We start from the raw sequence: 103,803 nt of genomic DNA on the forward strand, positions 1-103,803 counted from the left end.
CCCCCCCCCCCCCCCACCCCCGCCGCCGGCACCCGCGTGGATGCCCACCAAACAGGCAAACCCCGCCCCGGACCTGATCCGGGGCCTCTTCGCCAGCAGCGCCCGTTCAGAAATCCAGCCCGAGGTCCAGTGTCCGCGCCGAATGGGTCAGCGCGCCGGATGAGATGTAATCCACCCCGGTCGCCGCCACCTCGGCGATCCGCTCCAGCTTCATGTTGCCGGAGGCCTCGGTCACCAGCCGCCCCGCCACCAGCGCCACCGCCGCGCGCAGGGTCGTGCTGTCCATATTGTCGAGCAGCACCACGTCGGCGCCGCCGACCGAGAGCACCTCTTCGAGCTGCGCCAGCGTATCGACCTCGATCTCGACCCGCATCATGTGGCTGGCCTGCGCCTTGCAGGCCTCGAGCACCGGGCGCACGCCGCCGGCGGCGGCAATGTGGTTGTCCTTGATCAGGATCGCGTCCGACAGCGAGAACCGGTGGTTGAACCCGCCGCCGTGCAGCACCGCCAGCTTCTCGACGATGCGCAGCCCCGGCGTGGTCTTGCGGGTGCAGGTGACGCGGGTCGCGGTGCCGCGGGTCTCGGCCACGAAGGCCGCGGTCAGGCTGGCGATGCCCGAGAGCCGACCGGCGAAGTTCAGCGCCACCCGCTCGGCCGTGAGGATCGAGGCCGCATCGCCCTCGATCTCCATCAGCACGTCACCCGGCGCGCAGCGGCTGCCGTCGGCCACCCGCGTCACCGGCGCCAGCGTCGGATCGACGAGGCGAAAGGCCAGCGCCGCCACCTGCAGACCCGAGACCACGCCTGCCTCGCGCGCGGTCAGCCGCGCGGTATAGCGGGTGCCGGCGGGGATCACCGTGCGGGTGGTGATATCGCCAAAACTGCCAAGGTCCTCGGCCAGCGCCATGCGCAAGATCGGCTCGAGCACAAGATCAGGCACGGAGGTCTGGGTTGGGGTCTGAAACGGGGTCTGGATCTGGGTCTGGGCGGTCATGCGGGTTCCTCTTCTGCCACCTTGGCCCTGAGGGCCAGCGCCTCGGCGAGGGTGATCCGGCTGCGCCGCGCCTCGGGCGCGGGCTGCGGGAAATCCTCGCGGAAATGCGCGCCCCGGCTTTCCTCGCGCAAGAGCGCGGCGGCGGCGATCAGCGTCGCGGTGGCGGTCATGTTGCAAAATGTCGGGCTGGCGGCGCAGGACGCCTCCAGCCGGGCGATCTCTGTCAGGGCGCGGCGCAGCCCGCTGGCGGTGCGGATCACGCCGACATCGGCGGTCATCACCGCGCGCAGCCGTGCCACGGCGCGCTCATCGGGCGCCTGCCCGCCCTCTGCGAAGTCCAGCGTAACCTCGGGGGCAGGCTCTGGCGTGGCAGTGCCGGCCATGCTCAATGCGCACGCGCGGGCATAGACCAGTGCCTCGAGCAGCCCGTTCGAGGCCAGCCGGTTGGCGCCATGCAGCCCGGTCGAGGCCGCCTCGCCGCAGACCCAGAGGTTGCCGAGGCTGGCGCGGCCCTCGGCATCGGTGGCGATACCGCCCATGTGATAATGCGCCGCCGCCGCCACCGGGATCGGCTGGCGCGCCGGATCGATGCCGGCGCGCAGGCAGGCCTCGGCCACGCCGGGAAACAGCGAAAGGATGCGATCGCCCAGCGCCGCGCGGGTATCGAGCGCCGGAGTACGTCCCGCCTGGGTTTCGGCAAAGACCGCCCGGGCGACGATATCGCGCGGCGCCAGCTCGGCGTCGGCATGCGCCGCGGCCATGAAGCGCGCGCCGTCGCGGTTGACCAGCACCGCGCCCTCGCCGCGCAGCGCCTCGGTGGCCAGCGGCGCCGGGTCCTCGCCAGAGGCAATGGCGGTGGGGTGGAACTGGACGAACTCCGGATCGGCGATCACCGCCCCGGCGCGCGCCGCCATGCCGATCACCTGGCCGCGGATGCGGCGTGGATTGGTGGTCAGCGCATAGAGCCCGCCGGAGCCGCCCCCCGCGAGCAGCACCGCCGCCCCGCGCAGCAGCAGCGGCGCCGAACCTGCGGGCGTGGCGCGTCCCAGCGTGACGCCGGTCACCCGGCCGTCGGCGACCTCGAGCCCGCTGGCCATCACGCCTTCGATCACCTGAACCGAGGGCGTGGCGCGGACCTGCGCCACCAGCGCCTTCATGATCTCGGCCCCGGCCTGGTCGCCCTTGACCCTGACGACGCGGGCAAAGGAATGCGCCGCCTCGCGCGACAGCACATAGCCGCCCTCAGCGGTGCGATCGAAGGGCGCGCCAAGCTCGGTCAGATCGAGGATATGCGCCCGCGCCGCGCGCGCCACCTGATCTGCCACCGCTGCGTCGACGATGCCGGCGCCAGCGGTCATCGTGTCGCCCGCATGGGCCTCGGCGCTGTCGGCGGGGTCCATCGCCGCCGCCACGCCGCCCTGCGCCCAGGCCGAGCTCGCGCCTTGGCCCAGAGGCTCGGGCGAGATCATCACCACCGGCTGCGGCGCCAGCTTCAGCGCCGCGTAGAGCGCCCCCAGCCCGGCGCCGATGATGACGATGCGGCCGGTCTCGACCTCTTGCACCCGGATCAGAGCCCCAGCTTGCGCGACAGGTCGATCATCCGCTCGACCGCGATGCGGGCGTTTTCCGCCACCGCCGGGTCGACCTCGACCGGGGTCTGCATCGCGTGCAGCGACCAGAGCACCTTTTCCAGGGTGATCTTCTTCATGTAGGGGCAGGCGTTGCAGGGTTTGGTCAGCTCGACCTCGGGCAGCTCTTCGGCCACATTGGCGGCCATCGAGCATTCGGTGACCAGCATCACCTTTTCCGGCCGGTTCTGCCGGACCCAGTCGATCATCCCTGTGGTCGAGCCGGTGAAATCGGCGGCCTGCACCACGTCGGGCTTGCATTCGGGGTGGGCGACGATGCGGGTGCCGGGGTTGGCATCGCGATAGGCGTTCAACTCGTCGGCGGTATAGAGCTCGTGCACGATGCAGGAGCCGGGCCAATAGACCACCTTCTTCGAGCTCTGCGCCGCCACGTTCTGCGCCAGGTACTGGTCGGGGGTCATGATGACCGTGTCGCTCTCCATCGCCTCGACGATCTGCAGCGCGTTGGCCGAGGTACAGCAGATGTCGGAGGCCGCCTTCACCTCGGCGGTGGTGTTGACATAGCTGACCACCGGCGCGCCGGGGTATTTCGCGCGCATCTCGGCGATGCCCTCGGCGGTGATCGATTCGGCCAGCGAGCAGCCGGCCTCCATGTCGGGCATCAGCACCGTCTTGGCGGGGTTCAGGATTTTCGAGGTCTCGGCCATGAAGTGCACGCCGCATTGCACGATGACATCGGCCTCGACCTCCTTGGCCTTGATCGCCAGCGCCAGGCTGTCGCCGACCACGTCGGCGATGCCGTGAAAGATCTCTGGCGTCATGTAGTTATGCGCCAGGATCACCGCATTGCGCTCTTTCTTCAGCCGGTTGATCGCCGCCACATAGGGCGCGAAGATCGCCCAGTCCGGCAGCGTCATCGAGGGTTTCATCGGCGCGAAGAGATCGGCCATGTCCTCGGCCAGATCGAGCGAGGGCGCGAGATCATAATGTTCGGCAAGCGTGCTGCGCATGTCGAGGTGATCGAGCATCGGAGAGGTCCTTTGCCAAGGGGCAGGGCCGGGCGGCCCGGGTACAGGGAGCGGCTTACATATGTCGGATGTGACCCAAGGTCAAAAGCCTGTTATCGGTAACCGCCGGAATATCGCCGCCGCGACGCGGTGTCACGGGTGACGCCGGGTGCTTCTGGGGGGCGCTGGCGTCGAAACGCGGCTTGCATGGGGCGGGGCGCGGTGCTAATTGCCTGACCGGCGCCGGTGTAGCTCAGCTGGTAGAGCACGTCATTCGTAATGATGGGGTCGTAGGTTCGAGTCCTATCACCGGCACCATGAATTCTAGTTTTGTCTAGCGATTACATGACCTTAGTCGGCTGACTGTGGTGCCAATCCACCCTAAAATCCACCTTTCGCAACGCGGTATCAGTCGGCCTCGGCAAGCATCTCCGCCAATTGCGCGACGGTCGCATCATCGCCAAACCGAAGCAGCATGTAGGTAGATGCCGCGCGGTTCTCGGTCCTAATTTCCGACAAAAGGCGCTCGTATGTCGTCCGGTGCATCCCTTTCGGCCTCATGCCCCAACCATCGAATGCACCGCCATCCCAATCCAGCCGCGCTTGCAGCTTCTCTACCCGTCGCATTGAGCGGTTGAGCGGGTCTTCCCGTTGGCTTGGATAGGCAAGGTCATGGCACTGACGACACGCGAAGACGCTCCCTCCGTAGAGGATGGCTACGCGTCGTCCGCATCCGCGCCCAGGGCAATGGAACCAAACGCGCTCACCGCCGAAGTTGCAGGGCGTTCGGCTAAGGCGCACGGGGTAGTCCATGTCTTGCCAGTCTTCGCTGTGGCTCCGCGTCCTGTAGATCAGGCGCAAGCTGGCATTCTCGATGGCCACTCGGATCGAACCGACCTTCTCGCCGTCTGCAGTCCATTGCCAGCCGAACCGGTTGCCGGGCTGCAAGAAGCCTTCACGGGCCCAGCGCCTCACATCTACGGACCGAAACCCCGCGGTCGTGTCTTTTGCTGAGAAATGCCAGCGTCTGCCGCTGCCGATACCGCCCATATGTCACCCACGATTCTGTCGAAATCATTAGGCAAATCCTATGAAATTCGAGTATTAGTTATCAAGCAGTTCAGCGGCCCATGCATAAAGGGCAACACAGGCAAGAGCGAACGCAAAAGCCAAGTGCAGGTCCAAGATCCAGTTAACCACCGCATTTGCCCCAACCCAATCGGTGACGAAAACACTATCTGGCCTGCAATAGTCTCTCGCGACCATCCAAGTGTCACTGGAATGCTGGGCCAAACAAACCCTGTCAGACGCAAGCCACAGAAAATCCATCTCTTGCCAATACCCCTCTTTTAGCCACAGCTTAACTTGCCGAAGCAAAATAATGACGCCGGAAAGAAACGACGCAACATTCGCGACGCCAAGGGAGAATATAAAGAGGGTTAGTGCAACCTCGAACGCCTTTCGGAGTGCGTTAGTAGGTCCGCGCAAGTGAGTCCGGATCCGATGCTCCCTATCCTCACCCCACACGCCTAAATAGGCAGAAGCGATCAGACAGCCCGCGAAAATAACTGCTCCAAAGATGTACGCGCTGAATATATGAGGCCCCATCGAAAATGGAACCACAGACAAGATACAGGCAATCAAAATCACCGCAAAGCGTTCAACTTTCTCACGCATGGCTGTTCCATAACCCTTCTTTGTTCGACGGCTGAACTGAGAAACGTCGAGCCCCTTTCGAGCCGAAGTTGCATGGCTACATCTACATATGTCCTGATTTTCGTGCATCGGCGCAAAAGGATTTTTCGCCTATCGCGTCACAATTTTCAGGACGGGGTCCGGCGTCGCAGTGTCCTTTAACGGTGAAGTGTCACAACCATTGTGACAGGCTTGCCGGGTTTCTGTGACAGGCTTTTGCGCTTTCCGCCACGTCCGAAACGCCATCGTTGCAGGCTTGCCGTCACAGGTCGCAAGTTCACTCAGGGCCCAGTGCGGCGACTGCCCGATGCCGTCCGGCCCGAGATATGCCCCTTGGGTCATGCAGATCAGCCCGCGTTCCTCCAAGGCGCTGAAATAGCCCGTGATGGTGTTGCGATGCACGTTCAGCAACTTGGCGGCGTCGCGATAGCTGAGAATCAGCCGCCCGTTGTTGCGTCCGTTGTACCGGCGCTTGAGAGCCACGTAGAGCGCCATCGGACCGGGCTTGAGCGTCGCCCAAGCTTCGGTCTGCATAAGGCTTTCGGAAAGCTGGACGAAACGCCCAGCCCCCTTTTTCTTGCTTTTGTAACTCTTGGCCATCAGTCGGGTTTCCCGTTGCGCAGTTCGGCGTAGACGCGGGCCAGGAACGGCGGAAAGCCGTGTTTCTGGATCAGGCGGCGTTCCCAACAATCGCGCCGCTCTGAGGCGTCCTGCGCGGCGCTCATGCCACGTTCCCTTTGCTGACACGGGTGACAGTGCTGCGCAGCACATAGCGCGCGTGCGTGCCGGAGAACGGGCCGTCGTGGCTTTCGGTGACGGTCTCAATCTCGATACCCAGCTTGCGCAGGTTGAAGACATATCCGGACCAACGCGGGCCGGGAGTGTCTATCGGGGTGCAGCCGTCAGGTCCTGCCGCCATCAGGCATTCGAGCGCCCAACGGTCGCGCCCGCCAACAATGATGGCCTCGACCAAGCCGCAGGTCTTTGTGATGTGGAAGGGGGCGTCGCCCCATGATTTGAGTTTGGCCATGTCCTGGCTCCTTGCTTGAGCAAGGCGCGGGGCGTATATGAAGGGGGTATCCAGCAAGATATATTCCCGTCCATAGCCCAGCGCTCATGCGCGGGTGGGACGGGTCTTAGCCCGCATTGGCCGCAATTGCGGCGTCGACATCGGCTTCAACCCAATAGAGCCTCGCACCGAATTTGATAGGTTTGGGCAGCCGCCCGGCGTCGATATCACGATAGACGGAGGAGCGGCTGCGGTTGCCGAGTTTGGATTGAAGGTCTTGAAAGTTGAGATAGCGCATTCGGGGTGCTCCTTGTTACACCCCGAATCACTAAGCTACTTTCGATTTGTTCTCATGTGGCCTATTGCCGGGAATGGTCCGAACGGAGAGTTTGGCTGCTTCAGTGCGCCTACTCTCACAAGTTCCAGGTCGTGAGCATATCCCATTATTGCGTCGGCACGTTCTCGAAAACCAAGGAATTTTTTCGCAAGACACCAGTCTGCAAGGTTCTTGTATTCGATGTGGATTTCTTGGGACTTCGCCGCTTCGACCACTGCATCACACGCGCTCAATCTCAGGCCGTCACTGCGCTCTTCATTGCGTGTTAAGGTCAACTGAAAAGCGTCACGGCAATATTTCGCGCCGTTGTATGCAAGCATCCGCATCACGAAATTGCCACCTATAGGCGGGCCTGTGCGCTTGGCATTGGGAAAACTGCCTCGAATAATCTGGCTGGCCGCCATCCTGCAATGTGCCGGTAAAACAGCGCCGTGAAAGACGTTTGTCGTGCAAACCTCGCGGAGTACATCATACGCCTCAGGAAGCCGTTGAGCGGCTCCGCACAAATTCGCTGCTGCTAGGTCATCTATTTCGTAGACGAACTGGCCACCCTCTTTGGCAATCCGCCTTATACCAGGAGTGGTTAAGGTTAGAAAGTGTGTGAAGCTAGAGTTGCTCAATATCTCTGATGTGACGCCGATGCTTTGGAGTTCGTCCAGCCATTCCCGCGCTGCCAAAACTGCCCGTTGATAATCTGATTCGTTTTTCTCGGATGAGTGGTCAGTCTTAGGCACTGTGAAGCCCAAATTTCAAAATACTATCGTTCACGGGCCTGATAATGATGCAGGCCCATCGCTCCGTCAAAGCCCGCCGTTGCTCCAATAAATCCGTCCGCCGATACGCCCGCTCCACCGCGCCGCCGGACACGTGTCCCAAGCACGTCTCAGCCACGTCATGCGGCGCGTTTGTCGCCTCTGCCAACCAGTCGCGAAAGCTCGACCGGAAGCCGTGCGGGCGCTCTGCCATGCCGCGCCGATTCATGAAGCTGCTCATGGTCATGTCGGAAATCACGCCTTTGCGCACACCCGGAAACAGCAGGCCGTCGCGGGCGAAGGGCTTGGCCTGTTCAATCACGCCCAGCGCCTCGGCCGACAGGGGCACGCGGAAATCCGTGGTCTTGTCCTTCCGGCCTTTCATGTGGTCCGCCGGGACGGTCCAGACGTCTCCGTCGATCTGGTTTAGGTGCAAGTAGCGCAACGGATAGGACCGAACCGCCGTGAGGATGAGAAGGCGCAGCGCCAGTTCGGTGACGGTCCCGCCGTTGAGGCTCTGGTAGAAGGCCGGAACCTCCTGCCACGGCAGGGCGGCGATGTGCTCGGCCTTGTGACGTTGTTGGCCCAAGAGCGCCTTGGCCTTGTCCGTCGCCTGCAAATCGACGTCCAGCCCCAGCGCCGCCGCGTGACGCATCACGATACCGAGCCGGTTCATGGCCTTGCGCGCGGTGTCGGCCTTGTCGTGCCAGATCGGCTTGAGCGTGTCGCGGATATCGATCTGGTCAATCTCGGCCACCGGCACCTTGCCCAGCTTTGGCAGGACGTGAAGTTCGAGCGGAGAGAACCAGCGCCCGGCCTTGCCGTCGCCTTTCAGATCGGCCTTGCGGCTCTCGAACGCGTCATACGCAACATCCCTGAGCAAGTTCAGTTGCCGGGCCGCGTCGCGCCGGTGCTTCTGGCGTTCCTTAATCGGATCGATGCCGCCTTGCGCCATCGCGCGCCAGCCCTCTGCCGCCCGTCTGGCGTCTTTGAGGGACATGTCGGGATAGCGCCCCAGACCCATCTCCCGCCGCCTGCCGTGAACCGTGACCCGGAGGAACCATTGCGCGCCACCGTCGTCTCGCTTGAAGAACCAGAGCCCTCCGCCGTCGGAGTGCTTGCCGGGGGCAATAGTCTTGAGCTTCGCTGCGCTGAGCTTGTTGAGGGGGCGGGACATTTTGGATCCACCTTTCTAGCCACCCTCTATATATGGTATGGCGTGGTGTCCCGTGAAGTACCGTTTTGAACCAAACCCCATATAATTAGGGCGATATTAGGGTTCGGCTTGTCCCGTGGTGCCCCAAGATGTAGCACGTGGATGCCTATCACCGGCACCAGCCAGTTTCCCGAACACCCTGACCAAGGCCGTTTGACCGTCGCGGCCCGCCTTGGCGCGCCCTGCAATGGCTGGGCTGGCACAGGCGGTCTCCCGCCCGTGCCCGTCTTTTCCGTGCCGGTCTCTCAATCGCCCTCGGCGACGCCGGCCTGGCGGGCGCGGGCGCGGCGGGCGCGGTAGCTGGGCACCACAACCAGCAGCAGCGCGATCACCAGCAGCGCCAGCGTCATCGGCCGGTCGAGGATGAAGCCCATGCCGTCGTAGAGCTGCATCGAACGGGCGAAGTTGTTCTCCATCATGCCGCCAAGGATGAAGCCGATCAGCAGCGGCGCCAGCGGGTAGTCGGCGAACTTCAGCGCCGTGGCGCAGACCCCGAAGCCCACCAGGATCAACAGCTCGGTGGCGTTGTTCTGGCCGATGTAGGCCCCCATCAGGGTGAAGAACAGGATGAAGGGGATCAGGTAGTTGCGCGGGATCGACAGCACCTTGGCGATATAGGGGATCAGCGGCAGGTTGAGGATCAGCAGCACCAGATTGCCGATGAACATCGACATGATCACCGCCCAGAACACCTGCGGCTCGTCGATCATCAGCCGCGGCCCGGGTGTGACGTTGAGCGCGATCAGCGCGCCGAGCAGGATCGCCGTGGTGCCCGAGCCGGGGATGCCCAGCGTCAGCAGCGGCACGAAGGAACCGGTGCAGGCGGCGTTGTTGGCGGTTTCCGGCGCCGCCAGCCCCTTGATCGAGCCCTTGCCGAACTCTTCCTGCTCTTCCTTGGTGGCGATGTTGCGTTCCACCGCGTAGCCGAGGAAGCTGGCGATGGTGGCGCCGGCGCCGGGCAGGACGCCGATGAAGAAGCCCTGCAGGGACTGCCGGCCGATCACCGGCGCGATCTGGCGCGCTTCGGCGCCGCTGATCCGCAGATTGTCGATCTTGCCGCTGTCGCCCGACATCTCGCGCTTCTTGAGCACCAGGAACAGCGCCTCGGGCAGGGCGAACATCGCCATGGCGAGGGTAATGAAGCCGAAGCCCGACTGCAGGTCCATGATCCCCATGGTAAAGCGCGGCATGTTGAACAGCGCGCCTTCGCCCACCGTGGCCATGATCAGGCCGAGGATGGTCATCAGGAGCGCCTTGGCCACCTGTCCGGTGCCGGCAAAGGCGGCGATCGCCGAGAGGCCCACCACCATCAGCGCGAAATACTCGGCCGAGTGGAACAGCAGCGCCACCGACGACAGCGCCGGGGCAAAGACCATCAGCAGGATGGCGCCAATGGTGCCGCCGGCAAAGCTCGAGATCGCGGCGATGGTCAGCGCCTTGCCGGCCTTGCCCTGGCGCGCCATGGGGTAGCCGTCAAAGCTCGAGGCGACGGTGCCCGCCACCCCCGGCGCGTTGAGCAGGATCGACGAGGTCGAGCCGCCGAAGATGGCGCCGTAGTAGACCCCGGCCAGCAGGATCAGCGCCGCCGAGGGATCGCCCATCGAGATCGCGATCGGGATCATGATGGCGATGATCGACATCGGCCCGAGACCGGGAAGCATGCCGATAAAGGTGCCGATCAGGCAGCCGGCGATGACCATCAGCAGGTTTTGCAGCGAAAGGGCCGTTTGCAGGCCGATCAGGAGTCCTTCAAGCATGTCTCAGCCCCTTTCAGAGGAAAATCGGCAGCGGCCGCAGGAAGATGCCCAGCACCTGTTCGACCAGATACCAGACGATGCCGGTGGCGGTCAGCGCGACGGGCAGCAGGATATAGAGCTTGCGTTCGCCCAGGATCACCGCGCCCAGGGTCAGGAACCCGACCGTCGACAGCAAAAAGCCCGCCGGCCGCAGCAGCAGCGCATAGGCCACCATCAGCGCCAGCAGCGCCAGCGCCGGGATCAGGTGATATTCGGTCAGGCGGCGGTAATCGATGTCCGGTTCGGCGGTCTCGCCGGCGGGTTTCTCGAGCCCCAGCAGGATCACCAGAGAGGCCAGGATGGCCAGCACCGACAACACCTTGGGAAAGGTCGAGGGCCAGATCGGGTTGCGCTGCATGAACGGCGGCAACAGCTGGTCCATGGTAAAGAAGGCGGCATAGGCATAGGCCAGCGCCACGCACAGGATGATGAAGGCGATCCAGCGATCCAGAGCCATTTGGGGTCCCTCCCTTTGAAAGTGGAAACGGCGGCTGCCTTGCCTGGTCAGCCGCCGTTCCGGTTGGTCACGTCAGGTCAGAGAAATCCGAGCTTTTTCATCAGGTCGCCGATGACCTGTTCCTGTTTTTCCAGGAAGCTGCGGAAATCCTCGCCCGAGTTGTGGATGTTGACCCAGCCGTTGCGGGCCCGGACCTCTTCCCACTCGGGGGTGTCGTACATCTTGGCGATGGCCTCCTGATAGGCCGTGACCTGCTCTTCCGGCAGGCCCGGCGCGCCGAAGAAGCCGCGCCAGTTGACGAAGCTGGTGTCGATGCCCTGCTCCTTCAGGGTGGGCGCGTCCTCATAGGCCGGCACCCGCTCGTCGGAGGTGACGCCGATAATCTTGACCTCGCCGGCCTCGGCCAGCGCCACCGCTTCGGAGAAGCCGGTGGAAAGTGCCGCGATCTCGCCCGAGAGCAGCGCCGCCATCGCCTTGCCGCCGGCGTCATAGGGGATGTACTTGACCTGCAGCGGGTCCTTGCCGGCCGCTTCCATCACCATCGCCGCCACCAGGTGGTCAAGACCGCCGGGCACCGAGCCGCCGCCGATGGCGGTGGCGTTGGGGTCGGCGTCATAGGCGGCCAGCAGGTCTTCCATGTTGTCGATGTCGCTGTCGGCGTTGACCACCAGCGCGGCGTAATCGCCGATCGTGCCGGCGACCAGCGTCAGGTCGCGGAAGTTCTGCGGAAACACGCCGGTGAGCGAACGGATGATGATCGGGGTCGAGTTGACCATCAGGGTGCCGTAATTGCTCTCGGCGTTCTCGATCAGGTAGCCGATCGCCTTGCCGCCGCCGCCGCCCGACATGTTCTCGTAGGAGGCATTGCCGACGAGGCCGGATTTGGTCAGGGCCTCACCGGTGCCGCGGGCGGTACCGTCCCAGCCGCCGCCGGCGCCGCCGGGGATCAGGAAATGGATGCTGTCGAGCATCTGGTGGCCGCCGGCAACGGCCGGTCCGGTCAAACTGAGGGCCGCGGCTGCGGCCAGAAGGGCGCGGCGGCCCAGTGCGAATGTCATATGGTAGTCCTCCCGTTTGACGACGCGGCGCAACCGCGTCATGTGAGAAGAGGGTTTGGTGGGGAAACCTGACACCAAGCTGACACGGAGGGCAAGGGAGGGCTCGCACCGGTGCGATTTCTTTTGATCGAGGACAATGTCCCGTTGGCCGGCGCGGTGGTCGACCGGCTCAGTCTCGACGGCCATGTGGTCGATCACGCCGGCGATCTGGAGACGGCGCGGGATTACGTGGCGACCACCTCTTACGATATGATATTGCTGGATATTATGCTTCCGGATGGCGACGGAAGCAGCTTTCTCACCCACCTGAGGCTGACCGAGAACCGCACCCCCACCATCGTGCTGACGGCGCGCTCTGAGGTGTCGGACCGGATCAGCCTGCTCGATCTCGGAGCCGACGATTACATGGTCAAGCCGATCGATTTCGCCGAGCTTGAGGCGCGCTGCCGGGCGGTGCTGCGGCGCCGCGGCAGCAGTGCCAGCAGCGTGCTGAGCCTCGGGGCGATTCGATTCGACGCGGCCTCGGGCGTGCTGCACGCGGGGTCCGAGGACATCCAGCTGCGCACTCGCGAGCTGCGGCTGTTCGAGGTGCTGATCAACGCGCCGGGGATGATCTTTTCCAAGCCGGCGCTGGTCGACCGGCTGTTTTCCTACGACGAGGACGTCTCGGAGAACGCCATCGAGGTCTATGTGGCGCGGCTGCGCAAGCACCTGGCCGGCTCTGACGTGACCATCACCACCGTGCGCGGGCTGGGCTACAAGCTGGAACAGACATGACCGCGCCGGTGGTTCAGGGCTCGATCCGCCGCCGGCTGCTGCTGCTGCAGCTCTGCGCCTCGGTGCTGCTGGCGGTGCTGGTCTATTTCCTGGTGCAATCGGTGGCCCGTCAGGTGGCACAGCAGAGCCAGGACAACATCCTCACCGCCTCGGCCCTGTCGGTGATCGACAGCGCCCGCATCGTCGACGGCTCGGTGATGGTCGACCTGCCCTACGCGGCGCTGTCGATGCTCGACAGCATCACCGACGAACGGGTGTTCTATGCCGTCCGGCTGGGCGACGAGCTGGTGACAGGCTATGCCGATCTGCCGCGCCCGCCGCGCGGCGCGGCGCGGGGATCGGCGCAGCTCTCGGCCGAGTTTCTGGGCGAGGCAGTGCGGATCGCTGCCGTCACCCGGCCGTTTGCCACCGATCTGGGCCGCAACGTGCTCGAGGTCAGCGTGGCGCAGACGCTTTCGGGCCAGCGCCAGACCCTGGCCTGGACCTCTCGGCTGTCGCTGGCCGTGGGCGCCGGCTTTTTCGCGCTGACCGTGGTGCTGGCGCTGCTGATCGCCCGCGCCACGATCCAGCCGCTCGACCGGCTGACCGCCTCGGTCTCGCGCCGCGGGCCGACCGACCTGCGGCCGGTCAACGCCCCGGTCCCGCAGGAGATGGCGCGGCTGGTGACCTCACTCAACGGCTTCATGGCGCGGCTCGAGGCCTCGCTCAACAGGTCAGAGGATTTCATCGCCGAGGCCGCCCACCGGGTGCGCACGCCGCTGGCGGTGGTGCGCACCAAGGCCGAGATCATCCAGCGCCACATCCACAAGCCCGAGAACCGCAAGGCGATGACCGAGATGATCGAGGCAATCGACGAGAGCTCGCGCACCGCCGGGCAGCTGCTCGATCACGCCATGGTCTCGTTCCGGCTCGACAGCCTGCCGCGCGACCGGGTGGATCTGCAGGCGCTGATGATCGACGCGGTCGAACGCATTCGTCCGGTGGCCGAGATCGCCGGTATGCGGCTCGCGGTCGGACGCTCGGAACCGGCGACGATCCTCGGCGATGCCATCCTGCTGCAGAGCGCGGTGCGCAACCTGCTCGACAATGCCATCAAGTACAGCCCGGCCGAGACCCGGATCGAGATCTCTCTGCGCCAGGCCTCGGACGGCATTCGCCTGACGGTGGCAGACGGCGGCCCCGGCTTTCCACCCCGCGGCGATACCGCCCAGTCCAGCGCCAGCAACGTCCAGTCCGGAGACAACCACGCCCCGCCGGGCGCCAGCGACGTCCTGACCGAGCGGTTCACCCGCGGCAGCAATGCCGCCGGGGTGGTCGGCTCCGGGCTGGGGCTGACCATCGTTCAGGACGTGGTGACGGCCCATGGCGGCCGGCTGATCCTCGACAACACCCCGGGAGGTGGCGCATGCGCCTGCTTGTTCTTTCCCTCGTCCTGAGCCTCGCGGCCCAGGCCCTCGCGGCGCTCGAGATCGAGGACCGCCGGCTGTTCGGCCCGCCGGAGGCCGCGCGGCAGCTGCGCATCCTCTCGACCACCGACATCGCGATCTTTGCGCCGCGGATCGAAAGCTACCTGTCGCTCACCCCCGATCTGGCGATCGACTACGTGGTCGCCAGTTCAACCGAGGTGATGAAGGTGGCCTCGGCGGCGCGCGCGCCCTTCGACCTGGTGATCTCGAGCGCCATGGACCTGCAGACCAAGCTGGCCAATGACGGTTTCGTCAGGCGCCACAGCTCGGAAGTGACCCGCGACCTGCCGGCCTGGGCCAGCTGGAACGACATGGTCTTTGCCTTCAGCCAGGAGCCGGCGGCGATCGTGGTCTCCGACGCGGCCTTTGCCGACACCGGCATCCCGCGCAGCCGCCAGGATCTGATCGACGTGCTGCGGCGCAATCCCGAGCGGTTTCGCGGCAAGGTCGGCACCTACGACGTGCGCGCCTCGGGGCTGGGCTATCTCTTTGCCACCCAGGAAAGCCGGGTGTCAGAGACCTACTGGCGGCTGACCGAGGTGATGGGCGGGCTCGGCGCGCGGCTCTACTGCTGTTCGTCCGAGATGATCGATGCGGTGGCCGAGGGCGAGTTGCTGGTGGCCTACAACGTGCTCGGCAGCTATGCGCTGCAGCGTCAGGACGCCGGCATCAGCATCATCCTGCCGTCGGATTTCACCACCATCATGCTGCGCACCGCGGTCATCCCCGAGACCGCGACCGAACCGGCGCTGGCCGGCGATTTCCTCGATCACATCCTCGCCCAGGCCTTCGGCGACGACCCGTCGCTCTCGGTCGACCGCTGGCTGAGCAACAGCGAGATGGCACTCAGCCGGATCAACCTCGGGCCGGGGCTGCTGGTCTATCTCGACCAGCTCAAGCGCGCGGCTTTCGACACCGAATGGACCAACGCCATCCTGCAGGATTGACGCGATCCGCGCTCCGGCCCCCGCGCCGGGACCCCGTGGCCGGCGGAGAGGCCCCGGATCAGGTCCGGGGCGCGGGGGGCCTGCTGTCGCGCCTTCGCGGATCTGGGGCACCGGCGGGCCGGGGTTGCGCGTCGGTCTCGATCAGCTCAAGCGCGCGGCCTTTGACAGCGAAAGACCCACGCGACCGTGCAGGACCAGCGCAACCGCGTCCCGGCCCCCGCGCCGGGACCTCGTGGCCGGCGGAGAGGCCCCGGATCAGGTCCGGGGCACGGGGGGCCTGCTGGCGCGCCTTCGCGGATCGCGCGACAGCGCCCTGCGCATCTCCTCGACCAGCGTCTCGGCGCCGAGCTTCGCGGTGAAGTCGCGTTCGATCCGCGCCCGGCCGGCGCCGCTCAGATGGCGCGCCAGGTCGGGGTCCTCGGCGATCCGCAGAATGGTGGCGGCCAGCACCTCCGGTTCCTTCGGTGGCACGAGGAGCCCCTCGACCCCGTCGTCGATCAGCTCGGCCACGCCGCCGGTGGCGGTGCCGATGGTAGGCACGCCGCAGGCGATTGCCTCCATGTAGGCCACCCCCAGCCCCTCGTACCAGCTGGCCAGCGCGAACACATGCGCCTGCAGCAGCCTGTCCCTGACCGTCGCCGCATCCACTGCGCCGAGCAGCCGGACATGCGCCTGCAGCCCGTACTGGCGGATCAGCTGCTCCAGCACCAGCCGAAAGCCGCTGCCGCCGTCATCGTCCTGGCCGGCGATTTCGAGCGTCACATCATGGCCGGCCGCACGCAGCTGCCGCACCGCCTCGATCAGGTCCTGATGCCCCTTGGCGACATTGAGCCGTCCGCAGGAGAACAGCCGCAGCGGTTCGCCGGGCTGCACCGGCACGTAAGGCGCGTCGCGGCGCAGGAACCCGGTGTCGACCCCCATCGGCCGCAGCACCAGAGGCGGCAGGTCGTCTGGCTGTTCGGCGCGCATCTCGGCGATCAGCTGCCGGGTGATGACGGTGGCAAAGCGGGCGTGGCGCCACTTGTAGCGCTGGCCCGGACCATAGACCTCGAGCGCGCCGTGCAGGGTGAGCGAATAGCCCGGCCCGCCGAGGTGCTGCGCGAAGGCCGCGATCAGCGCGGCGCGGCCGCAGGAATGCACGTGGACATGGGCGATCCCCTCGCGGGCACAGTGTTCGCGCAGCGCCTCGCCGGCGGCGGCACAGACCAGCACGTCCTTGAGCACCCCGGCCCCGTCGCGCCGCGCCTCGCGCAGCAGCTCGCCCCAGGGCAGGCGCGGCAACGCCCGGGCGGCGCGCGCCAGCGAGACCGCCCCGAGGTAGGTGGTGCGCGCCATCGCCGCCTGCGACCAGTCGTGCACGATCAGCCCGTCGGGCGGCGGCCGGGTGGACAACAGCACCGGGGTCACGCCCAGCGCCTCGATTTCGGCGATCTCGCGCCAGAAGAAGATATGGGTCTGCCCCGGGAACTGGGGCACGAGGTAGCCGAGTTTTTCCCGCTGGGGCATGTGGGGATTCCGCAGTTTCTTCCGCGCTGCATCATGGTTTGGCCACAGTTGCATGTATAGTCCCGCAGGCTGCTATTAACCAATATGAGGCCCCGACGTGCTGCAAAGGCCGCCTTTTGCACTGGCCGTGGTGATCCCCGCCCATGACGAGGCGCCCTGGATCCGGTCCTGTCTTGCTGCCGTGCTGGCCTCGGCCGGGCCGGCCTGCGCGCAGGTCATCGTGGTGGCCAACGGTTGCCGCGACGCCACCGCGGCGCTGGCGCGGGGCTGTGCCGGGGATTTCGCGGCGCGCGGTTGGCGGCTCGACGTGATCGAGCTCACCGAAGGCAGCAAGATCAAGGCGCTCAATGCCGGTGACGCGATTGCTCAAGCGCCGGTGCGTGCCTATCTCGATGCTGACGTCGAGGTCGATACGGAGGTCCTGGGTCAATTGGCAGAGCATCTGAGCGCCCCGGCCCCCGCCTATGCCAGCGGCCGGCTCGAGATCACCCGGCCGCGCACCGCCGTCTCCCGCGCCTATGCCAGGATCTACCGCCAGGTGCCCTTCGTGGCCCAGGGCGTGCCTGGCTGCGGGCTGTTCGCGGTCAATGCCGCCGGACGCGCACGCTGGGGCGACTGGCCCGACATCATCTCTGACGACACCTTTGCCAGGCTGCAGTTCACCGCAGCCGAGCGACATGCCGTGCCCGGGCGCTATCGCTGGCCGCTGGTCGAGGGCTGGCGGGCGCTGGTGCGGGTGCGGCGGCGGCAAAACATCGGCGTGACGGAAATCCACCACGCCTTTCCGGCGCTGGTGGCCAATGACGAGAAGCCCCGTGTCAGCAGTGCGCGCAAGCTGCGGATGGCGCTGGCCGATCCGGCGGGGTTTGCGGTCTATGCCGGGGTGGCGCTGGCCACCCGGCTGGGCGGCGACAGCGGCTGGAGCCGCGGCCGATGATCGCGGTGGTCCGCAAGTTCCGCGGCGGCTCGCTGACCGCGCGTGCCCTGCGCTCGGCGCTGTTCACCCTCGGCGGCTTCGGGTCGGCCCAGCTGATCCGGCTGGCCTCGAACCTGATCCTGACCCGGGTGCTCTTTCCCGAGGCCTTCGGGATGATGGCCCTGACCATGGTGTTCCTGCAGGGGCTGCAGATGTTTTCCGACGTCGGCGTCGCCCCGGCGATCCAGCAGAGCAAGCGCGGCGATGATGCCGATTTCCTTGATACCGCCTGGACCATTCAGGTGGTGCGCGGTTTCTGCCTTTGGCTGGCCGCCTGCGCGCTGGCCTGGCCGGCGTCGCAGATCTACGGCGAGCCGATGCTGTTGCTGCTCTTGCCGGGGATGGGGCTGACGCTGATCGTGCAGGGCTTCAACCCGACCAAGATGGAGACCGCCAACCGCCACCTGATGCTCGGCCGGGTGACCCTGCTCGAGGTGGCGACCCAGGTGATCGGCACGCTGGTGGCGGTGGGGCTGGCCTTCTGGCTGCGCTCGGTCTGGGCGCTGGTGATCTCGGGCATCTTCTCGATGTCGGTGCAGCTCTGGCTCAACAGCGTCTTTCTGCCCGGCCGGCGCAACCATTTCCGTTGGGAACGGCCGGCGGCGCGCGAGCTGATCAGCTTTGGCAAATGGATCTTCCTGTCGACGCTGGTGGGTTTCCTGTTCCACCAAGGCGACAAGATCATCCTCGGCCGCTACCTGCCGATTGCCGAGTTCGGGGTCTACAACATCGGCTATTTCCTTGCCTCCTTTCCGATGATGCTGGGGCTGATGATCACCCGCAAGGTGCTGATCCCGATCTACCGCGAGACCCCGCCCGGCGCGGACCCCGCGAATTTTGCCAAGCTGCGCAAGATGCGGGTGCTGGTCTCGACCGCGCTGATGGCGTTGCAGGCGGTGTTCGCCGCCTCGGGCGTCTGGCTGGTCGAGCTGCTCTATGACGAACGCTACGTGCTGGCCGGGCCGGTGGCGGTGGTGATCGCGATTGCGCAGATCCCGCTGGTGGTGGTGCTGACCTATGACCAGACGGCGGTGGCCGCCGGCGACAGCCGCCGCTTCTTCCTGCTGCAGGCCACCCGGGCCTGCCTGATGGTGACCGGGCTGATCGTCGGGCTGCAGGTCGGCGGCTTGCTCGGGGCCTTGGCGGGGCAGGGGCTGGCGATGATCGCGGTCTATCCAGTGGTGGTGCGTCTGGCGCGCAAGATGCAGGCCTGGGATCCGCTGCACGACCTGGTCTTTGCCGCCGTCGGCCTGGCGATCGGGCTGGGCGCCTGGGCGCTCAACGCCGAGGCGATCATGCAGCTCATGCCGGGGGCGCAGCCATGAGCAGACCCGTGCGCCGCCTGACCTGCGCCCAAATTTCACCAAGTTCTTCCGGTATCCATTTACCCGGGGTCACTGCGGGAATGCCGGATGTCTGCTGAGAATCACACCGCCACGGTCAGCGAGACCGATATCGCCATCGTCGGCATGGCCGCGCGCCTGCCGGGGGCTGCCTCTGTCGCGGCGTTCTGGGAGAACCTGCGCGCGGGCCGCTCGTCGATCGTCCGGCTGGACGAAGAGGCGCTGCGCGAGGCCGGCGAAAGCCCCGGGCTGATGCGCCATCGCAACTACGTGCCCTATGCCGCGCCGCTCGACGGATTCGCCGATTTCGATGCCGAGTTCTTTGGCCTCTCGCCCAAGGACGCCGCGATCATGGATCCGCAGCACCGGCAGTTCCTCGAATGCGCCTGGGAGGCGATGGAAAGCGCCGGCCGCCCGCCGGAGGCCGCCCAAGGCCCGGTCGGGGTCTTTGCCGGGTCTGGCATGGGCAGCTATTTCTATTTCAACGTCTGTTCCAACCCCGATCTGGTGGACCAGACCGGGATGTTCCTGCTGCGCCATACCGGCAATGACAAGGATTTCATGGCCACAAGGCTGAGCCATGTGCTCGACCTCAAGGGCCCCTCGCTGAACCTGCAGACCGCCTGTTCCACCTCGCTGGTCGCCACCCATTACGCCGCGCAGTCGCTGATCAACGGCGAATGCGACATGGCGCTGGCCGGCGGCGCCACCATCGAGCTGCCGCAGGGCCGGGGCTATCTCTACAAGGAAAACGAGATCCTCTCGCCGGACGGGCAATGCCATGCCTTCGATCACCGGGCGCAGGGCACGGTCTTCGGCTCTGGTGTGGGCGTGGTGGTGCTGCGCCGGCTGGCGGATGCGTTGCGCGATGGCGATCCCGTCTGGGCGGTCATCAAGGGTTCGGCAGTCAACAACGACGGCGCCGCCAAGGCCGGCTACCTCGCGCCCTCGGTCGAGGGGCAGGCAGCGGCAATTGCCGAGGCGCAGGCGATGGCGGGCGTGAGTGCCGAGACCATCGACTACGTCGAATGCCACGGCACCGGCACCTATCTTGGCGATCCCATCGAAGTCGCGGCGCTGACCCAGGCTTTCGAGGAAACCACCGATGCGAAAGGCTTCTGCCGCATCGGCTCGGTCAAGACCAACATCGGGCACCTGGACACGGCCGCCGGCGTCGCCAGCCTGATCAAGACCTCGCTGGCGCTGAGCCACCGCGAGATGCCGCCCAGCCTCGGCTATGAGAAACCCAACCCGGCGATCGATTTCGAGGGCTCGCCGTTCCGCGTCAATGACCGGCTGACCCCCTGGGCCGCGGGCACCGGCCCTCGCCGCGCCGGGGTCAATTCGCTGGGGGTCGGCGGCACCAATGCGCATGTGGTGCTCGAGGAAGCGCCGGAGCGCCCGGCCTCTGAGGCCAGCGACTGGCCGTTCCACATCCTCACCGTCACCGGCCGCAGCAAGGCGGCGGTCGAGGCCAACGCCCGCAAGCTCGCCGCCCACCTGCGCGCCCATCCCGAGCAGAGCCTTGCCGATGTCGCCTATACGCTGGAAACCGGCCGGCGGAAATTCGAGCACCGCCGGGTGCTGGTGGCCGAAAGCCACGATCAGGCCGCCGACCTGCTGGAAACGCTCGATCCGCGTCGGGTCTTTGCCCATAGCGCGCTGGAGGCCAGCCCCGAGGTGGTCTTCATGTTTCCCGGCGGCGGGGCGCAATATGCCGGGATGGCGCGCGATCTCTACGAGACCGAGCCGGTCTTTGCCGACTGGATCGACCGCGGTCTCGAGATCCTGCAACCGAAGCTCGATTACGACATCCGCGCCCTGTGGCTCCCGCGCGAGGAGGACCGGCACCGGGCCGATGCGCGGCTCAAGCAGCCCTCGGTGCAGCTGCCGCTGATCCTGATCGTCGAATACGCTCTCGCAAGGCTCTGGCAGAGCTGGGGCGTCGAACCCGCGGCGCTGGTCGGCCATTCCATGGGCGAGAATGCCGCCGCCTGTCTTGCCGGGGTGATGTCCTTCGAGGATTGCATCGGCCTCGTCCACCTGCGCGGCCAGCTCTTCGATACGGTGCCGGCCGGCGGCATGCTCTCGGTGTCGCTCTCGGCCGAGGCGCTGACGCCCTACCTCGGCGAGGGGCTCGACCTCGCTTCGGTCAATGCGCCGGAGCTCTCGGTCGCCTCCGGTCCGCAGGCAGCGCTGGATGCGCTGGAGGTGCGGCTGACAGCCGACGGCATCGACTGTCAGCGCGTCGCCATCGACATCGCCGCCCATTCCGCCATGCTGGAGCCGATCCTCGGCAGGTTCCGTGCCTACCTGAAGGGCATCACGCTGCATCCGCCACGCATCCCGGTGATCTCGAACCGCAGCGGCCAGCCGCTGACCGCCGACGAGGCCACCGATCCCGACTACTGGGTCGGCCACCTGCGCAACACCGTGCAGTTCGCGCGCTGCATCGGCACGCTGGCGCAGACCCCGAACCGCGTCTTCCTCGAGGTTGGCCCCGGCAAGGCGCTGGCCTCGCTGGCCCGCCTGCATCCCGATCTGCCCGCCAATCAGGTGCTGGGCAGCCTGCGTCACCCCGAGGACGCCGTCGCCGATGATGCCCATTTCCTCGCCGCCCTCGGCCGGCTCTCGGCGCTGGGCGTGGCGATCGACTGGGACCAGATCTGGGGCGAGGCGCGGCGCAACCGCGTGGTGCTGCCAAGCTATGCCTTCCAGCACCAGACCTATTACATCGAGCCGGGCGAGGCGCGCGACAGCCAGCCCGAGAGCTTCCTGACCCGCTCCGACGAGATCGAGACCTGGGCCAGCCGCATCGCCTGGGTGCCGGGGCTGGCCGCCTGCGAGGTGGATGTCGAGACCGAGCTGCACCTGACCACGCCCGAGACCTGGCTGATGTTCATGGATGACGCCGGTCTGGCCCGCCGGGTGGCCGAAAAGCTGCGCGCCGCCAACCACACGGTGATCGAGGTCTGGCCCGGCGATGCCTTTGCCCGCGCGGGCGAGGGGTCCTACGTGCTGGCGCCCGAGCGCGGCCGCGAGGGCTATGACCTGCTGATCCGCGACCTGATGGCGCATGGGGTGGTGCCGAGCCGGGTGGCGCATTTCTGGCTGGTCACCCGCGACGAGGGCCACCGCCCGGGCTCGTCCTATTTCCACCGGGTGCAGGAGCAGGGCTTCTACTCGCTGCTGTTCCTCGCTCAGGCGATGGAAGAGGAGAGCCTGCCCAAGCCGCTGCACATCACCGCGCTGACCAATGGGGCCGCCCGCGTCCGGCAGGACGCGCTGCGCTGGCCCGAGAAATCGACCCTCGCCGGCCCGCTGCGGGTGATCCCGCATGAGCTGCCGGGCGTCACCACCGCGCTGCTCGATCTGGAACTGCCGGAAGGCCGGACCCGCAAGGACCGGCTCGAACCGCTGGCGCTGCAGGTGCTCGAAGACCTGCTCGCCCCGCCGCTGAATTCCGAGGCCGCCCTGCGCGGCGCGAAACGCTTTGTCCGGGCGCCGCGCGCCTTGCCGCTGCCCGCCAGTGCGGATCCTTCGGTGCGCGAAGGCGGCACCTATCTGATCACCGGCGGTTTCGGGGGCATCGGTCTCAGCATCTCCCGCCGGCTGGTGGCCGAGGGCGCGCGCCACATCGTGCTGGTCTCGCGCAGCGCCCTGCCGCCGCGGTCCGACTGGGACCGCCATTGCAGGGCCCACGGCCCGCAGGATGCCACCACCCGCCGGATCGAGGCGGTCGCGGCGCTCGAGGCTGACGGGGCCGAGGTTCTGATCGCCGAGGCCGACGTCAGCAACCTGCAACAGATGCAGGCCGTGGCCGAGCAGGCAACCGAGCGCTTCGGCGCGATCCACGGCGTGATCCATGCTGCCGGTGTGGTCGATGATGCGCCGCTGCTGGCCAAGACCCAGATCGGCATCGAGAACGTGCTGACGCCCAAGATCCACGGCGCCAAGGTGCTGGCGCAGCTCTTCCCCGACGGCGCGCTCGACTGGCTGGTGCTGTTCTCCTCCAGCTCGACCGTCACCGCCCCCGCCGGCCAGGTCGATTACGTCGCCGCCAACGAATACCTCAATGCCGTGGCGCAGTCCTGCCACGGCGGCAAGACGCGGGTGCTGGCACTGAACTGGGGTATCTGGGCCGAGGTCGGCATGGCCGCCCGGGCAGTGGCCGAGCGCACCGGCGATCTGCCGGCGCCGCCGCGCACGCCCGCCGGCCAGCCGCTGCTCGACACCGCCACTTTCGATGACACGGGCGCGCGGATGTTCGAGGCCAGCTGGCGGCCCTCGGAGCGCTGGGCTCTGGATGAGCACCGCACCCGCGACGGCCGGGCGCTGCTGCCCGGCACCGGCTATCTCGAACTGGCCGCGGAGGCGCTCGCAACCCAGGGCGAGACCGGCCCCTATGCGATCCGCGATCTGACCTTCCTGCGGCCGCTGCACACCCCCGACGACAGCGACACCGAGATCCGCCTGCACCTGCGCCGTTCGGACGCCGGTTATGCGATGCAGGTGCGCAGTGCCGTGACCCACCAGGGCCGCACCGGCTGGCAGCTGCATGCCGAGGCCGAGCTGGCGCTGAAATCGCAGCCGATGCCGCCGCCGCTCGACCTGGCGGCGATCCGCGGCCGCTGCGAGGGCGGTCAGTTCAGCGAGATCCCGTTGCGGTCGGCGCAGGAGATGCACCTCGATTTCGGCCCGCGCTGGCGGGTGCTGCGCGCCACGGCGCTGGGCCGGGGCGAGGGCATCGCCGACCTGGTTTTGCCACCCGAGGCCGGTGATGACCGGACACCGCTGCATCCGGCGCTGATGGATATCGCCACCGGCTGGGCGATGGAGCTGATCGCGGGGTATGATCCGGCGGCGCTCTGGGTGCCGATGTCCTACGGGCAGGTGCAGGTTTTCGGCCCGCTGCCAGACCATATGGTAAGCTGGGTGCGCATCGCCGACAGGGCCGCCGCGAGCGACCCGGTGGCCCGGTTTGACATCACCCTGACCGACACCGAGGGCCGGGTCTGCGTCGCCATCGAAGGCTTCTCGATCAAGCGGCTCGATTCCGGCAGTTTCGCCGCCGCGCCGCGACCCACTGCCGCCGAATTGCGGTTTGACGCCGCCGATGAGGTCCAGCCCCTCTCGCCGGCCGAAGAGCGCCTGCAGCACAACCTGGGCCAGGGCATCCGCCCCAACGAGGGCGCCGAGGCCTTCCTGCGCGCGCTCGCCACCGACCTGCCGCAGCTGGTGGTCTCCTCGCTCGACCTGCCGGCGCTGATCGCCCAGTCGGGCCAGAGTGCCGCCACACCCACTGGCGGCCAGCAGTTCGAGCGTCCCGATCTCGACACCGATTTCGTCGCGCCGGAGACCGATATCGAACGCACCCTTGCCGGCTTCTGGCAGGAGCTGCTCGGGGTCGGCCAGATCGGCGCCGAGGACAATTTCTTCGATCTCGGCGGTCACAGCCTGATCGCGGTGCGGCTGTTTGCGATGATCAAGAAGACCTATCGTGCCGAGTTCCCGATCTCTGTGCTGTTCGAGGCGCCCACCATCCGGGCCTGCGCCGCGCTGATCGCGGCGCGCGTCGGTCCGCAAGCCGCCGAAGAGGGCCCGCAAGGGACCGAGGAGGACCAGCGCCGCTTTACCCATGTGGTGCCGATGCACGAGGGCGAGGGCAGTGACCGCACGCCCTTCTTCCTGGTCGCCGGCATGTTCGGCAATGTGCTCAACCTGCGCCATCTGGCCAACCTGATCGGTTCGGACCGGCCGTTCTATGGCCTGCAGGCGCGTGGTCTTTATGGTGACGACCAGCCGCACCGCGACATCCGCGAGGCCGCCCGCGACTATATCGCCGAACTGCGGCAGGTGCAGCCGCAGGGCCCCTACCTGCTGGGCGGCTTTTCGGGCGGCGGCATCACCGCCTACGAGATGGCCCACCAGCTCGAGGCGGTGGGCGAGGAGGTGGCGCTGGTGGTCATGCTCGACACGCCGCTGCCGGTGCGCCGCAGCCTGACGCTGAAGGACCGCGCGCTGATCCAGTGGCAGGAGCTGCGCCGCGGCGGGCTGGCTTATCCGCTGCGTTGGGCCGCCCGCCGCATCCGCTGGGAGCTCGACAAGCGGCGCGCTGTCGAGATCGAGGAAACCCCCGAGCACCAGTTCCACAACGCCGCCATCGAGGCCGCCTTCTACGATGCCGTGGCCGCCTATCCGATGCGCGGCTGGTGCGGCAACCTGCATCTCTTCCGCCCGCCGATGCGCGGCAAATGGCAGGTTTCCGGTGGCCGGCTGGTGGACGGCGACCGCGCCTATGTGCTGCCCGACAACGACTGGACCGGCTGGGTGCCCGGGCTTAACGTCGAAGAGGTGCCGGGCACCCATGATTCCATGGTGCTGGAGCCCAATGTCCGTGTCCTTGCCGCCCGCATCCGCGCCGCGATCGAGGCCGCCGAAGTGCCTAACCCTGTGTATGTCCCGAGTGATAAAGCGGCGGAGTGACCATGAGCCAATCGCGCCTATTGTGCATCCTGTTGAACTACCGCACCGCCGAGATGTGCGCCCGGGCCGCCCGCGCGGCAGTGACCGCGATGGAGGGGCTCGACGCCGAGTTGGTGATCGTCGACAACGCCAGCGGCGACGGCTCGTTCGCGGCGCTGCGCGACATGGTGGCCGAGGCGGGCTGGCCGCATGTGCGGGTGGTCGACGCCGGCCGTAACGGCGGCTTTGGCGCCGGCAACAACCACGGCATCCGCGCCGGGCGCAGTGACGGGCTGGCCCCGGAATATGTCTATATCCTCAACCCCGACGCTTTTCCCGAGCCGGATGCGATCCACGTCCTCACGAATTGGCTCGACGCCCACCCCAAGACCGGCATCGCCGGCAGCCTGATCCGCAACGAGGCCGGCGCGCAGGAATACACCGCCTTCCGCTTTCCCACCGCCGCCGGCGAGTTCGAAGGCGCCAGCCGCTTCGGCCCGATCTCTCGCCTGCTGCGCAGGTCCCGGGTGCCGCTCGATCTGCCGCAGCAGGCGCAACCCGTCGACTGGCTGGCCGGCGCCTCGATGATGCTACGCCGCGAGATGCTCGATCAGATCGGCCTCTTCGACGAGACCTTCTTTCTCTATTTCGAGGAAACCGACCTCTGCCGGCGCGCCGCCCGCGCCGGCTGGCAGACCGACTACCTGCCGCAAAGCCAGGTGATGCACATCGGATCGGTCTCGACCGGGATGAAGCGCTGGGACCGGGTTCCGCAATACTGGCTCGACAGCCGGCTGCACTACTTCACCAAGAACCACGGCGCGGGCTATGCCCTGCTGGCCACGCTCAGCCATGCCGGCGGCGCGCTGATCTGGCGGCTGCGCAAGGCGGTGCACCGCAGGCCCGACCTCGATCCGCCGCACTTCCTGCGCGATCTGCTGGCGCATCACGTCCGCGCGTTGCTGTCGCGCCCGGCGCGGCGCGCCGCTCACCCTTCCGCAAAGAGGCTGCCATGACCGCATTCACCGCCCTTCTCGTCGGAAACGACAGCCTGACCCGCGCCTGCGCCGAGCAGTTGCTCGAACGCGGCCACGGCATCGCGGCGCTGGTCACCCGGCTGCCGGATTTGCGCGACTGGGCCGAGGCGCAGGGCCTGCAGGTGGTGGCTCCGGGCGGTGATCTGGCGGCACGTCTTGCCGGTACGGCCTGCGACTGGCTGCTTTCGGTCGCCAATCTCGATTTGCTGCCGGCTGACGTGCTGGCGCTGCCCCGCTGCGGCGCGGTGAATTTTCACGACGGCCCGCTGCCGCGCCATGCCGGCCTGAACGCCCCGGTCTGGGCGCTGCTGGCCGGCGAGCGCCGCCATGGCATCGCCTGGCACATGATCGAGGGCGGCGTGGACGAGGGCGATCTGCTGGTCACCCGCGACCTCGACCTTGCCGACGACGAGACTGCCCTGAGCCTCAACCTGAAATGCTATGCCGCCGGGGTCGAGAGCTTTGCCGAGCTTTTGGACCAGCTTGCCGGCACCCCGGAACGCAAGCCGCAGGACCTGGGCCAGCGCAGGTATCACGGGCGGCATGCCCGCCCCGAGGCGATGGGCCTCTTGCGCTTCGACCGCCCGGCGGAAGACGTGGCCCGCGTGGTCCGGGCGCTCGACCATGGCGACTATCTCAACCCGCTGACCACCGCCAAGCTGATGATCGGCGGCACGCCCTACGCTGTCGGAACCTGCGAACTTGTCTCGGTCGAAGGTGCCCCCGGTGAGGTCCTTGCGGTGGAGGAGAGCCTGACCGTCGCCTGTGCCGAGGGCGCGGTCCGCCTTGGCGGGCTGCGGCGGATGGACGGCTCTGCGCCCGAGATCGCCACGCTTGCCGCCCCCGGCGACCGATTGGCGCTGGTCACCGACGAAGAGGCCCGCGCGCTCACCGATCTGGCTGAGGCGCTGGCGCCGGGCGATGCCGCCTGGCGCAAGGCCTTCGCCGGCTTACTCCCCGCGGCGATTGCCGGCGGCGGGCAGGGCGAGACCGGACGGGCCGAGCTCTCCTTTGACTGGCCCGAGGGGCTGAGCCTGCAGCAGAAGGCCGACCTGGTGCGGCGCTGGGCGGCCACGGCCAGCGGCGAGGACGGCGCCGGGATCGCTCTGGTGCATGACGGTCTGGCGCCCGACAGCGCCAATGCGCTTGGCTGGGTGCCGTTTCGCGACGGCGACGTGATCGAGCCGGTGCAGGCGCGTCCCGCCGTTGCCGCCGATCTCGCCCTGCGCACACCGGGGATCGAGGCGCTGACCCTGCCTGACGTGGCCTTTGCCACCGGCGGCCAGTCGCCCGCGCCGCTCACCGTCACCGCCGAGGGCCGGGTGCTTTACGATCGCGCCCGGATCAGCCCGGCGATGGCGCAGATCCTCGTCGACCGGCTGTCTGCCATGGCCGAGGCCTGCTCTGCCGGGGAAGCCCTGCCGCTGATGCCCGAGGCCGAGCGCGACCTTGTGCTGCACGGCTGGAACCGGACCGAGACCGCGCTTGACCGCGACCTGACCATGCAGACCGCTTTCGAGGCACAGGTCGCCCGGACGCCCCAAGCGCTGGCGCTGGTCGCGGCTGGCGAAGAGCTGAGCTATGCCGCGCTCAACGCCCGCGCCAACCGCGCCGCGCATCTGTTGCGCGAGAGCGGTGTCGGCCCCGGCACGCTGGTCGGGCTCTGCACCGCGCGCAATGCGCATCTGGTGGTGGGCGCTCTGGCGATCCTCAAGGCCGGCGGCGCCTATGTGCCGATGGACCCGGCCTATCCCGCCGACCGGCTGGCGCTCTACCTGCAGGACAGCGGCGCGCCGGTGGTGCTGACCGAAACCGCCCTGACAGACAGCCTGCCCAAGAGCGCGGCCCGGGTGATCTGCCTCGACGACCCGGCGCTCGGCGCTGCGCCGTCAGACAACCCCGCGCCGCTGGCCGGGCCAAAGGACCTCGCTTACCTGATCTATACCTCCGGCTCCACCGGACGCCCCAAGGGAGTGATGGTCGAGCACCGCAACGTAGTGAATTTTTACGCCGGCATGGACGCGCGCATCGGCCGCGACACGCCCGGAGCCTGGTTGGCGCTGACCTCGCTCAGCTTCGACATCTCGGTGCTCGAACTGTTCTACTCGCTGGCGCGCGGCTATCGGCTGGTGCTGGTCAGCGAGGAACAGAAGCTCGAGACCACCGCGCCGGGCGAGGGCATGGAGTTCAGCCTGTATTACTGGGGCAACGACGATGGCGTCGGCCGCGACAAGTACCGCTCGCTGCTCGAAGGCGCGAAATTCGCTGACGAGAACGGCTTTTGCGCGGTCTGGACGCCGGAGCGGCACTTCCATGCCTTCGGCGGCCCCTATCCCAACCCCTCGGTCACCGGGGCCGCGGTTGCCGGTGTCACGAAGAACATCGCCGTGCGCGCCGGCAGCTGCGTCGCGCCGCTGCACCATACCGCGCGGATTGCCGAGGAATGGGCGGTGATCGACAACCTCACCAATGGCCGCGCCGGGATGGCCATCGCCTCTGGCTGGCAGCCCGATGACTTCGTGCTCCGCCCGGAAAACACCCCGCCCGAGAACAAACCCGCGATGCTGCGCCAGATCGAGGAACTGCGCCGGCTCTGGGCCGGCGAGGCGGTGGAGTATCCTAAGGCCGACGGAACGATGCATGCGGTGGTGACCCAGCCGCGGCCGGTGTCGAAAACGCTGCCGGTCTGGGTGACCACGGCGGGCAATCCGGCCACATGGCAGGAGGCCGGCAAGATCGGCGCCAACGTGCTGACCCATCTGCTGGGCCAATCGGTCGCCGAGGTGCAGGCCAAGATCGCGCTCTATCACGACGCGCTGCGCGAGGCCGGCCATGACCCCGCCGATTTCACCGTCACGCTGATGTTGCACAGCTATCTGGCCGAAACCCGCGAGGCGGCGCGCGAGGTCGCCCGCGAACCGATGAAGGAGTACCTGCGTTCGGCCGCCGGGCTGATCAAGCAGTATGCCTGGGCCTTTCCCGCCTTCAAGCGGCCCGAGGGGGCGAAACACGCGTTTGACCTGTCGCTTGACGGGCTGAGCGAAGACGAGATGGACGCGATCCTCGAGTTTGCCTTCCAGCGCTATTTCGACGAGTCCGGCCTGTTTGGCACCGTCGAGGACGCGGTGGCGCGGGTCGAGAGCCTGAAGGAGATCGGCGTCACGGAAGTGGCCTGCCTGATCGACTACGGCATCGCGGTCGACACCGTGCTGGCCGGGCTGCGCCCGCTGGCCGAGGTGCTGCGGCGCTGCAATGCCGGTGTGGGGCGCGACCAGTCGATCGCGGCGCAGATCGCCCGCCACGGGGTGACGCATCTGCAATGCACCCCCTCGACCATGCGGTTGCTGCTGCTTTCGCCAGAGACCCGCAAGGCGCTGGCCTCGGTGGAGCAGATCATGCTCGGCGGCGAGCCTCTGGCGGGGGCCCTGGTGGATGAGCTGCGCGGGCTGACTGGCGCGAAGATCGAAAACATGTACGGCCCGACCGAGACCACGATCTGGTCGTCGACCGGGCCGGCCGCCGGCGGCGAGGCGATCTGCGGCATCGGCCGGCCGATTGCCAATACCCAGATCTATGTGCTTGATTCAGAAGGCAACCCCGCGCCGGTGGGCGTCACCGGCGGGCTGCATATCGGCGGCCAGGGCGTGACCCGCGGCTATTGGGGGCGCGATGACCTGACGGCCGGGCGCTTCCGTCCCAACCCCTTTGGCGCGGGGCGGATCTATGACACCGGCGACCTGGCGCGCTGGCGGGCCGATGGCACGCTGGATTTCCTCGGCCGGGCCGACACACAGGTCAAGCTGCGCGGCTATCGCATCGAACTGGGCGAAATCGAAGCCCGCCTCGAAACCCTGCCGGACGTGCAGCAGGCCGTGGTGGTGGTGCAGGAGGAACACTCGTTGACCGCCTTCTATCAGGGCTCGGCGAGCTGGCGCAGCCTGCGGCTGGCGCTGGCCGAGGCCTTGCCGAACTACATGGTGCCGTCGCGTATCGTGCAGGTGACCGAGTTCCCGCTGACCCCCAACCGCAAGGTCGACCGCCAAGCGCTGGCGGCACGGAGGCCGGTAACCGTCGCAGCCCCGGTGACGACACTGAAACCCGCGCCGCAACAGGCCGCGCCTGCAAAGCCCGGCGATGTCGAAGCGGTGCAGCGCCGGGTCGCGGCGGTCTGGCAGGAGGTGCTGGGGCTGGGCGAGATCCCGGCGCAGGGCAATTTCTTCGACCTCGGCGGGCATTCGCTGCTTGCGGTGCAGGCGCATCGGGCCTTGAAAAAGGCACTGGGCGCGACACGGCTGAGCATCGCCGATGTCTTCGGTTACCCGACACTGGCCGGCCTCTCGGCACGGATCGCCGAACTGGCCCGCACCTCCGTTGCGCGCAAGCGGCTGCCACCCGCGCCACAGCCACCGCATCCGCCCGCCAATCTCGGAGCCGAGCCTCGGATCGCCGAGGTGCTGCCCGACAACCCGCGTGCCGCAGCGCGGAAAGAGGCGATGGCGCGGCGCCGCGAGATGCGCGCGCGCAGGCCAGTGCCCTGAGCCTTGGCGGAACCGGGGCGGGTGCCGCAATATGTTGGATTAATTGTGAAAAATTCCGTCAGGAAACGCATTGTTTCCGGATTTTCACGCCGAAAAGCTGGCGAATTTGAAGCAAGTGCCCTAGGTTAACATCGGGGCAAGTCACCGGAGGCGCCGACTGTCGGATTACCGCAGCGCGGCGATCCAGTGAGGTGAAATGCCCCCTCGCGGGGGCGCGTGTTGGAGCATTGACATGAACCAGTTGGGATCGTTTTCCGATCTGAAGAACGTGCTGCGCCGGCGGCTGCCCCTGATCCTGCTGATCACGGTGCTGGGCTGTGCGCTCTCGGTCTATTTCGCGCTGCGGCAGCCCAAGGTCTATGAGGCCATCGCGGTGGCGCAGATCGAGGATGCCACCATCATCGACACCCGCACCGGGCGCACCGATGCGGCGCATCGGCTGACGCTGATCGAACAGCGGATGATGGCGCGCGACAACGTGATCGAGATCATCGAGGACTTCGACCTCTACGCCGAGGAAGACGAATCGATCGGCACCAAGGTCTCGCTGTTCCGCGATGCCACCGCGATCATCCCGGTGATGGACAGTACCCAGCCCTGGCTGACCAATGGCAGCCCCACCGGGCTGACGATCCGGGTGTCGATGTCCGATCCGCAGCAGGCGGCCGATGTTGCCAACGAGCTTCTGGCGCGGATCGTTGACCAGGGCCGGTCGCAGCAGGAAAGCCAGACCGAGCAGGCGCTGGCCTTCTTTACCGGCGAAGAGCGGCGGCTGACCACGGCGATCCTCGACATCGAAGAGCGGCTGGCGCGGTTCAAGCAGGAGAATGCCGACAGCCTGCCGACGGTGGTCACCGGCCAGCGCACGCGGCTCGACACCCTGCGCCAGACCGAGCTCGACATCGATCGCGACATCATCCAGCTGCAGACCAATCCCGGCCGCACCCGCGAAGGCGTGCTCGAATCGCAGATTGCCCAGCTTGCCGAGCAGCGCCGCCTGGTGCGCGACCGGATCGCCGTGGTCGAAGCGGCGCTGAACGCCGCGCCGGCGGTCGAGCAGGAGCTCAATGTCCTCAACCGCGAACTGACCCAGCTGCGCGAACAGCTGTCGCAGTTCTCGGCCAGCAAGGTCACCGCCCAGACCGACCGCACCCTGCAGCAGCAAAAGCAGACCGAGCGCTTCGAGGTGCTGGAAACCGCCCTCGTGCCGGAATACCCGGTGTCGCGCAGCCGCAAGAAGACCGCGATCATGGGCGGCGTCGCCAGCGTGGTGTTCGCGATCGGCCTGGCGCTGATCCTCGAGATCATGAACCCGGCGATCCGCAACTCGACCCAGCTGGAGCGCGCTCTGGGCATCCAGACTGTGGTGTCGATCCCGGTCATCAAGACCCGGCGGGAACGGCGAATGCGCAGCTTCATGGTGCTGGGATGGGTTCTCGGGCTTCTGGCGCTGATCCCGGCCGCCCTGCGGCTGATCAATGACCGCTGGCCGACGATCAACCCTTTTAGGACGGGCGATCGCCAGGCTGCCCGGCTCTGACCTGAAGCGCGGTGTCAGTCGCCGCAAATCTCGGCCGCTTCGCCTTCGGAGCGGTCGGGCAGCACCCCCAGCCACGGCGCTTAGGTGCCGAGGCGTCGCGCGACGTCACTCCCGCTTGGTTCTGATCTGAAGTGCGGTATCACACGCTGCGTTTCGCTTCGCATGGGGAGCGGTGGCGTACGACCCTGCGCAATGGCGTTTCGGGGCCATGGCGTCGGGCATCCCGGTTTTGATCTGAAGCTCGGTATCCCGCTCCGCAATCCGCGTCGCCTTCGCAGCGGTTGCGCACCACCCCCAACCAGCGGCGTTTCGCGGCCGCGGCGCCGCGCGACACCATCATGACCCGGCCGGAACATAAGCTGCGGTATCAGTAGCCGTAAATCTCGGCCGCCTCGCCTTCGGAGCGGTTGAGCACCACCCCGAGCAGGGGCGTTTCGGTGCCGAGGCGCCGCTCGACATCGCGGATCTGCTGCGGCTTGGTGATGCCGCCGCCGACCACCAGGATGATCCCGTCGAACAGGGGGCGCGCCGCCAGGACGTCATCGTTGACCAGCGCCGGCGGCATGTCAAAGAGCATCACGTCAGGCGCGAGGGCTGCTTCCATCACGTCGAGCACCACGGCGGTGTCGGGGTCCTGCAACAGCTCGGCCGCATAGGGTTCGGGCCGCGCATTGGTGCCAAAGGCCACCTGGTCGCCGATCTTGTACGCGTTGTCGGCCGGCCGCCGCAGCAGCTCCTGCATCGACAGGTTGCCGCGCAGGAACGCCGGCAGATCGGGCGGATCAGAGATGTTGAGCACCTTTGCCAACGTCGGGTGACGCATGTCGAGGTCAAGCACCAGCGACCGGCAATTGCCCTGCCGCGACAGCGAGACCGCGAGGTTGGCGGCCATGAAGGTCTTGCCACAGCCCTCGGTCGGCGAGGTGATGGCCACCCGGGTCCAGCCGTTTTCTCGCAGCGCCCGCAACAGCTTGGTGCGCAGCACGTCAAAGGCGGAATGCACCGGATCCTCGCGGGTGGCAGTGATGATGCGATTGCGCTCCAGTCTCGGCGCGTCGATCGCAAAGGTCGGCAGCCGGCCCCAGGTGCCGTCGCCGCCGCGCGTATCGGCGGTCTTGAGCGGTGCCGCGGTCTCGGCCGGTTGCGCCGCGGCGGCGGGCTCGGCGTGCTCCGGCGCGGCCTGTGCCGGCTTGGGGGTCTTTGCCTCGGGCGCGGCCGGTGTTTGCGACGCGCGCTGGGCGGGCGCTTCCGTCTCGCGCGCAGCTCGGTGTTGCGACAGGGGCTTGGCCGGCGCAGGCACGGCCGCCGGCTGCGTCCCGGACACGGCGGGCGTTTGCGTCTCCGGCGCGGCCGGTTGTGGCGTCTGGGGCTTCGCTGGTGCTTGCTTCTCGGGCGCGACCGGGGCCTGCGTCTCGCGTTTGGTGGGCGCCTGCGTTTCCGTCGCGGCCGGTTGTTGTCTCGCAGGCTTCGCGGACGCGTCCTTGATCGGCGCGGCCGGGACCTGCGCCTCGGGCGTGGCGGAATCGGGGGCGCGCGGTTTCGAGACCGGGACGCGGGAGACCGAGACCCGGGCGACCCGAGGCCTCGGGGCCGGGGTCTCTGACTTCGGGGTCTCTGCGACCGGAGCCTTGCGAACCTGCGTCGCCGGGCGCCTTTTGACCGGGGTCTCTGCCTCCGGGCTGTCCGTATGCGCGGAGTCTGTGGCCGGCTTTGCCTTGGTCGGTCCGGGCGCGGCCGCCTCGGGCTTCGCCGCCCGTGCCGGCTGGGACGTGCGGTCAGTTGGTGTGTCTTTCGGCGGCGCGGCCTTCGGGTCCGGTTGTGGCTGGCGCCGGGGCTCCGGCCGTTCCTGGCGCGCGGGCTCTGGCGCATGCGGGAGCCGGCCGCTCAGCGCCGGCTTCGGGTCCTGCCCCCCGGCCTCGCGCGCGGCGCGCTTCTTCCGTGTCCAGCGTTTTTCCATGCTCAATCGCTCTTGCCCAGACGGCGTGTTTATCCCGCCTTGTCATTCTCCGGCAGCAAACACCGGAATTCAGGCAGAATTAAGAATATTCCTTGGACCTTCTCAGAAACCGAACAGGTTGGCCCGGGTGATTGCCCTGTCGATGAAACGGGACCGGTCGCTTTCCGGCTGCCAGCCCAGCATGCGCTTGGGTTTGGCATTGTCAAACGGCGAGAGATGCGCCCGGCTTTTCCAGTCGCGCAACGAGGCGCGCAGCGCCCCCTTGCGCCCCAGCACGTGGCGTTTCAGCCGGTATTTCACCGCATCCGCCGCCCAGAACAGCTGCAGGTTGCCCGGCCGGACCGCGATCCGCGCGCCTGTGGTCTGGTGGATGGCATCGAAGTAGTCGCGCGCGGTCAGCATCGGCTCGCCCACGAGGGTAAAGCTCTGGCCTACGGCCTCGGGGTGGTCTCCCATGGCGATCAGCCCGTCGCAGACGTCATCGATCAGCACGAAGGGCAGGATATTGCGTCCCTTGCCCCAGATCCGCACCGCGCCAGCGCCGTGCCAGCGCCCGATCCCCCAATGCTGCAACGGCCCGCCGGGGCCAACGACGATGCCAGGCCGGGCGATGGTGACCGGCAGGCCGGTGTCGCGGTACATCTGCATCAGCCGGCGCTCGCATTCCGCCTTGGAGCGGGCATAGAGGTTGCGGTCCGCCATGTCGTCGGCAAAGCCGGTGTCCTCGGTGATCGTCTGGCTCGGGTCGGACATGTCATAGGACGCGATGGTGCCGGTATAGACCAGCCGCGAGACGCCGGCGGCCTGCGCCGCCTCGGCCACGCGGAGGGCAACGCCGACATCGTTTTCTAACGCCGCCTCCCATGTGGTCTCGAGCGCGCGGGCGAGGTTGTAGACCACCTCGATCCCCTCCATCGCCGCGCGCAGCCCCTCGGCATCCCTGAGCGAGACCGCCACGGTCTCGACCTGATCCGGCAGATCGTCAAACGGGCCGGAGCGCCCGCGCGACAGCACCCGGACATCGGTGCCGCGCGCCACCAGCGCCCGGGTCAGGTGTCGGCCGATGAACCCGGTGCCGCCGATGACCAGCGCCTTGGGTTGCGGATCGCGGGTCTTGGCGGGGAGCTGCGGTGCAGCAAGCGCCGGCAGCCGCGCCGCCAGCGTTGCATCGATCGCTTGCGTCACCTGCAGCGCCGCCTCGGGTCCAAAACGCGCATCGAGCGGGCGGCCGGTGCCAGCCGCGTCATAAAAGGCGCGCACCGCGCCCTGAAACGACAGCGCATAGGGCTGCTTGCGGTTGAGCGAGACCAGCTGTTTGCTGCCGTTCACCACGCCTTCGCGCAGCGCCTGACCGGCGAGACTCATCTGCCGCAGGAAGGGATTGGCGACGATATCGGCAGTGTTCTCGCGGCTCACCTCGAGGGTGTCATTGGCATAATCCAGACGTGCCATGGCGGAAGATCCGCGAATTGTGACCGAGCGGTCATCCATGATCTCTACCAGCGAGATATTGAACGACAGGTCCACCTCGCCGGCCCGCGCCATCACCCGCCAGACCTGCGGCCGTGTGCCCATGCCGGGCAGCTCGACCGGCTTGCCAACCTCAAGATGCAGCACCTCCACGGGGCCGAAAAGATCGACCGCGAAGGCATAGAGATGTGGGCCCAGCTCCTTCAACAGGTTGCCGGGCGCGCGCAACAGCCACAGCCCGTAAGGCCCCGAGCGCAGTGGTGGCAGGGGAAAATGCCAGTTTATCTCGGCCTGCGCCACGCGGCCCAATGCGCCCGAACGCACCATCGCCTTCAACCGCTCGTAGCCTGGCACACCGAGGAAATTATGCCCGGCGCCGAGGACCTTGCCGGAGGCTTCGGCGGCCGCCGCCATCGCCTCCATCTCGTCCACCGACAACGCCACCGGTTTCTCGACCAGGCAATGCAGCCCGGCCTCGAGACATTGCACTGCCAGCGCCCGGTGAAGCTGCGGCGGGGTGCAGATGTGCACCGCGTCGACCACATCCGCCGCGATCATCTCCTCGACCGAGGTGAAGACCCGCGCACCATGCGCTGCCGCCAGCGCGCCCGCGGCCTCGGCCGAGAGGTCGCAGACCGCCGCCAGCCGCGCCGCGCCGGTCAGTTTCACCGCATCTGCATGCCAGTCGGCGATATAGCCGGCGCCGATAATGCCTGTTCTCAAAACCATGTCACTCACTTGTACTCGATGATCCGCATGTCGCGGCCCGTCCACCTGCGCAGGTGAAACCGGAGCATGCCGATCAGGTTGGGAAATTTCGACAGCGTCAGAAAGACCGCGTGATGCAGCGCCACCGAAGGCGCCAGCCCTTCGTGCCGCATCAGCCCCTGCGCCGTGCGCAGCCAGGACGCCAGATAGGCCAGCAGCACCAAGAGGGTGAGCCAGGGCGCGGCGCTCAGGCCGAAGAGCGCCAGCACGGGCGCGAAGAGGCCCCAGACCCAGCTGCGCATCCGCTCGCGGCGGAAATACTCCGGGTGCAGATGGCCGACCTGCGCAAAACCGTGACCGGTGCGCACCGCGCGTTGCCACCATTCGCGGAACCGGGTCATTGCGGCGTCATGGCGGGTCATCTCCTCGGGGAGGCGATAGAGTGTCCAGCCGGCCTTGCGCAGGCGGCAGCAGAGCTCGTCATCCTCGGCGGCGATCACCCGGCCGTCAAAGCCGCCCGCGTCGAGATAGGCCGCACGACGCACCATCATGTCGCCGCCGCAGGCCGTGATCTTGCCCGCCGGTCGGTGCCATTCCACCTCGGCCAGCGCGTTGTAGACCGAGGCTTCGGGGGCGATTTCGCGCCGCCAGCCAGTGACCAGCCCACGCCTCGGATCGGCCAGCAGCGCCTTTTGCGCGGTCTCGATCCAGCCCGGCGCGAGGGCGCAATCGCCGTCGATGAACTGGAGGATCTCCGCCGCGCCACCGCTGGCCTCGAGATGGAGAAACCCTTCGTGGCGGGCGCGGGCGGCGGTGAAGGGCCGCGTCAGGTCGAGATGCACCACCTCGGCCCCGGCCGCCTCGGCCGCCGCGACGCTGCCATCGCGCGAGCCGCTGTCGACATAGACCATGCGCCGCGCCTGTCCCCGCGCCGAGGCAAGGCAGCGCTCCAGCCGCGCGCCCTCGTTGCGGCCGATCAGGATCAGGTCGACCGCGCTCATGGCCGTTTGCCCGGATGGGTGGCGCCGGCGGCATAGACCTCGAACAGCCGGCCGAGCCAGACCGCCTCCTTGGCGATGTCGAACTCGGCAACCACCCGGGCGCGCCCGGCCTTGCCCATCGTGGCGCGCCTGTCGGGATCGGCCAGTACCGCGCGGATCGCCTCGGCCAGTTTCAGCGCATCGCCCGGCGGCACCAGAAAGCCGCTCTCGCCATGCTCCACCAGCTCCGACACCCCGGCGACGGAGGTGGCGATCACCGGCCGGCCGGCCGCCATCGCCTCCATCAGCACCACCGGCACGCCTTCTGCAAAGCTCGGCAGCACCAGCGCATCGGTGTCCTTCAGTGCCTGCGCCACCTCGGACTGGCTGCGGTAGCCGGCGAACTCGACCACCTCGGCAAGCCCCAGAGCGGCGGCGTCCTGTTCCAGCCGCGCCCGCTCCGCCCCGTCGCCGATCAGGGTGACGCGCAACTCTGGCAGCTCTTCGCGCAGGAAGCTCAGCGCCTCGAGCAGCACCGGCACCCCCTTGACCGCCGCCAGCCGGCCGACAAAGGTCAGATGCGGCGGGCCGCCGCGCGGGGATGGGGCATAGCGCGCCGGGTCGATGCCGCAATGCACGATATGCAGCTTGTCCCAGTCCGGGCGGTCGGAAAAGATCATTGCCTGCGCCCGGCAGAACTCGGAAATGCAGGCGACAAACCGCGCCCGGGCGATCTTTTCGTCCAGCCGCCAGTGCTCTGGGGCAAAGAAGATATCCGGGCCATGCAGGGTGAAGCTGTAGGGGATGCCGGTCAGCTCCGAGGCCAGCATGGCGACGGTGCAGCTTGCCTTGGCGATATGGTTGTGCAGGTGGCGCACGCCGTGGCGCTGCATGTGATCGGCCAGCAGGATCGCCTCGGCGAAATAGAACATCTGCCAGAGGCCATTGCGAAGCCCCCCCGGCGCCGTCCGCCAGGCCAGCCGCAGGGCGCGGAAGAACCGCTCCGGGTGGCGCAACAGCCGCAGCTTGGCGCGCGCCAGCCGCAGCGGGTGTTTCGCCGCCTCCAGCACGTGGAAGGTCTGCGCCGCCTCGGTGATCTGTTCCTCGCCCACCAGGTGCTCTGGCTCGGTGCGGCGGATCGAGGCGGTCAATACGGTCAGCCCCTGCGCCCGCAACGCCGCCACTTCGCGCTGGATGAAGGTGTCGGTGGCGCGGGGGTATTCGCCGGTGAGATAGAGCAGCGTCATGCCTGGGCCTCGTGCATCAGCGCCTCGAAGCTCTGCGCCTGTCGCAGGCCCAGCACCTCGCGCATGCGGCTGTTGTCATAGCTGACCGGCAGGAAGCGCGCGCGCAGCACCTCGGGGCGCAGCAGGCCCGGCAGGCGTTGGCGTGGCGCCACCGCGGTGGCCAGCCGTGCCAGCGGCATCAGCCAGCGCCAGTTGAGCGGCAGAACCAGCGGCGGCTTGCCGGCAAGGCAGCCGAGGTAGCGGCGGCGGTCCGGCAGGTCCTCGTCGAGCAGGTTGATCGGTCCGGTGGCGGGTCGCAGGGCGGCGGCCAGCAGCGCCGCGGTGCAGGTCGAGATATGGCAGAGCGGGATCTCGCCCCGACCGGCCAGCCGCAGCAGAACCGGCCCTACGGCAAACCCCAGATGCGCATTCCAAAGCCGGTCGGGGCCAAAGACCGCTCCGGCGCGCAGGATGGTGAGCCTGTGGCCCTGCGTTTCGGCGGTGGTCGCAACCAGCTGCTCCTGCGCGGCCTTGTGGCTGGCATAGGCGTCGGCCTTGGCGTCGGCGTCGAGCAGCGGGACGCTCTCGCCGATCATCTCGCCGGTCTCGGCCGTCGCCATGTCATAGACCGCCATGGAACTCAGATGCACCAGCTTGGCGCCCTCGGGCAGGGCGACCAGCAGGGCCTGCGTCGCCTGTATGGTGTCCCGCGCCTGTCGGGCGGCATCGCCCGAGAGCGAGGCCGCCAGGTGCAGCACCACGTCGGCCCGCGCGCAGGCGGCGGGCAGGGCGGCGAGATCGGTCAGGTCGCCTTCGAGCACCGTAATCCCGGCATCGTCGCGCCAGCCTTTCGGCGCGGTCGCCGCGTCGCGCACCACCGCGATCACCGCGTGGCCGCGCGCCCGCGCCGCAGCGACGGTGTGGCGGCCGACATAGCCGGCCGCGCCGGTGATCAGCAGGGTCAGCGCGCCCATGGCACAGGCTCCGGTTTGCGGCAGCGGGTCACCATGTCCTGCGGCCCGGTGTCGTCGCCGGCATATTGCATCGCCAGCGTCACCTCGGTCAGATGCAGGGCGAAGTCGTTGTCGAGCCGACAGTCACGGCCCTCGGCCAGCGCATCCAGCATCTCGACCGGCCCCAGCGCGAAGTTCATCGCCGCAGCGCCCTTGCGAGAGACCTTGGGATGGCTCGGCCCGCCGGGCTTGCACCGCCGGCCGATAGGCAGCTCCAGCAGCCGCCGCCGCAGATTGACCCGCGGGTGAAATCGCACGGCAGCGGCGTTGTTCCACGCTTGTTTCATCGCCAGCACGCCCCTGTCGCCGATGGCGCGGATGCGGTGGTCATGCGGCGCGACGATCGAGCAGGTCAGCCGCGCCACCTCGCCGCCATGGAAGAACAGCGTGGCAGTGGCGAAATCCGGGGTGTTCGCGCCGCCGGGCTTGTCGGGGATCACCTCGGCCGAGGCCGCCACCACCCGGCGCACCGGACCGAAGGCGGCGATCAGCCAGGCCAGGTAATAGCCCGCGTGTTCGAGGGTGCAGCCCACGCGAAACTCGTCTTCGGCGGGCCAGGGCGCGCCGCTTTCGCTGATCCAGCTGCCATAGCGGGCCTGCGGCACGAAGCCGTCGTCAAGCTCGGCATAGACCAGGCGCACCGGGCCGGCGGTGCCGCGGCGGATCTCGCGCAGGAAGACCTGCGCCGCCTCGCCCAGCACGCTGCTGGGCGCCGAGGCCAGCATCAGCCCGGCGGCGTCGGCCTGGGCCTTGAGGGATTGCGCCTCGTCGAGGGTCATCGCCAGCGGCTTTTCGCACCAGACATGCCGGCCAGCGGCGAGACAGGCACGGTTGATCTCGAAATGCGCATGCGGATTGGTGAGGTTGAGCACCAGCGCGCCCTCTGGCAGCGCCTCGAGAAAGCCCCGCAGATCGGCCTGCGGCGGCACGTCCCAATGGGTGCAAAAGGCGGCAAGGCGCGCGGTGTCGGTGTCATGCGCGGCCACCACCCGCAGATCGCGATACAGCGCGAAGGAGCGCATGTAGAGATCGGCGACAAAGCCGCAGCCGATGAGACCCACGGCGCGCATCACCGGCCCCCGAAGGCGAGGGCAGGGCGAAGGGTCGTGCCGATCCGTGTCAAAGGCATGCGCGCGGCTGTCCGTTCGTGGCTGTTCGTTGCTGTCAGGCGGTATTAACCACCCGAAGATGGCAATTTTTCGGCCGGCGGCGGCCGGGACGCAGAAAATGCCGCGCCGCCGCGCGGGATTTGCGGTTTTTCCTTACCTTCGCCATCTTGCGCGCCGATGATATGCCCGTTCAAGCGGAGGGCAACGTGTATTTCGAGGTAGGAGAATACCGGCTGGCGATCACCATGCCGCGTCGCGCCGGGCTGATGGCCGAGGTCGCTGAGCGTCTGGCGCGCGGCGAAGGGTTTGCTCTGGCGACGGTCAATCTCGACCACCTTGTCAAGCTGCGGCAGAGCGCGGCCTTTCGCCGGGCCTATGACGCACAGGACCTGGTGGTGGCGGATGGCAACCCGCTGGTCTGGCTGTCGAAACTGGCCGGCGACCCGGTCGAGCTGATCCCCGGCGCCGACATGGTGGTGCCGCTGGCGGAACTGGCGGCGGCGCAGGGCGTGCCGGTGGCTCTGGTGGGCAGCACCGAGGCGGCCTTGCAGGGCGCGGCCGAGGCGCTGTGCGCCCGGGTGCCCGGCCTGCAGGTGGCGGCCCGGATCGCCCCGCCGATGGGCTTCGAACCGGCCGGGCCGGGGGGCGCGGCGGTCCTGCGCGAGGTCGCGGCTTCTGGCGCGCGGCTGGCCTTTCTGGCGCTGGGCGCGCCGAAGCAGGAGGTGCTGGCGGCGCGCGGCCGCGAAATCGCGCCGGGGGTGGGCTTTGCCTCGATCGGCGCGGGGCTCGATTTCCTTGCCGGGGCGCAGCAGCGCGCGCCGAAGATCGTGCGCAGCCTCGCGCTGGAATGGCTCTGGCGGATGCTGTCGAACCCGCGCCGGCTGGTCGCGCGCTATGCGCTCTGCGCCGCCATCCTGCCGGGCCATGCGCTCACCGCGCTGCGCCACCGGAGAGGACCGAGCCTCAGGCCCGGGTCGAGCGGATCTCGCTGACGCCCAGCACTTCGAGCACCTTGGCCTCGATATCCTCGGCATTGAGCCCCGCCACCGCGTACATGTCGCGCGGGCTGGCCTGGTCGATGAAGGTGTCCGGCAGCACCATCGAGCGATACTTGAGCCCGCTGTCGAACACGCCTTCCTCGGCCAGAAGCTGCGCCACATGGCTGCCGAAGCCGCCAACCGCGCCCTCCTCGACGCAGATCAGCGCCTCGTGTTCGGCGGCGAGCCTGAGGATCAGGTCGCGGTCGAGCGGCTTGGCGAAACGGGCGTCGGCGACGGTCGGGGTGATGCCCTTGGCTGCCAGCGCCTCGCAGGCGTCGAGCACCTCTTTGAGCCGCGCGCCGAAAGAGAGAAGCGCCACGCCCTTGCCCTCGCGCACAATGCGCCCCTTGCCGATCTCGAGCGGCACGCCCTTTTCCGGCATCTCGACGCCGACGCCCTCGCCACGCGGGTAGCGAAAGGCAATCGGGCCTTCGTCATGCGCGGCGGCGGTGGCGACCATATGCACCAGTTCCGCCTCGTCGGCGGCGGCCATCACCACCATGCCCGGCAGGTTGGCCATGAAGGCCACGTCGAAGGCACCGGCGTGGGTGGCCCCGTCGGCGCCGACCAGCCCGGCCCGGTCAATGGCGAAACGCACCGGCAGGCGCTGGATCGCGACGTCATGCACCACCTGATCATAGCCGCGCTGCAGGAAGGTCGAGTAGATCGCGCAGAACGGCCGCATGCCGCCGGCCGCCAGCCCGGCCGAGAAGGTCACGCCGTGCTGTTCGGCGATGCCGACGTCGAAGCAGCGGCTGGGGTAGCGGGTGTTGAACAGGTCAAGCCCGGTGCCGTCCGGCATTGCCGCGGTCACCGCGCAGATCCGGTTGTCGCGCTCGGCGGCCTTGATCAGCTCCTGCCCGAAGACCTTGGTATAGGCGGGCGCGTTCGAGGGTGTCTTCTTCTGCTTGCCGGTGACCACGTCGAACTTGGCCGTGGCATGGCCCTTGTCATCGGCGGTTTCGGCCGGGTGATAGCCCTTGCCCTTGCGGGTCAGCGCATGGATCAGGATCGGCCCGGTGGCGCGCGCCTGCACCGTGCGCAGCACCGGCAACAGCTGGTGCAGGTCATGGCCGTCGATCGGCCCGAGGTAGGAAAAGCCCAGCTCCTCGAACAGGGTGCCGCCCACCGCCATGCCCTTGAGCATGTCCTTGGCGCGCTTGGCACCTTCTCGGAACGGCTCCGGCAGCATCGAAACCGCGGCCTTGGCGGCGGACTTGAGGTCCTGGAACGGCGCCTCGGCATAGAGCCGCGACAGGTAGGAGGACATGGCGCCCACCGGCGGGGCGATCGACATCTCGTTGTCGTTGAGGATGACGATCATCCGCTTGCCTAGGTGGCCGGCGTTGTTCAGCGCTTCAAACGCCATGCCGGCGCTCATCGCGCCATCGCCGATCACCGCGATGGCATCGCCGTGGCCGGTGTCGCAGGCACCGCCGAGATCGCGCGCCACGGCAAAGCCCAGCGCGGCCGAGATCGAGGTCGAGCTGTGGGCCGCGCCGAAAGGGTCATAGGGGCTTTCGCTGCGCTTGGTGAAGCCCGAGAGCCCGCCCTTCTGGCGCAGGGTGCGGATGCGGTCGCGACGGCCGGTGAGGATCTTGTGCGGGTAACACTGGTGGCTGACGTCCCAGATGATCTTGTCGCGCGGCGCGTCGAAGACCGCATGCAGCGCCACCGTCAGCTCGACCACGCCGAGACCGGCACCGAGGTGGCCGCCGGTCTCGGAAACCGCGCTGATCGTCTCGTCGCGCAGCTCATGCGCCAGCCGCACCAATTCCGCATCGGAGAACTGCTTGAGGTCGGCGGGGCCGTGGACACGGTCCAAGAGCGGGGTTTCCGGGCGGTCAGACATGCACGGCTCCTTGGCCTACTAGATGTCGCGCGAGATAACGAAGCGGGCGGCCTCGCGCAAGGTTTCGGCCCGCGGACCGTAAGGGGACAGCGCGTCGCAGGCCTCCTCGGCCAGCGCTTTGGCGCGGGCGCGCGCCGGCTCCAGCCCGAGTAACGAGACGAAGGTCGCCTTGCCCGCCGCCGCGTCCTTCTGCAGCCGCTTGCCGGCCCGCGCGGCATCGCCCTCCACATCCAAGATGTCGTCGGCGATCTGAAAGGCAAGGCCGAGCGCCCGCGCATAGTGCCGCATAGGGGTGATATCGGCGCCGGCCATCCGCGCCCCGGCCTCGGCCGACCAGCCGATCAGCGCGCCGGTCTTGCCGGCCTGCAGCCGGGTGATCTGGTCCAGCGTCAGCGGAGTTTCGGCGGTTTCGGCGGCGATATCGCACGCCTGTCCCAGCACCATGCCGCGTGCCCCCGCCGCCTGCGCCAGTGAGAGGGTCAGCTCGGCACGCACCGCGGCGCGGTCGTGGCAGCGCGGATCGGCCAGCATCTCGAAGGCCAGCGCCTGCAGCGCATCGCCGGCAAGCACCGCGGTGGCCTCGTCCCATTTCACATGCACGGTGGGCTGACCGCGGCGCAGGTCGTCGTCGTCCATGCAGGGCAGGTCGTCATGCACCAGGCTGTAGGCATGGACCGCCTCGATGGCCCCGGCGGGCCAGAGCGCATGTGCCGCGGCCACGTCATGCAGCCGGGCGCTTTCCATCACCAGGAAGCCGCGCAGCCCCTTGCCGCCGGCGATGGCGTGGCGCATGGCGCGGGTCACCGGCAGTTCGTCGAACCCGGCGATCACCCCGTCGAGATGGGCCAGCACGCGGGCGGCATCGGTTTTCAGGGCGTCGGTGAACATCCGGGGCTGTCCTCGTGGCGCGCCGCCGCGGGCGGTGGTGCGGGCAGAGACTGCGGGAGCCTCCGGCGGGAGTTTATCTGGCAAGATGAAGCAGGGGGAGGCTCAGAGCCCCTCGACCGGGCGCGAGCCGGTGGCGTTGCCCTCGGCATCGGTGGTGATGGCGTGAACCTTCTCCTCGGCTTCCTTGAGCTTCTGCTCGCAGCGTTTCTTCAGCGCCGCGCCGCGTTCGTAGAGCTTGATCGAATCGTCGAGCGCCACGTCGCCGCGTTCAAGCTGGCCGACCACGCGTTCCAGCTCGGCCATGGCCTCTTCGAATGTCAGATCGTCTACCGTTTTCTCGCTCACGCCGCGGCCTCCTGAAGCGTTTTCACATGCGCGGTGACGGATGCCGCCAGCGCGGCGAGATCATAGCCGCCTTCCAGAACAGAGACCACCCGGCCGTGGCAGGACTCGGCCGCGATCTTGCAGATCTGTTGCGTCAGCCAGATAAAATCCTCGGTCGACCAGTTGAGATTGGCCAGCGGGTCGTCGCGGTGGGCGTCGAACCCGGCCGAGATCACGATCAGTTCGGGGGCGAAGTCGCGCAGCCGGGGCAGGGCCTCGTGGCTATAGGCGTCGCGCATCTCGTAGCCGTCCGAGCCGGGGGCGAGCGGGATGTTGAGCACATTGTCATGCGCGCCACGCTCAGAGGGATCGCCGCTGCCGGGCCAGAGCGGCATCTGCTGGCTGGTGATCAGGAGCGCGCGGGGCTCGTCCCAGAGCAGCGCCTGTGTGCCGTTGCCGTGGTGGACGTCGAAATCCACCACCGCGACACGGCTCAGGCCATGGCGCTCGAGCGCGTGCTTTGCGGCAATGGCGGCGTTGCCGAAGAGGCAAAAGCCCATCGGCGTCTCGGTCTCGGCGTGGTGTCCGGGCGGGCGCATGGCGCAGAAGGCATTGCCGGCGGCGCCCGACAGCACCCGGTCGACCGCCTCGCGCACCGCGCCGACCCCGCGCCATGCGGCCTCGAGACTGCCCGGAGACATCCAGGTGTCGGCGTCGAGCTGGTGCAGGCCCCGGGCCGGGGCGGCGGCCTCGATCCGGGCGATGTAGTGTTCGGGGTGGCAGAGCAGCACGTCCTCGCGGGTCCCTTCCGGGGCGGTTTCGACGGCGATGTCGTTCTGGCGGAAGGCATGCAGGATGTGTTCCAGCCGCGCCACCTGTTCGGGGTGACCGTCGGGTGTCACATGCCTCAGCCCGGCGTCATGGGTCAGCACCAATGTTGTCATTCTCGCCTCCCTCGGGTGGTCTTGTCGACAAGGCAGTGTTTCGAGACGGGATGCAAGGTTCGGGAACGGGGCGGTGGGTTGGAAACCCACCCTACGGTGGCCTGTAGGGTGGGTTTGCAACCCACCGCCGCCGCCGCAAAACGCTCAATCCGGTGCCAGCATATACCCCGCGCCGCGCACCGTCTGCAGGTAGCGCGGCTGTTTCGGATCGGCCTCGAGCTTGCGCCTGAGCCGGGTGATCTGCACGTCGACCGCGCGTTCCTGGCTCTGGCCCTTGTCGCGGCCGAGGTCCTCGACCAGCTGCGTCCGGCTCACCGCCTCGCCCGGCCGCGCGGCGAAGATCCGCATCAGCTGGCTCTCGGTGGCGGTCAGCCGCACCGGTTCCTCGCCCTGCCAGAGCTCGCCGCGCTCGATATCATAGCGCAGCGGTCCGAGTGACAGGAGCTTGGGCAGGGCGCTGTTCTCGGGCGCCTCTGGCATGCGGCGCAGGATCGCGTTGATCCTGAGCAGCAGCTCCTTGGGCTCGAAAGGCTTGACCAGGTAATCGTCGGCCCCGGCCTCGAGCCCGGCGATCCGGTCCTCGGTCTCGCCCTTGGCGGTGAGCAGCAGGATCGGCGTGGTCGAGGCCAGCCGCAGGTCGCGGGTCAGGCTGATGCCGTCTTCGCCCGGCATCATTACGTCGAGCACGATCAGGTCGAAGTCCAGCCCCGAGAGGATGCGCCGTGCATGGCCGGCATCGCGCGCTGCGGTGACCAGAAAGCCGTTGCGGATCAGGAACTTCTGCAGCAGCAGCCGGATGCGCTCGTCATCGTCGACAATCAGCAGGTGGACGTCCGGTGCGCTCATGTCCGCGGCTCCCGCAGGGCGCGGTAGTTGCGGCGCATGTCGGCGTCCATCATCGCCTCGAGCACCTGGCGAAAGCCGGCCACGGCCTCCGGCCCGGCCTTGCGATAGGCGGCGCGCATCCGCGCCCTCTGGGCATCCGACAATTGCGCCTCCAGGGCTTTTCCCTCTTCGGTCAGGTACAGGTGGCGCTCGCGCTTGTCCAACCGGCCGACCCTGCTTTCCACCAGACCGTCGGCGATCAGCGTGCGCAAGACACGGTTCAGCGATTGCTTGGTGACGCCGAGGATGCTGAGCAGGTTGTTGACAGTGGTGCCCGGCGCGCAGTTGATGAAATGCACCGCCCGGTGATGGGCGCGGCCATAGGACAGCTCATCGAGGATCCGGTCAGGGTCGGCGGTAAAGCCGCGATAGGCAAAGAACATCGCCTCGATCCCCTGCCGAAGCTGTTCGTCGGTCAGATAGAGCAGCTGCTCTCCGCTGGGCTCTGCCATGCCTCTCCCTTCCGGTCTTTTGACCCACAGTACGTCAGCCTTGTTGACATTCCAAGACTCAACTGGTAGCGACGATCAGATTTTGCGCAATAATATGTCCGCACCGGACCGAAACCGCGCAACATATGGAAAACGAAGGGCTTTGGAGGAGCGACATGGCTGGCTCATATGATGACCGCGACGGCAAGATCTGGGTGGACGGGACGCTCGTCGACTGGCGCGATGCGAATGTGCATATCCTGACCCACGGGCTGCATTACGCCAGCTCGGTGTTCGAGGGCGAGCGCGCCTACAACGGCCGGATCTTCGAGAGCGTGCGTCACTCCGAGCGGCTGCTGGCTTCTGGCAAGCTGCTCGACATGCCGATCCCCTATTCGGTCGAGGAACTCGAGGCCGCGAAATACGAGGTCCTGAAGGCCAACGGCCTGACCAATGCCTACGTCCGCGTGGTGGCCTGGCGCGGCTCTGGCGAGGACATGGGGGTCGCCTCGGCCAAAAACCCGGTGCGGGTGGCGGTCGCGGCGTGGGAATGGGGCGCCTATTACGGCGACGCCAAGATGCAGGGCGCCAAGCTCGACATCTCGAAGTGGAAACGCCCCAGCCCCGAGACCATCCCGACCTCGGCCAAGGCCGCCGGTCTCTACATGATCTGCACCATGTCCAAGCACGCCGCCGAGGCCAAGGGCTGCTCGGACGCGCTGTTCATGGATTACCGCGGTTACGTGGCCGAGGCGACCGGCGCCAACATCTTCTTCGTCAAGGATGGCGAAGTGCATACGCCCGACCCCGACTGCATCCTCAACGGCATCACCCGGCAGACGGTGATCGGCATGCTCAAAGAGCGCGGCATCACGGTGCATGAGCGTTACATCATGCCGGAAGAGCTGGAAGGCTTCGAGCAGTGCTGGCTGACCGGCACCGCGGCGGAAGTGACCCCGGTGTCGCAGATCGGTGACTATACCTTCGAGGTCGGCGCGCTGACGCGCGAGATGTCCGAGGCCTATGAGGCGCTCGTGCGGAAATGATGATGTGAGGCGGGGCGGAGGGGTCCTCCGCCCTGTCTCGTTCTGGCACGGCTTCTAGCCGCAGCCACGCGATCCCCGAGCCGCGCATCGACAGGCCGCGGTACGACGGCTCAGTCGGGCAGGTTATCCCAGCAAAACCTTACAAAGTTCGATCATCGGCAGCCAGATCGCCGCGCCGAGGGGCGGCGTCGTGGAGGCACGGCTTCGGCATGACGATGCGCGGCGGGCTTGCGGCCCGCTGGCAAAGCGCCGACGCGTCCCACCCGCCGTAGGGTGGGTTTCCAACCCACCTCCACCCCAAGGAAAAAAGACCCGGGCCAAAGCCCGGGCCAGTCCAACAGGGAGGATGCATGTGATAACCCGCACATGCAACGGGATCTCGGTCACCTGTTAAAGGTGAACTTAACATAGCACTTTATCGCCCGCCGATCCATGCGACCTTTCAGGCATTGAGCCGATATCCGCCCGATTCGGTCACAAGAAGCCGCGCATTCGACGGTTCCGGCTCAATTTTCTGGCGCAACCTGTAGATGTGCGTCTCAAGCGTGTGCGTCGTCACCCCGGCATTGTAGCCCCAGACCTCGTGCAGCAGCACGTCACGCGGCACCACGCCCTCTGGCGCGCGATAGAGATATTTCAGAATGTTGGTTTCCTTCTCGGTCAGCCGGATCTTCTTTTCATCCTCGGTGACCAGCGTCTTCATCGACGGCTTGAAGGTATAGGGCCCAAGCGCAAAGACCGCGTCCTCGCTCTGCTCATGCTGGCGCAGCTGGGCGCGGATCCGGGCCAGCAGCACCGGGAACTTGAACGGCTTGGTGACATAGTCGTTGGCCCCGGCATCAAGCCCGAGGATGGTGTCGGCGTCGCTGTCATGGCCGGTCAGCATCAGCACCGGCGCCTTGACGCCCTGTTTGCGCATCAGCCGGCAAAGCTCGCGGCCATCGGTGTCCGGCAGGCCGACGTCAAGGATGATCAGGTCGAAATGCGAGGCCTTGACCTTTTCCATCGCCTCGGCCCCACCGGCGGCCTCGAAGACCTCGAAATCCTCGGTGATGATCAGCTGCTCTGCCAGCGCCTCGCGCAGGTCGTCATCGTCATCCACCAGGAGCAGGTTCTTGAGTTGTGCCATTCGGTCCTCCAATTCTCTTGCTCCCGACATTGGGGTGCGCCGGGCGGGGGGCAAGTTTTGCTGCAAGCCGTTCACGCGCTCGTGTGAAAATAACCCGGCTGGCAAGGAAATGTTTCAAGTCCCGCGCATTACCGGCTACATCACTCGCCAGATGACTGGACGTTTTGCACCCGATACGGCGGAGTTGATCAACCGCGCCCGCGCCGATCTGCGGATGGGCGTGCCGGTGCTGCTTTGCGGTCATGACAGCGCCGCGCTGGTGCTGGCGGCCGAGACTATGGGGCCGGCCCGGCTGGCCACCCTGCGGGCGCTGGGCGGCGCACCGGTGCTGACGATCACCGGCCGTCGGGCCGAGACGCTCAAGGCGCGCGCCTATGATGGCGATGTCGCCCGCCTGCCATTGCCCGACGAGGCCGATTGCGCCTGGATCCGGGCGCTGGCCGATCCGGCCGACGATCTGCGCGTGCCGATGAAAGGACCGCTGTTCGCCCTGCGCGCCGGCGACGCGGCGCTGCACCGTCTGGCGGTCTCGCTGGTGAAATCGGCGCAGCTGCTGCCCGCCGCCGTAGTGCTCGAGACCGACCCCGCAACCCTGCCCGACGCGGCCCTGCTCACCCGGCTCGAGGCCCACAGCGCCGGCCCGCTGCTGCTGCGCGCCGGCGATCCGCATCCGGTGGTGGCCGCCCGCCTGCCGACCCGTCTGGCCCAGGGCGGACGGCTGCACATCTTCCGCCCCGACGATGGCGGGGTCGAGCACTACGCTTTCGAGATCGGCCGGCCCGACCGGGCGCAACCGGTGCTCGCCCGGCTGCATTCCGCCTGTTTCACCGGCGATGTGCTGGGCTCGCTGAAATGCGACTGCGGCCCGCAGCTGCACGCCGCACTGGCGCAGATGGGCGCGGCGGGCTCGGGCGTGCTGCTCTATCTCAACCAGGAGGGGCGCGGCATCGGGCTGGCCAACAAGATGCGCGCCTACAGCCTGCAGGACCAGGGCTTCGACACCGTCGAGGCCAACCATCGCCTGGGCTTCGAGGATGACGAACGCGATTTCCGCATCGGCGCCGACATCCTCAAGACCATGGGGTTTGCCGGGGTCCGGCTGCTGACCAACAACCCGCGCAAGATCGCGATGATGGAGCACACCGGCATCGCGGTGACCGAACGGGTGCCGCTCAAGGTCGGCCAGACCGACCAGAACGCCGCCTATCTCGCCACCAAGGCGGCGAAATCGGGCCACCTGCTGTGATGCGCCTCACCCCCCTCGGCCTGCGCTTCGCCGGCCGGCTCTGGCCCTGCAGCATCGGCCGCGGCGGGCTGACCCGCGACAAGCGCGAGGGCGACGGCGCCACCCCGCGCGGCACACACCACATCACCGGGCTGCTCTACCGCCCCGACCGCATGGCGCGCCCGACCCCCTGGGCCGAGCCGATCCTGCCCGGCGACCTCTGGTCCGACGCGCCCTCGGATCCCGCCTACAACAGCCTCGTCCGCGCGCCCTGTGCCGCCTCGCACGAGGTGCTGCGCCGGCCTGATCCGCTCTATGATCTGGTGTTGCTCACCGACTGGAACTGGCCCGAGGCCACCCCCGGCCGCGGCTCGGCCATCTTCCTGCACCGCTGGCGCCGCCCGGGCTATCCGACCGAAGGCTGCCTCGCCTTCCGCCCCGACCACCTGCGCGCCATCGCCGCGCTCGCCGCACCCGGAACGCGGCTGGTCGTGCCCTGATCCAGCCCTTCTTCTGTTCAAAAATACCCTCGGGGGAGTCGCCAGAGGCGACGGGGGCAGCGCTCCCTTACCGCCCCTCGGGTACGCAGTCACCGCCGTTGAAACAGGCAATCACCCGCTGCCGCATCGCCTCGGTCGGCTGGCCAAAGGCAAACCCGCCACACGGGGTGATCGCCACTTCCGGGACCGCGCGGTCTAGGTTGACGAAGGCGAGGTACTCCGCCCCGCTCACCGCACCGGCGCACCACGGCCCGAAACACTGCGCGTTCAGCGTGATCTCGCGGTCATAGGGAAAGGTGAAACCGGCCCGCGTCAGCGCCTCGCCGGTCAGCCGCGCGGCGATCCGGGTCTCCGGCGGGGTGTTCTGCTGGTTCGCCATGTCGGTCACCGGCAGCTGGGTTTCGTCGAACGTCAGCGCGCCCACCACCACCGTATAGCGGTCCGTGCTCTCGGCCGCCTCACGATAGGTGGCGGCGACGTCCGGCGGAAGGCAGGTCAGCGCCTGTGCCCCGGTGGACCAGAGCAGAAGCGGCAGGGCGGCACTCATACGCATTGTCATCTCTCCAGATGCGGCCTGAATTCCTCGACCACGCGGGCATAGGCCGCGCGTTTGAAGGGCACGATCTGATCGACCAGCTGGTCATGCGGCAGCCAGCGCCACTCGGAAAACTCCTGGTGGTCGTCGGCATCGAGACGCACCTGGTCGTCAGTGCCGTGAAAACGCATCAGGAACCACTTCTGTTCCTGGCCGCGAAACTGCCCCTTCCAGATATTGGGCACCAGCTCATGCGGCAGGTCATAGGGGATCCAGGTCCGGGTCTCGGCCTCCACCGTCACCAGCTCGGGCAGCACCCCGGTCTCTTCCTGCAGCTCGCGCAGCGCCGCGTCGCGGGCCTCCTCGCCGGCGTCGATGCCGCCCTGCGGCATCTGCCAGGCCGCGGACTCGCTGTCGATCCGCTGGCCGACAAAGACGGAGCCGCCGGCATTGACGAGCATCACGCCGACGTTGCGGCGATAGGGAAGGCGGGCGATCTCTTCGGGGGTCATGCGGGCCTCGTCATACAAAATCGCCCCCGGCGCGGGCCGGGGGCGACGGGGTCTTATTCGGACTGGCTGCCGAGGGCCGAGAGGCCCTTGAGGATGTCGATGGCATAGGCCAGCTGGTAATCCTCTTCGCGCAGTGCAGCGGCGGCCTCGGCCTTGGCGCGGTCTTCCTCGATCTGCTTGATCTCGTCCTCGCTCAGGCTGTCGTTGTCGAGCGAGCCGCGCAGGTCGGCCTCGGAGCGCGAGTTGGGTGTGGTGTTCTCGTCCTCCTCCTCGTTCGGGGCGCGGCGCGGCTGTTCGACCACGATGTCGGGCGAGACGCCGAGCGCCTGGATCGAGCGGCCAGAGGGGGTGTAGTAGCGGGCTGTGGTCAGCCGCATGGCGCCGTCACCGCGCAGCGGCATGACGGTCTGCACCGAGCCCTTGCCGAAGCTCTTGGTGCCCACGACGATTGCCCGGCGGTGATCCTGCAGCGCGCCGGCGACGATCTCCGAGGCCGAGGCGGAGCCGCCGTTGATCAGAACCACCAGCGGCTTGCCGTCGGCCAGGTCGCCGGGGGTGGCATTGTAGCGCTCGCCGTCCTCGACGTTGCGGCCGCGGGTCGAGACGATCTCGCCCTTCTCGAGGAAGGCATCCGACACCCGGATCGCCTGGGTCAGCAACCCGCCGGGGTTGTTGCGCAGGTCAAGCACGATGCCGTTGACATTGTCGAGCCCGCCGGCGGCCTCGATCTCCTCGGCCAGCCCCTCTTCGAGGTTGGGGGTGGTCTGGTCGTTGAAGGTGGTGACCCGCAGCACCACGGTCTCGCCCTCGGTGCGGGTGCGCACGGCAGTGAGCGTGATGGTGTCGCGGATGATCGAGACGTCGAAGGGCTCTGGCTGGTCCTCGCGCACCACGGTGATGATGATCTCGGATCCCACCGGCCCGCGCATCATCTCGACCGCCTCATCCAGCGTCAGCCCGAGCACCGATTCGCCGTCGACATGGGTGATGAAGTCGCCGGCCTCGATGCCGGCGGCATCGGCCGGGGTGTCATCGATCGGCGAGACCACCTTGATGAAGCCCTCTTCCTGGGTCACCTCGATGCCGAGCCCGCCAAATTCGCCACGGGTCTGCACCCGCATGTCGGCAGCGTCATCGGGCGAGAGATAGCTGGAATGCGGGTCAAGCGAGGTCAGCATGCCGTTGATCGCCGCCTCGATCAGCTCGCCCTCGTCGACGTCCTCGACGTACTGCGCGCGGATGCGCTCGAAGATGTCGCCAAACAGGTCGAGCTGCTCGTAGACATTGCCCGAGGCGCGCTCTTCCTGCGCCAGCAGCGGGCCGGCAAGCTGGGTGGTTGCGACAATGCCTGCCAGCGTACCGCCGACGGCGGCCATGACGAACTTCTTCATTGGTGTCTTATCCCTTGTCGGTGGTGCGGAACCAATCTTGTGGATCCACGGGCTGATTCAGCTCTCTGACCTCTATATAGAGCGTTTCCGGGCGGGCGTTTCCAGCCCCTTCACCCGATAGTGACACATCCGCCTGCAACTCTCCGCCCATCAGCCCCAACGGGTCGCCGGCGGGCAGAACCTGGCCGGTCTGGCCAAAGACCGCCTCGAGCCCGGCAAAGATGAACAGCGTGTCGGCCTGCGGCTCGAGGATGGCGACCAGACCGTAGTTCAAGAGCGGCCCGGCATAGCGGATGGTGGCGGCGGTGGGGGTGGTCACCACCGCCTGCGGCCCCGTCGCGATCAGCATGCCGGGGCGACGCACGCCGGCGGCATCGGCCTCGCCGGCGCGACGCAACAGCTGGCCCTGAACAGGGAGCGGCAGGTTGCCCTTGCGGTGGCTGATGTCGGGCAGGCTGCCCGGCGCCTCGTCGCGGGCGATGGTGCTGAGACCGCTGGCAAAGCCCTCGAGCGTCTCGGTGGCGGCGATCAGCACCGCAGTCTGCAGCGGATCCTCGACAAAGCGGCGCGGCAGGTCGGTGCGGTCGGCCACTGCCTTGCTGAGCGCGGTGCGGGCTTCCTGCGCGCCCTGCAGCCCTTCCTGCAGCTTGGCCTGCGATTGCGCCTGCAACAGCCGCAGCGCCTGCACCTCCTCGAGATCGGCGCGCAGCGCATCGGCCCGCCCCTTCAGCCCAGGGGTCACATCCGCCAGCAGCATGCCGGCACGCGCGGTGCCGGTGGGTCCAGAGGGATGCAGCAGCGTCGCTGGCGCAGGCGCGCGAGACATCGACTGCAACACACCCAGCAGCTGCGAGATTTCCTTGTCGCGGGCGGCCAGATCCTCGGTCAGTTGCGCCTCTGTCAGCGAGGCCGAGCGCATGCCGTCGCGCAGTGCCGCCAGCCCGGTCTCATAGCCCTTGACGATCTCGGTCAGCGCCTTGACCCGCTCGCGCCCGCCGCGCGCTTCGCTCAGCGCCTGGGCGCTTTCCTCGAGCATCCGCACGGCATCGCGGGCGGCCTCGGCGGTGGTCATCTGCGCCTCTGCGCCCCCGGCAAGCAGGACGGCGAGGCTCGCGGCACGCAGGATCATGCGATCAGGCTTTCCCCGGTCATTTCCTCGGGTTTCTCGAGGTTCATCAGCGTCAGCAGCGTCGGCGCGAGGTCGCCCAGCCGGCCACCCTGCCTGAGACTGGCCCCTTCGGGCCCGCCCACGAGGATCACCGGCACCGGGTTCAGCGTATGGGCGGTATGCGGCCCGCCGGTCTCGGGGTCGATCATCTGTTCGCAATTGCCATGGTCCGCGGTGACGATCATCGCGCCGCCGGCCTTTTCCAGCGCCTCGAGCGCCCGGCCCAGCCCGGTGTCGACGCTGGCGCAGGCCGCTTTTGCCGCCTCCAGATCACCGGTATGCCCGACCATGTCGGGGTTGGCGAAGTTCACCACGATCAGGTCATAGCCCGCCTCGATTGCCGTGACGAACTGGTCAGAGACCTCGCCGGCGCTCATCTCGGGCTGCAGATCATAGGTTGCCACCTTGGGCGAGGGGGCCATGTAGCGGTCTTCGCCCTCTTCGGGCACTTCCTTGCCGCCGTTGAGGAAGAAGGTGACATGCGGGTATTTCTCGGTCTCGGCCAGCCGGAACTGCTTCAGCCCCTTTGCCGCGACCCAAGCGCCCAGCGTGTTGACGACGACCGTCTTGGGATAGGCGGCGGCCATGAAACTGTCGTGGGTCTTGGAATAATCCACCATGCCGAGGATCGAGGCCCACTGTGGCCGGTTGCGGTTCTCGAAGCCGTCGAAGTCATCCTCGCCTACCGCGAGCAGGATTTCCCGCGCCCGGTCGGCCCGGAAGTTGAGGCAGAAGAAGCCGTCGCCGTCCTTGGCCCCGTCATAGTCGCCGATCAGCGTGGCGGGAATGAACTCGTCGGTCTGGTCACGCTCATAGGCTTCCTTGACCGCCTCGATGGCATTGGCGGCGCTGTGCTCGGCCGTGCCGCCGACCATGGCGCGATAGGCCTTTTCGACCCGGTCCCAGCGGTTGTCGCGGTCCATGGCGAAGTAGCGCCCGGTGACGGTGCCCACCTTCGCGCCCTCGGGCAGCTTCGAGACCAGCGTCTGCAGGAAGCCGTCGGCCGATTGCGGGGCCACGTCGCGGCCATCGGTGACCGCATGCACCACCACCGGCACGCCGGCGCTGACGATCATCTCGACCGCGGCCAGCACATGGTCAATATGGCCGTGCACGCCGCCATCCGAGATCACCCCCATCAGATGCGCGGTGCCGTCATGGCCGCGGACAGACTCGATGAAGGCATGGATGGCGGAGTTTGAAAAGAACGAGCGATCCTCGATCGCAAGGTCGATGGCACCGAGGTCCATCGCCACCACCCGACCAGCGCCGATATTGGTATGGCCGACCTCGGAATTGCCCATCTGGCCCGTGGGCAGGCCGACGTCATTGCCGTGGGTGATCAGCGTCGCATTCGGGCATTCGGCCATCAGCCGGTCGAAATTCGGCGTCCCGGCCTGGGCCACGGCGTTGCCCTCGGTCAGGTCCGACAGCCCCCAGCCGTCGAGAATGCACAGAACCACGGGTTTCGGAGCAGGCATGATGTCTTCCTTGTCCTGAACATGCGCCCGCGCCGGCTGTCCCGTTTCGGGCGTCGTCTCTTGTCAAATACCCACGCCCCGGCCGGGGCCGGCGCGCGGTGGCTCACTGCGTGTAGGTCGGGTGGAACAGCCCGCCCGGCGAGAGGGTAAAGATATCCGCCCCGTCAGAGGTCACGCCCACCGAATGTTCGAACTGCGCCGAGAGCGACTTGTCGCGGGTCACCGCGGTCCAGTCGTCGGCCAAAACCTTGGTCTCGGGGCGGCCGATGTTGACCATCGGCTCGATGGTGAAAAACATGCCTTCCTCGAGCACCGGCCCGGTGCCGGCGCGACCATAATGCAGCACATTGGGCGGCGCGTGGAACACCGTGCCCAGCCCGTGACCGCAGAAATCCCGCACCACCGACATGCGCTGCGCCTCGACGAAGCTCTGGATCGCATAGCCGATGTCGCCGAAGGTATTGCCCGGCTTCACCGCCTCGATGCCCCGCATCAGCGCATCATGGGTCACCTGGATCAGCCGCTCGGCCTTGCGCGGCAGCTTGCCGGCCACATACATCCGGGAGGTATCGCCGAACCAGCCATCCTTGATGACGGTGACGTCGATGTTGAGGATATCGCCGTCCTTCAGCTTCTTGTCGCCGGGAATGCCGTGGCAGACCACATGGTTGACGCTGATGCAGGACGCGTGCTGATAGCCCTTGTAGCCGATGGTGGCCGACTTGGTGCCCAGCTCCGTCACCCGGCGCTCGATAAAGGCATCGAGCGCGCCGGTGGTCTGGCCGACCTCGACCATCGGGGCCACCTCGTCGAGGATCTGGGCGGCGATCTGGCCGGCGTCGCGCATGCCGGCGTAATCCGCCTGCTCGTGGATCCGGATCCCGTCGCGCGTCATGCGCCCCTTGTGACGGTTCATGCAATTGCTCCGTTCAAAAACGTCTCATCGGCTGTCTTATGCGTTTGCAGCGTAAAGAGCCAGCCCGCGCGGAACAAGATACCGCTCGCAGCGGCCTGTCGGGGTCTCTGACGGCGTCAGGAGGTCACCAGCACACCCATCCCGGCCAGGATCACCACCGCCCAGGTCAGCCGGTGGCGCAACTGCCCCTCGCCCAGCAGGAGCGAGCCCGTCAGCACCGTCAGCAGCACGCTGACCTCGCGGGTGGGCGCGACATAGGCTACCGGGGTGAAGGTCAGCGCGTAGAGCACGAGGATATAGGCCAGCGGATTGAACAGCGCGATGATCAGCAGCCCGGCGCGGTGATCGCGCCACTGCACCCTGATGGTGGCGCGCCGGGACAGCGCCACAGGGGTGAGCAGCGCCACGCGGGCCACGCTCGAGACGTAATCCAGCAGCAGGGGCGAGATCAGCAGCACCGAGACCGCATAGGCATCCCAGACCGTGTAGCTGCCGATCAGCCCGCCGGCGGCAAGGCCGAAGAGCAGCGAGGTCGAGACCCGTTGCCCCTTCACCCGGCCGCCGGTGGTCAGCATCAGCACGCCAAAGACGATGCAGAGCGCGCCGAGCGCCATCTGCAGGGTGAGGATCTCGCCGAGGAAAAGCACCGCGAAGCTGGTCGAAAGCAGCGGCCCGGTCGAGCGCGCGGTGGGATAGACCAGCGACAGGTCGCCCTTGCGGTAGCCCAGCTGCAGCAACAGGAAATAGGCCATGTGCAGCCCGGTGCTGCCGGCCAGGAAGAGGATCTGCTCGGGTCCGAAGACCGGCGCCTGGGTTGCCAGCACCCAGAGCGCCAGCGGCGCATAGATCACCACCGTCAGCGCCGAGAACAGCCAGACCAGCTCCGGCCCGCCGCCGATCCGCTTGAGCTGGAAGTTCCAGGTGGCGTGGCAGACCGCCGCCGCCAGAACAAGCGCCAGACCGAGAAGAGACATGCAGGACCTCGCGGTTGAACAGGCGGCCTCAGGCCGGGGTGAAGGGCATCGGCCCGGCCGGTCGGATGGCCTCTGGCGACAGTGCGCAGCCCAGCACCATCACCTCGACGCCGGCGGCGCAAGCCGTGGCGAACCCCGCCGCATAGGCCGGGTCGATATCCGCCGCCAGCCGCATCGCCGTGCAATCGTTGCGCTGCACAAGGTAGAGCATCACCGCGCGGTGACCGGCCTGCGCCATCGCTGCCAGCTCGCCCAGGTGCTTGGTGCCGCGCGCGGTCACGCTGTCGGGGAACTCGGCGAGGCCTGCCTCGCGGCTCAGCGTCACCGATTTCACCTCGACATAGCAGTCGCGCCGGCCCGCCGCGCTCAGCAGGAAGTCGATCCGGCTGTTCGCGCCGTATTTCACCTCCGGCCGCACCGTCTCGTAGCCCTCGAGCCCCGGCACCGCGTCGGCCTCGAGCGCGGCGCGCAGCGCGCGGTTCGGCACCGAGGTGTCGACCCCCACCAGCACGCCCTCGGCCGGGGCGACCAAGCGCATGCCGTAGTCCAGCTTCTTTTTCGGATCGTCATTGGGTTCGAGCCAGACCCGAAAGCCCGGCTCGGCCAGCCCGAGCATCGAGCCGGGATTGGCGCAATGGGCCACCACCTCGCGGCCATCCTCGAGCCGGCAATCGGCGAGAAAGCGTTTGTAGCGGCGCAGCAGCGTCGCCGGCACGAGAGGGGTTTGAAAGCGCATGCGCCCGGCCTATACCTCAAAAAACCCGTGATCAAGGAGGCCCCGATGGCCAACCCCACCGCCGCCATGCTGGTGATCGGCGACGAGATCCTCTCTGGCCGCACCCGCGACGCCAACATGCATTATCTCGCCGGCGAGCTGACCAAGCACGGCATCGACCTGCGCGAGGTGCGCGTGGTCTCCGACGATGCGCCGGCGATCGTCGCCGCGGTCAAGGCGCTGTCCGAGGGGTTCACCCATGTCTTCACATCGGGTGGCATCGGCCCGACCCATGACGACATCACCGCCGACTGCATCGCCCGCGCCTTCGACGTGCCGATCGACGTGCGCGAGGACGCCCGCGCGCTGCTGGCCGAGCATTACGCCAACACCGGCCGCGAACTCAACGACGCCCGCCTGCGGATGGCGCGGATCCCTGATGGCGCGACGCTGATCGACAACCCGGTGTCGATCGCGCCGGGCTTCATCCTGGAAAACGTCCACGTGATGGCGGGGGTGCCCAGCGTGTTTCAGGCGATGGTCGCGACGGTTTTGCCGACGCTCTCGGGCGGCGCGCCGCTGCTCAGCCAGACCCTGCGGGTTCAGCGCGGCGAAGGCGATATCGCCGGGCCGCTGGGCACGCTGGCGCAGGAGTTCGACGATCTCTCCTTCGGCTCCTACCCCTATCAGCAGGACGGCGCCTACGGCGCAAATATCGTGATCCGCGGCCAGGACGGCGGCCGTGTCGACGCGGCGATGACGCGGCTCAAGGCATTGTTTTCCGAATGAGGCCGGGGGCCGAGCAGGTGATGGCGGTCTGCGAGGCGACCTGGCCGCCGGTGCGCCGCCTGGACTGCGGGCCGTTCGAGCTGCGCGACGGGGCGGGCGGCGGCAAGCGGGTCTCGGCCGCCACCCTGCGCGCCGGGGCCGACTGGTCCGAGGAGGACCGGCTCCGGGCCGAGGAGGGGATGCGCGGGCTGGGACAGACGCCGCTGTTTCAGGTCCGCGCCGGCGAGGACCGGCTCGACGCCGGGCTCGCGGCGGCGGGCTATCGCGTGGTCGATCCGGTGAACCTCTACGTCACGCCGGTGCAGGCGCTGACCGACCGGCCGATCCCCCGCGTCACCACCTTCTGCATCTGGGAGCCGCTGGCGGTTATGCGCGATCTCTGGGCCGAGGGGGGCATCGGCCCCGAGCGGCTGTCGGTGATGCAGCGGGCCGACTGCGCCAAGACCGGCCTCCTCGGCCGGATCGAGGACAGCCCCGGGGCCGCCGCCTATGTCGGCCTCGTCGATGGCATCGCCATGCTGCATGCGCTCGAGGTCACGCCGGACAAGCGCCGCAAGGGGCTGGCGCAATGGATGATGCGGCAGGCGGCGGTCTGGGCGGCCGGTCAGGGCGGCAGCCACCTTGCGGTGCTCTGCACCGAGGCCAACGTGGGCGCCAACGCGCTCTACCGCGCCATGGGGTTCGAGGTGGTGGGCCATTACCACTACCGGCTCTGGCAGGGCTGAGCGGGGCCGGACGCAAAACCGCCCCCCGAGGGTCTCGAAGGGCGGCGGGTCATTCGCGTCGGTCTGGCGTCAGATCCAGTACATCGGGGCGCCGTAGTGTTCGTGCACCCGCTGTTCCCAGGCGCGGTCGCGGTGCCAGTCGTCGTGGCGTTCCGGTGCACCCTGCACCTCCGCCTCGGTCAGATCGGTGCTGAAGCCGTCGCGGCTGACGTCATACGACAGCTTGCCCCAGGGCACCGGGTGGTGCTCTTCGCCGAGGCCGAAAAATCCGCCAAATCCCATGACCGCATAGGCCACCTTGCCGGATTGCTTGTCGATCATCAGGTGGTCGATCGTGCCGATATGCGTTCCTTCGCGGCTGTAGACCGCAGTGCCGTTCACATCGGTCGACGACACCAGACTGCCATTGCCTTCGGTACTCATTCCTAGGTCCTCCAATCGGTGGACTGATGAAACCCGCAGGCGCTGCCAATGTTCCGCCAGCGCCGCCCCGCCACGGCGGCTTTCCGCCCAGTCCCGCCGGCCGCAGCGGCAGGGGCGCGGGGCGGTTGAAAGCTCCGGCGTTTTGCGATTTCCTCTCACGACACCCAACCGGAGCCCAGCCCATGCCCGCCCCAACCCCGCCCTCTGACAGCCCCACCGCGCTCGTCCTGCCGATGGTCGATCCGCTGCCCGAGGCCACCGCCAGGTATTTCCAGGTCTGCGAGGAGAAGCTGGGCATGGTGCCCAACGTGCTGCGCGCCTATGCCTTCGACATCGACAAGCTCAACGCCTTCACCGCGATGTACAACGACCTGATGCTCGCCGGCAGCGGGCTGAGCAAGCTCGAGCGCGAGATGATCGCCGTGGCGGTGTCGTCGATCAACAAGTGCTTCTACTGCCTCACCGCCCATGGCGCCGCCGTGCGGCAGCTCTCGGGCGATCCCGAACTGGGCGAGCTGATGGTGATGAACTGGCGCGCTGCAGGGCTCGATGCGCGCCAGACCGCGATGCTGAGTTTCGCCGAGAAGGTCACCAAGGCCAGCGCCGAGGTGACCGAGGCCGACCGGCAGAGCCTGCGCGACGCGGGGTTTTCCGACCGCGACATCTTTGACATCGCCTCGGTCGCGGGGTTCTTCAACATGTCCAACCGGGTGGCCAGCGCCATCGACATGCGCCCCAACGCCGACTACCACGCGATGGCGCGCTGAGCTTGCGGGCGCTGGCGTTTCTTGCCTGCGGGCTGGCGGCCCCGTTGGCGGCGCAGGATCTGGCGCTGCCGGCGGGCGCGGCGCTGACCTATGAGCAGAAGAGCGACCCCGGCTCCTATGCGCTGCCCACCGGGCCCTTCGTCGATGGCGAGGTGCCGGTCAGCGTGGTCGAGGGCGCGGTGCTGCGGCAATCCTACCGGGTGCCGGGCGACATCCGCACCACCCTGCAACTGCTGGCGCCGCTCAGGACGCAGATCGCCGCCTCCGGCTACGAGATCCTCTTTGACTGCCGCACCCGGCAATGCGGCGGCTTCGATTTCCGCTTCGGCACCGAGGTGCTGCCCGGCCCCGGCATGTATGTCGACCTCACCGATTTCCGCTTTCTCGCCGCGCGCGACAACGCCGGCAGCGCGGTCTCGCTGCTGGTCTCGCGCAGCGGCGCCGCCGGCTTTGTCCAGATCATCCGGGTCGGGGATGCCGCCGAGGGCGGGCTCAGCGCCGCGCCCGGCCCGGAGCGGCCGGTGCTTCCGCAGGACAGCGGCGCAATCGCCCAACAGCTCGAGACCCGCGGCCGGGTGGTGCTCTCGGACCTGTCGTTCCAGACCGGTTCGGCCACCCTGGGCGCTGGCGCCTTCGACAGCCTCGCCGCGCTGGCGCGCTATCTGTCCGACTTTCCGAACAGGCGGATCGCGCTGGTCGGCCATACCGATTCCGTGGGCGCGCTCGACAACAACATCGCCCTGTCGCGGCAGCGGGCGATCTCGGTGCGCGACCGGCTGGTGCGCGACCACGGCGTGCCGTCAGCCCAGCTCGAAGCCGGCGGCATGGGCTATCTGGCGCCGCTGACCAGCAACCTGAGCGCCGCGGGCCGCGAGGCCAACCGCCGGGTCGAGGCGGTGCTGGTCTCGACCGAATGATCCGCGAGGGCCGCGTGGCCCAAGGCCGTCCTCAGGCCATTCAAAGCGCTTTCACGGTGCAATTGCTGGCTGTATTCCCCTGAAACGCCCGGCAAGTGTGCGCCATATCAACATCACTCGCAATTCTCCCGCGTTAGGGTCTGACAACCTGGAGGGGCCCAACCCCCTGACACACGAGGGACGTATCAGTTGGACATGACGATGACACAGCTTGCCACGGGGCTGACCGTAGAAGAGCGCGCCGCCCTCGCCACCGCCTATTCGGCGGCGCTGTCCTACCGCACGGCGATCTCGCATCAGCCGGCACGGCCGGCGGTGGGGCTTGACGAGGCGATGGAGCGTTTTCGCGGCCCGCTGAGCGAGGCGGGCGAGAGCGCGCCGAAGGTGATCGAGCAGATCACCGCCAAGTCAGAAGGGGCACTGCACGCGATGACCGGGCCGGGGTTCTTCGGCTATGTCCTTGGCGGCTCGCACCCGGTGGGCGTGGCGGCGGATGCGCTGGTCTCGGCCTGGGGGCAGAACGCCGGGTCGGCCAGCGAGACCCCGGCAATCACCGGCATGGAACGCACGCTCTGCGACTGGCTGGTCGACCTCTTCGGACTGCCGGACGGCACCGGCGCGGGGCTGGTCACCGGCGCCAGCGCGGCGAATTTCTGCGGCGTCCTGGCGGCGCGACATGCGCTGCTGGCGGCGCAGGGCTGGGACGTGGAGCAGGACGGGCTGATCGGCGCGCCGCCGATCCCGGTGCTGATCGGCGCCGAGGCGCATTCGGCGGTGACCGCGGCGCTGCGCTATTCCGGTCTTGGTGCCGGCCGCGCCTGCCGGGTGGCCACCGATGAGCAAGGCCGCATCGATCCTGCGGATTTCGCCCGGAAGCTGGCGCTTTGCGAGGCGCCGCCGCTGGTCATCCTGCAGGCCGGCCAGATCAACACCGGCGGGTTCGATCCCTTCGAGGCGCTGATCGAGAGCGTGCATGCACGCGGCGGTTGGGTCCATGTCGACGGCGCCTTCGGCCTTTGGGCCACGGTGGTGCCCGAGCTGGCGCATCTGTGCACGGGCGTGGCGCGGGCCGACAGCTGGGCGGTGGATCTGCACAAGGGGCTGAGCGCGCCGTTCGATGCCGGTGTGGTGCTGGTCCGCGACCGGGCGGCGCTGGTGGCGGCGATGTCGGCGCGGGGCGCCTATCTGCCCTCGCAGAACGCCGAATGGGAGCCTTCCGACAGCACGCCGGAACTGTCACGCCGGGCGCGTGGCGTGCCGAGCTACGCCATCCTGCGTCACCTCGGCCGCGCCGGCGTTGCCGAGCTGATCCTGCGCCACCACCGCCTCGCGGTGCGGATCGCGCGGGCAGTGGCGGCCGAGCCGGGTCTGACCGTGGCCAACGACGTGGTGTTCAATCAGGTGGCGGTCTGCTGCGGCGAGGGCCCGGCGGGCGACCGGCTGACCAAGACGGTGCTGCGCGACGTACAGGCGCGCGGCAAGGTCTATCCTTCGCATGGCGAGTGGCGCGGGCGGCAGATCATCCGCATCTCGGTCTCGGGCTATGCCACCGGCGAGGCACATGCCGACCTGGCAGCGCAGGAGATCATCGCGGCCTGGCGGGCGCGGCGCGATGCGTAGGATGCGGGGTGGTTTTCAGGACGCTTGCCTCCGGACCCCCGGGATTTTCACAGCACCAGAGACGTAGGGGCCTGGCCTTACTTGGGCCGCGAGGCGACCCAGCAATAGCCGTCGGGGTCGAGGATGAAGGTCTCTCTCAGCCCGTGCGGCTTGTCCTGCGGCGGTGCCAGCAGTGTGCCACCGGCGGCCTCGGTGCGGGCCGCGGCGGTTTCGGGGTCGCTGTCATACAGCCTGATCTCGAGGCCCAGGCCCCGCGGCGGCGTCTCTGGCAGCAGGGCATGCAGCGGGTGGCTGGCATAGGTGGCATCGGCATGCAGCTGAAACAGCTGGTCGCCGTATTGCACGATGGCGAAATCGTCGGACAGCCGGTGCACCTGCATGCCGAAGACCTGCGACAGGAAACCGGCGCTGCGCCGCACGTCGGTGACAAGGATATTGAGCCCCAGACCACGCAGCCCGGCGCCGAAGGCGTCGGGTGAAATGCTGTCGTAGTCGGCCATCAGCGCCCCCTTTGCTGCGCGCCCATGGTTGAAGTCCCCCCCGGGCTAAGTCAATGTCACCGGCAACGCACGCGCAAGAACGGGGATCGGCATGGCAGGCAGCGACATCAACAGGGCGATCCAGACGCCCGAGCTTCCGCAAGAGGCCTTTTTCACCGATGCCGAGCAGGCGGTCGAGCATCTGTGCATGCTCTACGAAAAGGCCACCGCCTTTCTCGCCGATGCCTTTCGCAAGGCGATGGTCGAGGGCCAGCCGGCGATCCGCTACCGCGCCTTCTATCCCGAGATCCGCATCACCACGGCGAGCTTTGCCCATGTCGACAGCCGGCTGAGTTTCGGCCATGTGGCCAGCCCCGGCACCCACGCCACCACCGTCACCCAGCCAAGGCTGTTCCGGCGCTACCTGACACAGCAGATCCGCCTGCTGATGGACAACCACGGGGTGCCGGTCTCGGTCGCGGTGTCGGATACGCCGATCCCGGTGCATTTCGCCGTCGCCGCCCAGACCGACGTGACCGTGCCGCAGGAAGGCGCCGCCGAGTTCATCCTGCGCGATGTGTTTGACGTGCCGGACCTCAGCACCACCAACGATGATATCGTCAACGGCACCCATGACCGCGGCGCCGGCCGGCCCGAGCCGCTGGCGCCGTTTACCGCGCAGCGGGTGGATTACTCGCTGGCGCGGCTGGCACATTACACCGCCACCGATCCGAAGCATTTCCAGAACTTCGTGCTGTTCACCAACTACCAGTTCTATGTCAGCGAGTTCGAGGCCTTTGCCCGCGCCATGCTGGCCGATCCCGAGAGCGGCTACACCAGCTTTGTCTCGACCGGCAATATCGAGATCACCGAAGCCGACCAGGAGATCCCGCCGACCCTGAAACAGCCGCAGATGCCGACCTATCACCTCAAGCGCGCCGGCGAGGGCGGCATCACCCTGGTCAACATCGGCGTCGGCCCGTCGAACGCCAAGACCGCCACCGACCACATCGCCGTGCTCAGGCCGCATGCCTGGCTGATGGTGGGCCATTGCGCCGGCCTCAGGAACACCCAGGCGCTGGGCGATTTCGTGCTGGCGCATGCCTACCTGCGCGAGGACCGGGTGCTCGACGACGACCTGCCGGTCTGGGTGCCGATCCCGGCACTGGCCGAGATCCAGATCGCGCTCGAGGAGGCGGTGGCCGAGGAAACCCAGCTCAAGGGCTATGACCTCAAGCGGATCATGCGGACCGGCACCGTCGCCAGCGTCGACAACCGCAACTGGGAGCTGCGCGATCAGGAAGGCCCGGTGCAGCGGCTCAGCCAGTCGCGTGCCGTGGCGCTCGACATGGAGAGCGCCACGATCGCCGCCAACGGCTTTCGCTTCCGGGTGCCCTATGGCACGCTGCTCTGCGTCTCTGACAAGCCGCTGCATGGCGAATTGAAGCTGCCCGGCATGGCCTCGGCCTTCTATCAGACCCAGGTGGCGCGGCACCTGCGCATCGGAATCCGGGCGATGGAACGGCTGCGCGAGATGCCTCTGGAACGCATCCACAGCCGGAAATTGCGCGCTTTCGACGAAACCGCCTTCCTTTGACGCCGGGTCAAGCGCGAAAACCCCTATTTTTATGACGCGACGCGCCACTAATCGTTGTGTCCCCCCGCAACATGACGTTTAATGGCGGCGATGAGGCCCAAGTGCTGGGCAGACCGAAGGAGACCAGAAAATGGCAAAACCCCTGACCAAGACTCAGCTCGTTGCGGCTCTGGCAGAAGAACTCGACACCGACAAGAAGAACGCCACTGCGGCGCTTGACGCGGTGTGCAACATCATCACCCGCGAAGTTGCCGGCGGCGGCGCGGTGACCCTGCCGGGTGTCGGCAAGTTCTATCTCAAGGAGCGCCCGGCGCGGATGGTGCGCAACCCCGCCACCGGCGAGCAGTTCCAGAAAGAGGCGGACAAGGTCGTCAAGGTGACCATCGCCAAGGCCCTGAAAGACAGCGCCAACGACGAGTGACCCGCAAGCTGGCGCCCCGGCGCCGCTGCAGGAGTTCCCGAATGGCCGGCGCCCCTCGCGCCGGCCATTTTTGCTTGACCTTCCGCCACGGCCCTGAGGTCATCCCCGAGCGAGGCCCGCAGCAGGAGGACAGACCACGATGCCGCATGATCACGGTCACGCCCATCTCGACCCCGGCTCCGGCGACCGCCGGGTGGCGCTGGCGATCTGGGCCAATGCGGCGCTGACGCTGGCGCAGATCCTCGGCGGTCTGGTCTCTGGCAGCCTCGCCCTGATCGCCGACGCGCTGCACAACCTGTCCGACATGGCCTCGCTGGTGATCGCCTTCGCCGCGCGCAAGATCGCCCGGCGGCCCGCCGATGCGCGGATGACCTTTGGCTACGGCAGGATCGAGGTGGTGGCGGCGCTGATCAACTACACCACGCTGATCTTGGTGGGCGCCTACCTGATCTACGAGGGCGGCATGCGGCTGATCGATCCGCCCGAGGTGGCGGGCAGGTGGGTGGTGATCCTGGGCGGCGTGGCGCTTGTGGTGGATGCGCTGACCGCCGGGCTGACATGGTCGATGCAGAAGGACAGCGTCAACATCCGCGCGCTGTTCCTGCACAACCTGTCGGATGCGCTGGCCTCGGTGGCGGTGATCCTCGGCGGCACGCTGATCCTGCTTTACGACCTGCGCTGGGTCGATCCGGCGATCACCATCGCCATCGCGCTCTACATCCTTTACCTCGCCCTGACAGAGATCGGCGGCCCGATCCGCACCCTGATGCTGGGCAGCCCGCCGGAGATCGACAATGCCGCGGTGATCGCCGCCCTGCGCGCCACCCAAGGGGTCGCGGATGTGCATCACGTCCACCTCTGGCAGATGCAGGAACACGCCGCGGCGCTCGATTGCCACGTGGTGCTGACCGATGCAGGTTGGACCCGGCTCGAGGCGATCAAGTCCGAGATCAAGGACCGGCTGCAGGACCGCTTCGGCATCCGTCATTCCAGCCTCGAATTCGAGCATGCCGACCGCACTGACTGCGAGCCGAGGCTCTACAGTCAGCGTTGAGCCTTGCCTTTTGCCCGGGTTCGGCCAATCTGGGCGCGGGCCGGGCGATGGCGTCGCCCCGGATGGCCCCGTCCCCAACATCCTGAACGCCGGGATCTTTCCTTGACGAGGAGGGTCGCCATGACGGCACGTCCTGATTTCTATCGCTTCCACAATGGCCAGAAAGCGCCGCTGCAGTTTTCCGAGGCCGAATACGAGGCCCGGCTCACTGGCCTGCGCGCCCGCATGGCTGCGCTCGGCTGCGATGCGGCGGTGCTGACCTCGATGCACAACGTCAGCTATTACAGCGGCTTCACCTATTGCGCCTTTGGCCGGCCCTACGCGCTGGTGGTGACACCCGAGACCCACGTCACGATCAGCGCCGGGATCGACGCCGGCCAGCCGTGGCGGCGCTGCCATGGCGACAACATCACCTATACCGACTGGCAGCGCGACAACTATTGGCGTGCGATCCTGTCGGTCACCGGGCCCGGCCGCGCGCTGGGCTATGAGGGCGATCACCTGACGCTCTTGCAGCGGGACAAGCTCGCGGCGTTCCTCACGCCGTCGCGCATGGTGGATCTCCACGAGACCACCATGCGCCAGCGGATGCACAAGAGCGCCGCAGAGATCGCCTTGATCCGCGCCGGGGCGGCGGTGGCGGATGTCGGCGGCTATGCGATCCGCGCGGCGATCCGGCCGGGCGCGCGCGAGATCGACGTCGCCATGGCCGGCCGCGACGCGATGGAGTTGGAGATCGCCCGGCGCTTTCCCGAGGCCGAGTATCGCGACAGCTGGGTCTGGTTCCAGTCGGGCCTCAACACCGACGGCGCCCACAACCCGGTGACGGCCCGAGCGCTGCAGCGCGGTGACATCCTGTCGCTCAACACCTTCCCGATGATTTCGGGCTATTACACCGCGCTCGAGCGGACGCTGTTCGTGCAGGAGGTCGACCCGGCCTCGCTCGCGCTCTGGCAGGCCAATGTCGGCGCGCATGAGCTGGGGATTTCGCTGCTGAAGCCGGGCGCGCGCTGCGGCGAGGTGACGGAGGCGATCAACCGCTACTTCGGGGAACGCGACCTGCTGCAATACCGGACCTTCGGCTATGGCCATTCCTTCGGCGTGCTCAGCCACTACTACGGCCGCGAGGCGGGGCTGGAGCTGCGCGAGGATATCGACACGGTGCTGGAGCCCGGCATGGTGATCTCGATGGAGCCGATGCTGACGATCGCCGAGGGGCAACCGGGGGCTGGCGGCTACCGCGAGCATGACATCCTGATCCTCACCGAAGACGGCAACGAGAACATCACCGGCTATCCCTACGGGCCGGAGTTCAACGTGGTGGGCTGACCGGCGCGCTCGGATCTTGATGCGAGCTGGGCGGCTCTTTTCAGGGGCGGCTCGCTTTGGCGGGCCGGGAGGTCCCGGGTCAGGCCCGGGACGGGGTTGGATGCGGGTGCGGATTGCGGATTGCATGGTACCCGCCCCGTGCGCAGCTCGGCCCTGATCTGTCGCTGACCTCCTTGGCGGGCCTGCTGGTCGGCCGGGGAGGTCCCGGGTCAAGCCCGGGACGGGGAGGAATGCGGGCGCGGCGTGCGCCTTGCTTGGAATCCCCACGACGCGCGCCCCGGGCTTGACCCGGGGCCTCTCAGCCCACGCATCGGAAGACCCCGGATCGGGGCCCGAAGAGCGGCCAAAACGCCGCAGCCCGGGCCCCGAAGAACCGGATTGTACCAGCAGTCAAAAGGGTATAGAGGTCGCGTGACCTCAGGTCATCGCCATCCCGGTCGCCACCATCGTGGCCAGCAGGACACCATAGACGATGAACACGGCCGGCAAGGTGCCGGCGCGGCTGCGTGCATCGCGGATGATCTCGTCTCGTGTCATCATCGGTCCACTCCTTGGGTGTTGAGCGGTGGGCATCCAATGGCGCTAGGCCATGAATCGCAGGTAGGCGATGCGGCTGAGTCGGACAAGCGCTCTATTGATAAAATCAATGCCATCAACGCATACCCGGTTTGCGCCTGGCGCATGGCACCCCTGATCGTGCCGCTTCCACACGTTGCGTGTCGCAAACAGGCCGCGGGTGGTCCACTGTCAGCGATCGCCGAACATGTCGCCCAGCCCGCCCAGCACCGAGCCTTCGCCCTTGTTGCCGCCGATGCCGCCGGCCTGCAGCACCCGGTCGGCCAGCCGCGAGAACGGCAGGCTCTGCAGGAACACCGTGCCCGGGCCACGCAGCGACGCTAGAAACAGCCCCTCGCCGCCGAAAACCATGCTCTTGAGGTTGCCGGCGCGGGCAATGGAATAGTCGATGCCGGAGGTGAAGGCGGCGATGCAGCCGGTGTCGACCCGCAGCTCCTCGCCGGCGCGCAGGTCGCGCCGGATCAGCGTGCCGCCGGCGTGGACAAAGGCCATGCCGTCACCGCGCAGCCGCTGCAGGATGAAACCCTCGCCGCCGAAAAAGCCGACCCCCAGCTTCTTTTGAAAGGCGATGTCGGTGCTGGTGCCGAAGGCGGCGCAGAGAAAGGCGTCCTTCTGGCAGATGATCTCGCCGCCGAGCTGCGCCATGTCGAGCGGCACGATGCGTCCGGGGTAGGGTGCGGCAAAGCCCACGCGGGACTTGGCCCGGCCCGCGTTGGTGAAATGGGTGAGGAAGATCGACTCGCCGGTCAGCACCCGCTTGCCGACGTTCATCAGCGCGCCCATCACGCCGCTCGTCGGGGTCGAGCCGTCGCCCATGCGGCTCTCGAAGGTGATGCCGGCCTCCATGTAGGTCATGGCACCGGCCTCGGCGATCACCGTCTCGCCGGGGTCGAGCTCGACCTCGACGATCTGCATGTCATCGCCGAAAATCTCGTAGTCCACCTCGTGACAGCGCATGGCCTGGTCCTTTTTCCGGTCGCCTCGCCCACGATGATAGCGGCACCGGCGGGGTCCGGGAAAGCCTGCGGTGACGGATGCCGCAACGTCAGATGATCTCGTCCTCGTCGAACAACGGCGCCGCCTCGCGCTGGGCCGACATGCCGTCGACCACCGCCTCGGCCACCTTGGTCGACGGTGTCAGCGCCACGTGGAACAGCGCGTCGCCCTCGTTGACCACCGGCATGTTGGTGCGGCCGATGATGATGCCCTCCATCTCGCTCAGCACCTCTTCCTCGACATCGCCGGTGGGGTCGGCGACCACGCCCAGCACCTCGCCCTCGGTGACATAGTCGCCGATGGTGCGATAGGTGCGCAACAGCCCGCCGAGCGGCGCGCGCTGCCAGCTCGAGCGTTCCGAGAGCAGTGGCGGCGTCCTGACATGCGGCACGCCGCGGGGGCCGATCATGCCGAGGTGATGCATCACCCTCAGGATGCCGGACAGGCCGGCGCGGGCGGCGTATTCGTCGAACCGCAGGCCTTCGCCGGCCTCGTAGAGCAGCACGTCGCAGCCCGCCTCCTCGGCGGCAAAGCGCAGCGAGCCGTCGCGCAGCTTGGATTGCAGCATCACCGGCGCGCCGAAGGCCCGGCCCATGTCGGCCAGCCGGGCATTGCCGGGGGTCAGGCGGATCTGCGGCAGGTTCTCGCGGCGGATGGCGGCGGAATGCAGGTCGATGCCGAGGTCCGAGCGGGCGACGACCTCGGTCATGAAGATATGCGCCAGCCGCGCCGCCAGCGAGCCAGAGGGGTGGCCCGGGAAACAGCGGTTGAGATCGCGGCGGTCGGGCAGGTAGCGCGAATGGTTGATGAAGCCGAAGCTGTTGACGATCGGCACCGCCAGCAGGGTGCCGGCCAGCCGCTCGATCGGCTTGGCCCGCAGCAGCCGGCGGACCACTTCGACGCCGATCACCTCGTCGCCGTGGATCGCGGCCGAGACAAAGATCACCGGGCCCGGCTTCTTGCCATGAAAGACATGCACCGCCATGGTGACCGGGGTGTGATCGGGCATTTGGCTGACCGGCAGTTCGACGATGCCATCGGTGCCCGGATCGAAGCTCTTGCCGCCGATCTCGAATGCCTTGCGTGCCGTCATCACCGTCTCCCGAGCCTGTCCATCGCGTCGGGCGATTAGGAGGGATCCGGCCGGGTTTGTCCATGGCCGGCACGCCGGGCCGCCGCTGCGTGGTGCCGGATTGTGTCGCCGGCGGCATCTCGGGCTGACTGCGGGGGGAGGCTGGCGTGGAGGTCCCGGCGCGGGGGCCGGGACGGGGTGTGCCTGCAGGTCCCCACCCCGGCCGCCGCGCCGGGGCCTCGCGGCTCAGGCCGGGCGGGGGCCGGGATGGCGCAGCGCCGCCATCCCATTCTCAAGGCGTGGTTCAGCCCGGAACCTTGGTCTTGCGCAGATAGGGCAGCACGGTCTCGAACTCGCCGAATTTCTCCTTCGCCGCCTCGTCATTGACCGCGGTGGGGATGATGACGTCCTGGCCCACTTGCCAGTTGGCCGGCGTGGCGACGCCATGCTTGGCGGCGGTCTGCAGCCCGTCGAGTGCGCGCAGCACCTCGGCGAAATTGCGGCCGACGTTCATCGGGTAGGTCATCGACAGCTTCAGCTTCTTGTCCGGGCCGATGATATAGACCACCCGCACCGTGGCGCTGTCATTCGGCGTGGCGTTGTCGGGCAGGTAGAACTCGGCCGGCAGCATGTCGAAGGCCTTGGAGACCGCGAGGCCATTGTCGGCGATGATCGGGAATCCGGCCTTGGTGCCGGCGACCAGCTCGATATCCTTCTTCCAGCCCTTGTGCTCTTCGACGCCATCGACCGAGATGCCCAGCACCTTTGTGCCGCGCTTTTCCCACTCGTCCGAGAGCTGTGCCACGGCGCCGAACTCGGTGGTGCAGACCGGGGTGAAATCCTTGGGATGCGAGAACAGGATCGCCCAGCTGTCGCCGATCCAGTCGTGAAAATCGATGGTGCCCTGGTCGGTCTCGGCGGTGAAATTCGGCACGGTGTCGTTGATGCGCAGTCCCATGATGACTCCTCTGGTCTGACGATCCGGCGGTGCCGGATAATTTGATCAAATCACTCTTGCGGTCTCTTGTGACCGTTCTGATGTGGTGACACAGTGCCGCTAATCCAAGGGAGGTCAACCAATGATCGAGAAACGCCAGTTCTACATTGACGGTGCCTGGGTGGACCCGGCTGCACCGAGCGATCTTCACGTCATCGACCCGTCCACCGAAGAGCCCTGCGCGGTGATCTCGCTCGGCGATCAGGCCGATACGGACGCCGCCGTCGCTGCCGCCCGCGCCGCATTCGACGGCTGGGCCGCGACCCCGCTTGATGCGCGCGTGGCGCTCCTGCGCAAGCTGCAGGCGGTCTACAAGGCCCGCGCCAGCGAGATGGGCGAAGCCATCAGCCAGGAGATGGGCGCGCCGATCGACTATGCCAAGGCCAACCAGGTCGGCGCCGGGCTCTGGCACATGGGCGGGTTCTTCAAGACGCTCGAGGGCTTCAGCTTCGAGAGCGATTTCACCGCCACCGAACGCCACCTGAAAGAGCCGATCGGGGTCTGCGGGCTGATAACGCCGTGGAACTGGCCGATGAATCAGGTGGTGCTCAAGGTGTTCCCGGCGCTCGCCGCCGGCTGCACCGTGGTGCTGAAACCCTCCGAGGTGGCGCCGCTGTCGTCGCTGCTCTTTGCCGAATTCGTGCATGAGGCGGGCTTCCCCAAGGGGGTCTTCAACCTGGTCAACGGCGACGGCCCGGGCGTCGGCTCGCAGCTGTCGGTACACCCGGATGTCGACATGATCTCCTTCACCGGCTCGACCCGCGCCGGGATCGCGATTTCCAAGGCCGCCGCCGATACGCTCAAGCGTGTCTCGCTCGAGTTGGGCGGCAAGGGCGCGAACATCATCTTTGCCGATGCCGACGACGACGCGGTGGCCCGCGGCGCGCGGCACTGCTTTGCCAACTCCGGCCAGTCCTGCAACGCGCCGACCCGGATGCTGGTGGAACGCTCGCGCTATGACGCGGCGGTCGAGACTGCGGCGCAGGTGGCCGAGGCCACGCGGGTGGGCCCGGCGTCGGAGGAAGGCAAGTTCATCGGGCCGGTGGTCTCTGAGGTGCAGTTCGGCAAGATCCAGGCGCTGATCGAGACCGGCATGCAGGAGGCGCGGCTGGTGGCGGGCGGTCCGGGGCGGCCCGAGGGGCTCAACCGGGGCTATTTCGTGCGGCCGACGGTCTTTGCCGATGTGAGCAACGACATGACCATCGCCCGCGAGGAGATCTTCGGCCCGGTGCTGTCGATCCTGCCGTTCGACAGCGAGGAGGAGGCGGTGGCGATTGCCAATGACACGCCCTATGGGCTGGCCGACTACGTTCAGACCCGCGACGACGACAAGCGCCGCCGTGTGGCGCGGCGCCTGCGCGCCGGGATGATCGAGACCAATGGGGAAGGCTTTGCGCAAGGCTCGCCCTTCGGCGGCTACAAACACTCGGGCAATGGCCGTGAGGGTGGCGCGCACGGGATCGACGAGTTCCTCGAGGTCAAGGCGGTCTCGGGCTGGGCGGCGGAGTAGCCGCGGTTTCATCCGGCGGCTGTTCCGGCCTGGTCTTTGGCTCGCGGGCAGGTGTCGGCAAGAGGTCCCGGGTCAAGCCCGGGACGGCGGCGAGACAAACCTCAGGCCTGTTACGAAAAAAGCCCCGGTGCATCACACCGGGGCTTTCCATTGGTCCGGAAGGGCGGGTTACTCCGCGTCTTCCTCTTTCTTGGCTTCTTCGCCGGTCTCCTGGTCCACGACCTTCATCGACAGGCGGACCTTGCCGCGATCGTCGAAGCCCAACAGCTTGACCCAGACTTCCTGGCCTTCCTTCAGCACATCCGAGGGATGGTTCAGGCGGCGGTTCTCGATCTGGGACACATGCACCAGACCGTCGCGCTTGCCGAAGAAGTTCACGAAGGCGCCGAAATCGACGATCTTCACGACCTTGCCCTTGTAGACCTTGCCTTCCTCGGGCTCGGCCACGATCGAGTGGATCATGTCGTAGGCGCGCTGGATGGCTTCCCCGTCGGGCGAGGCGATCTTGATGATGCCGTCGTCGTTGATGTCGACCTTGGCACCCGACTGCTCGACGATCTCGCGGATCACCTTGCCGCCGGACCCGATGACTTCACGGATCTTGTCGGTGGGGATCTGCATGGTCTCGATGCGCGGTGCGTGGACCGAGAATTCCGCAGCCCCGGTCAGCGCCTTGGACATCTCGCCCAGGATGTGCATCCGGCCGTCTTTCGCCTGCGCCAGGGCGGATTTCATGATGTCGGGCGTGATGCCAGCCACCTTGATGTCCATCTGCAGCGAGGTGATGCCGTTCTCGGTGCCGGCAACCTTGAAGTCCATGTCGCCGAGGTGATCTTCGTCACCCAGGATGTCGGACAGGATCGCGTAGGAGCCGTCGTCCTCGAGGATCAGGCCCATGGCCACACCGGCAACCGCCGATTTCAGCGGAACGCCAGCGTCCATCATCGACAGCGAGCCGCCGCAGACGGAGGCCATCGAGGACGAGCCGTTGGATTCGGTGATCTCCGACACGACGCGCACGGTATAGGGAAAATCGGTGGGCGCCGGCAGCACGGCTTGCAGCGCGCGCCAGGCCAGTTTGCCGTGACCGATCTCGCGGCGGCCCGGAGGGCCCACGCGACCCGCTTCGCCGACCGAATAGGGCGGGAAGTTGTAGTGCAGCAGGAAGTTGGACTTGAAGTTGCCGTGCAGCGCGTCGATGAACTGTTCGTCATCGCCGGTGCCCAGCGTGGTCACGACCAGGCCTTGCGTTTCACCACGGGTGAAGAGCGCCGAGCCGTGGGTCCGCGGCAGCAGGCCGGTCTCGCATTCGATCTGGCGCACGGTGGTGGTGTCACGCCCGTCGATCCGCTTGCCGGTCTTGACCACGTCGCCGCGCAGGATGCCGGCTTCGAGCTTCTTGAGCGCCGAGCCAAGGTTCGGATCCTCGAGCTGCTCTTCGGTCAGCTTGTCCTTGATCGCGGCGCGTGCTTCGGAAACAGCAGTCGTCCGTTCCTGCTTGTCGGTGATGGCGAAAGCGGCGCGCATCTGCTCTTCACCGGCGGCTTTCACCGCCTCGTAGAGCTCCGAGTAATCCGGTGCCTGGAAGTCGAAGGGCTCTTTCGCGGCTTCTTCGGCGAGCGAGATGATCAGGTCGACGACCGGCTGGATCTGCTCATGCGCAAAGGTCACCGCGCCCAGCATCTCGTCTTCGGTCAGCTCGTAGGCTTCCGATTCGACCATCATCACGGCGTCCTTGGTGCCGGCGACGACCAGATCGAGACGCTGTTCGGGGTTGAGGCGCAGGTTGTGCATGTCCTCGACCTCGGGGTTGAGGATGTACTCGCCATCCACATAGCCCACGCGGCAGCCGGCGATCGGGCCCATGAAGGGCGCGCCCGAGATCGTCAGCGCGGCCGAGGCGGCAATCATCGCGACGATGTCGGGGTCGTTGACCAAATCGTGGCTCAGCACGGTGCACATCACCAGCACTTCATGCTTGAAGCCATCGACGAACAGCGGGCGGATCGGGCGGTCGATCAGGCGGGCAGTCAGCGTCTCTTTTTCGGTCGGACGCGCCTCGCGCTTGAAAAAGCCGCCGGGCACCTTGCCGGCAGCGTAGTATTTTTCCTGGTAGTGCACGGTCAGGGGAAAGAAGTCCTGGCCCGGCTTGGGCTGCTTGGCAAAGGTCACGTTGGCCATGACGGAGGTCTCGCCCAGCGTGGCGATGACCGAGCCGTCGGCCTGACGGGCAACCTTGCCGGTCTCCAGCGTGAGCGTCTCTTCGCCCCACTGCATGCTTTTCTTCGAGATATTGAACATCATCGTATCCTGTATGGGGCGCTCCCGGGCGTATCCCGGGTCCCCGTTTGAGTGGCGGCCCCATTGCCGCCGACCCCTTTCATCATTTCATGCGCCGGGGTCGAAGCGTCACGTCTCAGATGGCCGGGGCATACAGGGTTTCGGTCCACTTGGAAAGGCGTGAGTTGGCGCGCCCCGGCGCCGCTGGCCCTTGCGGGCTTAAGGGTTTGGTAAAACCGCCCGTGCTAGGCAAGAGGGCCATCCTTGGTGCGCGGGCTGGCGCCCTGCGCCGCCCGGTGGCGGGCTGCCGGCCATGCGTTCTCTGGCTGGCGGTTCATTCCGGCGACTGGGGGCCGAGCCATTGTTGATGCGATCCGATTTCAGACCTGTGCTTGCCATCTGCCTCCTGCTGGCTCTGACCGGCCCGGCGCGGGCGGCCGAGGGCCGATGCCACTACGAGGAATGGCTGTTGGGCCTGATCTATCAGAGCGAAACCATGGTGGACGAGATCGAGGCGGCCGGCCGAACGCGTCACGGGGCCGTCTTGGCCATCACGCTGGCGGCGCATGACAGCGCGGCCCTGCGGCGCGCGCGGCAGCGCGACGGCTATGACGCGTATGCCCCGCTGGTGGCCCGGCACGTGGCAGCCGCGCGCGCGCTTCTGGCGCGCAGCAGCGCGCGCCCGGCGCTGCTGTCGTCGCTCAGGACCAGCACGGCGCAGCTGCTGGCCGCTGTGGCGCAGGTGGATTGCGCCGCCAAATACGCACCCACGGCGGCGGCCTCGGCCCAGTCAGGCACCCGGACCGTCGGCACCAGCGGCGGCAGCGGCGTCCGGTTGGCGATGGACTGGACCGCGGCGCCGGTTTTCCTGCTGGGCCTGGGGCTGCTGGGTGGCCTGGTTCTGCTCGAGCGGCGCACCCGGTCCCGCAAGCGCCGCAACCAACGGTTCGTCTGCGACATCGCCTGCAGCGTCCGGGTCGGTGGCACCGCGCATGACAGCCGGATCATCGATATCAGTGCCGCTGGCGCCAAGCTGAAGCTCGGGCTCGAGGGCGGCGGTGACCAGCCGGTCGAGATCACCTCTGGTGCCTTTCGGACCGCGGGCCGGGTGGCCTGGTCGAATGCGCATTACTGCGGCGTGGTGTTTGACCGGCCGCTGTCTGCGGATGTTCTGCAACAGGCGATCCTGCCGCGGGCGGGGGCGGCCTGACCGGAACTTTTCATCGGGTGGCGCGCAATGGCCGGACACGAAAACGCCCGCCAGTTTGCACTGGCGGGCGCGCCCGATCCTTGCGGACCGTGAAACCTTAGCGGCGGATTTCGAGGCGCTTGATCAGGTCCTGATACCGCGCTTCTTCCTTGCCTTTGAGGTAGTCGAGCAGTTTCCGGCGCTGTGCGACGAGCTTCAGGAGGCCACGACGGGAGTGGTTGTCCTTCTTGTGGGTCTTGAAGTGCTCGGTCAGCGTGCGGATGCGCGAGGTGAGGATGGCCACCTGAACTTCGGGCGAGCCGGTGTCGCCGTCCTTGGTGGCGAATTCCTTCATCACGCGGGTTTTTTCTTCGACAGTGATCGACATCGGGGTCTCCTTTCGGAAATCTAAAGGGTTATGGCGCAAGCCGGGATGTCGTCCAGCAAGGCCCGTGGAGAAAGCCCCGACCGCAAGGCCGGGGCAAGAGCGCCCTATAGGGCATTTCGCAGGCGTTGGAAAGGGCCGGGTGGTGCCGGCTCATGCGGCAGGGGGAAGCACCTCCCACAGCGCCGCCTCGGCCTCGGAGACCAGCAGGATATCGGCAAGGGACAGGTCTTCGGCCCCGCGCAGCAGCGCCACCTCTGCGCCATCGACCGTCAGCCTCAGCACCTCGGGGTCCGCGGCGTCGCGGGTGAGCTCCACTTCGACGCTGTCGGAGGGGGGCTCGGCGACGAGCAATATCTGGTCCGTTCCGGGCTCGAAATCGATCAGCGTCACCGGCGCGCTGCCGCCGCGCAGCAGGATATCATCGGCGCCGGCGCCGCCGGTGACCACATCGCCGCCATCGGCGAGGATGGTGTCGTCGCCGTCGTTGCCGTTGAGGTAATCCACCGCGTCGGAGCCGGTCTCGGTGCCGTCGAGCAGGTCGTCGCCCTGGCCGCCAAACAGCGAATCGCTCCCCAGGCCGCCCACTAGCGTATCGGCGTCGTGACCGCCGAGCAGACCGTCGTTGCCCTCGCCGCCGATCAGCGTGTCCTGGCCCTGGCCATCGGTCAGAACGTCGTCACCGGCACCGCCGTCAGAGCGGTCGTCGCCGCCATGACCGTAGAGCGAATCGTTGCCGGCCTCGCCGAGAAGGGAATCCGCGCCGCCCTCGCCATGCAGGGTATCGTCCTCGCTGCCGCCATGCAGCGTGTCGTCGCCGTCGCCGCCCCAGATCCAGTCCTCGCCCTGGTCACCGGCCAGCAGGTCGTCGCCCCCCTGACCGTCGATGGCGTCGCTGCCGGCGCCGCCGGAAATCACCGAGGCGTCGCCCCCGGAGAGCGTGTCGGCGTCGCTGGTGCCGGTCAGGGGGTCGATCTCCGGGTTCTCCGGAGGGTCTGCCTCCGGATCCTCCAGGGGCACGATCATGTCGTTGGTCCCAAGCTCATCCTCGGTGAGCTCGGTCGCCTGAGCCCGGCCGGTCTGGTCTTCTTCGTCCTCGCCGATCGTTCCGATCATCATGACCGAACCGACAGCGGCCATGCCCAGCAGGCCCGCAATCAGCAACATGTTGATACACCCTCTTTCCCGCGGTCAGTATTCCAGAAACAGGGCGTCCTGAGCAAATCTTTTCCGCCGGAATGGTTAACGCCTTCAGGCGTTTACCCGGTGTTCACCACGAAATGCTGTGGCTTCTGCGCATAGGAGACATAGAGCGGATGCCGGGGCAGCCCGTGGCGGGTGAGCCCGAGGGTAAAGAGCTTGCTCGGTGCCCGGGCCAGCAGCGGCAGCGCCTCGGCGTCGCGGGCGCGATGGGCGCCATGCACGCCCCAGGCGGCCAGCACCATGTCGGCCGCCTCGCAGGCGCGGGCGAGATAGGCGTCGTTCTCCGGCCCCACCGGCGCCTCGGCGGCGCGCAGATCCGCCGGCGCGGTGGCGCGATAGGCAAAGAGGTTGACCACGTCGAGCGCGCCGAACCCCAGCAGCCGGGCGCGTTTCTCGCAGCGCGCGATGGTCGGGTCGTTGACCTTTTCGCTGGCGGTCGAGGGATTGAGCATGACAAAGGCGAGCCGCCCCGCCGCCGCGTCCCAGACCCGGGTCAGCCGGTAGCGGTAGTGCCCGCAGTCGCTGTAGACCGCCTCGGACCGGCAGTCCGGGGTGTCGTGGGTCCGGGTGACGAGCATGGCTCAGTCGAGCACGAAGACGCGCGAGGGCTGCAGCTTGCCGCCGCGATACTCGCCGACTGCCACCGGTGTGCCGTGGTGGCTGACCCAGGCGGTTTCGCCGAACTCGACATCGCCGCCGCCGGTCACCTCGGCCGGGTTGCCGTTGCGCAGCCGGGTCATCGCTTCGAGCCCGCAATGCAGCTCGGGCAGCTCGCCCAGCCCGGTCTCGAGCGGCAGCAGCAGGGCGTCGAGATCGGCGGTCTGCGCCAGTTCCTCGATCCGGTCGAGCGTCACCGCATTGTCGAGATCGAACGGCCCGGACCAGACCCGCCGCAGGGTGACCACATGGCCGAAACAGCCCAGCACCCGGCCGAGATCGCGGGCGATCGAGCGCACGTAACCGCCCTTGCCGCAGGTCATCTCCAGCACCGCGGTATCGGCGTCGGGGCGGTCCACCAACAGCAGCTCCTCGACCCAGAGCGGGCGGGCAGCGATTTCGACATCCTCGCCGTCGCGGGCCAGTTTGTAGGCGCGTTCGCCGTCGATCTTCACCGCCGAGAACTTCGGCGGCACCTGCTCGATATCGCCGACGAACTGACCGAGCGCCGCCTTGATCTCTTCGTCGGAGGGGCGCAGATCGGAGGTCTCGATCACCTCGCCCTCGGCGTCGTCGGTGTTGGTAGCGGCGCCCCAGCGGACGGTGAACTCATAGGCCTTCATCGCGTCGGTGACGTAGGGCACCGTCTTGGTGGCCTCGCCCAGTGCCACTGCCAACAGGCCGGTGGCCTCGGGGTCGAGCGTGCCCGCGTGGCCGGCCTTTTTGGCCTGGAACGCCCAGCGGACCTTGTTGACCACGGCGGTCGAGGTGGGCCCCGCGGGCTTGTCCACCACCAGCCAGCCGGAAATGTCGCGCCCCTTGCGTTTGCGTCCCATGATGTCTCCGCGATGTGATTGAAGCGCGGGGGATAGGAAACGCCGGCCCAGCCGTCAATAGGGGGGCAAGAAAAACGGCGGGCTCCGGCCGTTCCGTGGTAGACTGTTGGCCTGCCAGGACAGCGAGGGCTCGGATGGTGGAGAGCGACAAGCGGTTCACCGGATCGATCCCGGACGTCTATGACGCCTGGCTGGTGCCTTTGATCTTCGAGACATATGCCGCCGACATGGCGCGGCGGGTGGCGGCGCTGGGGCCGGGCGACGTGCTGGAGACCGCCGCCGGCAGCGGTGTGGTGGCCCGGGCTCTGGCGCCCCGTCTGCCAGAGGGCGCACGCTATGTGGTCTCCGATCTCAACCCGCCGATGCTGCGCCGGGGGGCGGCGCGCCAGCCGGCCGGCGGGCGGCTGCACTGGCAGCCGGCGGATGCGCTCGACCTGCCGTTCGGCGACGCCAGCTTCGACGTGGTCTGCTGCCAGTTCGGCGCGATGTTCTTTCCCGACCGGGTGGCCGGACATCGCGAGGCACGGCGCGTGCTGCGGCCGGGCGGTCGGTATATCTTCAGCGTCTGGGACGAGATCGCCGCAAACGGCTTTGCCGACTGCGTGACCCTGGCGCTGGAAGAGATGTTTCCCGACGATCCGCCGCGCTTTCTGGCCCGGGTGCCGCATGGCTATCACGATCCCGACCGCGTGCGCGCCGATCTGGCCGCGGCGGGGTTTGCCGAGGTCACGCTGGAGACGGTCGGCGGCGAGAGCCGGGCCGGGGCAGCCCGCGATCCGGCGATCGCCTATTGCCAGGGCACGCCTTTGCGCAGCGAGATCGAGGCACGCGGGCCGGCGGCTCTGGCCGAGGCCACCGACCTGGCAGAGGCGCGGATCGCCGAGCGCTATGGCCCCGGCCCGGTGCTGGCCCCGATCCGGGCACATGTGGTGTCTGCCGGACGGTGACGACCGGGTCGGGTCCAAGCGCGGAGGCGCGGATCAGGGAGGCAGGCGTCCGGCGGTCAGACCCGGCGGTCAGACCCGGCGGTCAGGTCAGGCGTCCGGCGTGACCACGGCGATGATCGGCCCCATCGGAAATCCGAGATCGCTGCGGCCGAGGTCGGGCGCATGCAGCCGCGAGACATTGCCGTCGAGAAACAGCGCCTGCGGCACCTTCAGCACGTCGCGAAAGAAGCTGGCGAATTCCCAGAAGGTGACGGTGTTGTTGGAGATCACGAAATACGCGGTGTCGCCGCGCTCGGAGGTGCCGACGCCGTTGCGGATGTAGCGCGAGGTGCCGTCGGGCAGGAAATCCGGGTGCAGATCGCCGTCGATTACCAGCATCGGGCCGGATTGCGTGGCATAGCGGCAGTCCGGCGCCTGTTCCAGATAGCGCAGCGTCTCGATCACGTCGGCGCGGTCCGGGCGCAGGCAGAGCACGCCGTTGGGCAGCAGGCCGAAGTTGCCGGGCCCCTCGCTGGCGATCACCCGCATCTCCTCGCGGCCGTCCTCGATGTAATGGCCCACCGGGTCCCGGTCGTCGTGGTACATGCCGCCGTTGGTGGCAAATCGCAGCTGCTTGCCCTCGGCCTGCACCGCGCGTTCGAGATTGGCAAAGGTGCCATAGGGCAGGCCGTTGTCATCGGCGCGGTAGAGCCGCAGCTCCTCCTCGCCGGGCTGCACCTTGCAGACCGTGAAGCGGTTGCCTTCGTGCCGCTCGTCGCTGCAGCTCACCGCCGCGGCCTCGCCGGCCGCCAGGAGCAGCAGGGCGGTCAGGGCGCCGCGCCGGCTCATTCGTCCGCGTCGCGGTCGTCCAGGTCGCGGCGGACGCTGTCCTGGGCGAACATCCGGCGGGTGTCCTCGAGCCGGTCGAAGGTGTCATCGAGCCGGAACCGCAGGTCGGGCGCGAACTTGATGGTCAGCTGCTTGCTGACCAGCCGCCGGATCTCGCCCTTGTTGCGGGCCAGAAGCGCGACGACGTCCTCGCTGCCCTGGCCGCCCAAGGGGCAGACATAGGCGGTGGCGATGCGCAGGTCGGGCGACATGCGCACCTCGCCCACGGTGATCGACACGCGGTTGAGATCGGGGTCATGCACCTCGCCGCGCATCAGGAGCTCGGAGAGGGTCCGGCGGATCAGCTCGCCGACCCGAAGCTGGCGCTGCGAGGCGCCCTGACCGTCTGGTATGTTGTTCTTAGCCATATCCCGCAGATACGCTGTCGCGCGGGCTTTGCCAAGACGGGCGGCAGGCGGTATGTGAAGCCAAACCGCAGGAGACAGAGACATGAGCGCACCCCTTCCCGGCATCGTGATCACCGGCGCCTCTGGCCGGATGGGCCGGATGCTGATCCAGAGCGTGAGCGAGAACGACCGCATGCGGCTGGCCGGCGTGGTCGAGCGCAAGGGCCACGACTGGATCGGCCGCGACGTCGGCGAGGCGATGGGCGGGGCGGCGCTGGGTGTCACGGTGACCGACGATCCGCTTCCGGTCTTTGCCGAGGCGCAGGCGGTGATCGACTTTACCGCGCCGGCGGCGACGGTGGAATTTGCCCATCTCGCGGCCCAGGCGCGGATTTGCCATGTGATCGGCACCACCGGCATGGAAGAGGCACATCTGGCCAAGATCCAGGCCGCGGCGCGGCACGCGGTGATCGTGCGCGCCGGCAACATGAGCCTCGGGGTCAACCTGCTGACGCTTTTGGCCGAGAAGGTCGCCCGGGCGCTGGATGACGATTTCGACATCGAGGTGATCGAGGCGCATCACAACCGCAAGGTCGACGCACCCTCTGGCACCGCGCTGATGCTGGGCGAGGCGGCGGCAAAGGGACGTGGCGTCAGGTTGGCGGAGGTGGCGGATCGCGGCCGCGACGGCATCACCGGCGCGCGGCAGAAGGGCGATATCGGTTTCGCAGTGATTCGCGGCGGCGACATCGTCGGCGAGCATGACGTGATGTTTGCCGCCGAAGGCGAGCGGATCACCCTGCGGCACGTGGCCTCGGACCGCAGGGTGTTTGCCCGCGGCGCGCTGAAGGCGGCGCTCTGGGGGCAGGACAAGGCGCCGGGCGAATACGACATGATCGACGTGTTGGGGCTTCGCGAGTGATGCGCCCTTCGGGGGCGCTGCCCGCGGACCCCCGGGAATATTTCCGGCCAGAAGAAGCAGGGGGTGGCGGTCCGGGCGCGGGCGGCGCTCAGAAGTCGATGGCGAGGCCCTTCTTTTCCCAGTCGCCGTAGCGCACCGGTTCGGGGCCGTCGCGGCCGCCGAGCTCGGTCGGGAGGGGGGGCTTTGCGGCCGCTTCGAGGCGGCGGGCATCGGCCTCGTCGAGGGCACGCCGGGCGGCGTCGGGGAGCGCGGCGCGGCGCTGGGCTTCGGTCTGGTCCATCGGGCTTTCCTCTTTTCCTGCTCCCAGATATATGCGGAGCCTTCACTTGGGCAAGCGGTCTGGAGGTCGCGGATGGCAGCAACGGCACGCGCAGGGGCGCTCTGGCTTCTGGGACAGGTCCTGACCGAGGGGCGGCTCTTGTCGGAACTGACCGGCGCGACGCAGCATTTGCGGCTGGAACCGGCCGAGCGGGCGCGGGCGCAGCGGCTGACGCTCGAGACCCTGCGGGGGCTGGAAAAGGCCGACCGGGTGCTGAAACCCTATCTGCGCAAGATGCCGCCGCCGGCGGTGCGCAACGTGCTGCGGCTGGCGACGGTGGAGCTTTGCCGGGGCGGCGATGCCCATGGGGTGGTCAATGATGCGGTCGAGCATGTGCGGCGCGGCAAGCGCACTGCGGCCTACGGCGGCATGGTCAACGCCGTGCTGCGCAAGGTGGCGGTGGAGGGCGCGGCGAAATGGGCCGAGCTGCGGGTGCCGCATCTGCCGAAATGGCTGCGCCAGCCACTGGCCGAGGCCTGGGGCGGTGACGCCGTGGCGGCGATGGAGGCGGTGCAGTTTGCCGGCGCGCCGCTCGATCTGACAGTGAAGGGCGAACCAGAGGTCTGGGCAGAGCGACTGGGCGGCGAGGTTCTGCCCACCGGGTCGCTGCGGTTGACCGCGCCGGGGCAGGTGAGCGCCCTGCCGGGGTTCGGAAGCGGCGACTGGTGGGTGCAGGATGCCGCCGCGGCGCTGCCGGTGCGGGGGCTGGGCGATGTCTCGGGGCTGACGGTGCTCGACATGTGCGCCGCGCCGGGTGGCAAGACGCTGCAGCTGGCCGCCGGCGGCGCGCAGGTGACGGCGCTGGATATTTCCGAGGCCCGGCTGGGGCGGGTGCATGAGAACCTGGCGCGCACCGGGCTGTCGGCCGAGGTGGTGGCCGGCGATGCGCTGAGCTTCCGGGGCGGGCCGTTCGATGCCGTGGTGCTCGATGCGCCCTGTTCGGCCACCGGCACCATCCGGCGCCATCCCGACCTGCCGCTGGTGCAGCGTGGCGAGGCGATCGGCGGGCTGATCGAATTGCAGGCGGCACTGCTCGACCGTGCGCTGTCATGTCTGAAGCCCGGCGGGCGGCTGATCTATTGCACCTGTTCGCTGCTGCCTGACGAGGGCGAATGCCAGGTCGATGCGGCACTGGAGCGCCACGAGGGGCTGCGGGTGCTGCCGGAGGCCTTTGACCTGCCCGGGGTGGCGCCGGAGTGGCGCAGCAGCGAGGGCGGGCTGCGGCTACGGCCGGACTACTGGGCCGGGCGCGGCGGCATGGACGGGTTCTACATGGCCTGCCTCGGCCGCTAGAAGGCGCAGGTTCCGGGTCGAACCTCTGGGCGGTTTCGGGCGATCACGCCTGTGGCCGACCCGGAGTGAGCGATGTTCGAGACAACCCTGGCGCTGATCTTGTTTCTCTTGCCGCTGGCCTGGTCGCCGGGGCCGGGCAATTTGTTCTTTGCCGCCTATGGCGCGCGCTTCGGGCTGGCCGCGACGCTGCCTGCGAACGCCGGCTACCACCTTGCCACCTGGATCGTGACGCTGGGCCTCGGGCTGGGCTTTGCCGAGGTCAGCGCGCGGGCGCCGGGGCTGTTTGCGGTGATGCGCTGGGCGGGGGCGGCCTATGTGCTCTGGCTGGCCTGGGGGCTCTGGCAGGCCGATGCGGCCCGGGGGCCCGCGGCGCGGCGGGCGGGCGCGGCCGGCGGCGCGCTGCTCCTGCTGCTTAACCCCAAGGCCTATCTGATCATCCTGCTGATGTTCTCGCAGTTCATCGAACCGGACCGGGGCGCGCCGGGCGTGCTCTGGATCGCCACGGTCTTTACCCTCAACAACCTCTGCGCCTTTCTGGTCTGGACGCTGGTCGGGGCACGGATCGGCGCGCGGCTGCGGCAGGGGCCGGCGGCCGGGGCGGTCAACCGCGGGCTGGCACTGCTGCTGGCCGGGGTGGCGCTCTGGATGGCGGTGGCGCGGTAACCGGCGGGCCGGAGGGCGCGTATTTCAAAGGTGACTTTGCGCGCGGCCAAGGCTATGATCGGCCTCATATAACGCATGTAAAAGTGCGAACAGAGGCAGTGCAGATGACCGAGAACGACAGCTGGTCAGCGCGTCATACGCGCCTGATGCACCGCGTTCATGCGCGGCTTGCCGCGCGGGCGCGGGCGGCCACGGCGTTCGTGTCGCAGCCCGAGCCGCGCACCATCGGCAGTTTCAACCGCGGCCGGCAGCTGATTGCCGGCAACCTGATGTTCGCCGGCCACCTGATCGAGGCCAGCGATGCCATGCTCTGGGAACTCGATCCGCCCGACCAGGCCTTTGTCGAGCAGATCCACGGCTTCGGCTGGCTCGATGACCTGGCGGCGGTGGGCGATCTGCGGGCGCGGCGGGTGGCGCAGCGCTGGCTCTGGGGCTGGATCGACCACTACGGTCGCGGCAGCGGTCCGGGCTGGACACCGGACCTGACCGGCCGACGGCTCATTCGCTGGACCCATCACGCGATCTTTCTTCTGCGCGCGCTCGAGCCGGGGCCGGCGGCGCGCTATTTCCAGTCGCTGGCGCATCAGACCCGCTTTCTCGGCCGGCGCTGGCACAAGGCGGCGCCGGGCCTGCCACGCTTCGAGGCGCTGACCGGACTGCTTTATGCCGGGCTGTCGCTGAGCGGGATGGAGCGCCACGTGGCCTCGGCGCGGGCGGCGCTGGCGCGCGAATGCGCCAGCCAGATCGACGAACAGGGCGGCATCCCGACCCGCAACCCCGAAGAGCTGCTCGAGGTCTTTACCCTGTTGACCTGGGCCGCGGCGGCGCTGGAGGAGACCGGCAATGCCGTCGATCCCGAGCATCAGGCGGCCATCGCCCGGATTGCCCCCACCCTGCGCGCCCTGCGCCACAGCGACGGCGGGCTGGCGCGGTTTCACGGCGGCGGGCGCGGGCTTGACGGGCGGCTCGACCAGGCGCTCTCGGCCTCTGGCGTGCGCAAGGGGGCGCAGGGGCTGGCGATGGGCTTTGCCAGGCTGTCGGCCGGGCGCACCTCGGTGATCGTCGATGCCAGCCCGCCGCCGGCGGGACCGGCCTCGTTCAACGCCCATGCCTCGACACTGGCCTTCGAGTTGACCTCGGGGCGGCGGCCGCTGATCGTCTCCTGCGGCTCTGGCGCCTATTTCGGCGAGGACTGGCGGCGCGCGGGGCGCGCCACGCCGTCGCACAGCACTCTGGCGCTCGAGGGCTATTCCAGCGCAAGGCTGGGGCGTGAGGGCCGGGTGGGCGGCGCGCGGCGCGAGATGCTCGAGGATGCGCCAGAAGAGGTGCCGGTGGAGATCGGCCATGCCTCCGACGGGCTCAAGCTCGAGGCCGGACATGACGGCTATGTCGACACCCACGGGCTGACCCATGCGCGCATCCTCGAGATGACCTTCGATGGCCGGGGGCTGGTGGGCGAGGACATGCTGCTGGCGCTCAAGGCCGCCGATCGCAAGCGATTCGACCGGGTGCGCCATGCCGCAGGGCCGGCCGGCATCCCCTATCACGTGCGCTTTCACCTGCATCCGGATGTCGATGCCGAGGTCGACATGGGCGGGCTGGCGGTGTCGCTGGCGCTGCGCTCTGGCGAGGTCTGGGTGTTTCGCCACGAAGGCGGGCTGGAAATGACGCTGGAACCCTCAGTTTACCTCGAAATGGGGCGTTTGCAGCCGCGCGCGACGAAACAGATCGTTTTAACTCACCGGGCAATGGAGTATGCGACGCGCATTCGCTGGTCTCTGGCTAAGGCGCATGACACCGCGGTGGCGGTGCGCGATCTGGCCACGGACGACGAATACGATTTTGACAGCTGACCGCAGGACCCTGACGATATGACCGATGACCCCCGCCTCGTGCCGATCCGGCGCGCGCTTCTCTCCGTTTCCGACAAGACCGGCCTGACCGAACTGGGCCGCGCGCTGGCCGAGCGCGGGGTCGAGCTTCTGTCGACCGGCGGTTCCGCCAAGGCGCTGCGCGAGGCCGGGCTCGAGGTGCGCGACGTGGCCGATGTCACCGGCTTTCCCGAGATGATGGATGGCCGGGTCAAGACGCTGCACCCGATGGTGCACGGCGGTCTGCTGGCGCTGCGCGACAACGACGCCCATGTCGCGGCGATGGATGAGCATGGCATCGGCGGCATCGACCTGCTGGTGGTCAACCTCTACCCGTTCGAGGCGACCGTCGCCAAGGGCGGCGATTATGACACCTGCATCGAGAACATCGACATCGGCGGCCCGGCGATGATCCGCGCGGCCGCCAAGAACCACGGTTTCGTCACCACCGTGGTCGACGTGCAGGATTACGAGGCGCTGCTGGGCGAGCTCGAGGCCAATGACGGCGCCACCTCCTATGGTTTCCGCCAGCATCTGGCGCAGACCGCCTATGCCCGCACCGGCGCCTATGACGCCGCGGTGTCGAACTGGATGGCCGGCGCGCTGGGCGAGGCCGCACCGCGCCGCCGCGCCGTCGCCGGCGCGGTCAAGCAGACCCTGCGCTATGGCGAGAACCCGCATCAGACCGCGGCGTTCTACACCGATGGCAGCGACCGTCCCGGGGTGGCGACCGCGGTGCAGCATCAGGGCAAGGAACTCAGCTACAACAACATCAACGACACCGACGCGGCGTTCGAGCTGGTGGCGGAGTTCGATCCGGCGCAAGGCCCCGCCTGCGCCATCATCAAGCACGCCAACCCCTGCGGCGTGGCCAAGGGCGCGTCGCTGCTCGAGGCTTACAAGGCGGCCTTCGACTGCGACCGCACCTCGGCCTTCGGCGGCATCGTCGCCTTCAACCAGCCGCTCGACGAAGAGACCGCGCAGGAGATCACCGGCATCTTCACCGAGGTGGTGATCGCGCCCGGTGCCTCCGAGGGCGCGATGCGCGTCTTCAAGGAAAAGAAGAACCTGCGGCTGCTGACCACCGAGGCGCTGCCGGATGTGCGCCAGGGCGGCCAGACCCTGCGGCAGGTGGCCGGCGGCTTCCTGATGCAGGACAAGGACGTGGGCTTTGTCGGACTCGATGACCTCAAGGTGGTGACGAAAGTGGCGCCCTCTGACGCACAGATGCGCGACCTGCTGTTTGCCTGGAAGGTGGCGAAACACGTGAAGTCGAACGCCATCGTCTATGTCAAGGATGGCGCCACCGTGGGTGTCGGCGCGGGCCAGATGAGCCGGGTGGATTCGGCGCTGATCGCCGCGAAAAAGGCCGAGCGCATGGCCGAGGCGCTGGGCCTCGACACGCCGCTGACCAAGGGCTCTGCCGTGGCCTCCGATGCCTTCTTTCCCTTCCCCGACGGGCTGATGGAAGCGGCGGCGGCCGGCGCCACCTGCGTGATCCAGCCCGGCGGCTCGATGCGCGATGCCGAGGTGATCGCGGCGGCCGACGAGGCGGGCCTCGCGATGGTCTTCACCGGCATGCGCCACTTCCGGCACTAAGGGCAGGGGCGGCAGATGCGAACGGTGTTCTGGGCAGCGCTCTGGGTCTTCCTGCTCGACCAGGTCAGCAAGATCGTGGTGGTGCATCTGCTCGATCTGCGCACGCTGGGCGAGATCGAGGTCCTGCCGCCCTTCGTCACCTTTCGGATGGCGTGGAATTCGGGCATCAACTTTGGCCTGTTCTCCGGCCATTCAGAAGCAGCGCGGATGGTTTTGATCGCCATCGCGCTGGTCATCGTCGGCTTCGTGCTGGTCTGGGTCTGGCGCGATCCGCCGGGCCGGATCGGGCGGATCTCGGCCGGCATCCTCGTCGGCGGTGCGCTGGGCAATGTGATCGACCGGCTGCTCTATGGCGCGGTGGCCGATTTCCTCAACATGTCGTGCTGCGGCATCGACAACCCCTATGCCTTCAACGTCGCCGATATCGCGATTTTCGCCGGCGCCTTCGGGCTGGTGATCTTCACCGGATCGGACGGCGGCAAGGGGGCGCGCAAGCGGAAAAAGGGCACGTGACCTCTCTGGAACAATCCGTTAAGTCTGGGCCGGTGAGCAGGTGGAGTGACAAGGCATGACAATCCCGCCCTTTGCAAAGCGGAGCGTTTTGCTGGCGCTGGCCCTCGGGCTGGCGGCCTGTGGCGAGCGTGATATCACCCTGCACGAGCTCAGGGTGCGCGGCGATGGTCCCGAGGAATTTGCCATCGTGCCGCCCAAGCCGCTGCAGACCCCCGAGAGCCTTTCGGCCCTGCCGCCGCCGACCCCGGGCGGCGCCAACCGCACCGATCCGACGCCAGAGGCCGATGCCGTGGCGGTGCTCGGCGGTGACGGCAACCGGGTCGCGGTGCGTGGCACCGGTGCGCCGGCCAGCGACGGCGCTCTGGTCAGCTATGCCGCCCGCAACGGCGTGCAGCCCGGCATCCGCGGCCAGCTCGCCGCCGAGGATCTCGAGTTCCGCCAGCGTGCCTCGCTCTTTACCTGGCAGCTGATGCGCGAAGACAAGTATTACGACGCCTACGAGAACTTTGCGATCGACCCCTACGAGGTGCTGCGCCGCTTCCGGCTGGCCGGGGTGCGCACGCCGGCGGCGGATCCGCCGGAAGAGAACACCGATGGCCGGGTGGGCGGCTGATCACGCCCTTGTCACGCGGTTTTTCTTGAACTTACCGGGCGCGCGGCCATTAGTTAGCCTGACATCCATCAGGAGAGCCACATGCCCGGACACCGACTTGACCGATTGACCCGTCGCCTCGGCGCCTGCGCCGCCGGTCTGACGCTGCTCTGGGCCGGGGCCGCAGCCGCCGAGACGTCGATCGAGGATCAGGTGACCACCGACCGGCTCGACAACGGCATGCAGGTCGTCATCATCGAGGATCACCGCGCCCCGGTGGTGGTGCACATGCTGTGGTACCGCGCCGGCAGCGCCGACGAAAAGCCGGGCGTGTCCGGCGTGGCGCATTTCCTCGAGCACCTGCTGTTTCAGGGCACCGCCAACATGGCCCCGGGTGAGCTCAGCCGGGTGGTGGCCGAGAACGGCGGCACCGACAACGCCTTCACCAGCTATGACCAGACCGGCTATTACCAACGCGTCGCGGCCGACCGGCTCGGGCTGATGATGCAGATGGAGGCCGACCGCATGGTCAACCTGCAGCTCGGCCCCGAAGAAATCCGCACCGAGCGCGAAGTGATCATCGAGGAGCGCAACCAGCGCACCGAGAACGACCCCGCCGCGCTGATGCGCGAGCAGGCGCGCGCGGCGCAATACCTCAACCACCGCTACGGCGTGCCGATCATCGGCTGGCGGCACGAGATGGTGGACCTCGATCTCGAGGCGGCGCTGGACTACTACCAGACCTATTACGCCCCGAACAACGCGCTCTTGATCGTCGCCGGCGATGTCGCGCCAGAGGAGGTCATGGCACTGGCCCGCGAGCACTACGGTCCGCTCGAACCCAATCCTGATCTCGCACCGCGCGAGCGCCCGCAGGAACCGCCGCAGACCGCGCCGCGCCGGCTGGTGTTCGAGGATCCGCGGGTCTCGCAGCCCTATGTGACCCGCAGCTACCTTGCGCCCGAACGTGACCCCGGCGCGCAGGAGACGGCGGCGGCGCTGATGCTGCTGTCCGAGGTGCTGGGCGGCGGCCAGACCTCGGTGCTGAACGAGAAGCTGCAGTTCGAGCAGAAGCTGGTGGTCTATGCCGGTGCCGGCTATGGCGGCGTCTCGCTGGATGACACGACGTTTTCGCTGGTGGTGGTGCCGGCCGAGGGCGTGAGCCTCGAGCAGGCCGAAACGGCGCTCGATGCCGCGGTGGCCGAGTTCCTCGAAGAGGGGGTGGACGCCGAACAGCTCGACCGGATCAAGCGCCAGATCGAGGCCAGCCGGATCTATGCCCGCGACAATGTCGAGCGGCTGGCCAATGAGTATGGCCGGGCGCTGACATCCGGACTGACGATCGAGGACGTGCACGCCTGGCCGGAGATCGTGGCGGCGGTGACCGAAGACGACATCCTCGCCGCCGCGCGAGAGGTCTTTGACGACAAGAACAGCGTGACCAGCTGGCTGATGCGCCCGCAGGAGGTGACCCAATGACCGCGACCCTGAGAACCCTGGCGCTTGCAACCGCCGCGCTGGTGATGGCGGCGCTGCCGGCCCGCGCCGAGATCGAAATCCAGGAGGTCGAGACCCCTGGCGGCATCACCGCCTGGCTGGTCGAGGAACCCTCGATCCCCTTTGTTGCGCTGGAGCTGCGCTTCAAGGGCGGCGCCTCGCTCGATGCGCCGGGCAAGCGGGGGGCGACCAACCTGATGACCGGGCTGCTTGAGGAAGGCACCGGCGAGATGGACGCCCGCGGTTTTGCCCGCGCGCTCGAGGGGCTGGCGGCGTCGTTCGACTATGACGCCTTCGACGACACCATCTCTGTCTCGGCCCGGTTCCTGACCGACACCACCGACGAGGCGATGGCGCTGCTGCGTGGCTCGATCGTCGAACCGGCCTTCAACCAGGTGGCGATCGACCGGGTCAAGGCGCAGGTGCTGTCCGGTCTGGCCTCGGATGCCAGCGATCCCGACCGCATCGTCAGCCGCACCTTCGACCGGCTGGCCTTTGGCGATCACCCCTATGCCACCTCCTTCAAGGGCACCCGCGAGAGCGTTCTGGCGCTCAGCCGCGAGGATATCGTGGCGGCGCATCAGGCAGCCTTCGCGCGCGACCGGGTCTATGTCAGCGCGGTCGGCGACATCTCGGCCGAGGCGCTTTCGGCGCTGCTCGACACGTTGCTGGCCGACCTGCCCGAGACCGGCCCCGCGCTGCCCGGCGCGGCGCCCTTCCTGCTCGAGGGCGGTCTGACGGTCGAGCCTTTCGACACGCCGCAATCGGTGGTGCTGTTCGGTCACGAGGGCCTTGAGCGCGACCACCCGGATTTCCTGGCGGCCTATGTGATCAACGAGGTCTTCGGCGGCAGCGGGCTGACCAGCCGGCTGATGACCGAGGTGCGCGAGAAGCGCGGGCTGACCTATGGCGTCTATTCCTACCTGGTGCCCAAGGATCACGCAGCGCTGGTGATGGGCTCGGTGGCCTCTGCCAATACCCGCGTGGCCGAGACCATCGCGGTGATCCGCGACCAATGGGCCCGGCTGGGGCAGGAGGGGCTGACGGCGGAGGAACTCACGGCGGCCAAGACCTATCTGACCGGCGCCTACCCGCTGCGGTTCGACGGCAACGGCCCGATCGCCAATATCCTCGTGGGCATGCAGATGGACGGTCTGGGGCCGGACTACGTGACCGAGCGCAATGCGCTGGTCGAGGCGCTGACGCTGGACGAGGTCAACCGCGTGGCGGCCGAGCTCTATGATCCGGAAGCGCTGCATTTCGTGGTGGTGGGACAGCCCGAGGGGCTGGAGACGCAGTAGCGGGGCGGCCGTAGACGGGCTTGCGCGGAATCAAGGCCGCAGGCCGCCGCGCATCGCCGGCGCGCCCCCACGCGGCGGCGATTTGGCTGCGCCAGGCGTGACATCGAGAGGGTCTGCGGGTTTGGCCACCATAAAGTGGCAGCCATGAACGGCGGATCGCCACCGCGCGCGCCGGCAATGCGCGGCTCCGCACCAAGAGTAAAGGCCCGGCGCGATCGCTCGCAGCCGGGCCATTCATTCGACGCTCTGGAGCGCCTAGTTCAACAGCCCCGCATGCCGCAGCCCGGCGTCGATCCGCGCCCGTGTCGGCTCGGTGACAGGCATCAGCGGCAGCCGCACTTCGTCCTCGCAGAGCCCCAGCCGCGACATCGCGTATTTCGCGCCACAGAGCCCGGGCTCGGCAAAGATTGCCTGATGCAGCGGCATCAGCCGGTCCTGGATCTCCAGCGCCTTGGCGTAATCCCCGCCGAGACAGGCAAGCTGAAGCGCGCTCGACAGCGCCGGCGCCACATTGGCGGTGACCGAGATGCAGCCGACGCCGCCCTGGGCATTGAAGCCATGCGCGGTGCCGTCCTCGCCCGAGAGCTGGACGAAATCCCGGCCGCAGGTGATCCGCTGCGCCGAGACCCGCGCGAGATCGCCAGTGGCATCCTTGACGCCGATGATGTTCTTCAGCTTGGCCAGTTCGCCCATGGTGGCGGGCAGCATGTCGACCACCGAGCGCGGCGGGATGTTGTAGATGATGATCGGCAGGTCGACCGCCTCGGTAATGGCGGTGAAATGCGCGATCAGCCCGGCTTGCGTCGGCTTGTTGTAATAGGGCGTCACCACCAGCGCGGCATCGGCCCCGACCTGCTTGGCATGGCGGGTCAGGCGAATCGCCTCGGTGGTGTTGTTCGACCCGGCCCCGGCGATCACCGGAATGCGGCCGGCGGCGGCCTTGACCACCTCGGTCACCACCAACTCGTGCTCGGCATGGGTCAGGGTCGGGCTTTCGCCGGTGGTGCCCACGGGCACAAGACCGTGGCTGCCCTGATCGACATGCCAGTCCACCAGTTTTCGCAGCGTCTCCAGATCGACCTCACCGTTCTTGAACGGCGTGACCAGGGCTGGCAGGGACCCTTTGAACATGGTGACGCTCCTTTTCTTTCAACAGGCGGCCGCCGGGGCGGAACGCAGGTCCGCCGCTGTCATCATCGTGAGTTGAAGGATGCGGCGGACAGGTTACATTCTGGATCGTGTCTATTCCTTTTCAGAACAGAAATTGCAAGTGATGATGCGTGCCCTCCTCTGCCTGCTCGTCGCGGCGGCTTCGCCCGCTGTCGCCCAACCCACTCCTGACGGCGCCGTCGCACTCGACGTGACGACGAGCCTGCGCCCGCGGGCGCGAAGTTCCGGCGCCCAGGGCGATGCCGAGCCGGCCGCCGCCGCCGAAGACGCGCCGGCGGTGGTCGAACCCGAGGCGATCCCGGCGGGCGAGGATGCCGCCGTGCCCGAACCGCTGGAAGAGCTTGACGAGGACCTTGCCGGCCTGCGGCCGCGGGTGCGCCCGCAGGGTCTCGACACCGAGCCGCTGGCAGCGCGGGTGCCGCCGGTCGATCCCGGCTTCAAGGCCGCTCTCGCGGCCATGCGCGACGGCCGCTGGGACGAGGCCTTCCGCCGCGCCGGTCCCGAAGGCTCTGCCGCGCGCGACGTCATCCTGTGGCATTTCCTGCGCGGCGGCAGCGGCAGTTCCGGCGATGTGATGGCCTTCCTGCGGCGCAGCGGCGACTGGCCCGGGCTGGCCTACCTGAGGGAAAAGTCCGAGGACACCATGGCCGACGCCCCGGTCGAGGACCGGCTGGCGTTCTTCGACGGCCACGAGCCCGAGACCGGCACCGGCGCTCTGGCCCTCGCCCAGGCGCTCGAAGCCAGCGGCGAGACCGGCGCAGCGCAGGCCGGCATCGTCAAGGCTTGGCGCACCCTGGCGCTGTCTGACCGCGAGCAGGCGCTGTTTCTCGACCGCTACGGCCCCCTGTTGAAGCCGCATCACGAGGCGCGGCTCGACCTGGCGCTCTGGGAAGGCTGGGAAATCAACGCCACGCGGATGCTGCCGCTGGTTTCTTCGGGCTGGCAGAGGCTGGCCAACGCGCGGATGGCGCTGCGGGCGCGCAACGTCAATCCCGATCCGCTGATCGCCGCGGTACCGGCGGCGCTGGCCGATAACCCGGGGCTGGCCTATGAGCGCTATGAATGGCGGATGGCCAAGGGCCTGCGCGACAGCGCCATCGAGCTTCTGCTCGAACGCTCGACCAGCCCGGAGAGCCTGGGCGAGCCGGAATACTGGGCCGGCCGCCGCCACAGCCTGTCGCATCGTGCCATGCGCAATGGCGACCCCGGGCTGGCCTATCGCATCGCCGCCACCCATCACACCGTCACCGGCCGCAATTTCGCCGAGCTGGAGTGGCTGTCGGGCTACCTCGCCCTGCGCTTCCAGAAGGACGCCAGCCGCGCGCTGGCGCATTTCACCCGCTTCAAGGGCGACGTCTACACCCCGATCTCGCTCGGCCGCGCCGGCTATTGGCTGGGCCGGGCCTATGAGGCGCTGGGCAATGCCGATGCCGCCAAGGGCGCCTATGCGCTGGGGGCCGCCTATCAGACCAGCTTCTACGGGCTGCTCGCGGCCGAGCGCGGCGGCTTTCCGTTCAACAGCCAGCTTGGCGGCTTCCGCCCAGAGGCCGACTGGCGCGAGGCCGCGTTCACCAAATCGGGGGTGCATGAGGCGGCGATGCTGCTCTTGGCCGCCGGCGAAGGCTGGCTGGCCGAGCGGTTCTGGACCCATCTGGCCGAGAGCCAGGACGAGGACAACCTGCACCTGATGGGCAAGATGCTCGAGGATCTGGGCCAGCCGCATATCGGCATCATGCTGGGCAAGCGCGCGGCGCAGGACGGTCGCGAGATCGCGGCGCCCTATTATGCCGTCCACCCGGTGGCGCAGCGCGACCACCCGGTGCCCACCGAGATGGTGCTGGCAATCGCCCGGCGCGAGAGCGAGTTCGACCACACGGTGATCAGCCACGCCGGCGCGCGCGGGCTGATGCAGGTGATGCCGGCGACGGCGCAGCTGGTGGCACGGCGGGTGGGGCTCGACTACAGCCAGTCGCGGCTGACCAGCGACTGGGTCTACAACTCCCGGCTGGGGGCGGATTACCTGCGCGGGCTGGCCGAGGATTTCGACGGCAACGTGATCATGATGTCGGCCGGCTACAACGCCGGTCCCGGGCGGCCGCGGAGCTGGAAGAACGCCTATGGCGATCCGATCAAGGGCGAGATCGACATCATCGACTGGATCGAGATGATCCCTTTCAACGAGACCCGGAACTACGTGATGCGGGTGTCGGAAAGCCTGCCGGTCTATCGCGCCCGGCTGGGCAAGGATCCGCACCCGGTGCCGTTCTCGCAAGAGCTGGTAGGATCGACGGTGCTGCCGGAGTGAGGCTTCGGCAGCCTGCGGGCTGTGAGAGTAGGTAGGGCTGGTGCCTGATAGATGCCGCGCACGGTGTGCCGGGCCAGCGGTTGCCCGCGGGGGGCACTCTGCCGGACCAGTCTGCCAAGTGGTCCCGGCAAAGCCCGTAGAACCTCTGATCGGAGCGCTTTGGGCAGCCAAAGCGGCAGCCCGTCACGTCAAAGGCGTGCCAAAGGTAACAGGCGCAGCTTCGCTGCGACGGGGCTGGCCTCGCGCACTTTGCCTGCAAGCTGCTGTCGGCAGGGGTTTGGCATGCAACTGCCGAGAGACCAGCGGGCTGCGCCCTTGTTGCAGGCCTGTCATGACAGCGTCGGCCTGAAGAGCGACCTGCCGTAGGGTGGGTTTCCAACCCACCGCCCCGACCGTCAACCCTGCGCCGCCCGACGCGCCGCCCGTGTCCGTTGGCGTTCCCGCCACAGGGTGAACAACCCCGCCCCGACAATCAGCGCCGCGCCAACCACCACCGTGGCCCGCAGGTCCTCGCCAAAGACCACCAACCCGATGGCCACCGCAAAGGGCATCTGCAGATAGGCAAAGGGCTGCACCGCGCTGGCCTCGGCCACCTCGTAGCATTTGATCATGGTGTAATGCCCGGTCACCCCGGTGACGCAGAGCGCCGCCATCCAGACCCAGTCGCCGCCGGTCATCGGTTCCCAGAACCAGACGCCGATCGCGGTCATCACCACGCAGCCCACGGTGCCGGTCCAGAAAAACGAGGTCTCGGCCGTGTCGCGCCGCGCCGCATAGCGGTTGAGCAGCGAATAGAGCGCGAACATCGAGGCCGCCAGCAGCGGGATCAGCGCATAGACCGAGAACACCCCGGCCGAGGGGTTGATGATGATCGTCACCCCCACGAACCCCACGCCGATCGCCAGCCAGCGCCGCCAGCCGACGGTTTCCCCCAGCACCGGCCCCGACAGGGCCGCGACCAGCAGCGGGTAGCAGACAAAGACCGCGTGGCTCTCGACCAGCCCGAGATAGGTGAAGGCGGCGACCATCACGCAGATCTCCAGCGCCAGAAGCACGCCGCGGAACCCCTGCACCAGCGGTTGCTCGGTGCGCGCCACGCCGCGGACCCCGCCCCGCCTGCGGGCCGACAGGGCGATGACGAAGGCGGCGAAGAACCAGTAGCGGATCATCACCACCATCAGCACGTTGTATTCCGACGCCAGATGGCGGCTGATCCCGTCCTGCACCGCAAAGACGAAGGTGGTGGCCACCATCAGCCAGATGCCGCGCACCGTGTCGTTCTGGGTCATCTGGTGGCCTGCGTCATGTGGCGTTTGCGGCCGAAGCCGGGAATGCGCGCGACGGTGAACCCGCCCTCCGCCAGCGCTCGGCGCACGTGGCCGGCGGCGGTGTAGGTCGCCGCGGTGCCGCCCGGCGCGGTGTGGCGCGCGACCTCGGCCAGAAGCGCCGCGCCCCAGAGCTCTGGGTTCTTGGCCGGCGAGAAACCGTCGAGAAACCAGGCGTCGGCGGCCCCCTGCCAGTCCGGCAGGGTCTGTCGCGCGTCGCCGGTGATCAGGGTGAAGTCGAGATCGGCGGTCTCGATGCGGGTGTCGCCGGCCTGCCAGTGCGGCGCCAGTTCCGCCGCGAGATCGGCCAGCTCGGCAAAGGCGCCCTGGGCTGCGATCATGTCGTCGGGGGCCATCGGGAAGGCTTCGAAGCTGGTGAAAAGCAGACGGCCCGGCGTGCCGGCGGCGCGAAACGCCTGCAGCGCGCAGAGCAGGTTCAGCCCGGTGCCGAAGCCCAGCTCGGCGATGTGGAAACCGTCGGCAAAGCGCGCCGGCAGGTCGTTGCCGGCGAGGAAGACGTGGCGGGTCTCGGCCAGCCCGTTGTCGAGCGAATAATAGGGATCATCGAAGCGGGTCGAGACAGGCACCCGCCCGTCGCGCCATTCCAGCTCTGCGCTCTGGTCTGTCATTTTCGGCTGCCTTAAGGGTTTCCTCCGAGGCCTAATGCCTGACGGAGGGGTATGCAATGGACGACGTGACAGTGCGCGGGGCGGGCGTGTTCGGCCTGTCGGTGGCCTGGGCCTGTGCCCGGCGCGGCGCAAAGGTGCGGGTGATCGATCCCTTCGGGCCGGCGGCGGGCGCCTCTGGCGGCATCGTCGGCGCGCTGGCGCCGCATGTGCCGGAGAACTGGAACGACAAGAAGGCGTTTCAGCTCGAGAGCCTGCTGATGGCCGAGACCTTCTGGGCCGAGGTGGCCGAGACCGGCGGGCGCGATCCCGGCTACCTGCGCTCCGGCCGCTTGCAGCCGCTGGCCGATGCGCGCGCGGTGGCATTGGCGGAGCAGCGGGCTGAGACGGCGGCAGCGCTCTGGCAGGGCCGGGCCGAGTGGCGGGTGGTCGCGGCGGCGGATTATGGCGATTGGGCACCGGCCTCGCCCAGCGGGTTCCTGGTCGAGGACACGCTGAGCGCCCGGGTGCATCCGCGCCGGTCCTGTGCGGCGCTGGTGGCGGCTTTGGTGGCCTGCGGAGTCAAGGTGATCGCCGAGGGCGCGGACCGCGGCACGGTGATCTGGGCTACCGGGGTGGCGGACCTTGAGGCGATGAGCCGGGCGGCGGGTCGCAATCTTGGCAACGGGGTGAAAGGGCAGGCGGCGCTGCTGCGCTACGCGGCGCAGGACCGCCCGCAGCTTTTTGCCGACGGGTTGCATATCGTGCCGCATGGCGATGGCACGGTGGCTGTGGGCTCGACCTCGGAGCGGGAGTATGACGACCCGTCAGCCGTCGACGACCAGCTCGAGGCGGTGATCGCGCGGGCGGTTGCGGCCTTTCCGGTGCTGGCGGGGGCCGAGGTTGTCGCGCGCTGGGCCGGGGTGCGGCCGCGGGCGAAGAGCCGCGCGCCGGTGCTGGGGCCGCATCCGCTGCGGCCGGGGGCGTGGATTGCCAACGGCGGGTTCAAGATCGGCTTCGGCATGGCGCCGCTGGTGGGCGAGGTGATGGCGGACCTTGTGCTTGAGGGCCGTGACCGGGTGCCGGCGGGGTTTCGGCCGGAGGGGGTGTGAGCGGAGGCGATGTGAGCGGGTCCGGTGGGTCAACCGCCGATGCCACCGTGGCATGATGCGGGGAGGACGTCCCGGATCAGGTCCGGGACGGCGGTGCGAGCGGGGCGGCGCTATTTCTCCCGCGGTGGCCGGCTGCGGTAGACCGGCAGCGACCAGCCCCAGCGCAGGCTGCCGGCGCGCAGCGCCCAGGTGACCGCGGCACATCCCAGAAGCGCGATGTCGCTGCCGAGACCCAGCGCCAGCAGCACCAGCGCGGCGCCGGAGCCGGCCAGGGCCGCGGTGGCATAGAGCTCGCCCTGGCGCAGGACCACCGGCACCTCGTTGGCCACCACGTCGCGCATCAGCCCGCCGAAAGTGCCGGTCGTGACCCCCATGATCAGCACGATCAGCGCCGGCTGCTCGAGCGCCAGCGCCACCCCGGTGCCCGAGGCCACGGCGACGGCCAGCGCGAAGCTGTCGAGCCACAAAAGCCAGCGCAGCCGGCTTTCCACCAGATGCGCGGTGAAGAAAACCAGGAAGGCGGCTGCACAGGCGGTGGGGATGATGCCGGGATCGGCGATCCAGAACACCGGGTTGCGGTCGAGCAGCAGGTCGCGCAGGGTGCCGCCACCGACCGCCGTCAGGCAGGCGAGAAAGGCAAAGCCCACGATATCGAGCTGCGCCCGGCTGGCGGCCAGCGCGCCGGTCAGGGCAAAGACCGCCACGGCGGCATAGTCGAGAAGGCTCAGGATCATGCGGATGCCTCCGTTGCGGCCCGGCTGTCGACTGCAGCCATAGCTGATCCTGACCCCATCCGGAACCGCGGCCGATTGCCGATCCAACCGCTGGGTGGTTGAACTGGCGGCGCATGTGCGGCAAAGAAGTCGAACACTCCCCCTTAGGACACTGCCCTTTCATGGCCAAGCTTTATCACGTTCCCCTCTCGCCGTTCTGCCGCAAGGTGCGTCTCAGCCTTGCCGAGAAGAAGATCGAATGCGAGTTGGTCGAGGAACGCTACTGGGAGCAGGAGCCGGATTTCCTGCGCCGCAACCCGGCCGCCAAGGTGCCGGTGCTGCGCATCGACGGCAAGACCATGGCCGAAAGCGCCGCAATCTGCGAATGGCTGGAAGAGAAGTACCCCGAACCCTCGCTGATGCCGCGCTCGGCCGATGCGCGCTATGAGGTGCGCCGTCTGGTGGCCTGGTTCGACGACAAGTTCCACCACGAGGTGACCTCGAAGCTGCTCTACGAGCGGGTCAACAAGAAGGTGCAGGGCAAGGGTTTCCCCGACAGCAAGAACGTCAAGGCCGGCGCCAAGGCGATCAAGTATCACCTCGATTACCTGACCTGGCTGCTCGATCACCGGCGCTGGCTGGCTGGCGACGTGATGACCCTGGCCGATTTCGCCGCCGCCGCGCATCTGTCGTCGCTGGACTATATTTCCGACGTCGACTGGAACCGCTCGGCGGTGGTCAAGGACTGGTACGCCAAGATCAAGTCGCGGCCGGCGTTCCGCCGTATCCTCGCCGACCAGGTGCCGGGGTTTCCGCCGCCGCGACACTACAATGACCTGGATTTCTGAGACCCGGCAGCGGTTTCGGGGGCGCTGCCCCCGGACCCCCGGAGTATATCGGGCAAGATGAAGACCATGGAGGCGCTCAAGCAGGAGCTGCGGCGCGAGGCGCAGGCGGTGGGGTTTTCGGCCTGCCGGGTCTGTCGGCCTGAGGCGGTGCCGGAGGTGGCTGAGCGTCTGTCGGCCTTTCTGAAGGCCGGCTATCACGGGCAGATGTCCTGGCTGGCGGAGCGGGCGCATTGGCGCGGCGATCCCGCGGCCCTGTGGCCTGAGGCACGCTCGGTGATCATGCTGGCGGAAAATTACGGCCCGGCGCATGATCCCCTGGCGGTGCTGGGGCAGCCGGACCGGGCGGCGATCTCGGTCTATGCGCAACAGCGCGATTACCATGATGTGGTGAAGAAGCGGCTGAAGCGGCTGGCGCGCTGGCTGATCGCCGAGGCCGATACGGATCCGCCCGCTCAGGTGAAGGTCTTCGTCGATACCGCGCCGGTGCCGGAAAAGCCGCTGGGACAGGCCGCGGGGCTGGGCTGGCAGGGCAAGCATACCAATCTGGTGAGCCGCGATCTGGGGTCGTGGTTCTTTCTCGGCGCGGTGTTCACCACGCTGGAGTTGCCGGTGGATGCGGCTGAGGTCGATCATTGCGGGTCCTGCCGGAAGTGCCTCGATGTCTGTCCGACGAAGGCCTTTCCGGCGCCCTACCAGCTCGACGCGCGGCGCTGCATTTCCTACCTGACGATCGAACACAAGGGACCGGTGGACGCGGCGCTGCGGCCGCTCCTCGGCAACCGGATCTACGGCTGTGACGATTGCCTGGCAGTCTGTCCGTGGAACAAGTTCGCCGAACGCGCGGCGGAGGTGAAGTACCACGCCCGCAACGATTTGTTGGCGCCGGACCTCGGGGAATTGGCAGGTTTGGATGATGCCGGGTTCCGGGCGATGTTCTCCGGCTCTCCGATCAAGCGGATCGGGCGCGGGCGGTTTGTCCGCAACGTGCTTTATGCGATCGGGAATTCCGGTGAAGGGCGGTTCTTGCCGGTGGCGCGGGGGCTGTGCGAGGACGGTGACCCGGTGGTGGCGGATGCGGCGCGTTGGGCGGTGGGACGTTTGAGCGGCTGAGCATGGAGGTCCCTGTCTAACCAGTTTTCTGTATAATGGAGGTGCGGACGGCATCCCGTGAGGTCCCTGGGCAAGAGCCCGTGTGCCGGATTGGGAGCCGTCCGCATTCTTGGTCGTCAGCCTGAACGGTTGATTGGGGCTGCGCAAACAGACCCCGTACAGACAGGGACAGGAGGCTATCATGCATCACTTCATCGTCGGAGTCGACGTCTCGAAACAGCGTCTGGATGTCTGCGGACCGGGCGGCGCGCCCCGCCAGATCGCCAACCAGCCGGCGCCCCTCGCGGCCTTCGCGCAGGACCTGGCGCAGCGCCGCGCCTTTGTCGTCTTCGAGGCCACCGGACGCTATTCCTGGCCGCTGCGCGATGCGCTTGAGGCCGCCGGCGTGGCCCATCACAGCGTCAATCCGGCGCGGGCGCGGCACTTTGCACGGGCCTGCGGGATCATCGGCAAGACCGACCGGGTGGACGCGCAGGTCCTGAGGGCGATGGGCGCGGCGCTGGACTTGCCTCCGAGCCTGCCGCCGGGCCCGGGACGGCGGCAGCTGAAAGCGCTCGCCACCCGGCGCCGGCAGCTTGTCGACATGAAAACGCAGGAGAAAATCCGCCTGCACGAGATCGAGGCCTTTCTGCGCCAGGGGCTCGAGCGGCACATCTCGCAGCTTGCGCAGGAGATCGCCGCGCTCGACGCGGAGATCGCCCGCGTGACCCGCCGGGACCCGGACCTGGCGGCCGAGCAGGCCCTGCTCCTCAGCGCGCCGGGGGTCGGTCCGGTGGTGGCGGCGGGCCTGGCCTCGGATCTGGCTGAGCTCGGTCACCTCGACCGCCGCCGGATCGCGGCGCTTGCGGGCCTCGCGCCGATCGCGCGCGACAGCGGCGCCAGAACCCCGGCGCGCAGCATCGGCGGCGGGCGGCCGTACCTGCGGTCGCTGCTCTACCTGGCCGGGCTGCAAGCCTCCCGCCGCTGCCCTCGGTTCATCGCGTTCCGGGCCCGGCTTGAGGCCGCAGGCAAGACCGCGAAACAGGCCATCATCGCGGTCGCCCGCAAGCTGCTGACGATCCTCAACGCGATGCTGCGAACGGGCAAACCCTTCGACCCGAAAACCGTCTGACACGCGGTGACCGATTACGGTTGCCGG

General features: G+C 68.0%; 93 protein-coding genes and 1 tRNA gene. 40 read left to right on the forward strand and 54 right to left on the reverse strand.

The features are described 5' to 3' along the window. Nucleotides 1–106: 106 nt before the first annotated feature. From nadC to nadA, 3 genes are read right to left on the reverse strand one after another with little or no spacing between them, the layout of a single operon-like run. Nucleotides 107–994, reverse strand: a complete 888-nt coding sequence (gene nadC, locus VOI27_RS13495) for a carboxylating nicotinate-nucleotide diphosphorylase (RefSeq protein ID WP_323765881.1) — start codon at nt 992–994, stop codon at nt 107–109. Beyond that, nucleotides 991–2,556, reverse strand: coding sequence for an L-aspartate oxidase (locus VOI27_RS13500; RefSeq protein WP_323765882.1), 1,566 nt, complete (start codon nt 2,554–2,556; stop codon nt 991–993). The genes nadC and VOI27_RS13500 overlap by 4 nt, the downstream gene beginning before the upstream one ends. A 5-nt stretch (nt 2,557–2,561) precedes the next feature. Continuing rightward, nucleotides 2,562–3,611: a quinolinate synthase NadA gene (gene nadA / locus VOI27_RS13505; RefSeq protein ID WP_323765883.1), complete on the reverse strand. Its 1,050-nt coding sequence runs from the start codon at nt 3,609–3,611 to the stop codon at nt 2,562–2,564. Between the two features lie 221 nt (nt 3,612–3,832). Here nadA and VOI27_RS13510 point away from each other — a divergent pair. Next, nucleotides 3,833–3,908: transfer RNA gene (locus VOI27_RS13510), tRNA-Thr, on the forward strand. Between the two features lie 90 nt (nt 3,909–3,998). Here the strand turns inward: VOI27_RS13510 and VOI27_RS13515 are convergent. The 11 genes from VOI27_RS13515 to VOI27_RS13565 all read right to left on the reverse strand — a co-directional run bounded on the left by VOI27_RS13515 (nt 3,999) and on the right by VOI27_RS13565 (nt 11,910). Beyond that, nucleotides 3,999–4,640 carry a hypothetical protein gene (locus VOI27_RS13515; RefSeq protein WP_323765884.1) on the reverse strand — a complete coding sequence of 214 codons (642 nt, stop codon included), beginning with the start codon at nt 4,638–4,640 and terminating at the stop codon, nt 3,999–4,001. Nucleotides 4,641–4,694: 54 nt separating this feature from the next. Continuing rightward, nucleotides 4,695–5,267 carry a hypothetical protein gene (locus VOI27_RS13520; RefSeq protein ID WP_323765885.1) on the reverse strand — a complete coding sequence of 191 codons (573 nt, stop codon included), beginning with the start codon at nt 5,265–5,267 and terminating at the stop codon, nt 4,695–4,697. 129 nt (nt 5,268–5,396) lie between these two features. Beyond that, nucleotides 5,397–5,885, reverse strand: coding sequence for a hypothetical protein (locus VOI27_RS13525; RefSeq protein ID WP_323765886.1), 489 nt, complete (start codon nt 5,883–5,885; stop codon nt 5,397–5,399). After that, a complete protein-coding gene (locus VOI27_RS13530) occupies nt 5,885–6,010 on the reverse strand; it encodes a hypothetical protein (RefSeq protein ID WP_323765887.1) in 126 nt (41 codons plus the stop codon). The genes VOI27_RS13525 and VOI27_RS13530 overlap by 1 nt, the downstream gene beginning before the upstream one ends. Then, nucleotides 6,007–6,315 (reverse strand): winged helix domain-containing protein, encoded by a 309-nt coding sequence (locus tag VOI27_RS13535; RefSeq protein WP_323765888.1) that lies wholly within the window; start codon nt 6,313–6,315, stop codon nt 6,007–6,009. The genes VOI27_RS13530 and VOI27_RS13535 overlap by 4 nt, the downstream gene beginning before the upstream one ends. 106 nt (nt 6,316–6,421) lie before the next feature. Further along, complete coding sequence (locus tag VOI27_RS13540) at nt 6,422–6,592, reverse strand: helix-turn-helix transcriptional regulator (RefSeq protein WP_323765889.1); 171 nt, start codon at nt 6,590–6,592, stop codon at nt 6,422–6,424. 35 nt (nt 6,593–6,627) lie between these two features. Further along, nucleotides 6,628–7,365 (reverse strand): hypothetical protein, encoded by a 738-nt coding sequence (locus tag VOI27_RS13545; protein ID WP_323765890.1) that lies wholly within the window; start codon nt 7,363–7,365, stop codon nt 6,628–6,630. After that, nucleotides 7,358–8,560 carry a tyrosine-type recombinase/integrase gene (locus tag VOI27_RS13550; RefSeq protein WP_323765891.1) on the reverse strand — a complete coding sequence of 401 codons (1,203 nt, stop codon included), beginning with the start codon at nt 8,558–8,560 and terminating at the stop codon, nt 7,358–7,360. The genes VOI27_RS13545 and VOI27_RS13550 overlap by 8 nt, the downstream gene beginning before the upstream one ends. Before the next feature lie 284 nt (nt 8,561–8,844). After that, nucleotides 8,845–10,356, reverse strand: a complete 1,512-nt coding sequence (locus VOI27_RS13555; protein ID WP_323765892.1) for a tripartite tricarboxylate transporter permease — start codon at nt 10,354–10,356, stop codon at nt 8,845–8,847. A 13-nt stretch (nt 10,357–10,369) separates the two neighbouring features. Further along, the gene (locus VOI27_RS13560; protein ID WP_323765893.1) at nt 10,370–10,852 is read right to left on the reverse strand and encodes a tripartite tricarboxylate transporter TctB family protein; all 483 of its coding nucleotides are present in this window, start codon (nt 10,850–10,852) and stop codon (nt 10,370–10,372) included. Nucleotides 10,853–10,929: 77 nt separating this feature from the next. Next, nucleotides 10,930–11,910 (reverse strand): Bug family tripartite tricarboxylate transporter substrate binding protein, encoded by a 981-nt coding sequence (locus VOI27_RS13565; protein ID WP_323765894.1) that lies wholly within the window; start codon nt 11,908–11,910, stop codon nt 10,930–10,932. A gap of 111 nt (nt 11,911–12,021) precedes the next feature. On the opposite strand from VOI27_RS13565, the gene VOI27_RS13570 reads away from it, so the two are divergent. Genes VOI27_RS13570 through VOI27_RS13580 form a run of 3 tightly spaced genes read left to right on the forward strand, consistent with a single transcriptional unit; the run spans nt 12,022 to nt 15,100 of the window. Beyond that, nucleotides 12,022–12,687 (forward strand): response regulator transcription factor, encoded by a 666-nt coding sequence (locus VOI27_RS13570; RefSeq protein WP_323765895.1) that lies wholly within the window; start codon nt 12,022–12,024, stop codon nt 12,685–12,687. Beyond that, nucleotides 12,684–14,123 carry a sensor histidine kinase gene (locus VOI27_RS13575; RefSeq protein WP_323765896.1) on the forward strand — a complete coding sequence of 480 codons (1,440 nt, stop codon included), beginning with the start codon at nt 12,684–12,686 and terminating at the stop codon, nt 14,121–14,123. Before VOI27_RS13570 ends, VOI27_RS13575 begins: the two co-directional genes overlap by 4 nt. Beyond that, nucleotides 14,093–15,100 carry an ABC transporter substrate-binding protein gene (locus tag VOI27_RS13580; protein WP_323765897.1) on the forward strand — a complete coding sequence of 336 codons (1,008 nt, stop codon included), beginning with the start codon at nt 14,093–14,095 and terminating at the stop codon, nt 15,098–15,100. Before VOI27_RS13575 ends, VOI27_RS13580 begins: the two co-directional genes overlap by 31 nt. A gap of 255 nt (nt 15,101–15,355) precedes the next feature. Here the strand turns inward: VOI27_RS13580 and epsE are convergent, their stop codons facing one another. Next, nucleotides 15,356–16,606, reverse strand: a complete 1,251-nt coding sequence (gene epsE, locus VOI27_RS13585; protein WP_323765898.1) for an exopolysaccharide biosynthesis GT4 family glycosyltransferase EpsE — start codon at nt 16,604–16,606, stop codon at nt 15,356–15,358. Nucleotides 16,607–16,703: 97 nt separating this feature from the next. Here epsE and VOI27_RS13590 point away from each other — a divergent pair, with 97 nt between their 5' ends. The 6 genes from VOI27_RS13590 (at nt 16,704) to VOI27_RS13615 (ending at nt 32,505) form a co-directional block, all read left to right on the forward strand. Continuing rightward, complete coding sequence (locus VOI27_RS13590) at nt 16,704–17,543, forward strand: glycosyltransferase family 2 protein (RefSeq protein ID WP_323765899.1); 840 nt, start codon at nt 16,704–16,706, stop codon at nt 17,541–17,543. Further along, nucleotides 17,540–18,907: an oligosaccharide flippase family protein gene (locus VOI27_RS13595; protein ID WP_323765900.1), complete on the forward strand. Its 1,368-nt coding sequence runs from the start codon at nt 17,540–17,542 to the stop codon at nt 18,905–18,907. The genes VOI27_RS13590 and VOI27_RS13595 overlap by 4 nt, the downstream gene beginning before the upstream one ends. Nucleotides 18,908–18,994: 87 nt before the next feature. Further along, nucleotides 18,995–25,411: a type I polyketide synthase gene (locus VOI27_RS13600; RefSeq protein WP_323765901.1), complete on the forward strand. Its 6,417-nt coding sequence runs from the start codon at nt 18,995–18,997 to the stop codon at nt 25,409–25,411. 2 nt (nt 25,412–25,413) lie between these two features. After that, nucleotides 25,414–26,406 carry a glycosyltransferase family 2 protein gene (locus tag VOI27_RS13605; RefSeq protein ID WP_323765902.1) on the forward strand — a complete coding sequence of 331 codons (993 nt, stop codon included), beginning with the start codon at nt 25,414–25,416 and terminating at the stop codon, nt 26,404–26,406. Next, nucleotides 26,403–30,965: a MupA/Atu3671 family FMN-dependent luciferase-like monooxygenase gene (locus VOI27_RS13610; RefSeq protein WP_323765903.1), complete on the forward strand. Its 4,563-nt coding sequence runs from the start codon at nt 26,403–26,405 to the stop codon at nt 30,963–30,965. The genes VOI27_RS13605 and VOI27_RS13610 overlap by 4 nt, the downstream gene beginning before the upstream one ends. A 232-nt stretch (nt 30,966–31,197) precedes the next feature. Next, nucleotides 31,198–32,505: a chain-length determining protein gene (locus VOI27_RS13615; protein ID WP_323765904.1), complete on the forward strand. Its 1,308-nt coding sequence runs from the start codon at nt 31,198–31,200 to the stop codon at nt 32,503–32,505. A 367-nt stretch (nt 32,506–32,872) separates the two neighbouring features. Here VOI27_RS13615 and VOI27_RS13620 read toward each other — a convergent pair whose 3' ends face one another. From VOI27_RS13620 to VOI27_RS13645, 6 genes are all read right to left on the reverse strand, one after another. After that, the gene (locus VOI27_RS13620) at nt 32,873–34,462 is read right to left on the reverse strand and encodes an exopolysaccharide biosynthesis protein (protein ID WP_323765905.1); all 1,590 of its coding nucleotides are present in this window, start codon (nt 34,460–34,462) and stop codon (nt 32,873–32,875) included. A 102-nt stretch (nt 34,463–34,564) separates the two neighbouring features. After that, complete coding sequence (locus VOI27_RS13625) at nt 34,565–36,661, reverse strand: NAD-dependent epimerase/dehydratase family protein (protein ID WP_323765906.1); 2,097 nt, start codon at nt 36,659–36,661, stop codon at nt 34,565–34,567. 5 nt (nt 36,662–36,666) lie between these two features. Continuing rightward, on the reverse strand, nt 36,667–37,641 hold the full coding sequence (locus tag VOI27_RS13630; RefSeq protein WP_323765907.1) for a glycosyltransferase family 2 protein: 975 nt from the start codon (nt 37,639–37,641) through the stop codon (nt 36,667–36,669). Continuing rightward, complete coding sequence (locus VOI27_RS13635) at nt 37,638–38,867, reverse strand: glycosyltransferase (protein WP_323765908.1); 1,230 nt, start codon at nt 38,865–38,867, stop codon at nt 37,638–37,640. The genes VOI27_RS13630 and VOI27_RS13635 overlap by 4 nt, the downstream gene beginning before the upstream one ends. Next, nucleotides 38,864–39,820, reverse strand: coding sequence for an NAD(P)-dependent oxidoreductase (locus tag VOI27_RS13640; protein ID WP_323765909.1), 957 nt, complete (start codon nt 39,818–39,820; stop codon nt 38,864–38,866). Before VOI27_RS13640 ends, VOI27_RS13635 begins: the two co-directional genes overlap by 4 nt. After that, nucleotides 39,808–40,929, reverse strand: a complete 1,122-nt coding sequence (locus VOI27_RS13645) for a Gfo/Idh/MocA family oxidoreductase (RefSeq protein ID WP_323765910.1) — start codon at nt 40,927–40,929, stop codon at nt 39,808–39,810. Before VOI27_RS13645 ends, VOI27_RS13640 begins: the two co-directional genes overlap by 13 nt. A gap of 245 nt (nt 40,930–41,174) precedes the next feature. On the opposite strand from VOI27_RS13645, the gene VOI27_RS13650 reads away from it, so the two are divergent. Continuing rightward, complete coding sequence (locus tag VOI27_RS13650; protein ID WP_323765911.1) at nt 41,175–41,960, forward strand: WecB/TagA/CpsF family glycosyltransferase; 786 nt, start codon at nt 41,175–41,177, stop codon at nt 41,958–41,960. Here the strand turns inward: VOI27_RS13650 and dxs are convergent. From dxs to VOI27_RS13680, 6 genes are all read right to left on the reverse strand, one after another. After that, a complete protein-coding gene (gene dxs / locus VOI27_RS13655; RefSeq protein WP_323765912.1) occupies nt 41,932–43,860 on the reverse strand; it encodes a 1-deoxy-D-xylulose-5-phosphate synthase in 1,929 nt (642 codons plus the stop codon). The two genes, VOI27_RS13650 and dxs, sit on opposite strands and share 29 nt — an antisense overlap. An 18-nt stretch (nt 43,861–43,878) precedes the next feature. After that, the gene (locus VOI27_RS13660; RefSeq protein ID WP_323765913.1) at nt 43,879–44,748 is read right to left on the reverse strand and encodes a polyprenyl synthetase family protein; all 870 of its coding nucleotides are present in this window, start codon (nt 44,746–44,748) and stop codon (nt 43,879–43,881) included. A 102-nt stretch (nt 44,749–44,850) separates the two neighbouring features. Next, nucleotides 44,851–45,093 (reverse strand): exodeoxyribonuclease VII small subunit, encoded by a 243-nt coding sequence (locus tag VOI27_RS13665; protein ID WP_323765914.1) that lies wholly within the window; start codon nt 45,091–45,093, stop codon nt 44,851–44,853. After that, nucleotides 45,090–46,016 (reverse strand): histone deacetylase family protein, encoded by a 927-nt coding sequence (locus VOI27_RS13670; protein WP_323765915.1) that lies wholly within the window; start codon nt 46,014–46,016, stop codon nt 45,090–45,092. The genes VOI27_RS13665 and VOI27_RS13670 overlap by 4 nt, the downstream gene beginning before the upstream one ends. Nucleotides 46,017–46,160: 144 nt before the next feature. After that, a complete protein-coding gene (locus tag VOI27_RS13675; RefSeq protein WP_323765916.1) occupies nt 46,161–46,862 on the reverse strand; it encodes a response regulator transcription factor in 702 nt (233 codons plus the stop codon). Further along, nucleotides 46,859–47,353 carry a MarR family winged helix-turn-helix transcriptional regulator gene (locus tag VOI27_RS13680; protein WP_323765917.1) on the reverse strand — a complete coding sequence of 165 codons (495 nt, stop codon included), beginning with the start codon at nt 47,351–47,353 and terminating at the stop codon, nt 46,859–46,861. The genes VOI27_RS13675 and VOI27_RS13680 overlap by 4 nt, the downstream gene beginning before the upstream one ends. A 155-nt stretch (nt 47,354–47,508) precedes the next feature. On the opposite strand from VOI27_RS13680, the gene VOI27_RS13685 reads away from it, so the two are divergent. Beyond that, a complete protein-coding gene (locus tag VOI27_RS13685; RefSeq protein ID WP_323765918.1) occupies nt 47,509–48,378 on the forward strand; it encodes a branched-chain amino acid aminotransferase in 870 nt (289 codons plus the stop codon). A gap of 442 nt (nt 48,379–48,820) precedes the next feature. Here the strand turns inward: VOI27_RS13685 and VOI27_RS13690 are convergent, their stop codons facing one another. Continuing rightward, entirely contained in the window at nt 48,821–49,507 is a 687-nt protein-coding gene (locus tag VOI27_RS13690; protein ID WP_323765919.1) for a response regulator transcription factor, read from the reverse strand. 151 nt (nt 49,508–49,658) lie between these two features. On the opposite strand from VOI27_RS13690, the gene ribA reads away from it, so the two are divergent. Next, the gene (gene ribA / locus VOI27_RS13695) at nt 49,659–50,753 is read left to right on the forward strand and encodes a GTP cyclohydrolase II (protein ID WP_323765920.1); all 1,095 of its coding nucleotides are present in this window, start codon (nt 49,659–49,661) and stop codon (nt 50,751–50,753) included. Next, nucleotides 50,753–51,232, forward strand: coding sequence for a L,D-transpeptidase family protein (locus tag VOI27_RS13700; RefSeq protein WP_323765921.1), 480 nt, complete (start codon nt 50,753–50,755; stop codon nt 51,230–51,232). The genes ribA and VOI27_RS13700 overlap by 1 nt, the downstream gene beginning before the upstream one ends. 67 nt (nt 51,233–51,299) lie before the next feature. On the opposite strand, the gene VOI27_RS13705 is transcribed toward VOI27_RS13700, so the two are convergent. From VOI27_RS13705 to sfsA, 8 genes are all read right to left on the reverse strand, one after another. After that, on the reverse strand, nt 51,300–51,785 hold the full coding sequence (locus tag VOI27_RS13705) for a hypothetical protein (protein ID WP_323765922.1): 486 nt from the start codon (nt 51,783–51,785) through the stop codon (nt 51,300–51,302). Between the two features lie 2 nt (nt 51,786–51,787). Then, nucleotides 51,788–52,279, reverse strand: a complete 492-nt coding sequence (locus tag VOI27_RS13710) for an RNA pyrophosphohydrolase (protein WP_323765923.1) — start codon at nt 52,277–52,279, stop codon at nt 51,788–51,790. Nucleotides 52,280–52,332: 53 nt separating this feature from the next. Then, nucleotides 52,333–53,670: a S41 family peptidase gene (locus VOI27_RS13715; protein ID WP_323765924.1), complete on the reverse strand. Its 1,338-nt coding sequence runs from the start codon at nt 53,668–53,670 to the stop codon at nt 52,333–52,335. A gap of 7 nt (nt 53,671–53,677) precedes the next feature. Continuing rightward, nucleotides 53,678–54,799, reverse strand: a complete 1,122-nt coding sequence (locus VOI27_RS13720) for a peptidase M23 (RefSeq protein ID WP_323765925.1) — start codon at nt 54,797–54,799, stop codon at nt 53,678–53,680. After that, nucleotides 54,796–56,319, reverse strand: coding sequence for a 2,3-bisphosphoglycerate-independent phosphoglycerate mutase (gene gpmI / locus VOI27_RS13725; protein ID WP_323765926.1), 1,524 nt, complete (start codon nt 56,317–56,319; stop codon nt 54,796–54,798). Before gpmI ends, VOI27_RS13720 begins: the two co-directional genes overlap by 4 nt. 103 nt (nt 56,320–56,422) lie before the next feature. Further along, the gene (gene map, locus VOI27_RS13730) at nt 56,423–57,235 is read right to left on the reverse strand and encodes a type I methionyl aminopeptidase (protein ID WP_323765927.1); all 813 of its coding nucleotides are present in this window, start codon (nt 57,233–57,235) and stop codon (nt 56,423–56,425) included. A gap of 116 nt (nt 57,236–57,351) precedes the next feature. Beyond that, on the reverse strand, nt 57,352–58,209 hold the full coding sequence (locus VOI27_RS13735; RefSeq protein ID WP_323765928.1) for a DMT family transporter: 858 nt from the start codon (nt 58,207–58,209) through the stop codon (nt 57,352–57,354). A gap of 28 nt (nt 58,210–58,237) precedes the next feature. Then, a complete protein-coding gene (gene sfsA, locus VOI27_RS13740) occupies nt 58,238–58,945 on the reverse strand; it encodes a DNA/RNA nuclease SfsA (protein ID WP_323765929.1) in 708 nt (235 codons plus the stop codon). Between the two features lie 45 nt (nt 58,946–58,990). Between sfsA and VOI27_RS13745 the strand changes: the two genes are divergently transcribed. Both VOI27_RS13745 and VOI27_RS13750 read left to right on the forward strand, forming a co-directional pair. Continuing rightward, nucleotides 58,991–59,713, forward strand: a complete 723-nt coding sequence (locus tag VOI27_RS13745; RefSeq protein WP_323765930.1) for a competence/damage-inducible protein A — start codon at nt 58,991–58,993, stop codon at nt 59,711–59,713. Further along, nucleotides 59,710–60,438 carry a GNAT family N-acetyltransferase gene (locus VOI27_RS13750; RefSeq protein WP_323765931.1) on the forward strand — a complete coding sequence of 243 codons (729 nt, stop codon included), beginning with the start codon at nt 59,710–59,712 and terminating at the stop codon, nt 60,436–60,438. Before VOI27_RS13745 ends, VOI27_RS13750 begins: the two co-directional genes overlap by 4 nt. Before the next feature lie 69 nt (nt 60,439–60,507). Here VOI27_RS13750 and VOI27_RS13755 read toward each other — a convergent pair whose 3' ends face one another. Next, a complete protein-coding gene (locus tag VOI27_RS13755; protein ID WP_323765932.1) occupies nt 60,508–60,861 on the reverse strand; it encodes a PRC-barrel domain-containing protein in 354 nt (117 codons plus the stop codon). Between the two features lie 182 nt (nt 60,862–61,043). Here VOI27_RS13755 and VOI27_RS13760 point away from each other — a divergent pair, with 182 nt between their 5' ends. From VOI27_RS13760 to VOI27_RS13770, 3 genes are all read left to right on the forward strand, one after another. After that, nucleotides 61,044–61,628, forward strand: a complete 585-nt coding sequence (locus tag VOI27_RS13760; protein WP_323765933.1) for a peroxidase-related enzyme — start codon at nt 61,044–61,046, stop codon at nt 61,626–61,628. A gap of 2 nt (nt 61,629–61,630) precedes the next feature. Beyond that, nucleotides 61,631–62,545 (forward strand): OmpA family protein, encoded by a 915-nt coding sequence (locus VOI27_RS13765; protein WP_323765934.1) that lies wholly within the window; start codon nt 61,631–61,633, stop codon nt 62,543–62,545. Between the two features lie 201 nt (nt 62,546–62,746). Further along, nucleotides 62,747–64,165 carry a pyridoxal phosphate-dependent decarboxylase family protein gene (locus VOI27_RS13770; RefSeq protein WP_323765935.1) on the forward strand — a complete coding sequence of 473 codons (1,419 nt, stop codon included), beginning with the start codon at nt 62,747–62,749 and terminating at the stop codon, nt 64,163–64,165. Nucleotides 64,166–64,242: 77 nt separating this feature from the next. Here VOI27_RS13770 and VOI27_RS13775 read toward each other — a convergent pair whose 3' ends face one another. Beyond that, nucleotides 64,243–64,665, reverse strand: coding sequence for a VOC family protein (locus VOI27_RS13775; protein ID WP_323765936.1), 423 nt, complete (start codon nt 64,663–64,665; stop codon nt 64,243–64,245). Between the two features lie 91 nt (nt 64,666–64,756). Between VOI27_RS13775 and VOI27_RS13780 the strand changes: the two genes are divergently transcribed. From VOI27_RS13780 to VOI27_RS13795, 4 genes are all read left to right on the forward strand, one after another. Continuing rightward, the gene (locus VOI27_RS13780) at nt 64,757–66,241 is read left to right on the forward strand and encodes an AMP nucleosidase (RefSeq protein ID WP_323765937.1); all 1,485 of its coding nucleotides are present in this window, start codon (nt 64,757–64,759) and stop codon (nt 66,239–66,241) included. Between the two features lie 130 nt (nt 66,242–66,371). Next, on the forward strand, nt 66,372–66,662 hold the full coding sequence (locus VOI27_RS13785; RefSeq protein ID WP_323765938.1) for an HU family DNA-binding protein: 291 nt from the start codon (nt 66,372–66,374) through the stop codon (nt 66,660–66,662). Nucleotides 66,663–66,801: 139 nt separating this feature from the next. Further along, nucleotides 66,802–67,716 (forward strand): cation diffusion facilitator family transporter, encoded by a 915-nt coding sequence (locus tag VOI27_RS13790; RefSeq protein WP_323765939.1) that lies wholly within the window; start codon nt 66,802–66,804, stop codon nt 67,714–67,716. Between the two features lie 120 nt (nt 67,717–67,836). Then, nucleotides 67,837–69,045 carry an aminopeptidase P family protein gene (locus tag VOI27_RS13795; protein ID WP_323765940.1) on the forward strand — a complete coding sequence of 403 codons (1,209 nt, stop codon included), beginning with the start codon at nt 67,837–67,839 and terminating at the stop codon, nt 69,043–69,045. 417 nt (nt 69,046–69,462) lie between these two features. On the opposite strand, the gene VOI27_RS13800 is transcribed toward VOI27_RS13795, so the two are convergent. The 4 genes from VOI27_RS13800 to VOI27_RS13815 all read right to left on the reverse strand — a co-directional run bounded on the left by VOI27_RS13800 (nt 69,463) and on the right by VOI27_RS13815 (nt 72,647). Beyond that, nucleotides 69,463–69,585 carry a hypothetical protein gene (locus VOI27_RS13800; RefSeq protein WP_323765941.1) on the reverse strand — a complete coding sequence of 41 codons (123 nt, stop codon included), beginning with the start codon at nt 69,583–69,585 and terminating at the stop codon, nt 69,463–69,465. Between the two features lie 207 nt (nt 69,586–69,792). Then, complete coding sequence (locus VOI27_RS13805; protein WP_323765942.1) at nt 69,793–70,578, reverse strand: TIGR00266 family protein; 786 nt, start codon at nt 70,576–70,578, stop codon at nt 69,793–69,795. An 88-nt stretch (nt 70,579–70,666) separates the two neighbouring features. Continuing rightward, on the reverse strand, nt 70,667–71,710 hold the full coding sequence (locus tag VOI27_RS13810) for a succinylglutamate desuccinylase/aspartoacylase family protein (RefSeq protein WP_323765943.1): 1,044 nt from the start codon (nt 71,708–71,710) through the stop codon (nt 70,667–70,669). 283 nt (nt 71,711–71,993) lie between these two features. Continuing rightward, nucleotides 71,994–72,647, reverse strand: coding sequence for a peroxiredoxin (locus VOI27_RS13815; RefSeq protein ID WP_323765944.1), 654 nt, complete (start codon nt 72,645–72,647; stop codon nt 71,994–71,996). A 121-nt stretch (nt 72,648–72,768) separates the two neighbouring features. On the opposite strand from VOI27_RS13815, the gene VOI27_RS13820 reads away from it, so the two are divergent. Then, on the forward strand, nt 72,769–74,196 hold the full coding sequence (locus VOI27_RS13820; RefSeq protein ID WP_323765945.1) for an aldehyde dehydrogenase family protein: 1,428 nt from the start codon (nt 72,769–72,771) through the stop codon (nt 74,194–74,196). 168 nt (nt 74,197–74,364) lie between these two features. Here the strand turns inward: VOI27_RS13820 and pnp are convergent, their stop codons facing one another. After that, the gene (pnp, locus tag VOI27_RS13825; RefSeq protein WP_323765946.1) at nt 74,365–76,497 is read right to left on the reverse strand and encodes a polyribonucleotide nucleotidyltransferase; all 2,133 of its coding nucleotides are present in this window, start codon (nt 76,495–76,497) and stop codon (nt 74,365–74,367) included. Nucleotides 76,498–76,843: 346 nt separating this feature from the next. On the opposite strand from pnp, the gene VOI27_RS13830 reads away from it, so the two are divergent. Next, nucleotides 76,844–77,686, forward strand: coding sequence for a PilZ domain-containing protein (locus VOI27_RS13830; protein ID WP_323765947.1), 843 nt, complete (start codon nt 76,844–76,846; stop codon nt 77,684–77,686). Between the two features lie 97 nt (nt 77,687–77,783). Here the strand turns inward: VOI27_RS13830 and rpsO are convergent, their stop codons facing one another. The 4 genes from rpsO to truB form a co-directional block, all read right to left on the reverse strand. Next, entirely contained in the window at nt 77,784–78,053 is a 270-nt protein-coding gene (rpsO, locus tag VOI27_RS13835; protein ID WP_323765948.1) for a 30S ribosomal protein S15, read from the reverse strand. Between the two features lie 150 nt (nt 78,054–78,203). Further along, the gene (locus VOI27_RS13840; RefSeq protein ID WP_323765949.1) at nt 78,204–79,217 is read right to left on the reverse strand and encodes a calcium-binding protein; all 1,014 of its coding nucleotides are present in this window, start codon (nt 79,215–79,217) and stop codon (nt 78,204–78,206) included. A gap of 92 nt (nt 79,218–79,309) precedes the next feature. Beyond that, on the reverse strand, nt 79,310–79,831 hold the full coding sequence (locus VOI27_RS13845; RefSeq protein WP_323765950.1) for a DUF1643 domain-containing protein: 522 nt from the start codon (nt 79,829–79,831) through the stop codon (nt 79,310–79,312). A gap of 3 nt (nt 79,832–79,834) precedes the next feature. After that, nucleotides 79,835–80,746: a tRNA pseudouridine(55) synthase TruB gene (gene truB / locus VOI27_RS13850; RefSeq protein ID WP_323765951.1), complete on the reverse strand. Its 912-nt coding sequence runs from the start codon at nt 80,744–80,746 to the stop codon at nt 79,835–79,837. A 134-nt stretch (nt 80,747–80,880) separates the two neighbouring features. On the opposite strand from truB, the gene VOI27_RS13855 reads away from it, so the two are divergent. Beyond that, nucleotides 80,881–81,693, forward strand: coding sequence for a class I SAM-dependent methyltransferase (locus VOI27_RS13855; RefSeq protein ID WP_323765952.1), 813 nt, complete (start codon nt 80,881–80,883; stop codon nt 81,691–81,693). A gap of 87 nt (nt 81,694–81,780) precedes the next feature. Here the strand turns inward: VOI27_RS13855 and VOI27_RS13860 are convergent, their stop codons facing one another. Both VOI27_RS13860 and rbfA read right to left on the reverse strand, forming a co-directional pair. Beyond that, nucleotides 81,781–82,521 (reverse strand): phosphodiester glycosidase family protein, encoded by a 741-nt coding sequence (locus VOI27_RS13860; RefSeq protein WP_323765953.1) that lies wholly within the window; start codon nt 82,519–82,521, stop codon nt 81,781–81,783. Beyond that, on the reverse strand, nt 82,518–82,928 hold the full coding sequence (rbfA, locus tag VOI27_RS13865) for a 30S ribosome-binding factor RbfA (RefSeq protein ID WP_323765954.1): 411 nt from the start codon (nt 82,926–82,928) through the stop codon (nt 82,518–82,520). The genes VOI27_RS13860 and rbfA overlap by 4 nt, the downstream gene beginning before the upstream one ends. An 82-nt stretch (nt 82,929–83,010) precedes the next feature. Between rbfA and dapB the strand changes: the two genes are divergently transcribed. After that, on the forward strand, nt 83,011–83,829 hold the full coding sequence (dapB, locus tag VOI27_RS13870) for a 4-hydroxy-tetrahydrodipicolinate reductase (protein WP_323765955.1): 819 nt from the start codon (nt 83,011–83,013) through the stop codon (nt 83,827–83,829). A gap of 88 nt (nt 83,830–83,917) precedes the next feature. On the opposite strand, the gene VOI27_RS13875 is transcribed toward dapB, so the two are convergent. After that, nucleotides 83,918–84,109 carry a DUF1674 domain-containing protein gene (locus tag VOI27_RS13875; RefSeq protein ID WP_323765956.1) on the reverse strand — a complete coding sequence of 64 codons (192 nt, stop codon included), beginning with the start codon at nt 84,107–84,109 and terminating at the stop codon, nt 83,918–83,920. A gap of 72 nt (nt 84,110–84,181) precedes the next feature. Here VOI27_RS13875 and VOI27_RS13880 point away from each other — a divergent pair, with 72 nt between their 5' ends. The 8 genes from VOI27_RS13880 (at nt 84,182) to VOI27_RS13915 (ending at nt 93,477) form a co-directional block, all read left to right on the forward strand. Next, nucleotides 84,182–85,441, forward strand: a complete 1,260-nt coding sequence (locus VOI27_RS13880; RefSeq protein ID WP_323765957.1) for an RsmB/NOP family class I SAM-dependent RNA methyltransferase — start codon at nt 84,182–84,184, stop codon at nt 85,439–85,441. A 72-nt stretch (nt 85,442–85,513) separates the two neighbouring features. After that, nucleotides 85,514–86,104 (forward strand): LysE family translocator, encoded by a 591-nt coding sequence (locus VOI27_RS13885; RefSeq protein ID WP_323765958.1) that lies wholly within the window; start codon nt 85,514–85,516, stop codon nt 86,102–86,104. 104 nt (nt 86,105–86,208) lie between these two features. Continuing rightward, on the forward strand, nt 86,209–87,957 hold the full coding sequence (locus tag VOI27_RS13890; protein ID WP_323765959.1) for a heparinase II/III family protein: 1,749 nt from the start codon (nt 86,209–86,211) through the stop codon (nt 87,955–87,957). Between the two features lie 18 nt (nt 87,958–87,975). After that, nucleotides 87,976–89,574 carry a bifunctional phosphoribosylaminoimidazolecarboxamide formyltransferase/IMP cyclohydrolase gene (purH, locus tag VOI27_RS13895; protein ID WP_323765960.1) on the forward strand — a complete coding sequence of 533 codons (1,599 nt, stop codon included), beginning with the start codon at nt 87,976–87,978 and terminating at the stop codon, nt 89,572–89,574. A 15-nt stretch (nt 89,575–89,589) separates the two neighbouring features. Next, a complete protein-coding gene (gene lspA / locus VOI27_RS13900; RefSeq protein ID WP_323765961.1) occupies nt 89,590–90,087 on the forward strand; it encodes a signal peptidase II in 498 nt (165 codons plus the stop codon). Between the two features lie 55 nt (nt 90,088–90,142). Then, entirely contained in the window at nt 90,143–90,700 is a 558-nt protein-coding gene (locus VOI27_RS13905) for a DUF3035 domain-containing protein (protein ID WP_323765962.1), read from the forward strand. An 81-nt stretch (nt 90,701–90,781) separates the two neighbouring features. Beyond that, nucleotides 90,782–92,158, forward strand: a complete 1,377-nt coding sequence (locus VOI27_RS13910) for a pitrilysin family protein (RefSeq protein ID WP_323765963.1) — start codon at nt 90,782–90,784, stop codon at nt 92,156–92,158. Next, complete coding sequence (locus VOI27_RS13915; RefSeq protein ID WP_323765964.1) at nt 92,155–93,477, forward strand: pitrilysin family protein; 1,323 nt, start codon at nt 92,155–92,157, stop codon at nt 93,475–93,477. Before VOI27_RS13910 ends, VOI27_RS13915 begins: the two co-directional genes overlap by 4 nt. A 255-nt stretch (nt 93,478–93,732) precedes the next feature. On the opposite strand, the gene dapA is transcribed toward VOI27_RS13915, so the two are convergent. Continuing rightward, nucleotides 93,733–94,608 carry a 4-hydroxy-tetrahydrodipicolinate synthase gene (gene dapA, locus VOI27_RS13920; RefSeq protein WP_323765965.1) on the reverse strand — a complete coding sequence of 292 codons (876 nt, stop codon included), beginning with the start codon at nt 94,606–94,608 and terminating at the stop codon, nt 93,733–93,735. Nucleotides 94,609–94,750: 142 nt separating this feature from the next. On the opposite strand from dapA, the gene VOI27_RS13925 reads away from it, so the two are divergent. Further along, a complete protein-coding gene (locus VOI27_RS13925; protein ID WP_323765966.1) occupies nt 94,751–96,952 on the forward strand; it encodes a lytic transglycosylase domain-containing protein in 2,202 nt (733 codons plus the stop codon). Nucleotides 96,953–97,347: 395 nt separating this feature from the next. On the opposite strand, the gene VOI27_RS13930 is transcribed toward VOI27_RS13925, so the two are convergent. After that, nucleotides 97,348–98,241 (reverse strand): DMT family transporter, encoded by an 894-nt coding sequence (locus VOI27_RS13930; protein WP_323765967.1) that lies wholly within the window; start codon nt 98,239–98,241, stop codon nt 97,348–97,350. After that, nucleotides 98,238–98,906: a tRNA (5-methylaminomethyl-2-thiouridine)(34)-methyltransferase MnmD gene (mnmD, locus tag VOI27_RS13935; protein ID WP_323765968.1), complete on the reverse strand. Its 669-nt coding sequence runs from the start codon at nt 98,904–98,906 to the stop codon at nt 98,238–98,240. Before mnmD ends, VOI27_RS13930 begins: the two co-directional genes overlap by 4 nt. 56 nt (nt 98,907–98,962) lie before the next feature. On the opposite strand from mnmD, the gene VOI27_RS13940 reads away from it, so the two are divergent. After that, nucleotides 98,963–99,994 (forward strand): FAD-binding oxidoreductase, encoded by a 1,032-nt coding sequence (locus VOI27_RS13940; protein ID WP_323765969.1) that lies wholly within the window; start codon nt 98,963–98,965, stop codon nt 99,992–99,994. Between the two features lie 110 nt (nt 99,995–100,104). On the opposite strand, the gene VOI27_RS13945 is transcribed toward VOI27_RS13940, so the two are convergent. Then, nucleotides 100,105–100,728 (reverse strand): trimeric intracellular cation channel family protein, encoded by a 624-nt coding sequence (locus tag VOI27_RS13945; protein WP_323765970.1) that lies wholly within the window; start codon nt 100,726–100,728, stop codon nt 100,105–100,107. A 161-nt stretch (nt 100,729–100,889) separates the two neighbouring features. Here VOI27_RS13945 and VOI27_RS13950 point away from each other — a divergent pair, with 161 nt between their 5' ends. The 3 genes from VOI27_RS13950 (at nt 100,890) to VOI27_RS13960 (ending at nt 103,776) form a co-directional block, all read left to right on the forward strand. Further along, the gene (locus VOI27_RS13950; protein ID WP_323765971.1) at nt 100,890–101,555 is read left to right on the forward strand and encodes a glutathione S-transferase family protein; all 666 of its coding nucleotides are present in this window, start codon (nt 100,890–100,892) and stop codon (nt 101,553–101,555) included. Between the two features lie 66 nt (nt 101,556–101,621). Further along, nucleotides 101,622–102,665, forward strand: a complete 1,044-nt coding sequence (gene queG, locus VOI27_RS13955) for a tRNA epoxyqueuosine(34) reductase QueG (protein WP_323765973.1) — start codon at nt 101,622–101,624, stop codon at nt 102,663–102,665. Nucleotides 102,666–102,798: 133 nt separating this feature from the next. Further along, nucleotides 102,799–103,776 carry a transposase gene (locus VOI27_RS13960; protein ID WP_323765972.1) on the forward strand — a complete coding sequence of 326 codons (978 nt, stop codon included), beginning with the start codon at nt 102,799–102,801 and terminating at the stop codon, nt 103,774–103,776. Nucleotides 103,777–103,803: the final 27 nt, after the last annotated feature.

It is taken from the genome of Marinovum sp., assembly GCF_034669705.1.
In the GTDB taxonomy this organism is placed as follows: Bacteria; Pseudomonadota; Alphaproteobacteria; order Rhodobacterales; family Rhodobacteraceae; genus Marinovum.

Bases quoted from the DNA above. Each gene is read 5' to 3' on its own strand.
- nadC (WP_323765881.1), bottom strand. From the start codon at position 994: ATGACCGCCCAGACCCAGATCCAGACCCCGTTTCAGACCCCAACCCAG.
- nadA (WP_323765883.1), bottom strand. From the start codon at position 3,611: ATGCTCGATCACCTCGACATGCGCAGCACGCTTGCCGAACATTATGAT.
- VOI27_RS13515 (WP_323765884.1), bottom strand. From the start codon at position 4,640: ATGGGCGGTATCGGCAGCGGCAGACGCTGGCATTTCTCAGCAAAAGAC.
- VOI27_RS13520 (WP_323765885.1), bottom strand. From the start codon at position 5,267: ATGCGTGAGAAAGTTGAACGCTTTGCGGTGATTTTGATTGCCTGTATC.
- VOI27_RS13525 (WP_323765886.1), bottom strand. From the start codon at position 5,885: ATGGCCAAGAGTTACAAAAGCAAGAAAAAGGGGGCTGGGCGTTTCGTC.
- VOI27_RS13530 (WP_323765887.1), bottom strand. From the start codon at position 6,010: ATGAGCGCCGCGCAGGACGCCTCAGAGCGGCGCGATTGTTGGGAACGC.
- VOI27_RS13535 (WP_323765888.1), bottom strand. From the start codon at position 6,315: ATGGCCAAACTCAAATCATGGGGCGACGCCCCCTTCCACATCACAAAG.
- VOI27_RS13540 (WP_323765889.1), bottom strand. From the start codon at position 6,592: ATGCGCTATCTCAACTTTCAAGACCTTCAATCCAAACTCGGCAACCGC.
- VOI27_RS13550 (WP_323765891.1), bottom strand. From the start codon at position 8,560: ATGTCCCGCCCCCTCAACAAGCTCAGCGCAGCGAAGCTCAAGACTATT.
- VOI27_RS13555 (WP_323765892.1), bottom strand. From the start codon at position 10,356: ATGCTTGAAGGACTCCTGATCGGCCTGCAAACGGCCCTTTCGCTGCAA.
- VOI27_RS13560 (WP_323765893.1), bottom strand. From the start codon at position 10,852: ATGGCTCTGGATCGCTGGATCGCCTTCATCATCCTGTGCGTGGCGCTG.
- VOI27_RS13565 (WP_323765894.1), bottom strand. From the start codon at position 11,910: ATGACATTCGCACTGGGCCGCCGCGCCCTTCTGGCCGCAGCCGCGGCC.
- VOI27_RS13575 (WP_323765896.1), top strand. From the start codon at position 12,684: ATGACCGCGCCGGTGGTTCAGGGCTCGATCCGCCGCCGGCTGCTGCTG.
- VOI27_RS13580 (WP_323765897.1), top strand. From the start codon at position 14,093: ATGCGCCTGCTTGTTCTTTCCCTCGTCCTGAGCCTCGCGGCCCAGGCC.
- epsE (WP_323765898.1), bottom strand. From the start codon at position 16,606: ATGCCCCAGCGGGAAAAACTCGGCTACCTCGTGCCCCAGTTCCCGGGG.
- VOI27_RS13595 (WP_323765900.1), top strand. From the start codon at position 17,540: ATGATCGCGGTGGTCCGCAAGTTCCGCGGCGGCTCGCTGACCGCGCGT.
- VOI27_RS13600 (WP_323765901.1), top strand. From the start codon at position 18,995: ATGTCTGCTGAGAATCACACCGCCACGGTCAGCGAGACCGATATCGCC.
- VOI27_RS13605 (WP_323765902.1), top strand. From the start codon at position 25,414: ATGAGCCAATCGCGCCTATTGTGCATCCTGTTGAACTACCGCACCGCC.
- VOI27_RS13610 (WP_323765903.1), top strand. From the start codon at position 26,403: ATGACCGCATTCACCGCCCTTCTCGTCGGAAACGACAGCCTGACCCGC.
- VOI27_RS13615 (WP_323765904.1), top strand. From the start codon at position 31,198: ATGAACCAGTTGGGATCGTTTTCCGATCTGAAGAACGTGCTGCGCCGG.
- VOI27_RS13620 (WP_323765905.1), bottom strand. From the start codon at position 34,462: ATGGAAAAACGCTGGACACGGAAGAAGCGCGCCGCGCGCGAGGCCGGG.
- VOI27_RS13625 (WP_323765906.1), bottom strand. From the start codon at position 36,661: ATGGTTTTGAGAACAGGCATTATCGGCGCCGGCTATATCGCCGACTGG.
- VOI27_RS13630 (WP_323765907.1), bottom strand. From the start codon at position 37,641: ATGAGCGCGGTCGACCTGATCCTGATCGGCCGCAACGAGGGCGCGCGG.
- VOI27_RS13635 (WP_323765908.1), bottom strand. From the start codon at position 38,867: ATGACGCTGCTCTATCTCACCGGCGAATACCCCCGCGCCACCGACACC.
- VOI27_RS13640 (WP_323765909.1), bottom strand. From the start codon at position 39,820: ATGGGCGCGCTGACCCTGCTGATCACCGGCGCGGCCGGCTATGTCGGC.
- VOI27_RS13645 (WP_323765910.1), bottom strand. From the start codon at position 40,929: ATGCGCGCCGTGGGTCTCATCGGCTGCGGCTTTGTCGCCGATCTCTAC.
- dxs (WP_323765912.1), bottom strand. From the start codon at position 43,860: ATGTCTGACCGCCCGGAAACCCCGCTCTTGGACCGTGTCCACGGCCCC.
- VOI27_RS13660 (WP_323765913.1), bottom strand. From the start codon at position 44,748: ATGTTCACCGACGCCCTGAAAACCGATGCCGCCCGCGTGCTGGCCCAT.
- VOI27_RS13670 (WP_323765915.1), bottom strand. From the start codon at position 46,016: ATGACAACATTGGTGCTGACCCATGACGCCGGGCTGAGGCATGTGACA.
- VOI27_RS13675 (WP_323765916.1), bottom strand. From the start codon at position 46,862: ATGAGCGCACCGGACGTCCACCTGCTGATTGTCGACGATGACGAGCGC.
- VOI27_RS13680 (WP_323765917.1), bottom strand. From the start codon at position 47,353: ATGGCAGAGCCCAGCGGAGAGCAGCTGCTCTATCTGACCGACGAACAG.
- VOI27_RS13685 (WP_323765918.1), top strand. From the start codon at position 47,509: ATGGCTGGCTCATATGATGACCGCGACGGCAAGATCTGGGTGGACGGG.
- VOI27_RS13690 (WP_323765919.1), bottom strand. From the start codon at position 49,507: ATGGCACAACTCAAGAACCTGCTCCTGGTGGATGACGATGACGACCTG.
- ribA (WP_323765920.1), top strand. From the start codon at position 49,659: ATGACTGGACGTTTTGCACCCGATACGGCGGAGTTGATCAACCGCGCC.
- VOI27_RS13700 (WP_323765921.1), top strand. From the start codon at position 50,753: ATGCGCCTCACCCCCCTCGGCCTGCGCTTCGCCGGCCGGCTCTGGCCC.
- VOI27_RS13705 (WP_323765922.1), bottom strand. From the start codon at position 51,785: ATGCGTATGAGTGCCGCCCTGCCGCTTCTGCTCTGGTCCACCGGGGCA.
- VOI27_RS13710 (WP_323765923.1), bottom strand. From the start codon at position 52,279: ATGACCCCCGAAGAGATCGCCCGCCTTCCCTATCGCCGCAACGTCGGC.
- VOI27_RS13715 (WP_323765924.1), bottom strand. From the start codon at position 53,670: ATGAAGAAGTTCGTCATGGCCGCCGTCGGCGGTACGCTGGCAGGCATT.
- VOI27_RS13720 (WP_323765925.1), bottom strand. From the start codon at position 54,799: ATGATCCTGCGTGCCGCGAGCCTCGCCGTCCTGCTTGCCGGGGGCGCA.
- gpmI (WP_323765926.1), bottom strand. From the start codon at position 56,319: ATGCCTGCTCCGAAACCCGTGGTTCTGTGCATTCTCGACGGCTGGGGG.
- map (WP_323765927.1), bottom strand. From the start codon at position 57,235: ATGAACCGTCACAAGGGGCGCATGACGCGCGACGGGATCCGGATCCAC.
- VOI27_RS13735 (WP_323765928.1), bottom strand. From the start codon at position 58,209: ATGTCTCTTCTCGGTCTGGCGCTTGTTCTGGCGGCGGCGGTCTGCCAC.
- sfsA (WP_323765929.1), bottom strand. From the start codon at position 58,945: ATGCGCTTTCAAACCCCTCTCGTGCCGGCGACGCTGCTGCGCCGCTAC.
- VOI27_RS13745 (WP_323765930.1), top strand. From the start codon at position 58,991: ATGGCCAACCCCACCGCCGCCATGCTGGTGATCGGCGACGAGATCCTC.
- VOI27_RS13750 (WP_323765931.1), top strand. From the start codon at position 59,710: ATGAGGCCGGGGGCCGAGCAGGTGATGGCGGTCTGCGAGGCGACCTGG.
- VOI27_RS13755 (WP_323765932.1), bottom strand. From the start codon at position 60,861: ATGAGTACCGAAGGCAATGGCAGTCTGGTGTCGTCGACCGATGTGAAC.
- VOI27_RS13760 (WP_323765933.1), top strand. From the start codon at position 61,044: ATGCCCGCCCCAACCCCGCCCTCTGACAGCCCCACCGCGCTCGTCCTG.
- VOI27_RS13770 (WP_323765935.1), top strand. From the start codon at position 62,747: ATGACACAGCTTGCCACGGGGCTGACCGTAGAAGAGCGCGCCGCCCTC.
- VOI27_RS13775 (WP_323765936.1), bottom strand. From the start codon at position 64,665: ATGGCCGACTACGACAGCATTTCACCCGACGCCTTCGGCGCCGGGCTG.
- VOI27_RS13780 (WP_323765937.1), top strand. From the start codon at position 64,757: ATGGCAGGCAGCGACATCAACAGGGCGATCCAGACGCCCGAGCTTCCG.
- VOI27_RS13785 (WP_323765938.1), top strand. From the start codon at position 66,372: ATGGCAAAACCCCTGACCAAGACTCAGCTCGTTGCGGCTCTGGCAGAA.
- VOI27_RS13790 (WP_323765939.1), top strand. From the start codon at position 66,802: ATGCCGCATGATCACGGTCACGCCCATCTCGACCCCGGCTCCGGCGAC.
- VOI27_RS13795 (WP_323765940.1), top strand. From the start codon at position 67,837: ATGACGGCACGTCCTGATTTCTATCGCTTCCACAATGGCCAGAAAGCG.
- VOI27_RS13800 (WP_323765941.1), bottom strand. From the start codon at position 69,585: ATGATGACACGAGACGAGATCATCCGCGATGCACGCAGCCGCGCCGGC.
- VOI27_RS13805 (WP_323765942.1), bottom strand. From the start codon at position 70,578: ATGCGCTGTCACGAGGTGGACTACGAGATTTTCGGCGATGACATGCAG.
- VOI27_RS13810 (WP_323765943.1), bottom strand. From the start codon at position 71,710: ATGACGGCACGCAAGGCATTCGAGATCGGCGGCAAGAGCTTCGATCCG.
- VOI27_RS13815 (WP_323765944.1), bottom strand. From the start codon at position 72,647: ATGGGACTGCGCATCAACGACACCGTGCCGAATTTCACCGCCGAGACC.
- VOI27_RS13820 (WP_323765945.1), top strand. From the start codon at position 72,769: ATGATCGAGAAACGCCAGTTCTACATTGACGGTGCCTGGGTGGACCCG.
- pnp (WP_323765946.1), bottom strand. From the start codon at position 76,497: ATGTTCAATATCTCGAAGAAAAGCATGCAGTGGGGCGAAGAGACGCTC.
- VOI27_RS13830 (WP_323765947.1), top strand. From the start codon at position 76,844: ATGCGATCCGATTTCAGACCTGTGCTTGCCATCTGCCTCCTGCTGGCT.
- rpsO (WP_323765948.1), bottom strand. From the start codon at position 78,053: ATGTCGATCACTGTCGAAGAAAAAACCCGCGTGATGAAGGAATTCGCC.
- VOI27_RS13840 (WP_323765949.1), bottom strand. From the start codon at position 79,217: ATGTTGCTGATTGCGGGCCTGCTGGGCATGGCCGCTGTCGGTTCGGTC.
- VOI27_RS13845 (WP_323765950.1), bottom strand. From the start codon at position 79,831: ATGCTCGTCACCCGGACCCACGACACCCCGGACTGCCGGTCCGAGGCG.
- truB (WP_323765951.1), bottom strand. From the start codon at position 80,746: ATGGGACGCAAACGCAAGGGGCGCGACATTTCCGGCTGGCTGGTGGTG.
- VOI27_RS13855 (WP_323765952.1), top strand. From the start codon at position 80,881: ATGGTGGAGAGCGACAAGCGGTTCACCGGATCGATCCCGGACGTCTAT.
- VOI27_RS13860 (WP_323765953.1), bottom strand. From the start codon at position 82,521: ATGAGCCGGCGCGGCGCCCTGACCGCCCTGCTGCTCCTGGCGGCCGGC.
- rbfA (WP_323765954.1), bottom strand. From the start codon at position 82,928: ATGGCTAAGAACAACATACCAGACGGTCAGGGCGCCTCGCAGCGCCAG.
- dapB (WP_323765955.1), top strand. From the start codon at position 83,011: ATGAGCGCACCCCTTCCCGGCATCGTGATCACCGGCGCCTCTGGCCGG.
- VOI27_RS13875 (WP_323765956.1), bottom strand. From the start codon at position 84,109: ATGGACCAGACCGAAGCCCAGCGCCGCGCCGCGCTCCCCGACGCCGCC.
- VOI27_RS13880 (WP_323765957.1), top strand. From the start codon at position 84,182: ATGGCAGCAACGGCACGCGCAGGGGCGCTCTGGCTTCTGGGACAGGTC.
- VOI27_RS13885 (WP_323765958.1), top strand. From the start codon at position 85,514: ATGTTCGAGACAACCCTGGCGCTGATCTTGTTTCTCTTGCCGCTGGCC.
- VOI27_RS13890 (WP_323765959.1), top strand. From the start codon at position 86,209: ATGACCGAGAACGACAGCTGGTCAGCGCGTCATACGCGCCTGATGCAC.
- purH (WP_323765960.1), top strand. From the start codon at position 87,976: ATGACCGATGACCCCCGCCTCGTGCCGATCCGGCGCGCGCTTCTCTCC.
- lspA (WP_323765961.1), top strand. From the start codon at position 89,590: ATGCGAACGGTGTTCTGGGCAGCGCTCTGGGTCTTCCTGCTCGACCAG.
- VOI27_RS13905 (WP_323765962.1), top strand. From the start codon at position 90,143: ATGACAATCCCGCCCTTTGCAAAGCGGAGCGTTTTGCTGGCGCTGGCC.
- VOI27_RS13910 (WP_323765963.1), top strand. From the start codon at position 90,782: ATGCCCGGACACCGACTTGACCGATTGACCCGTCGCCTCGGCGCCTGC.
- VOI27_RS13915 (WP_323765964.1), top strand. From the start codon at position 92,155: ATGACCGCGACCCTGAGAACCCTGGCGCTTGCAACCGCCGCGCTGGTG.
- dapA (WP_323765965.1), bottom strand. From the start codon at position 94,608: ATGTTCAAAGGGTCCCTGCCAGCCCTGGTCACGCCGTTCAAGAACGGT.
- VOI27_RS13925 (WP_323765966.1), top strand. From the start codon at position 94,751: ATGATGCGTGCCCTCCTCTGCCTGCTCGTCGCGGCGGCTTCGCCCGCT.
- VOI27_RS13930 (WP_323765967.1), bottom strand. From the start codon at position 98,241: ATGACCCAGAACGACACGGTGCGCGGCATCTGGCTGATGGTGGCCACC.
- mnmD (WP_323765968.1), bottom strand. From the start codon at position 98,906: ATGACAGACCAGAGCGCAGAGCTGGAATGGCGCGACGGGCGGGTGCCT.
- VOI27_RS13940 (WP_323765969.1), top strand. From the start codon at position 98,963: ATGGACGACGTGACAGTGCGCGGGGCGGGCGTGTTCGGCCTGTCGGTG.
- VOI27_RS13945 (WP_323765970.1), bottom strand. From the start codon at position 100,728: ATGATCCTGAGCCTTCTCGACTATGCCGCCGTGGCGGTCTTTGCCCTG.
- VOI27_RS13950 (WP_323765971.1), top strand. From the start codon at position 100,890: ATGGCCAAGCTTTATCACGTTCCCCTCTCGCCGTTCTGCCGCAAGGTG.
- queG (WP_323765973.1), top strand. From the start codon at position 101,622: ATGGAGGCGCTCAAGCAGGAGCTGCGGCGCGAGGCGCAGGCGGTGGGG.